At 42.4% G+C, this 115,343-nt stretch carries 118 protein-coding genes, 4 pseudogenes and 2 riboswitches (2 of these 124 only partly in view); of the genes and pseudogenes, 91 read left to right on the forward strand and 31 right to left on the reverse strand.

Annotated elements, in window-relative coordinates:
- The 3 genes from aspA to C6Y01_RS10710 all read left to right on the forward strand — a co-directional run.
- Positions 1–1,256, forward strand: partial view of an aspartate ammonia-lyase gene (gene aspA / locus C6Y01_RS10700; RefSeq protein WP_034659994.1) — the 3' portion only. The gene continues 190 nt to the left of window position 1, outside the view; the window shows 1,256 of its 1,446 coding nt (coding positions 191–1,446); its start codon lies off the left edge, out of view; the stop codon is at positions 1,254–1,256.
- A 116-nt stretch (positions 1,257–1,372) separates the two neighbouring features.
- Entirely contained in the window at positions 1,373–2,689 is a 1,317-nt protein-coding gene (locus C6Y01_RS10705) for a sensor histidine kinase (RefSeq protein ID WP_095285779.1), read from the forward strand.
- Positions 2,686–3,618: a response regulator gene (locus tag C6Y01_RS10710; RefSeq protein WP_034659991.1), complete on the forward strand. Its 933-nt coding sequence runs from the start codon at positions 2,686–2,688 to the stop codon at positions 3,616–3,618. Before C6Y01_RS10705 ends, C6Y01_RS10710 begins: the two co-directional genes overlap by 4 nt.
- Positions 3,619–3,633: 15 nt before the next feature.
- Here the strand turns inward: C6Y01_RS10710 and C6Y01_RS10715 are convergent, their stop codons facing one another.
- Positions 3,634–4,242, reverse strand: coding sequence for a TetR/AcrR family transcriptional regulator (locus C6Y01_RS10715; protein ID WP_034659990.1), 609 nt, complete (start codon positions 4,240–4,242; stop codon positions 3,634–3,636).
- Between the two features lie 89 nt (positions 4,243–4,331).
- Here C6Y01_RS10715 and C6Y01_RS10720 point away from each other — a divergent pair, with 89 nt between their 5' ends.
- A complete protein-coding gene (locus tag C6Y01_RS10720) occupies positions 4,332–4,880 on the forward strand; it encodes a hypothetical protein (RefSeq protein WP_034659988.1) in 549 nt (182 codons plus the stop codon).
- Positions 4,881–5,119: 239 nt separating this feature from the next.
- On the opposite strand, the gene C6Y01_RS10725 is transcribed toward C6Y01_RS10720, so the two are convergent.
- The 3 genes from C6Y01_RS10725 to C6Y01_RS10735 are packed head-to-tail and all read right to left on the reverse strand — an operon-like array spanning position 5,120 to position 7,687.
- A complete protein-coding gene (locus tag C6Y01_RS10725; RefSeq protein WP_106038189.1) occupies positions 5,120–6,058 on the reverse strand; it encodes a metal ABC transporter substrate-binding protein in 939 nt (312 codons plus the stop codon).
- Between the two features lie 13 nt (positions 6,059–6,071).
- Complete coding sequence (locus C6Y01_RS10730) at positions 6,072–6,944, reverse strand: metal ABC transporter permease (protein ID WP_007500236.1); 873 nt, start codon at positions 6,942–6,944, stop codon at positions 6,072–6,074.
- A complete protein-coding gene (locus C6Y01_RS10735) occupies positions 6,944–7,687 on the reverse strand; it encodes a metal ABC transporter ATP-binding protein (RefSeq protein WP_034659984.1) in 744 nt (247 codons plus the stop codon). The genes C6Y01_RS10730 and C6Y01_RS10735 overlap by 1 nt, the downstream gene beginning before the upstream one ends.
- A 428-nt stretch (positions 7,688–8,115) precedes the next feature.
- Here C6Y01_RS10735 and C6Y01_RS10740 point away from each other — a divergent pair, with 428 nt between their 5' ends.
- The 10 genes from C6Y01_RS10740 (at position 8,116) to C6Y01_RS10785 (ending at position 18,835) form a co-directional block, all read left to right on the forward strand.
- A complete protein-coding gene (locus tag C6Y01_RS10740) occupies positions 8,116–10,209 on the forward strand; it encodes a heavy metal translocating P-type ATPase (protein WP_106038190.1) in 2,094 nt (697 codons plus the stop codon).
- A 142-nt stretch (positions 10,210–10,351) separates the two neighbouring features.
- On the forward strand, positions 10,352–11,038 hold the full coding sequence (locus C6Y01_RS10745; protein ID WP_060597713.1) for a DsbA family protein: 687 nt from the start codon (positions 10,352–10,354) through the stop codon (positions 11,036–11,038).
- The gene (locus tag C6Y01_RS10750; RefSeq protein WP_003212957.1) at positions 11,035–11,448 is read left to right on the forward strand and encodes a disulfide oxidoreductase; all 414 of its coding nucleotides are present in this window, start codon (positions 11,035–11,037) and stop codon (positions 11,446–11,448) included. Before C6Y01_RS10745 ends, C6Y01_RS10750 begins: the two co-directional genes overlap by 4 nt.
- Positions 11,449–11,594: 146 nt before the next feature.
- The gene (locus C6Y01_RS10755) at positions 11,595–12,206 is read left to right on the forward strand and encodes a trimeric intracellular cation channel family protein (protein ID WP_003212961.1); all 612 of its coding nucleotides are present in this window, start codon (positions 11,595–11,597) and stop codon (positions 12,204–12,206) included.
- Positions 12,207–12,528: 322 nt separating this feature from the next.
- Positions 12,529–14,544: a Na+/H+ antiporter gene (locus C6Y01_RS10760; protein ID WP_034659982.1), complete on the forward strand. Its 2,016-nt coding sequence runs from the start codon at positions 12,529–12,531 to the stop codon at positions 14,542–14,544.
- A 63-nt stretch (positions 14,545–14,607) separates the two neighbouring features.
- Entirely contained in the window at positions 14,608–15,477 is an 870-nt protein-coding gene (locus C6Y01_RS10765) for an ROK family protein (protein WP_034659981.1), read from the forward strand.
- Between the two features lie 69 nt (positions 15,478–15,546).
- Complete coding sequence (locus tag C6Y01_RS10770; protein ID WP_034659979.1) at positions 15,547–16,392, forward strand: aldo/keto reductase; 846 nt, start codon at positions 15,547–15,549, stop codon at positions 16,390–16,392.
- Positions 16,393–16,621: 229 nt separating this feature from the next.
- A complete protein-coding gene (locus tag C6Y01_RS10775; protein ID WP_106038191.1) occupies positions 16,622–17,125 on the forward strand; it encodes a hypothetical protein in 504 nt (167 codons plus the stop codon).
- Positions 17,126–17,235: 110 nt separating this feature from the next.
- Positions 17,236–17,898, forward strand: coding sequence for an ATP-binding cassette domain-containing protein (locus C6Y01_RS10780; RefSeq protein WP_095285785.1), 663 nt, complete (start codon positions 17,236–17,238; stop codon positions 17,896–17,898).
- The gene (locus tag C6Y01_RS10785; protein ID WP_095285786.1) at positions 17,873–18,835 is read left to right on the forward strand and encodes an ABC transporter permease; all 963 of its coding nucleotides are present in this window, start codon (positions 17,873–17,875) and stop codon (positions 18,833–18,835) included. The genes C6Y01_RS10780 and C6Y01_RS10785 overlap by 26 nt, the downstream gene beginning before the upstream one ends.
- A 29-nt stretch (positions 18,836–18,864) precedes the next feature.
- Here the strand turns inward: C6Y01_RS10785 and modB are convergent, their stop codons facing one another.
- The 4 genes from modB to C6Y01_RS10805 all read right to left on the reverse strand — a co-directional run bounded on the left by modB (position 18,865) and on the right by C6Y01_RS10805 (position 22,925).
- Positions 18,865–19,530: a molybdate ABC transporter permease subunit gene (gene modB / locus C6Y01_RS10790; RefSeq protein WP_106038192.1), complete on the reverse strand. Its 666-nt coding sequence runs from the start codon at positions 19,528–19,530 to the stop codon at positions 18,865–18,867.
- Positions 19,530–20,306 carry a molybdate ABC transporter substrate-binding protein gene (gene modA, locus C6Y01_RS10795; RefSeq protein ID WP_034659976.1) on the reverse strand — a complete coding sequence of 259 codons (777 nt, stop codon included), beginning with the start codon at positions 20,304–20,306 and terminating at the stop codon, positions 19,530–19,532. The genes modB and modA overlap by 1 nt, the downstream gene beginning before the upstream one ends.
- 151 nt (positions 20,307–20,457) lie before the next feature.
- Entirely contained in the window at positions 20,458–22,308 is a 1,851-nt protein-coding gene (locus C6Y01_RS10800) for an LTA synthase family protein (RefSeq protein WP_106038193.1), read from the reverse strand.
- 125 nt (positions 22,309–22,433) lie between these two features.
- Positions 22,434–22,925, reverse strand: coding sequence for a metal-dependent hydrolase (locus C6Y01_RS10805; RefSeq protein ID WP_060597293.1), 492 nt, complete (start codon positions 22,923–22,925; stop codon positions 22,434–22,436).
- Positions 22,926–23,096: 171 nt separating this feature from the next.
- On the opposite strand from C6Y01_RS10805, the gene C6Y01_RS10810 reads away from it, so the two are divergent.
- From C6Y01_RS10810 to C6Y01_RS10825, 3 genes are all read left to right on the forward strand, one after another.
- Entirely contained in the window at positions 23,097–23,525 is a 429-nt protein-coding gene (locus C6Y01_RS10810) for a MarR family winged helix-turn-helix transcriptional regulator (RefSeq protein WP_034659971.1), read from the forward strand.
- An 82-nt stretch (positions 23,526–23,607) separates the two neighbouring features.
- Positions 23,608–23,751 carry a small acid-soluble spore protein SspJ gene (sspJ, locus tag C6Y01_RS10815; protein WP_034659969.1) on the forward strand — a complete coding sequence of 48 codons (144 nt, stop codon included), beginning with the start codon at positions 23,608–23,610 and terminating at the stop codon, positions 23,749–23,751.
- 121 nt (positions 23,752–23,872) lie between these two features.
- Positions 23,873–24,051: riboswitch (Lysine riboswitch) on the forward strand.
- A gap of 192 nt (positions 24,052–24,243) precedes the next feature.
- Positions 24,244–25,650 (forward strand): amino acid permease, encoded by a 1,407-nt coding sequence (locus C6Y01_RS10825; protein ID WP_034659967.1) that lies wholly within the window; start codon positions 24,244–24,246, stop codon positions 25,648–25,650.
- Between the two features lie 35 nt (positions 25,651–25,685).
- On the opposite strand, the gene C6Y01_RS10830 is transcribed toward C6Y01_RS10825, so the two are convergent.
- The gene (locus C6Y01_RS10830) at positions 25,686–26,624 is read right to left on the reverse strand and encodes an iron-hydroxamate ABC transporter substrate-binding protein (protein ID WP_106038194.1); all 939 of its coding nucleotides are present in this window, start codon (positions 26,622–26,624) and stop codon (positions 25,686–25,688) included.
- A gap of 259 nt (positions 26,625–26,883) precedes the next feature.
- Here C6Y01_RS10830 and C6Y01_RS10835 point away from each other — a divergent pair, with 259 nt between their 5' ends.
- From C6Y01_RS10835 to liaR, 20 genes are all read left to right on the forward strand, one after another.
- The gene (locus tag C6Y01_RS10835) at positions 26,884–27,936 is read left to right on the forward strand and encodes a FecCD family ABC transporter permease (RefSeq protein WP_034659963.1); all 1,053 of its coding nucleotides are present in this window, start codon (positions 26,884–26,886) and stop codon (positions 27,934–27,936) included.
- Positions 27,937–28,959 (forward strand): FecCD family ABC transporter permease, encoded by a 1,023-nt coding sequence (locus tag C6Y01_RS10840; protein WP_034659961.1) that lies wholly within the window; start codon positions 27,937–27,939, stop codon positions 28,957–28,959.
- Between the two features lie 19 nt (positions 28,960–28,978).
- Positions 28,979–29,794, forward strand: a complete 816-nt coding sequence (locus C6Y01_RS10845; protein ID WP_060597288.1) for an ABC transporter ATP-binding protein — start codon at positions 28,979–28,981, stop codon at positions 29,792–29,794.
- Between the two features lie 176 nt (positions 29,795–29,970).
- Positions 29,971–30,693, forward strand: coding sequence for a response regulator transcription factor (locus tag C6Y01_RS10850; protein ID WP_034659958.1), 723 nt, complete (start codon positions 29,971–29,973; stop codon positions 30,691–30,693).
- 3 nt (positions 30,694–30,696) lie between these two features.
- A complete protein-coding gene (locus C6Y01_RS10855; RefSeq protein ID WP_106038195.1) occupies positions 30,697–32,451 on the forward strand; it encodes a HAMP domain-containing sensor histidine kinase in 1,755 nt (584 codons plus the stop codon).
- A gap of 137 nt (positions 32,452–32,588) precedes the next feature.
- Complete coding sequence (uxaC, locus tag C6Y01_RS10860; RefSeq protein ID WP_034659954.1) at positions 32,589–34,025, forward strand: glucuronate isomerase; 1,437 nt, start codon at positions 32,589–32,591, stop codon at positions 34,023–34,025.
- 68 nt (positions 34,026–34,093) lie between these two features.
- On the forward strand, positions 34,094–35,104 hold the full coding sequence (locus tag C6Y01_RS10865; protein WP_034659952.1) for a LacI family DNA-binding transcriptional regulator: 1,011 nt from the start codon (positions 34,094–34,096) through the stop codon (positions 35,102–35,104).
- A 59-nt stretch (positions 35,105–35,163) separates the two neighbouring features.
- On the forward strand, positions 35,164–36,621 hold the full coding sequence (locus tag C6Y01_RS10870; RefSeq protein ID WP_106038196.1) for a tagaturonate reductase: 1,458 nt from the start codon (positions 35,164–35,166) through the stop codon (positions 36,619–36,621).
- Entirely contained in the window at positions 36,618–38,111 is a 1,494-nt protein-coding gene (locus C6Y01_RS10875) for a UxaA family hydrolase (RefSeq protein WP_095285796.1), read from the forward strand. Before C6Y01_RS10870 ends, C6Y01_RS10875 begins: the two co-directional genes overlap by 4 nt.
- A 20-nt stretch (positions 38,112–38,131) precedes the next feature.
- Positions 38,132–39,520 carry a glycoside hydrolase family 28 protein gene (locus C6Y01_RS10880; RefSeq protein ID WP_034660694.1) on the forward strand — a complete coding sequence of 463 codons (1,389 nt, stop codon included), beginning with the start codon at positions 38,132–38,134 and terminating at the stop codon, positions 39,518–39,520.
- A gap of 176 nt (positions 39,521–39,696) precedes the next feature.
- Positions 39,697–40,647 carry an ABC transporter substrate-binding protein gene (locus C6Y01_RS10885; protein ID WP_034659948.1) on the forward strand — a complete coding sequence of 317 codons (951 nt, stop codon included), beginning with the start codon at positions 39,697–39,699 and terminating at the stop codon, positions 40,645–40,647.
- On the forward strand, positions 40,613–41,671 hold the full coding sequence (locus C6Y01_RS10890; RefSeq protein WP_034659946.1) for a FecCD family ABC transporter permease: 1,059 nt from the start codon (positions 40,613–40,615) through the stop codon (positions 41,669–41,671). The genes C6Y01_RS10885 and C6Y01_RS10890 overlap by 35 nt, the downstream gene beginning before the upstream one ends.
- Complete coding sequence (locus C6Y01_RS10895; protein ID WP_034659945.1) at positions 41,668–42,954, forward strand: heme ABC transporter ATP-binding protein; 1,287 nt, start codon at positions 41,668–41,670, stop codon at positions 42,952–42,954. Before C6Y01_RS10890 ends, C6Y01_RS10895 begins: the two co-directional genes overlap by 4 nt.
- A gap of 111 nt (positions 42,955–43,065) precedes the next feature.
- Entirely contained in the window at positions 43,066–43,635 is a 570-nt protein-coding gene (locus tag C6Y01_RS10900; protein ID WP_034659943.1) for a cob(I)yrinic acid a,c-diamide adenosyltransferase, read from the forward strand.
- A gap of 166 nt (positions 43,636–43,801) precedes the next feature.
- Complete coding sequence (locus C6Y01_RS10905; protein ID WP_034659942.1) at positions 43,802–44,194, forward strand: membrane protein; 393 nt, start codon at positions 43,802–43,804, stop codon at positions 44,192–44,194.
- A 15-nt stretch (positions 44,195–44,209) separates the two neighbouring features.
- On the forward strand, positions 44,210–44,872 hold the full coding sequence (gene liaH / locus C6Y01_RS10910) for a stress responsive protein LiaH (RefSeq protein ID WP_034659941.1): 663 nt from the start codon (positions 44,210–44,212) through the stop codon (positions 44,870–44,872).
- A gap of 111 nt (positions 44,873–44,983) precedes the next feature.
- On the forward strand, positions 44,984–45,853 hold the full coding sequence (gene liaG / locus C6Y01_RS10915) for a LiaG family protein (RefSeq protein ID WP_095285799.1): 870 nt from the start codon (positions 44,984–44,986) through the stop codon (positions 45,851–45,853).
- Between the two features lie 30 nt (positions 45,854–45,883).
- Positions 45,884–46,648, forward strand: a complete 765-nt coding sequence (liaF, locus tag C6Y01_RS10920) for a cell wall-active antibiotics response protein LiaF (RefSeq protein WP_034660693.1) — start codon at positions 45,884–45,886, stop codon at positions 46,646–46,648.
- On the forward strand, positions 46,645–47,709 hold the full coding sequence (gene liaS, locus C6Y01_RS10925) for a two-component system sensor histidine kinase LiaS (protein WP_034659938.1): 1,065 nt from the start codon (positions 46,645–46,647) through the stop codon (positions 47,707–47,709). The genes liaF and liaS overlap by 4 nt, the downstream gene beginning before the upstream one ends.
- Positions 47,706–48,341: a two-component system response regulator LiaR gene (liaR, locus tag C6Y01_RS10930; RefSeq protein ID WP_034659937.1), complete on the forward strand. Its 636-nt coding sequence runs from the start codon at positions 47,706–47,708 to the stop codon at positions 48,339–48,341. Before liaS ends, liaR begins: the two co-directional genes overlap by 4 nt.
- Before the next feature lie 47 nt (positions 48,342–48,388).
- Here liaR and C6Y01_RS10935 read toward each other — a convergent pair whose 3' ends face one another.
- The 4 genes from C6Y01_RS10935 to C6Y01_RS10950 are packed head-to-tail and all read right to left on the reverse strand — an operon-like array spanning position 48,389 to position 52,418.
- The gene (locus C6Y01_RS10935; protein WP_034659936.1) at positions 48,389–48,757 is read right to left on the reverse strand and encodes a hypothetical protein; all 369 of its coding nucleotides are present in this window, start codon (positions 48,755–48,757) and stop codon (positions 48,389–48,391) included.
- Between the two features lie 40 nt (positions 48,758–48,797).
- Complete coding sequence (locus C6Y01_RS10940) at positions 48,798–49,916, reverse strand: Ger(x)C family spore germination protein (protein ID WP_034659935.1); 1,119 nt, start codon at positions 49,914–49,916, stop codon at positions 48,798–48,800.
- Positions 49,913–51,007 (reverse strand): GerAB/ArcD/ProY family transporter, encoded by a 1,095-nt coding sequence (locus tag C6Y01_RS10945; protein WP_034659933.1) that lies wholly within the window; start codon positions 51,005–51,007, stop codon positions 49,913–49,915. Before C6Y01_RS10945 ends, C6Y01_RS10940 begins: the two co-directional genes overlap by 4 nt.
- Positions 50,994–52,418, reverse strand: coding sequence for a spore germination protein (locus C6Y01_RS10950; protein ID WP_034659932.1), 1,425 nt, complete (start codon positions 52,416–52,418; stop codon positions 50,994–50,996). Before C6Y01_RS10950 ends, C6Y01_RS10945 begins: the two co-directional genes overlap by 14 nt.
- Before the next feature lie 113 nt (positions 52,419–52,531).
- Between C6Y01_RS10950 and C6Y01_RS10955 the strand changes: the two genes are divergently transcribed.
- Positions 52,532–52,699 carry a YvzF family protein gene (locus tag C6Y01_RS10955; protein WP_003213147.1) on the forward strand — a complete coding sequence of 56 codons (168 nt, stop codon included), beginning with the start codon at positions 52,532–52,534 and terminating at the stop codon, positions 52,697–52,699.
- An 89-nt stretch (positions 52,700–52,788) separates the two neighbouring features.
- Positions 52,789–54,183, forward strand: a complete 1,395-nt coding sequence (gene fumC / locus C6Y01_RS10960) for a class II fumarate hydratase (RefSeq protein ID WP_034659931.1) — start codon at positions 52,789–52,791, stop codon at positions 54,181–54,183.
- Between the two features lie 78 nt (positions 54,184–54,261).
- On the opposite strand, the gene C6Y01_RS10965 is transcribed toward fumC, so the two are convergent.
- The gene (locus C6Y01_RS10965) at positions 54,262–55,140 is read right to left on the reverse strand and encodes a TetR/AcrR family transcriptional regulator (protein WP_034659930.1); all 879 of its coding nucleotides are present in this window, start codon (positions 55,138–55,140) and stop codon (positions 54,262–54,264) included.
- A 192-nt stretch (positions 55,141–55,332) separates the two neighbouring features.
- Here C6Y01_RS10965 and spxO point away from each other — a divergent pair, with 192 nt between their 5' ends.
- Positions 55,333–55,497 (forward strand): anti-adapter protein SpxO, encoded by a 165-nt coding sequence (gene spxO, locus C6Y01_RS18935; RefSeq protein ID WP_095285802.1) that lies wholly within the window; start codon positions 55,333–55,335, stop codon positions 55,495–55,497.
- Between the two features lie 20 nt (positions 55,498–55,517).
- Here the strand turns inward: spxO and C6Y01_RS10970 are convergent, their stop codons facing one another.
- Both C6Y01_RS10970 and C6Y01_RS10975 read right to left on the reverse strand, forming a co-directional pair.
- Positions 55,518–56,849, reverse strand: coding sequence for a sensor histidine kinase (locus C6Y01_RS10970; RefSeq protein WP_106038197.1), 1,332 nt, complete (start codon positions 56,847–56,849; stop codon positions 55,518–55,520).
- Positions 56,846–57,523 carry a response regulator transcription factor gene (locus C6Y01_RS10975; RefSeq protein WP_034659928.1) on the reverse strand — a complete coding sequence of 226 codons (678 nt, stop codon included), beginning with the start codon at positions 57,521–57,523 and terminating at the stop codon, positions 56,846–56,848. Before C6Y01_RS10975 ends, C6Y01_RS10970 begins: the two co-directional genes overlap by 4 nt.
- Positions 57,524–57,859: 336 nt before the next feature.
- Here C6Y01_RS10975 and C6Y01_RS10980 point away from each other — a divergent pair, with 336 nt between their 5' ends.
- Positions 57,860–59,230: a S1C family serine protease gene (locus C6Y01_RS10980; RefSeq protein WP_034659926.1), complete on the forward strand. Its 1,371-nt coding sequence runs from the start codon at positions 57,860–57,862 to the stop codon at positions 59,228–59,230.
- 45 nt (positions 59,231–59,275) lie between these two features.
- Here the strand turns inward: C6Y01_RS10980 and C6Y01_RS10985 are convergent, their stop codons facing one another.
- On the reverse strand, positions 59,276–60,118 hold the full coding sequence (locus C6Y01_RS10985; RefSeq protein WP_106038198.1) for an oxidoreductase: 843 nt from the start codon (positions 60,116–60,118) through the stop codon (positions 59,276–59,278).
- Positions 60,119–60,231: 113 nt separating this feature from the next.
- Between C6Y01_RS10985 and C6Y01_RS10990 the strand changes: the two genes are divergently transcribed.
- The 3 genes from C6Y01_RS10990 to C6Y01_RS11000 all read left to right on the forward strand — a co-directional run bounded on the left by C6Y01_RS10990 (position 60,232) and on the right by C6Y01_RS11000 (position 61,980).
- Positions 60,232–60,678, forward strand: a complete 447-nt coding sequence (locus C6Y01_RS10990; protein WP_187704584.1) for a YusW family protein — start codon at positions 60,232–60,234, stop codon at positions 60,676–60,678.
- Positions 60,679–60,825: 147 nt separating this feature from the next.
- Positions 60,826–61,656 (forward strand): ABC transporter ATP-binding protein, encoded by an 831-nt coding sequence (locus tag C6Y01_RS10995; protein ID WP_003213584.1) that lies wholly within the window; start codon positions 60,826–60,828, stop codon positions 61,654–61,656.
- A gap of 72 nt (positions 61,657–61,728) precedes the next feature.
- The gene (locus C6Y01_RS11000; RefSeq protein WP_066030425.1) at positions 61,729–61,980 is read left to right on the forward strand and encodes a YusU family protein; all 252 of its coding nucleotides are present in this window, start codon (positions 61,729–61,731) and stop codon (positions 61,978–61,980) included.
- A 32-nt stretch (positions 61,981–62,012) separates the two neighbouring features.
- On the opposite strand, the gene C6Y01_RS11005 is transcribed toward C6Y01_RS11000, so the two are convergent.
- The 3 genes from C6Y01_RS11005 to C6Y01_RS11015 are packed head-to-tail and all read right to left on the reverse strand — an operon-like array spanning position 62,013 to position 62,787.
- Positions 62,013–62,360 (reverse strand): spore coat protein, encoded by a 348-nt coding sequence (locus C6Y01_RS11005; RefSeq protein ID WP_034659918.1) that lies wholly within the window; start codon positions 62,358–62,360, stop codon positions 62,013–62,015.
- An 11-nt stretch (positions 62,361–62,371) separates the two neighbouring features.
- A complete protein-coding gene (locus C6Y01_RS11010) occupies positions 62,372–62,623 on the reverse strand; it encodes a hypothetical protein (RefSeq protein WP_223249598.1) in 252 nt (83 codons plus the stop codon).
- A 26-nt stretch (positions 62,624–62,649) separates the two neighbouring features.
- Positions 62,650–62,787 carry a YuzL family protein gene (locus C6Y01_RS11015; protein ID WP_003212904.1) on the reverse strand — a complete coding sequence of 46 codons (138 nt, stop codon included), beginning with the start codon at positions 62,785–62,787 and terminating at the stop codon, positions 62,650–62,652.
- Between the two features lie 199 nt (positions 62,788–62,986).
- On the opposite strand from C6Y01_RS11015, the gene C6Y01_RS11020 reads away from it, so the two are divergent.
- The 19 genes from C6Y01_RS11020 (at position 62,987) to sufB (ending at position 79,922) form a co-directional block, all read left to right on the forward strand.
- Complete coding sequence (locus C6Y01_RS11020) at positions 62,987–65,377, forward strand: 3-hydroxyacyl-CoA dehydrogenase/enoyl-CoA hydratase family protein (protein WP_106038200.1); 2,391 nt, start codon at positions 62,987–62,989, stop codon at positions 65,375–65,377.
- A 12-nt stretch (positions 65,378–65,389) separates the two neighbouring features.
- Positions 65,390–66,565 carry an acetyl-CoA C-acetyltransferase gene (locus C6Y01_RS11025; RefSeq protein ID WP_034659915.1) on the forward strand — a complete coding sequence of 392 codons (1,176 nt, stop codon included), beginning with the start codon at positions 65,390–65,392 and terminating at the stop codon, positions 66,563–66,565.
- A 14-nt stretch (positions 66,566–66,579) separates the two neighbouring features.
- Positions 66,580–68,361: an acyl-CoA dehydrogenase family protein gene (locus tag C6Y01_RS11030; protein WP_034659914.1), complete on the forward strand. Its 1,782-nt coding sequence runs from the start codon at positions 66,580–66,582 to the stop codon at positions 68,359–68,361.
- 111 nt (positions 68,362–68,472) lie between these two features.
- Entirely contained in the window at positions 68,473–68,829 is a 357-nt protein-coding gene (locus C6Y01_RS11035; protein ID WP_034317446.1) for an arsenate reductase family protein, read from the forward strand.
- Positions 68,830–68,895: 66 nt separating this feature from the next.
- Positions 68,896–69,279, forward strand: a complete 384-nt coding sequence (gene gcvH, locus C6Y01_RS11040) for a glycine cleavage system protein GcvH (protein WP_008347039.1) — start codon at positions 68,896–68,898, stop codon at positions 69,277–69,279.
- A 43-nt stretch (positions 69,280–69,322) separates the two neighbouring features.
- A complete protein-coding gene (locus C6Y01_RS11045) occupies positions 69,323–69,559 on the forward strand; it encodes a YusG family protein (RefSeq protein WP_034659913.1) in 237 nt (78 codons plus the stop codon).
- Positions 69,560–69,687: 128 nt separating this feature from the next.
- Positions 69,688–70,032, forward strand: a complete 345-nt coding sequence (locus C6Y01_RS11050) for a toprim domain-containing protein (RefSeq protein ID WP_034660691.1) — start codon at positions 69,688–69,690, stop codon at positions 70,030–70,032.
- Positions 70,033–70,044: 12 nt separating this feature from the next.
- The gene (locus C6Y01_RS11055) at positions 70,045–70,347 is read left to right on the forward strand and encodes a thioredoxin family protein (RefSeq protein ID WP_034659912.1); all 303 of its coding nucleotides are present in this window, start codon (positions 70,045–70,047) and stop codon (positions 70,345–70,347) included.
- 120 nt (positions 70,348–70,467) lie between these two features.
- Complete coding sequence (locus C6Y01_RS11060) at positions 70,468–70,809, forward strand: SCP2 sterol-binding domain-containing protein (RefSeq protein ID WP_034659911.1); 342 nt, start codon at positions 70,468–70,470, stop codon at positions 70,807–70,809.
- A gap of 102 nt (positions 70,810–70,911) precedes the next feature.
- Positions 70,912–71,020: riboswitch (SAM riboswitch) on the forward strand.
- Between the two features lie 154 nt (positions 71,021–71,174).
- On the forward strand, positions 71,175–72,200 hold the full coding sequence (locus C6Y01_RS11065) for a methionine ABC transporter ATP-binding protein (RefSeq protein ID WP_106038243.1): 1,026 nt from the start codon (positions 71,175–71,177) through the stop codon (positions 72,198–72,200).
- Complete coding sequence (locus C6Y01_RS11070) at positions 72,193–72,861, forward strand: methionine ABC transporter permease (protein ID WP_099727008.1); 669 nt, start codon at positions 72,193–72,195, stop codon at positions 72,859–72,861. Before C6Y01_RS11065 ends, C6Y01_RS11070 begins: the two co-directional genes overlap by 8 nt.
- 14 nt (positions 72,862–72,875) lie before the next feature.
- On the forward strand, positions 72,876–73,697 hold the full coding sequence (gene metQ, locus C6Y01_RS11075; protein WP_106038201.1) for a methionine ABC transporter substrate-binding lipoprotein MetQ: 822 nt from the start codon (positions 72,876–72,878) through the stop codon (positions 73,695–73,697).
- A gap of 103 nt (positions 73,698–73,800) precedes the next feature.
- Positions 73,801–74,169 carry a carboxymuconolactone decarboxylase family protein gene (locus C6Y01_RS11080; RefSeq protein ID WP_106038202.1) on the forward strand — a complete coding sequence of 123 codons (369 nt, stop codon included), beginning with the start codon at positions 73,801–73,803 and terminating at the stop codon, positions 74,167–74,169.
- A gap of 215 nt (positions 74,170–74,384) precedes the next feature.
- Positions 74,385–74,522 (forward strand): YuzK family famiily protein, encoded by a 138-nt coding sequence (locus C6Y01_RS18940; RefSeq protein WP_162839378.1) that lies wholly within the window; start codon positions 74,385–74,387, stop codon positions 74,520–74,522.
- 211 nt (positions 74,523–74,733) lie between these two features.
- Positions 74,734–75,519 (forward strand): Fe-S cluster assembly ATPase SufC, encoded by a 786-nt coding sequence (sufC, locus tag C6Y01_RS11085; RefSeq protein ID WP_003213654.1) that lies wholly within the window; start codon positions 74,734–74,736, stop codon positions 75,517–75,519.
- An 18-nt stretch (positions 75,520–75,537) separates the two neighbouring features.
- Positions 75,538–76,851, forward strand: a complete 1,314-nt coding sequence (gene sufD, locus C6Y01_RS11090; RefSeq protein WP_106038203.1) for a Fe-S cluster assembly protein SufD — start codon at positions 75,538–75,540, stop codon at positions 76,849–76,851.
- Entirely contained in the window at positions 76,851–78,071 is a 1,221-nt protein-coding gene (locus tag C6Y01_RS11095) for a cysteine desulfurase (RefSeq protein WP_106038204.1), read from the forward strand. Before sufD ends, C6Y01_RS11095 begins: the two co-directional genes overlap by 1 nt.
- Positions 78,061–78,507, forward strand: a complete 447-nt coding sequence (gene sufU, locus C6Y01_RS11100; RefSeq protein WP_008347017.1) for a Fe-S cluster assembly sulfur transfer protein SufU — start codon at positions 78,061–78,063, stop codon at positions 78,505–78,507. The genes C6Y01_RS11095 and sufU overlap by 11 nt, the downstream gene beginning before the upstream one ends.
- A 17-nt stretch (positions 78,508–78,524) precedes the next feature.
- A complete protein-coding gene (gene sufB, locus C6Y01_RS11105; RefSeq protein ID WP_034659904.1) occupies positions 78,525–79,922 on the forward strand; it encodes a Fe-S cluster assembly protein SufB in 1,398 nt (465 codons plus the stop codon).
- A gap of 64 nt (positions 79,923–79,986) precedes the next feature.
- Here sufB and C6Y01_RS11110 read toward each other — a convergent pair whose 3' ends face one another.
- Positions 79,987–80,637, reverse strand: coding sequence for an FMN-dependent NADH-azoreductase (locus C6Y01_RS11110; protein WP_106038205.1), 651 nt, complete (start codon positions 80,635–80,637; stop codon positions 79,987–79,989).
- A gap of 83 nt (positions 80,638–80,720) precedes the next feature.
- On the opposite strand from C6Y01_RS11110, the gene C6Y01_RS11115 reads away from it, so the two are divergent.
- The gene (locus tag C6Y01_RS11115; protein ID WP_106038244.1) at positions 80,721–81,653 is read left to right on the forward strand and encodes a helix-turn-helix transcriptional regulator; all 933 of its coding nucleotides are present in this window, start codon (positions 80,721–80,723) and stop codon (positions 81,651–81,653) included.
- Positions 81,654–81,724: 71 nt separating this feature from the next.
- Here the strand turns inward: C6Y01_RS11115 and C6Y01_RS11120 are convergent, their stop codons facing one another.
- Positions 81,725–82,930 carry a DUF418 domain-containing protein gene (locus tag C6Y01_RS11120; protein WP_106038206.1) on the reverse strand — a complete coding sequence of 402 codons (1,206 nt, stop codon included), beginning with the start codon at positions 82,928–82,930 and terminating at the stop codon, positions 81,725–81,727.
- A 252-nt stretch (positions 82,931–83,182) separates the two neighbouring features.
- Between C6Y01_RS11120 and C6Y01_RS11125 the strand changes: the two genes are divergently transcribed.
- The 7 genes from C6Y01_RS11125 (at position 83,183) to C6Y01_RS11155 (ending at position 89,773) form a co-directional block, all read left to right on the forward strand.
- On the forward strand, positions 83,183–83,878 hold the full coding sequence (locus tag C6Y01_RS11125) for a response regulator transcription factor (RefSeq protein WP_034659899.1): 696 nt from the start codon (positions 83,183–83,185) through the stop codon (positions 83,876–83,878).
- On the forward strand, positions 83,865–85,172 hold the full coding sequence (locus C6Y01_RS11130; RefSeq protein ID WP_095285809.1) for a HAMP domain-containing sensor histidine kinase: 1,308 nt from the start codon (positions 83,865–83,867) through the stop codon (positions 85,170–85,172). The genes C6Y01_RS11125 and C6Y01_RS11130 overlap by 14 nt, the downstream gene beginning before the upstream one ends.
- A 37-nt stretch (positions 85,173–85,209) precedes the next feature.
- Positions 85,210–85,638 (forward strand): phosphate-starvation-inducible protein PsiE, encoded by a 429-nt coding sequence (gene psiE / locus C6Y01_RS11135; protein WP_034659895.1) that lies wholly within the window; start codon positions 85,210–85,212, stop codon positions 85,636–85,638.
- A 296-nt stretch (positions 85,639–85,934) separates the two neighbouring features.
- On the forward strand, positions 85,935–86,891 hold the full coding sequence (locus C6Y01_RS11140; RefSeq protein ID WP_106038207.1) for an ABC transporter substrate-binding protein: 957 nt from the start codon (positions 85,935–85,937) through the stop codon (positions 86,889–86,891).
- 70 nt (positions 86,892–86,961) lie between these two features.
- Entirely contained in the window at positions 86,962–87,978 is a 1,017-nt protein-coding gene (locus tag C6Y01_RS11145; RefSeq protein WP_060597251.1) for a FecCD family ABC transporter permease, read from the forward strand.
- Positions 87,971–89,008 (forward strand): FecCD family ABC transporter permease, encoded by a 1,038-nt coding sequence (locus C6Y01_RS11150; protein ID WP_034659892.1) that lies wholly within the window; start codon positions 87,971–87,973, stop codon positions 89,006–89,008. Before C6Y01_RS11145 ends, C6Y01_RS11150 begins: the two co-directional genes overlap by 8 nt.
- A gap of 21 nt (positions 89,009–89,029) precedes the next feature.
- Entirely contained in the window at positions 89,030–89,773 is a 744-nt protein-coding gene (locus tag C6Y01_RS11155) for an IucA/IucC family C-terminal-domain containing protein (protein ID WP_034659890.1), read from the forward strand.
- A gap of 15 nt (positions 89,774–89,788) precedes the next feature.
- On the opposite strand, the gene C6Y01_RS11160 is transcribed toward C6Y01_RS11155, so the two are convergent.
- Positions 89,789–90,667: an endonuclease I family protein gene (locus C6Y01_RS11160; protein WP_106038208.1), complete on the reverse strand. Its 879-nt coding sequence runs from the start codon at positions 90,665–90,667 to the stop codon at positions 89,789–89,791.
- Positions 90,668–90,836: 169 nt separating this feature from the next.
- On the opposite strand from C6Y01_RS11160, the gene C6Y01_RS11165 reads away from it, so the two are divergent.
- Together C6Y01_RS11165 and C6Y01_RS11170 are read left to right on the forward strand one after the other, a co-directional pair.
- Positions 90,837–92,072: a pyridoxal-phosphate-dependent aminotransferase family protein gene (locus tag C6Y01_RS11165; RefSeq protein ID WP_095285817.1), complete on the forward strand. Its 1,236-nt coding sequence runs from the start codon at positions 90,837–90,839 to the stop codon at positions 92,070–92,072.
- A 157-nt stretch (positions 92,073–92,229) separates the two neighbouring features.
- On the forward strand, positions 92,230–93,420 hold the full coding sequence (locus C6Y01_RS11170; protein WP_034659885.1) for a tetracycline resistance MFS efflux pump: 1,191 nt from the start codon (positions 92,230–92,232) through the stop codon (positions 93,418–93,420).
- 57 nt (positions 93,421–93,477) lie between these two features.
- On the opposite strand, the pseudogene C6Y01_RS19095 reads toward C6Y01_RS11170, so the two are convergent.
- The 3 pseudogenes from C6Y01_RS19095 to C6Y01_RS11180 form a co-directional block, all read right to left on the reverse strand.
- Positions 93,478–93,618, reverse strand: a pseudogene (locus C6Y01_RS19095) (oxalate decarboxylase); the annotation flags it as partial.
- 60 nt (positions 93,619–93,678) lie between these two features.
- Positions 93,679–93,894 (reverse strand): annotated as a pseudogene (locus tag C6Y01_RS19480) (helix-turn-helix domain-containing protein); the annotation flags it as partial.
- A 144-nt stretch (positions 93,895–94,038) separates the two neighbouring features.
- Positions 94,039–94,839, reverse strand: a pseudogene (locus C6Y01_RS11180) (PucR family transcriptional regulator); the annotation flags it as partial.
- Positions 94,840–95,160: 321 nt separating this feature from the next.
- Here C6Y01_RS11180 and C6Y01_RS11185 point away from each other — a divergent pair.
- The 4 genes from C6Y01_RS11185 (at position 95,161) to yunB (ending at position 98,660) form a co-directional block, all read left to right on the forward strand.
- Positions 95,161–96,012, forward strand: a complete 852-nt coding sequence (locus C6Y01_RS11185; protein WP_034659883.1) for a DUF72 domain-containing protein — start codon at positions 95,161–95,163, stop codon at positions 96,010–96,012.
- A gap of 61 nt (positions 96,013–96,073) precedes the next feature.
- Complete coding sequence (locus tag C6Y01_RS11190) at positions 96,074–97,447, forward strand: bifunctional metallophosphatase/5'-nucleotidase (RefSeq protein ID WP_095285813.1); 1,374 nt, start codon at positions 96,074–96,076, stop codon at positions 97,445–97,447.
- Between the two features lie 67 nt (positions 97,448–97,514).
- Entirely contained in the window at positions 97,515–97,820 is a 306-nt protein-coding gene (locus tag C6Y01_RS11195) for a YunC family protein (protein ID WP_034659881.1), read from the forward strand.
- 75 nt (positions 97,821–97,895) lie between these two features.
- Complete coding sequence (gene yunB, locus C6Y01_RS11200) at positions 97,896–98,660, forward strand: sporulation protein YunB (protein ID WP_411266054.1); 765 nt, start codon at positions 97,896–97,898, stop codon at positions 98,658–98,660.
- Between the two features lie 34 nt (positions 98,661–98,694).
- Here yunB and C6Y01_RS11205 read toward each other — a convergent pair whose 3' ends face one another.
- Positions 98,695–99,639 carry a M23 family metallopeptidase gene (locus C6Y01_RS11205; protein ID WP_223249920.1) on the reverse strand — a complete coding sequence of 315 codons (945 nt, stop codon included), beginning with the start codon at positions 99,637–99,639 and terminating at the stop codon, positions 98,695–98,697.
- Positions 99,640–99,965: 326 nt separating this feature from the next.
- Here C6Y01_RS11205 and lipA point away from each other — a divergent pair, with 326 nt between their 5' ends.
- On the forward strand, positions 99,966–100,862 hold the full coding sequence (lipA, locus tag C6Y01_RS11215) for a lipoyl synthase (protein WP_034660686.1): 897 nt from the start codon (positions 99,966–99,968) through the stop codon (positions 100,860–100,862).
- 39 nt (positions 100,863–100,901) lie between these two features.
- Here lipA and C6Y01_RS11220 read toward each other — a convergent pair whose 3' ends face one another.
- Positions 100,902–101,537 (reverse strand): YhcN/YlaJ family sporulation lipoprotein, encoded by a 636-nt coding sequence (locus C6Y01_RS11220; protein WP_034659879.1) that lies wholly within the window; start codon positions 101,535–101,537, stop codon positions 100,902–100,904.
- 120 nt (positions 101,538–101,657) lie between these two features.
- On the opposite strand from C6Y01_RS11220, the gene C6Y01_RS11225 reads away from it, so the two are divergent.
- From C6Y01_RS11225 to C6Y01_RS11235, 3 genes are read left to right on the forward strand one after another with little or no spacing between them, the layout of a single operon-like run.
- On the forward strand, positions 101,658–101,933 hold the full coding sequence (locus C6Y01_RS11225) for a YutD family protein (RefSeq protein WP_003213192.1): 276 nt from the start codon (positions 101,658–101,660) through the stop codon (positions 101,931–101,933).
- A 19-nt stretch (positions 101,934–101,952) separates the two neighbouring features.
- Entirely contained in the window at positions 101,953–102,387 is a 435-nt protein-coding gene (locus C6Y01_RS11230) for a DUF86 domain-containing protein (RefSeq protein WP_034659878.1), read from the forward strand.
- An 18-nt stretch (positions 102,388–102,405) separates the two neighbouring features.
- Entirely contained in the window at positions 102,406–103,179 is a 774-nt protein-coding gene (locus tag C6Y01_RS11235) for a TIGR01457 family HAD-type hydrolase (RefSeq protein ID WP_095285818.1), read from the forward strand.
- Between the two features lie 42 nt (positions 103,180–103,221).
- Here the strand turns inward: C6Y01_RS11235 and C6Y01_RS11240 are convergent, their stop codons facing one another.
- The gene (locus tag C6Y01_RS11240) at positions 103,222–103,722 is read right to left on the reverse strand and encodes a phosphatidylglycerophosphatase A family protein (protein ID WP_034659876.1); all 501 of its coding nucleotides are present in this window, start codon (positions 103,720–103,722) and stop codon (positions 103,222–103,224) included.
- 114 nt (positions 103,723–103,836) lie between these two features.
- On the opposite strand from C6Y01_RS11240, the gene yutH reads away from it, so the two are divergent.
- The 6 genes from yutH to C6Y01_RS11275 all read left to right on the forward strand — a co-directional run bounded on the left by yutH (position 103,837) and on the right by C6Y01_RS11275 (position 111,709).
- Positions 103,837–104,865, forward strand: a complete 1,029-nt coding sequence (yutH, locus tag C6Y01_RS11245; protein WP_034659875.1) for a spore coat putative kinase YutH — start codon at positions 103,837–103,839, stop codon at positions 104,863–104,865.
- Between the two features lie 85 nt (positions 104,866–104,950).
- A complete protein-coding gene (locus tag C6Y01_RS11250; RefSeq protein ID WP_106038212.1) occupies positions 104,951–105,934 on the forward strand; it encodes a 2-hydroxyacid dehydrogenase in 984 nt (327 codons plus the stop codon).
- Between the two features lie 208 nt (positions 105,935–106,142).
- Positions 106,143–107,444 carry a homoserine dehydrogenase gene (locus tag C6Y01_RS11260; protein WP_034659873.1) on the forward strand — a complete coding sequence of 434 codons (1,302 nt, stop codon included), beginning with the start codon at positions 106,143–106,145 and terminating at the stop codon, positions 107,442–107,444.
- The gene (thrC, locus tag C6Y01_RS11265) at positions 107,444–108,505 is read left to right on the forward strand and encodes a threonine synthase (RefSeq protein ID WP_024423361.1); all 1,062 of its coding nucleotides are present in this window, start codon (positions 107,444–107,446) and stop codon (positions 108,503–108,505) included. The genes C6Y01_RS11260 and thrC overlap by 1 nt, the downstream gene beginning before the upstream one ends.
- The gene (gene thrB, locus C6Y01_RS11270; protein ID WP_034659872.1) at positions 108,502–109,434 is read left to right on the forward strand and encodes a homoserine kinase; all 933 of its coding nucleotides are present in this window, start codon (positions 108,502–108,504) and stop codon (positions 109,432–109,434) included. Before thrC ends, thrB begins: the two co-directional genes overlap by 4 nt.
- Positions 109,435–109,738: 304 nt before the next feature.
- Complete coding sequence (locus C6Y01_RS11275) at positions 109,739–111,709, forward strand: S9 family peptidase (protein ID WP_106038214.1); 1,971 nt, start codon at positions 109,739–109,741, stop codon at positions 111,707–111,709.
- Between the two features lie 209 nt (positions 111,710–111,918).
- Here C6Y01_RS11275 and C6Y01_RS11280 read toward each other — a convergent pair.
- Positions 111,919–112,218, reverse strand: a pseudogene (locus C6Y01_RS11280) (NifU family protein).
- A gap of 121 nt (positions 112,219–112,339) precedes the next feature.
- Between C6Y01_RS11280 and C6Y01_RS11285 the strand changes: the two are divergent.
- Positions 112,340–112,669, forward strand: coding sequence for a YuzD family protein (locus C6Y01_RS11285; protein WP_034659870.1), 330 nt, complete (start codon positions 112,340–112,342; stop codon positions 112,667–112,669).
- A 100-nt stretch (positions 112,670–112,769) separates the two neighbouring features.
- Positions 112,770–113,000: a hypothetical protein gene (locus tag C6Y01_RS11290; RefSeq protein ID WP_106038215.1), complete on the forward strand. Its 231-nt coding sequence runs from the start codon at positions 112,770–112,772 to the stop codon at positions 112,998–113,000.
- Positions 113,001–113,051: 51 nt separating this feature from the next.
- On the opposite strand, the gene C6Y01_RS11295 is transcribed toward C6Y01_RS11290, so the two are convergent.
- Positions 113,052–114,119, reverse strand: a complete 1,068-nt coding sequence (locus tag C6Y01_RS11295; protein WP_106038216.1) for an NAD(P)/FAD-dependent oxidoreductase — start codon at positions 114,117–114,119, stop codon at positions 113,052–113,054.
- Between the two features lie 255 nt (positions 114,120–114,374).
- Here C6Y01_RS11295 and C6Y01_RS11300 point away from each other — a divergent pair, with 255 nt between their 5' ends.
- Positions 114,375–114,611 carry a YuzB family protein gene (locus tag C6Y01_RS11300; RefSeq protein ID WP_003213414.1) on the forward strand — a complete coding sequence of 79 codons (237 nt, stop codon included), beginning with the start codon at positions 114,375–114,377 and terminating at the stop codon, positions 114,609–114,611.
- A gap of 270 nt (positions 114,612–114,881) precedes the next feature.
- Positions 114,882–115,343 carry the 5' portion of a diaminopimelate epimerase gene (gene dapF, locus C6Y01_RS11305; RefSeq protein ID WP_106038217.1) on the forward strand. 393 nt of this gene lie beyond the right edge of the window, so the window shows 462 of its 855 coding nt (coding positions 1–462); it begins with the start codon at positions 114,882–114,884; its stop codon lies beyond the right edge, outside the window.

Below are 115,343 nucleotides of genomic sequence, written 5' to 3' on the forward strand. Positions count from 1 at the left end.
ATATGGATACACAACGACTATATTCTGGTCTTGGAGAAAAAATTGTTCAAGCCGCAGATGAGGTTATTGAAGGAAAATGGAACAATCAATTTATTGTCGATCCAATTCAAGGCGGGGCTGGCACTTCAATGAATATGAATGCCAATGAAGTCATTGCAAATAGAGCGCTTGAACTACTAGGAAAGGAAAAAGGCGCTTATACTGAGCTAAGTCCAAACACGCATGTGAACATGTCGCAGTCAACAAACGACGTTTTCCCAACAGCGATTCATATTTCAACATTGAATATGATTGAAAAACTACTTTATACGATGGAAAACATGCATCAAGTCATGACGGAAAAAGCGCAGGAATTCGATCATGTGATCAAAATGGGACGTACGCATCTTCAGGACGCTGTTCCAATCAGACTTGGTCAGGAGTTTAGTGCTTATGCAAAGGTTCTTGCTCGTGATATTAAACGTATCAAGCAGTCTAGACAGCATTTATATGAAGTCAATATGGGAGCAACAGCAGTCGGAACTGGATTGAATGCTGATCCTAAATATATTCGTCAGGTGGTAGGCTATCTATCTGACATTAGCGGATTACCGTTAGTTGGAGCTGAAGACTTAGTAGATGCCACGCAAAATACGGATGCTTATACAGAAGTATCTGCTGCACTTAAAGTATGTATGATGAATATGTCCAAAATGGCGAACGATATTCGTTTGATGGCTTCAGGGCCAAGAGCAGGTTTTGGTGAGCTTCACTTGCCGCCGAGACAGCCAGGTTCATCCATCATGCCAGGGAAAGTCAACCCAGTGATGCCTGAGGTCATGAACCAAGTGGCATTCCAAGTCATCGGAAATGACCACACGATCTGTCTTGCATCAGAGGCTGGTCAGCTTGAACTGAACGTCATGGAACCAGTTTTAATATTCAACTTACTACAATCTCTCAGCATGATGAAAAATGTGTTTGAGTCCTTCATGGACAACTGCCTGCGTGATCTAAAAGCAGATGAAACGAGATTAAAAGAATATGTAGAAAAAAGTGCTGGTGTCATGACAGCGGTGAATCCGCATATTGGTTATGAAGCTGCTGCACGAATTGCAAGAGAAGCGATTCTTACAGGCGCATCTGTACGTGAGCTTTGTCTGCAAAATGATGTGTTAACAGAAGAAGAGCTTGACGTCATCTTGAATCCTTTTGAAATGACCAAACCAGGTATTGCTGGCGCATCACTTTTAGAAAAGGATCGTTTAGAAGATTAAGCGGCATCATGAGAAGCGCACACCGACAAAGTTCCGGTGTGCGCTTTTTCATGGATGTTTGTTTTTCTCAAGCTCACATAGTATACTATCGTCAATTATTAGGGATGTGACTGCGTTTGAATCTACTGAAAAAATGGCTGAATACAGAGCCTTATTTAATTGTGTTGCTCATTGTACTGACACCGATTGGCGGAGAGTTCAAATTTTATCCATTTGAGGACAGCTTTCGGGTCAGTTTTGGAACCGTTGTCTTTTTCTTTATCCTGCTTCAAATGAAAAAATTCCCGGCATGGGCAAGCGGTATTATTGCAGGGGTATCTGTTTTTGCGTTTCGCGTGCTTCTTGATACAGCCGTCACAGGTCATCTTCCGCTGGAAGAGGCGGTTTCATTAAGATTTCCTTCCCTTCTTTATTATGTCGTCTATGGCACGCTCTTTTATTTATTACAGGTCAGACGTTTCCGCGATCAGCCTTGGCTGATTGGTGCGACAGGCATCATCATGGAACTGTGTGCGAGCGTTGTTGAAATGATTGCACTTCGTGGCACCATTGATGAAATCTTAACGATGCGGACGCTGTTTCAACTATTTGTTTTGGCGATTTTTAGAAGCTTTTTCGTGTTGGCTTGTTATACAATGATTCGATTATATGAAGAGCAGGCGAGAGAGCGTCAGATGAAAAAGGAAAAGGAACATCTGCTGATGCTTCTGTCTAACCTTTACACGGAATCTACATACTTTCATAAAACACTTGCACATGCTGAGCACATTACAGCGACATCCTATCAATTGTATCAATCCCTGCACCACGCAAACGATGCGGAGTCATTGGATTTGAAAAAGCTCGGAAAAACAGCCCTGCAAATTGCAGGAGAGGTACATGAGATCAAAAAGGATAACCAGCGGATTTTTTCTGCATTATCAAAGCTGATTCATGAAGAAAATTTCCAGGCTTATGCAAGTCCTGCCCATATTGCTGGGCTTGTGATTCGTATCCATGAAAATTACGCAGAATCTCTTAAAAAAAACATTGTCTTTCATTATGATGAAGATGGGCAGCATCCCGCCTATCACGTGTATACCATTCTATCTTTGTTAAATAATATTGTTTCCAATGCTGTCGAAGCCATTCCAGTGGATGGAGAGGTGTCACTCTCTATTTCACAGAAAGAGAACCAGGTGATCTTTCAAATCAGTGACAACGGGCCTGGCATTAAAGAGCGTAATCATCATGTTATTTTTAAACCCGGTTTTACTTTAAAATACGACCAGGCTGGGAATCCATCAAGCGGTATCGGGCTTTCCTATGTGAAGGATACAGCGGAGAAGCTTGGCGGAAGTGTTGAGATGAAGAGTATCCCAAATAAACAAACGATTTTCACGTTAACGATACCAGTGGATCAAGTCAGTAGGAAAGAGGGGATTGGGAGATGAGATTTTTTATTGTTGATGATGATGAAGCCGTGCGTTCTTCACTGGCTCAGCTCATTGAAGATGAAGAGCTTGGCATTGTCGCAGGGGAAGCAGAGGATGGCGCAGAGTTAACGGCAAGCTACTTAAATGATTTGCACATTGATATCTTATGTATTGATCTATTGATGCCGGAAAGAGACGGTCTTGAAACGATTCGAGCCATTAAGGATGAGTTTCATGGGAAATACTTAATGCTGTCGCAGGTAGAAACAAAGGAATTAATCGGCCAGGCGTATACGCTTGGTGTTGAGTATTATGTGACAAAGCCAATCAATCGTGTAGAGGTCTTAAGTGTGCTCCATCTCATGATTGAACGTCTTCATTTAGAGCATTCAATTGAAAACATTCAGCACTCACTCAAATCCGTCATGCAGTTTCAGCAGCGCGGTCAGACGAAAACGAAGCAGCGGGGGAAAAGTCTTGCAGAGGCAGGTCAGTTCTTGCTGGCAGAGCTTGGGATTGTGGGTGAGAAGGGGTCTAAAGATTTATTAGATATGATTCTCTTCACAGATCAGTATGTAGCGCTGCATACCGATCATCACGATTCTTTTCCTTCTTTAAAGGTCATTTTTACCGGAATCACGGAGGATAAATTAAATGAGCCTTACACATCGGCAGACATTGCAAGAGAAGCGAAGGCAGCGGAACAGCGGGTAAGACGTGCGATCAACCAATCTTTGAAACACATCGCATCACTTGGGTTAACTGATTTTTCTCATCCGACCTTTGAAAATTATGCATCTAAATTCTTTGATTTCACCATCGTGCGAAAGAAAATGAGTGAATTAACAAAAGAGACGAGCGGTAGAGAAGAACATACTCGTATCAATGTGAAGAAATTTGTGCAGGTGCTCTACTACGAAGCAAAACGTATTTTTATGGAAGATTAAAAAAGACATGCTCCCTCATGAGGGAGACATGTCTTTTTTGGTGATGGATTGCAGGTGCATCTGCAGCACGGAGCGTATGAGCTCAGGCGGTAAACGATGAGGCTGCAAGATTCCATTCAATGCAAGCCCGTTGATGACCGCATAAAGCCGCTCAGTTTCGACTAAAAGATCGATATGATCAAGCAAAAGCCCATCCTCTTTTAATTTCATTAAACAAAATTGGGTCGTTTGGAGAAGCTCGTCATACATCTTTGCATTGAGCGGCTGTAAATCTGGTTCAGTCAGCGACTTGACTGTAAAAGCCTGCCACACCTCCATTTCAAATCTTCGTTCTTCATCAAGTGGAAGAACCTGCTCCAATAACGTGAGGACATTTTCTTCCGTTGAACCATTAAGCTGAAGTCCTGTCATACGCTCTTTGACTCTTTCCTGAATCAATGTCATAGAGAAAAGAAATAACTCTTGCTGTGTGGAAAAATAATGACGCATAGAGCCCGCTGAAATACCAGCTTCTACCGCTACTTTTCGTACAGAAGCGTTTTCCAATCCATCCTGTTTAATCACTCTCATTGCAGCTTGAGCGACTTTTTGTTTTTGTTTATGGTGATCGACGATTTTTGGCATACATTGATTTTAGCACAGCTATTGTTTTTTTAACACAGTTGTGTTATTTTTTATTTAATACAATTGTGTTAAAAAGGATGTGGGGAATATTGGTCGGGTTATTGATTGTGGCATGTGAAATTGGTTTTTGGCTGTTTATTCTGGTGGGTTTAACACTGCGTTATGTGTTTAGACAGAAAAAGTGGGGCGCCTTCTTTCTGGTCTGTACGCCGATTTTGGATCTAATCCTTCTTGCGGCTACTTATATGGATTTAAGGCAAGGGGCTGTGGCGAGTGTCATCCACGGGCTTGCGGCTGTTTATATTGGGGTGAGTCTCGCCTTTGGACATCAAATGGTGAAATGGGCAGATGCTCGGTTTGCTTATCGATTTGCAGGAGGCCCTAAGCCGAAGGGAAGACCTAAGTACGGGAAGGAACGGTCAGTGTATGAAATGGTCAGCTGGACGCGCCATTTCGTCTCTTATGTCATCGGAGCTGGTCTGCTATTTGGTTTATCCTATCTCATACAAGCACCAGAACGAACGGAATCACTGATGCAGCTCGCCGGTGTGTGGGGGATGGTCTTAGCCATTGATTTCGTCATTAGCATTAGCTATGTCATTTGGCCGAAAAAACACCCGCAAAATATAGCCAGCTAACAAAAAAGACAGGCGGATTCATTCCGCCTGTCTCAGCGTGAAGACAAACCCTCGCATTCGTTGTCAGTTCTGCGCGCTGGTGCTCACGAATGTCAAATTCGTTCCGCAAAAGTAGCTGTCCTTCCTAGACTGCAAAGGTTTTCTATCACGCTGAAAAGAAGACAAAGGGCTAAAATAAACATCATTTTAGCCCTTTGTCAACAATCTAAGACAGGCAGAATCACTCCGCCTGTCTTTTCTTATGATGAAAGCCCTTTGTAAATGGTGTCAATATTCCATTTCATCATCTTATAGTAGCTGTCTCCGTCTTCACCTTTCTTTCCAATAGAGTCAGTGAATACTTTTCCTTTAATCGGAACCCCGGTTTCCTCAGATAAGCTTTCAAGGCTGCGTTGATCGACACTTGTTTCAAGAAAGAGCGCAGGAACTTGATGATCTTTGACAAAATGAATGATGCGCTTCATTTGTCCAGGTGTTCCTTCACTTTCTGTGTTGATCTCCCAAATGTAGCCTGCTTTCAGTCCATAGGCATCTGCAAAATACTTGAAGGCTCCCTCACTTGTCACAAGGAGCTTTTTGTCTTTTGGCAGCTGATCAAACTTGTCTTTTGCTTCATCGTGAAGCGCTTGAAGCTTTTTGATATAGGCTTCTGTATTTTTTTCGTAATCCTCTTGATGCTCAGGGTCCGCTTCAATAAGCGCATCCCGGGCATTTTGAGCATAAAGAATCCCATTTTCGACATTCAGCCAGGCGTGGGGGTCCTGCTGGCTTTCGAGTCCTTTTGAAGACAAGTGCTTTACTTTGACGCCTTTACTTAGTTCGGCTACAGGTGCATCATCCCCATCCTTGCCACTCGATTCGAGCAGCTTTTGAAACCAGCCGTTCCCTGTCTCAAGGTTTAAGCCATTATATAGAACAAGGTCTGCATCCGTTGTATGCTGAACATCCTTTGGCAGTGGGTCGAATTCATGTGGGTCTGTACCAATGGGAACAATGCTGTGAATAGAGACGTGCTCTCCGCCTACTTCCTTCACAATGTCATAAAGAATGGAGTAGGTCGTGACGACTTTTAATGTGCCGTCATCTTTGCCGGAATTATTTTGCTTAGTAGAACAGCCTGCGATGACCATAAGGGCAATGAATACTGCGATCAAACGGATTGCAAATACCTTCTTCATATATGTCCTCCTTTTACATAGACGCTTCCTTTTTTAGCTGCGTTCGTTTTCGTTTAGATTTTAATGATCTCCATAGAATTCCTTGCTTTGGTGAAAAGATAAAGGCACTCCCGAATAAAATGGTCGCGACCAGCACGATAGAAGCGCCAGACGACAAGTTATACGTAAAACTAAGCCCAAGTCCCACGACGGCAGAAACTGCCCCGAAAAATGCAGATAAATAAATCATGATCCATAGCCGGTCTGTTAAGAGATAAGCAGTGGCTGCCGGCGTAATAAGCATGGCAACGACAAGAATAATCCCAACAGTTTGCAGTGACGCAACGGTCACAAGGGTCAACAAGGTCATGAGAAAATAATGGATCATTCGATTCGGTAAACCGTAAACCGAAGAAATGACCGGATCAAATGAACTAATGAGCAGTTCTTTGTAGAAAACGATAACAGCCAGCAGGATAAAAATGCCGATGCCAAGTGTAATCCACATATCAGATGACCGAACAGCTAGGACGTTTCCAAACAAGATATGATATAAATCACTGGAACTTTTCAAAAATGTGATTAAAATGATTCCGATTGAGAAAAAGGCGGTGAAGACAATGCCGATGGCAGAGTCATTTTTAATGCGGCTGTTTTGACTCACGTATCCGATCCCAATCGCTGTTAACACTCCAGTTAAAACGGCCCCGAAGAAAAAGTTAATTCCCAGCATATAAGAGATGGCGACACCTGGCAACACTGCATGCGAAATGGCGTCTCCCATCAGGGCCATGCCCCGTAAAATGATAAAGCAGCCAATGACCCCGCAAATAATGCCTACCATGACGGATGTAAATAACGCTTTTTGTAAAAACGCATATTCAAAGAGTCCGGTTAAAAATTCCATTACACGTCTCCTCCTGCTGTTTTTAAGAATGGTAGCTGCGTTTCATATGCCTCCAGCATGACCTCTGGGCGAAGGATGTCGTGTACAGGTCCAGCTTTGATGAGTTTTTTATTTAACAGAACGAGGTGGCTGAAGTAATCATCGGCTTTACTTAAATCATGATGGACAACCAAAATGGTTTTTCCTTCATCCCGTAATTCTTGCAAAATGCGAACCATCGTTTCTTCACTGGCCATATCAATCCCAACAAACGGTTCATCCAAACAGAAGAGCTGTGCGTTTTGCGCAAGTGCTCTTGCAAGGAAGACACGCTGCTGCTGACCGCCGGATAACTCACCAATCTGTCTTTTGGCAAAGTCCTGCATACCGACCTTTTCTAAACAGTGGTACGCATATGCCCGGTCTTCTTTTTTCGGACGTTTCATCAGGCCAAGCTTCGGATATGTTCCAAGTAGCACGGTATCCAGCACATGAATAGGAAACGTCCAGTCTAGATCATTTCTTTGTGGTACATAGGCGATCTGTTTTCTGACTTGTTTAAAGGGCTGTTCAAAAAAGCGAATATCCCCTTGGTCTTTTTCAATTAAATCCAAACATGCCTTGAGTAAAGACGATTTACCGGCACCATTTGGACCTATGATTCCTGTCATCGTTCCTTCCTGTATGGAAAGAGAGATGTTCTCTAATGCATCCTGCCCGTGATATGAGACATGAAGACGGTCGATTGTTAAAGCATTTGGCATCTCTTGCGGCCCCTTTCAATCATCATTGCACTTCCTAAAGATATATGCATACATTAAATAATTTTGACTAAAGGATGAAATGATTCTCTAATGCTAATTTGTTTCCTTAAGGAAACTTTTATTTCATTCTAAGTGTATGTCCTTCTTTTGTAAAGAGAAAAGCTGCACTTTTTCTGTCAGAGGTCAAACGATCGTTTTTATGTTATGCGGGGAGCGGGGGACATGAGCTTGGTTTATTGAAAATCCGTGTGGCAGGATTGGGCATAAAAAAACCAAACATTTGCTCATAAATGATTGACAGCTGATCAGAACTCCTCATATAATAAAGATAATTCAATATATGAATATGTGCTCATATATAATATCCACAGCAGCTGATAGGTTTGGTTGAATCAGGGAAGGCTACTTATATAGAAAAAGGTGAGAACATGAAAAAGATGAAGGATGAATACGTATTAAGCGGTCTTGATTGCGGCAACTGTGCACGTAAAATAGAAACAGGTGTCAGCAAAATGGATGGTGTTGAAGCTTGCTCTGTTAATTTTGCGACAGGCACATTGACTGTTACGCATGCAGATAAGCAAGAAACGATGTCAAGGCGCATTGAAAAAACCGTTCAGTCCATTGAACCTCATGTGAGTGTATCACCGAAAGAAGAAGGACATCATCACGATCATGGGACGAAAAATTTAAAAACGATTGTGCTGAAATTAATTGGCGGTGCAGTCATTGGAACAGCAGCCTTCTTTATACCTGAAGATGGTGTATTAAAGTTCATTATGTTCTTCGCAGCATATTTACTAGTCGGCGGTGATGTGGTTTTTAAAGCGCTGAAAAATATCGTGCGCGGCCAAGTATTTGATGAGAACTTCTTAATGACGATTGCAACGGTTGGTGCTTTTGTCATTCAGCAATATCCAGAAGCGCTTGCTGTCATGCTGTTTTACCAAATTGGAGAGCTCTTCCAAGGGGCGGCAGTGAACCGTTCAAGACGATCAATTAGTGAATTAATGAATATACGTCCAGAATACGCGAATCTAAAAGTAGGAAATGAAACGAAAAAAGTGAATCCGGAAGAAGTAAAAGCCGGTGACCGTATTGTTGTGAAGCCAGGTGAAAAAATTCCGCTGGATGGGCTCATTGTTGAAGGTTTCTCGCTCGTAGATACATCTGCATTAACAGGGGAGTCGGTGCCGCGGGATGTAGAAGCGGGAAAAGAAGTTCTTGCAGGATTTGTGAATCAAAACGGTATACTTGAAATTGAAGTGCAAAAAGAGCTAAGTGAATCGGCAGTGACAAAGATTTTAGATTTGGTTGAGAATGCGAGCAGCCGAAAAGCACAGACAGAAAATTTCATCACAAAGTTTGCAAAATATTATACACCGGCTGTCGTCTTGCTTGCCTTATTGCTTGCCTTTATGCCGCCGCTTCTCTTTCCATCGGCACAATTGTCTGACTGGGTGTACCGGGCACTTGTCTTTCTCGTGATCTCTTGTCCTTGTGCTCTTGTTGTGTCCATTCCATTAGGATTTTTCGGGGGAATTGGGGCAGCTTCTAAACGAGGCATCCTTGTGAAAGGCAGTAACTATCTAGAAGCATTGAATTCTGTGAGATATGCTGTATTTGATAAGACGGGCACACTCACAAAAGGAAACTTTACGGTGACCAATATTGTCACAACCAGTGACAAGTGGTCAGAAGAGGAGCTGCTTTCTTTTGCAGCACTGGCAGAAGCCCATTCCTCACACCCTATTGCAGAATCGATTAAAGCGGCATACAGCTCGCCGCTTGATGAAAGCCAGATTGAAGCATATGAGGATATCGCGGGACATGGAATTAAAGCGACCATCAGCGGTTCCCATGTCTTAGCGGGAAATCATCGATTGATGGAGCGAGAAGGCATTGCGTATGAAAAAGAAAAAAGAAGCGGAACCGTTGTGTACATGGCGATTAACGGTGAGTTTGCTGGATCGATCTTGATCGCAGATGAATTGAAGGACGATGCAATCGAAGCCGTCTCTGCTCTAAAAGCGTCTGGGATTCAAACCGTCATGCTCACTGGTGATGCTAAGCAAGTCGGAACTGCGGTCGCCAAGCAAATTGGCATCGACGAAGTACATGCAGAATTATTGCCGCAGGATAAAGTAACGAAAATAGAAGAAATTGATCAGAAAAAAGCGCCTCAAGAAAAGCTATTATTTGTTGGGGACGGCATTAATGATACACCTGTATTAGCAAGAGCAGACATAGGAATTGCAATGGGCGGGCTTGGATCAGATGCAGCTGTCGAAGCGGCTGATATCGTCATCATGACGGACCAGCCATCAAAGGTAGCAGAAGCCATCGCTGTCGCGAAACGAACAAGAAGGATTGTATGGCAGAATATCGCATTTGCCCTTGGTGTCAAAGGCATTTTCCTATTACTCGGTGCATTCGGTATTGCGACCATGTGGGAAGCCGTCTTCTCGGATGTCGGTGTCACCGTACTCGCTGTTTTAAATGCCATGAGGGTCATGAAATAAAATTGTAAGGAAAATATCATGAATACCATCTTTCATAATGGACCCCCTCTTGTTAAAATAGAAGAAGTTGGATAATGGCATTTTTCTAAGCTATTATCCTTTTTCTTTTTTAAGGAATGAAAAAGATAAGGTAGGTGCTTATGTGAGTAAGAAAAATAATCAATCTTCATCCATTAAATTTGCTGTCATTTTAACCATCATCGCAGCTCTTCTCATCGGTCTATTTGTTGTGATTGGGAACAAGAACAGCCAAGAAGCACAAACAGTTGACAGTAAGCCTTCGATTAAAGGACAGCCTGTCATAGGGGACAAAAACGCAGCGGTGCAAGTCGTTGAGTTTGGGGACTACAAATGTCCGTCATGTAAATCATTTGAAACAGACATTTTCCCAAAACTGAAAGCAGACTACATAGATAAAGGCGATGTATCCTTTTCATTTATTAATTTACCACTGCCTGTTCATGGAGATGGCGCAGTATTAGCAGCACTAGCTTCTGAAGAAGTGTGGAAAGAAGATCCAAAAAACTTCTGGGCATTCCATGAAGCTGTCTATCAAGCACAGCCAGATAGTGAAGCAGAATGGGTTACGCCTGCTAAGCTGACTGAACTAGCGAAAAAGACAACAAAAATTGATACGGATAAACTCAAAGATAATTTATCAAAGAAAACGTATCAGCCGCAGCTGAACACAGACGATCAGCTTGTGAACAAATATAAAGTGAATTCAACACCAACGATTTTGATTAACAATAAACAAGTTCAAAACTTTTATGACTATGATGAAATCAAAGAATTAATTGATCAAGAGCTCAAAGGGAAAAAATCATGAAGAATAAGCTCATTTACTTATACAGTGCTTGGATTGTCTCTATCGTTGCGACGATGAGCAGCCTGTATTTAAGTGAAATAAAGAAGTTTATCCCATGCGATATGTGCTGGTTTCAGCGCATTTTCATGTACCCGCTCGTGCTCTTACTTGGAATTGCTACGTTCCGGGGCGATGTCAAAGTGAAGTATTACGTACTGCCTTTGGCTGTGATTGGTGCTGGCTTTTCCATCTATCATTATATGGAACAAAAGATCCCGGGCTTTGCGTCGATTCGCCCTTGCCTAAGCGGCATTCCTTGTTCCGTTGATTATCTGAACTGGTTTGGTTTTATTACCATTCCACTATTGGCTCTCATTGCATTTATTCTTATCATCATCAGTATGCTGCTGTTAAATGCAAAAGAAGATTGAGAGATAGCCTGCTTTTAAGCGGGCTATTTTTTATTTTTGCAAAAAGATAAAATTTAAAGAAAATTTGTATTGCTTTTCGCTTATGTCAGATATACATTAAGGGAGTAGTGTTAGATGATCAGATCATGTAAGGAGATAAGCGGAAAATGGCATGGGAAGTCTTAAGTATCATTGGTATTATCGCATTCGCCATTAGTGGTGCGATAGTAGCAATGGAGGAAGAGTACGATATTCTTGGTGTGTACATTTTAGGGATTGTGACAGCATTTGGCGGTGGAGCGATTCGAAATCTATTAATCGGTCTTCCGGTGTCTGCTTTATGGTCACAGGGCAAAATGTTTACCATTGCTCTTGTATCCATTACGATTGTGTTTCTTTTTCCAAAGCTTTTGCTCAAGCACTGGAGCACATGGGGGAATTTCTCGGATGCGATTGGTTTAGCAGCGTTTGCGATTCAAGGTGCATTATTTGCTGTGCAAAGAGAGCTTCCGCTCAGTGCGGTCATTGTGGCAGCCATTTTGACTGGAAGCGGAGGCGGAATTGTGCGTGATTTATTGGCAGGGCGAAAGCCGCTTGTGCTAAAAGCGGAGATTTACGCAGTTTGGGCAGCACTTGGCGGCTTACTCGTAGGACTCGGTTTAGCACAAGGAGAGATTGCTTTGTATTTGCTGTTTCTCATCCTTGTCGTATGCAGGGTTTGTTCCTACCTATTCAAATGGCGGCTTCCCGCTAGGTCTTATTTTTTAAATAAAGGGTAAAACGAGAAAAGAGCGGTTTCGCTCTTTTTTTTGTGTTTGATACGAGCTGGATGTCAGCAGGTAATGGAGTTTTCGTGTAAAATAAAAGCAGGGTCTTTTTGTTCATCATTAGAACAATACATGTGATGAAAATTTTGTCAGCTGGCTGAATATCTGGATTCAGCCTTTTTTTGCCTAGATGGATTGTTATGTGTTGGTTTCACATTTTGCGGAATACTAAAGAAGCACCTATGATCGGACGGATGAATCAACATGGAATGAACACATCTTTACATGTAAGCAAAACTTGACGAAAAAATTGAAATAGGAGGGACACGTACTAGTGGAGATTTTTTTGGCAGTGCTCGTATTACTAGCACTCATCGCATCATCTAATATTATCAATCGTTTTGTCCCCTTTATTCCAGTCCCGTTAATTCAAGTGGGCTTAGGAATATTGGTGGCAGCTTTTCCTTCAGGTTTACATATTTCTTTAAATCCCGAACTATTCTTCGTTTTATTCATTGCGCCGCTGTTATTTAATGACGGGAAGCGTACCCCAAGGGACGAGCTGTGGAAATTAAGAGCGCCGATTCTTCTGTTAGCCCTAGGGTTAGTATTTGCGACAGTCATTGTAGCAGGATATACCATCCATTGGATGATCCCAAGCATTCCGCTTCCAGCCGCATTTGCGCTTGCAGCGATTTTATCACCGACAGATGTGGTAGCAGTCAGTGCTCTTTCCAGCCGTGTGAACATGCCAAAGGGTATCATGAGGCTGCTGGAAGGCGAGGGATTGATGAACGATGCATCAGGACTTGTTGCCTTTAAATTTGCCATTGCAGCAACAGTAACTGGCGCTTTTTCAATTGCTGAGGCATCCTTTAGCTTTGTCCTGATTGCCGCAGGTGGTCTATTGACTGGATTTATTCTATCCTTTTTTATCATTCGTTTTCGCTATTTCCTCCGCCGTCTAGGAATGGACGATGTCACGATGCACATCATCCTGCAAATTCTTACACCATTTGTCATCTATTTAGCAGCGGAAGAAATTGGTGTATCCGGTATTTTAGCGGTTGTTGCTGGCGGTGTGACACATGCCATTGAGCAGGATCGAATGGAAGCAAATTTAGCCAAACTGCAAATTGCTTCGTCAAACACATGGAATATTATTTTATTTATTTTAAACGGACTTGTTTTCGTTATCCTTGGATTGCAGATTCCTGATGTATCGACGGTCATTTTCCAGGATGAAGCCTTTAATAATATGCAGGTCATCAGTTACATCTTAATCATCACGCTGTGTCTTATGATCCTGAGGTTCTTATGGGTATGGCTATTCTGGGCAGGGAATTGGAGTGCAACGAAAAAGCAAAACGTGAAAAAACCGAAGCTTCGCGCCTCGATGCTCATGACATTCTCTGGTGTTCGTGGGGCTGTGACATTAGCCGGTGCCTTCTCCATCCCATTTACACTTGCGGACGGATCACCGTTTCCTGAACGGCATTTGATTATTTTCCTCGCAGCAGGCGTCATCTTATGTACACTCATTTTAGCTAGTGTGCTACTGCCTCTTTTATCTGAGAAAAAAGACAAGCAAATCGCCGTGGACTTGGATACAAAGATTCAGCATGCGAAACGGAAGCTGCTAAGAAGTGCCATTAAAACCTTAAGAGAAGGAATGAATGAAGACAATAGGGAAGTGTCTCTTGCACTCATCAATGATTACCGAATGAAGCTGCGCAATATCCAGCGTGAACCGTATCAATTCGGGATGAGAAAACAAGAGAGAAAGATCAGGCTGCACGGAATCAAAGCTGAGCAGATGAAGCTGCAACAGCTCATTGAGGAAGAGAAAATCGATAAAGAAGAAGCCTATGAGCTGCAAGAAAGATTTCATGAGCTCGAAATGCTGTATTCAAACTCCTTCAAAATCCGTTTTTCAAAAGTGAAGTTTCTGCGCTTGCTTCAATGGCTCCAATTATGGCGGCCGAATCAGCACGTTTCCAGCGGCATTTTAGAAAACGAGGGCTCGTACAAACAAATCCGTAAGAAAACGGCTGAGGCTGCTGTGGACTCGATCAAACAGCATATGACCGATGAAAATAAACAAACGTGTCATCAAGTGATTGGTTTTTACAACCAAGTCATTTATCGATGTGAACACGGTCCAAGCTTCTTTCAGCAAAAAGACCGTTCATTTGACCGGAAGAAAAAAGAGCTTAACTTCCAAGCTGTACAGACAATACGAAATGAAATTCAAACTCTGTATGAAGATGGTGAAATCAATCGTGACATTGCCCATCATTTAAGGGAGTATATCAATGACATGGAAGCTGTTCTCCTGACTAATACGTAATGTTGTGATCTTCTCCCCTATGTTTTATGATGAAGAAAGAGAACAAGCAGGGGGAGATCAATGATGGCGTATTATGGAGCAATTGAAGCTGGCGGTACAAAGTTTTGTTGTGCAATCGGCAATGAGCATGGGGACATTCTCGAGGAAATGACGATTCCGACAGAGCACCCAGAAAAAACATTACAAAAGCTCATTCCGTTTTTCGAGCAGCATGACATCGAAGCATTAGGGGTCGGCTCCTTTGGACCAATCTGTGTTCAAAAAGACGATCCTTCTTACGGTTATATCATGAACACGCCGAAAGTAGAGTGGAAGCATTACCCGTTCATTCCAGAGCTAGAGAAGCAATTACGGGTCCCAGTATCCTTTACAACAGATGTTAATGCGGCAGCCTTAGGTGAATTAACAAAAGGAGCAGCCAAAGGGCTGAATAGCTGTATGTATATCACGGTCGGTACGGGTATCGGTGCTGGCGCTGTTGTAAAAAACGAACTTCTTCACGGTCATTCGCACCCAGAGATGGGGCACATCCTTGTCAGGCAGCATGAATCAGACCCGTTTGAAGGAGTCTGCCCAGCGCATGGGACGTGTTTAGAAGGACTGGCAGCTGGCCCAGCGATTGAGAAAAGGTGGGGGAAATCTGCCAAAGAGCTCACGGAGGAAGAATCAGTTTGGGCACTTGAAGCTGATTATTTGGCGCAGGCGCTGATGCAGTACTCGCTCATTTTAAGCCCAGAGCGCATCATGATGGGCGGGGGCGTCATGAAGCAAAAACAGCTGTTTCCACTGATTCGAGAGAAGCTTGCTGCTTATCTCAATGATTATGTAGACCTGCCGCCGCTTGATACATACATTGTCTCTCCTGGACTTGAGGACAAGGCTGGCATGACAGGTGCTTTGCTGTTAGCCATCGAAGCGAAGAAAAATGCCTGATAATAGAGTTTTAATGGACAACGTGAGATAATGAAAAAGATGGAATCTATGAAAAAGGTGGTTGTTAAAATGGTCAAAAGCTTGAATGATACCGTAACACTGAATAACGGAGTGGAAATGCCTTGGTTTGGTTTAGGTGTATTCAAAGTGGAGGACGGCAATCAAGTGGTAGATGCCGTAAAAGCAGCCATACGAAACGGATACCGCAGTATTGATACAGCTGCCGTTTATAAAAATGAGACAGGCGTAGGCAAAGCGATTAAAGAATCTGGCGTGAAACGAGAAGACTTGTTCATTACGTCTAAAGTATGGAACACGGATCAAGGCTATGACAAAGCGCTGGCTGCGTTTGACGCAAGCTTGAATCGATTAGGTCTTGATTACTTAGACCTCTATTTGATTCATTGGCCTGGCCCAAATGCAGATACATTTAAAGACACATGGCGTGCGCTTGAGACGCTTTACAAGGATGGGAAAGTTAGAGCCATAGGCGTCAGCAACTTCTACATTCAGCATTTAGAAGAGCTGTTAAAAGATGCTGAGGTTGTTCCAGCCGTGAACCAAGTTGAATTTCATCCGAAACTGACACTTGTCGAACTGCGTCAATACGCAAAAGAAAAAGGCATTCAAATTGAAGCATGGTCTCCGCTGATGCAAGGAAAGCTATTAGATCATGACGTATTGAAAGACATTGCTGCACGCTACAACAAATCTGTTGCGCAAGTCATCTTGCGCTGGGATCTGCAAAGCGGCGTCGTGACGATTCCTAAATCAATCAACGAAGAACGCATTAAACAAAATGCAGATATTTTTGATTTCGAACTTTCAAAAGAAGACATGGAAAAAATCGATGCATTAAACAATAACGAGCGCGTCGGCTCGAATCCAGAGACGATGACGGTTGGGTTTGAATAATAATGAAATAGAATAATTATAAGAACACCTTTCGATAGGCGTAGGAGTGATACACTTCTATGACTAATGGAAAGGTGTTTTTTCTATTAATGAAAGACATTCTATGATCCTAAGTTATCTTGAAAAAGGAGAAGAACTCCTTAAATCTACCTTAAATGTCATGAAATTCATGGGACAATAAAGAATTATTTGGTAAATTATTAATTGTAAATAAAAGGAGGTTAATTATATGAAAAAATTCATTCTTGGCTTGTCGTTAACTTTGGGTGCCACGATCCTACCTACGTCATTTGCCGAAGCAACAAATGTTGATTTAAGTAAGGAGCAAAAAGTAATTCAAGGAGATTATTCTAGTAGTACCATGTATGTACAAACAATAAAGGAAACGAATAAAGGTGTGATGTCTACAAGTGCATCGAAAGTGTATGCGAAAAGGCTAACCACATCTAGAGGGAGCTTTATGGCATGGTCAAAATCATATGTTGATTGGAAATATTCTTCGGGTAAAGTCAAATCGAGTTCTGGTTCTCAAGATGCGGGCTATGTCTTCCCTAACAAAGTGGTAAAAAATGGTTCTAAAAGATACTATAAGGGATCTAAACTTCATAAATGGGCACATAAAACAACCCTTAAATTTGGAACACCCACTCCGTGGGGAGATGTTACCTTTGTGAGTAACTCTTTTACAGATCGAGTTTGGGTTAATGGAAAAGGGAAACATGGTTGGGATTAATATTATAGATTAATAGAAAAGGTGCTACTTAAGAACTATTTACAAATCATAGTAGCGCTGTTTAAATATTATAAATAATCTCAAAAAATAGTAAGAGGAGTTTTTGGAAAATGATCCATGTAAAAGGATTGACAAAAACATATCGACATCAGCCTGTATTTGAAGATTTACATATTCAAATAAAACATCAAAAAATAAATTTCATCATGGGGAAGAATGGATCTGGTAAAACAACTTTTATGAAATGTTTACTCCAGTTAGAACATTATGAAGGGGAGATCTTGTATAATCATCAGCCAATTGATCAAGTAAGAAATGAAATTCAGGTCATGTATGATGATTCACCACTCTATTTGAATCTAAACGGTTATCAAAATATACGATTATTGTTAAATAGCCCTTTTGACCAAAAAAAGTGTGATACACTGGCAAGGGAATATCTACCACATGAGATCCTCAAAAAGAAGGTCAAACATTACTCTTATGGTCAAAAAAAGAAATTGAGTTTCATATTCATTGCATTAACAAAACCAACTTATTTGTTCTTAGATGAGATATCAAATGGTTTAGATTATGGAACAATGATGGAATTAAAAGCAATGATTAAGAAGTGGTCTAAAGACATGACCATTATAGCTACAGGTCATCAGTTTGAATTTTATTCATCCATTGTTGATGAATTGTTTATTTTAAAAGACAAATCAATGATTCAAATCCATGACTTTCAGGAAAAAGGAGAGGATTTGGGTGACATTTATCAAGCATATCTTTAAATTAATGAAAAAAGAGCTTTTATATCAATATTATGCTAAAACATTTCTTATCTTGTTTATTCCATTGATGCTGATTTCGTTATGGAATGTTTATGCACAATATGAAACAACAAAATCCAACTATGCCCAATATGTAAAAACAGAAAGTGAATATAAGGAGCTCGGCATTGATATAAAAAAGGCTTTGACGATGCCAGTTAACATAGAAGAAGGAGAATTAGCAGGTGCTGAAGGAGAAGTCGTAGAAAATGTCTTAAAATATGATTATGAGAAGTTTATTCAATCACTTCATTTGATGGAGCCAACTCAAGTCATTTCAACTAATTTAGAATGGATGGGTTTTATCTTTTATCCACTTGTATTTGGTTTATATGCGATCTATTTAGCGACATATGATGTGAAATATAAAACGATGAAAATTAAAGCGGTTCAATATCAGTGGAACGATGTTTTGTTTTCAAAGCAACTGTCTCTTTATGTAATCATTCTATTTTTAATTCCAATTCTTTCTCTTATTTCATATATGGCTAGCCATATCTTTTATTCTGTAATATCAAAAGATATATCTGTTCAATTGTTTACATATAAAGATAGTACCGAACATTCTATACTGCTTCAATTAATGTTTGTTGTATGTACAAGCTGGTTATTTAGTACACTTGTTTTTTATTTAGGTAGTTTATGTCGTAGTTTTATTTTATCTGTGGTTATCTATATGGTCTATTTTTTATTGATCCCAAACTTAGGTGTCTTTGATTTAAAAAACATGATCGCCAACTTAGCTTTGCATCTGTTTTCTTTTAAAGGGAACTACCAATTATTTGTGCCTATTCCCATGAATATAACCACAATTCTAATCTGCATTTCATTGCTTATCTGCTTGTCATCCTTGCTGACTTATACTATGGTAAAACGGCAAAGTAAATATGTAGTATAAAACCCCCTATTCTCACATAGAGGGATTTTTTAAGTACTGCTTCTTCGCACAGCCAAAAGCATAATAAAAGATAAGATCACAATACAAATCGTCCAGGACCAAGCAAGTTCCATTCGTCCTGAATCAATCGCCACATAGATAGCGGTTGGGAGTGTTTGAGTTTTTCCTGGGATGTTGCCGGCAAACATTAAGGTCGCTCCGAATTCTCCAAGGGCTCTTGCAAAGCTGAGGACGCTGCCAGACAGCAGGGAAGGCAGGGCAAGAGGTACCGTAATATAGGCAAAGACTTGGAATGAATGTGCACCATCTACTTTTGCAGCCCCTTCTATATCTGACTCAATCGTAGAAAAGCCAGCCTTTGCTGATTGATACATGAGCGGGAATGCCACAACTGTCGATGCAATGACCGCCGCCCACCATGTGAAAATGACCGGCTGATGGAAGATCCATTCAATCGCGCCCCCTATTACACTATGCTTTCCGAATACGACGAGCAATAAAAAGCCAACGACTGTTGGCGGGAGAACGAGTGGCATCATCAGGAACGTTTCCACAATCATTTTCCCCTTAAAAGTTGTTCGCGCCATCCAAAAGCCGACCGTTGTGCCAAAAACAGTAGCCAACAGCCCGCTGACGATGGCAACTTGAACGGACAGCCAAATGGGAGATAGAAATTCTTCAGTCAGCATAAGCATTATGACACTTGAAAGCCGTATTTCTTAAAAATCGATGTGGCTGTATCTGATTGAAGAAATTGAAAAAAGGTCTTGGCTTCCGTTAGATGTTCTGTCCCTTTTACAATCCCTACTGGATATATAACCGGGGAGTGCATGTCCGGATTTGCCTCAGCTGCAATCTTTACTTTTTTGGAAACGAGGGCGTCTGTTTTATACACAACACCTGCTTCTACATTTCCTGTTTCGACGTAGCTTAGGACTTGCCGCACATCCTTGCCGTAGACAGCATTCTTTTTCACTTGGTCCCATATGTTCAGTTGTGTGAAGATCTCTTTGCCATATGTACCAGCAGGAACCGATTCAGGTGTGCCAAGAGCAATCTTTCCTTTTACGTGCCGGACGTCTTGAAAGCTTTTAATAGAGGAAGAGCCATCTTTTGGCACAATAAGGACTAGCTCATTTTGTATAGCGTCCTTGATATAATCTTGATCAATGTCTCCAGATTGAACAAGTTCATCGAAGGGCTCCTCAGCTGCTGAGAAAAAAAGATCCGCTTTTGCTCCTTGAGCGATTTGCTGCTTCAATGCGCCAGATGACCCGAAATTATTCGTTAAGGTCACATTCGGATGCTGCTTGTGAAAGGAGGCTTCAATTTCCTTTAGTGCATCCTGAAGGCTTGCCGCTGCTGAAATCACAAGCTCTGTTTTTTTATTCGAATTAGATGGCTTCATCTCTGTTTGGCATCCACTCAGGAGCAAACATATGGAGATGAAGGCTAAGAATGTATACTTCATGTTCACACCTCTTATCATTCAATATCATGTGGTTCCCTTTATTATAAGCAAACTTATTTGAGCATTCATAGGCTTTCAGTAAAAAGAGAAAAGAAAAAGCCGCCAAATGGCGACTTTCAGCGTGAAGATAAAAGGGATCGTTTTATCCTGTTTACTTCTGATAAAAACGCAGCAAATTCCCATTGATCAACTTGTCTGATAAGGAGAGCTCTTTATTGGCTTTTTCTATATAAGGCTGACATACCTCATCCTGCTTCACGGGTTCTTTTGTTTTTTGATCATAGCAGGTGTTCTTTGTATAGAGATAATCATCTGTAATAAAGTTCCCGTTTCTCAGTACAGCGAAAGGCGTCCGTTCATTTGAAAATAAATCATTGCCGAATTGAATGGCATCCTTCGTTTCAATCCCAAGTAAGTGAAGAAGTGTCGGCTTTACGTCCATTTGACCAGCTGTTTCAGAAATGGTCTGCGGTGCTTGATCCGTGACACCTGGAATGTAAATCAAAAAGGGTACCCGCTGTAGTTTGACCGCATCAAACGGCGTAATTTCCTCTTTATTGAGCAGCTGTGCCATTGCCTCATGATGTGCCTCTGAGATGCCATAGTGGTCACCCATAAGGACAAACATCGTATTGTCATACAATCCTTCTTCTTTCATACGGTCAAAAAACATCTTAATCGCTTCATCTTGATAGCGGACGGTCGTCACATAGCGGTTTAAAATGGTACTGGACGAATCATATTCATCAATAAACTGATCCTTCGGGTCAATTTCAAATGGAAAATGATTGGTCAGTGTAATGAATGTGCTGTAATAAGGTTGCTTCAACTTTTTTAAATGATCAATGGATTGATCAAAGAAGTCGATATCTTTTAAGCCCCAGCCAGTTGAATTCCGTTCATTGACATGATATGAATCGACATCATAAAAACGATCAATTCCCAGCGATTCATACATCACATCACGATTCCAAAACGTTTTATTATTCGCATGAAATTGGACGGATTCATAGTTTTCCTTTTTCAACTGCTTGTATAACGTGTCATATTCGTTGTCACTCGCTGTGAAAAAGACAGCGCCGCTGCTAGAAGGATAGAGAGAATTAGCGACAATAAACTCTGAATCCGACGTCTTCCCCTGCTCTGTTTGTTGATAAAATTCATCAAAATAAAAACTCTTTTTAGCCAGTTGATTTAAAAAGGGAGTGATGGATTGTCCATTCACCTTTTGATTCATGACAAATTGCTGCGTCGATTCAAGTGAAATGAACACAACGTTCTTGCCTTTAGCAAGTCCAAAATACTCTTCGTTTGGTGCGCTGTAATCAGCCTTTGTGTAGTTTGCTACAGTAGAAAGCGTATCTTCATCTGCAAAGGCCTTTTGTCCAATGCGTGCCGTTTGGGCAGCACCGTCATACAGATGAAATTGGAAAAGCCCGAGGTTTCTGACAATGACTTCACGATCATAAGAGCTTGTCAGAAATCGAGGGTGATCCATCATAGCTGAGCTGACATGAAACAATAAGAAGCTGCAGCAGACCGCATAATACGTTTTGATCGTCTTGAATGACGCTTTTGGGGCTAATGGTTTGCGCTTGAGCAGCCATGCCAGTACCACAAAATCAATGAGCATCAGCACAAAGAGCGGGTGGAATAATTCCGTCATACTGCTGCCCATATCTCCCATGTTCTTCGCTTGGAATAACACGGGAATGGTAATGAAATCAATATAAAAACCATAAAAGATCGTATTCGAGATGAGAATCGCCGTTAGAATAAAATTTGCGGTCAATAAAAAAAACTTTTGGTTGGTTTCATTTAAAAAAAGAGCAATCCCAAACAAAGGGAGCAAAAAGCTAAGTGGATTGATCAAAAGCAGCCATTCATGAAACAGATTGGCCGTTCGTATGTGAAATCCGAATTGATAAATGATGTATGTTTTCATCCACATGAAAAGGATGGAATACACTAAAAACCAGTGATTTTTGAAAAACGCTTTCATTTATGTATCTCCTCACCATTCTGTATTCAGCTGCAAGGCAAAAACACTTATCTTAAACCTACTAAAAAAATGAGGAATGATCAATTCATATCCTGTCTTTTTCGCAAAACTCTTTTTTTATTCTGTTAGAACTGGATTGGGATGGATATGCCGCAGATGACGGCGATGTAATAGCAGGTGACGACGGTGAGAGCAGCTAGTACGACTTGTTCTCCTGTGCTGCCTGTTTTGACATAGAAGGGGAGACGCACTTTAATGGAAGCTGGAAATAAAAATTTAATGCCGTTCACTGTTCCTGCATCAAGGATAAGGTGGCTCGCCATTCCAACGAGTAAACCGGTACTTAAGCTGTCATTTGGAATGTATGTTGTCGCGAGAAAATAAATGATCAGCAGAAATAATAAACTGTGTGTAAACGTGCGATGACCGAACACGCTGCTGATCAGTGTCGAGAGCAGCGGAAATTTTCTACCGATTTTACTTTTTGTATGGCAAAGATCGGGGATCAGAGCACCTGCTGATCCAGCTGCAGCCATGATGACTGGGTCGAGTCCGTAGTAGTAGGCGACGGCCGTTGAGGCGGCGATTCCGCCCATAATGTGTGTTTTTCCTGTCATGATGCGTACTCCTGTTCTATCTTTTGTTCAAGTACTCACTATATCAAGGGTGAATTCATTCAGCAAGGCTTATTTCTAAAGAAAAAGAGGACAAAAGGGTTGGCTGATTGGAAAAACATTCTATAATAAGGGGGAAGTCATGTTGATACTAACGATAAGGATGCGATTCGGATGAGTAATGCAGACATTTTAAAAGAAATTGTTCTCGTACATTATGAAGTCAGCCGTAAATTAAACCGCAAGTTACTTGAGTTAGAAAAAGACATCACGCCACCGCAGATATATGCTCTTTCTATTTTGATACAAGGCAAAGTATCACATGCCGAAGAGCTGAAACAAAGACTCTCCTTAAACCCAGGTGCAGCCTCCATTGCACTCAATAAATTATGTGAGCAGGGCTATATTCAGAGAGAACGTGACAAAGACGACCCCACGCTAGTCCGGTTAGAAGCTACGGAAAAAGGGGTAGCGATTTATGAAAAGCATACACGTCTTTTCGGAAAGGTGATTCAGCATATGATGTCAGACTTCACAAAGGAAGACTTAAAGACCTTTTTGACGTATTTGCAAAAAATGAGACAGACCTTTCATGATGATTGAGCCTTTCCACCTTGTATAATGCGGCGCACTGTAGCACAAATTATACAGGCAACCGCATTTTATGAAAAGGGAGGAAACAGCGATGTCATTTTTCCAAAAGGATAAAAAGGCGAAAAGCGAGCAAGACCACAAGCAAGTAGATCAGCTGTTAGAAGAAGCAAGCAAAGAGCTAGCAGGCGATCCGCTTCAGGAAGCTGTACAAAAGAAGAAAAACAACGATCAATAAGCAGGTAATAGGCAGAGAAATGATCCTCTGCCTTTTTTCTATGTTTTTCCCTTTGACAGATGTGAGAATGTTTGATAACCTTCGTGTAGTAAAAATGAATAGAAATCCTCACGCTATGTCTCAGTGAGGTAGAGGTTGCGCGGATGATGAGTCACTCATGGGAGAGATGGAATCGAAGATCATGAGAAAAAAGGCATCAGCGCCGAAGTGTAGAGAGAGCTCCAACTTTCTTTATGCTGGGTCTGCATTGAATAAATGCAGGACTGCCACGTCTTTGAAGCGTGGAGGGCTATCCGGAGATCAAGGTGTATGTTTTGAAAAGCATGGACTGTTGTTCAGGCTTTTTTTTATGTTCTGAGTATCTAAGATAAGGGTATGCTGTTAAGAAAGTGACCCATGATGAACATAAAGAATACAAGTCATTGCTTCACAAATATATCAATGAAGATACTGCCGGGTCTGGTCCGAAGTGAATATAACGGAGGTACGGAAATGGAACAGACAAAAAAATGGGGTTTTTGGTTATTGACGGCTTTTGTCGTCGGAAATATGGTAGGGTCAGGCATCTTTATGCTGCCAAGTACTCTTGCCCAGCATGCCAGTCCTTTAGGTGTGACGATGGCATGGCTTGTCACAGGTGGCGGTGTGCTGATGATTGCACTTGTTTTTGGGCATTTGTCCATTCATAAGCCGCAGCTGACGGCTGGACCACAAAGTTATGCAAGAGCGCTTTTTAACGATCCGAAAAAAGGGAAAGCGGCCGGTTTTACAATGGTTTGGGGATATTGGGTGGCAAGCTGGATTAGTAATGTCGCAATTATTACGAGTCTTGCCGGTTATTTAACGACATTTTTCCCTATTCTCACCGTGAAGACGGAGATTTTCACCTTTGGAAAAGAAGCGATCACACTTGGTCAGCTGACAACCTTTATTGTATGTACCATTCTTCTCTGGGGAACACATACTATCTTAATTACAAGCTTAAGTGCTGCAAGTAAGTTAAACTTTATTACGACCTTTTCAAAGGTACTTGGATTCGTCCTTTTTATTGTTGCGGGATTATTTGCATTCCAAACGGCATTATTTGAACATTATTACTTCCCAGTTTCAGCAGAAGGCGAAGGAGTGCTCGGACTTGGAGGCCAAATTCATCATGCGGCCATTTCCACACTATGGGCATTTATTGGCATCGAATCAGCTGTGATTTTATCAGGGAGAGCATCCTCGCAGCGCGATGTGAAACGTGCAACGATTACAGGTCTTTTAATCGCACTTTCCATCTACATGATTATTACATTGATTACAATGGGCGTCCTGCCGCATGATCAGTTGCAAGGCTCAGATAAACCATTCGTTGACGTGCTTCAGCTCATTATTGGACCGGCGGGCGGAATAGTCATGGCACTGCTTGCGATCATTTGTTTATTTGGCTCGATGCTTGGCTGGATCTTACTTGGTTCAGAAGTACCGTATCAAGCAGCAAAGGCTGGCGATTTCCCAGCAGTATTTGCAAAAACAAACAAAAAAGGCAGTCCTGTTTTTGCTTTGACGGTTACAAATATCATGTCACAACTGTTTATTTTCTCAGTGATGTCCCGTACGATTAATGAAGCTTTTACCTTTTTAACGACATCAGCGACACTTGCGTATCTCATTCCGTATATTGTGTCTTCGATCTATAGTTTTAAGGTCATCATGCAAGGTGACACGTATGATCTTCAAAAAGGGAAGCGAACAAGAGACGGAATCATTGCGCTTGTTGCGATGGGGTATTCCGCTTGGGTCATTATTTCAGGCACAGCTGATTTGAAAACATTTGGACTTGGCATCGGTCTGTTCTTAGTAGGTATTTTGCTTTATCCATTCATGTCAAAAGGATTCGCCAAAGGAACGGAATAAGGGAAACGTTTCTCCACATATGGAGAAACGTTTTTTTATGATGCGGATGTTAATCGGTCCACAATAAACTCAAGCTGTCCTTCTAGTGACACTGGGTCATTAAAGAAGTACCCGACAGGATTGATTTCAAATACGTGTTTATTTTGTACAGCAGGCAGTGATGTCCAAATGCTGCTTTCATACACTTGGTCTCCTTTACTTTTTGAACCACTCCATGGACTAGTGAAAATATAGTCGCCTGCGTATTCTGGCAGCTTTTCAAGGGAAATATTTGCATAGCCGACACCGCTGTCGATAGCGTCTTTTTTAACTGCCTTTGGCGCACGTAATTTCAGCTCGTCATAAATGATTTCGCCTCCGCGCGCAAAGGTGTTTCCAAAGATATAAATACCTTTATCAAAAGGCGACACGATTGAAACGGTTTTGCTGCCGACCGCTTTTGTTACTTTAGGCTTTACCTCAGCTATTTTTGTATCCCATAATGTGATCCATTCTGCTGCTTTTTTCGGTGTCCCTGTCATTTTACCGAATTCTTTTAGCTGATTTTTAAAGGAATATTGATTGTATTTAATTGCAACGGTTGGAGCAATTTTTTTGTATTGATCAAATTTCTCGTCTTCTCCCCAAGCGATAATCATATCTGGCTTCAAAGCGGCTACCTTTTCGACAGAAGGGGTTGTTCCAAGGTTTTTGACACCATCCGTTTTTCCCTTATAGAAAGGGTTTTTAAAGATGGGTGCAGTTGCAGCAATTGGCGTCTTGCCAAGTGTCACGAGGTCTCCGTAGTAGCTTTCTGCCAGAAGCACAATTCGTTTCGGATCTTTAGGGAGTTTGACCTCACCTTTGACATCCTGATAGGTGATTGTGTCATTCTGGTTGGCGCCAGATTTTTTATTTGAAGTGCTGCCGCAAGCAGCTGTAAAAAGCATAAGAATGGCAAAGGAAATCAAAAGAAATCCAGATCGTTTTTTCACAAAGATTCTCTCCTATTCACTTTCTTTTGATAATGATTCTCAATTTCAATTATATCGTAACATGATGGGATGAAAAATGCATTGGCTATTTTAGGGTCTAAAGAAAAATGGTGAATTTCTCCCGGTTTTTTGATGAAAATAAAGAAAATGTTCAGAACAATGATTTCAAAAAGGAAAGAAAATGATATACTAGACTCCGAGATTGATAATCATTATCATTGATAAGGAATAGATATGAACGGAAAGGAAGAGACTGGTTTTGGGCTCACAATCGAATAAACAGCTGCCAGCCAAGGACGATGCAATGGATATTGTCACGAAGCCCTTTGGAACAGCAGCTGTTGTCATCATAGGAATCGTCGCTTTAGCATTTGGTCTTTTTTTATCGGTATCATTAGGAGCGGCAAACATTCATCTACACACTGTATGGGAAGCCATTTTTCATTTTGATCCACAGAAAACTTCACATCAAATCATCCGGGAATTGAGGCTGCCGCGTACAGTTGGGGCTGCACTCGTCGGTGCCTTTTTAGCCGTATCAGGTGCCATTATGCAAGGGATGACAAGAAATGCGCTTGCGTCTCCTGAAATTATGGGCGTGACAAATGGCTCTGCATTTGCGATTGCTATAGCATTTGCGTTTTTCCCAGGCCAATCTTCTTTCACATTAATTCTTTGGTCATTTGCTGGAGCCGCACTCGGTGCATCTATTGTGTTTGGTGTCGGTACTCTGTCTAAGGGAGGACTGACCCCAGTGAAGCTCGCACTAGCGGGTACGGCGGTTGGGGCACTTTTAAGCTCCATCTCTTCAGCAATTGCCATCCGGTTTGACGTCGCTCAGGACATGAGCTTTTGGTATGCGGGCGGCGTGGCAGGTGTGAATTGGAGCAACATTCAGGTCATTATTCCAGTCGCCATTGCAGGACTTTTGATTGCGATGATCCTTGCTCGCTCGATCACTGTACTGAGCTTAGGTGATGAATTGGCTAAAGGGCTCGGGCAGTATACGAAAACGGTCAAGGTGCTAGGAATATTGGTCGTAATTCTTTTAACCGGTGCTGCTGTGTCGGTGGCAGGCTCAATAGGTTTTATCGGGCTTGTCATTCCCCATGTCACTAGATTCTTGGTCGGAGTGGACTATCGATGGATTATCCCTTGCTCAGCTATTTTAGGTGCCATTTTGTTAATTTATGCAGACATTGCTGCAAGGCTGGTCAATGCTCCATTTGAAACGCCAGTCGGTGCCATTACTGCGATTATAGGCGTTCCTTTCTTCTTATATTTAGCTAGACGTGAAAGGAGCGGAATTTAAATGGAAATGGTGCAGCAGGCAAAGAAAAAGAAATATAAACGAACGATGCTCATGATCTTTTTAGCCATCGTCGCGGTATTTCTGATTAGTTTAAATACCGGAGAAATTCGTATTTCTCCGATAGATACATTGAAAACATTTTTTGGATTCGGAAGTGAAATGGATGAGCTGGTGCTGTTCGAATTCAGACTTCCAAGAATGATCATCGCTTTACTTGTTGGTGCTTCCATCGCTGTATCAGGAGCTATCTGGCAAGGTGTTTCTCAAAATGGCTTGGCTGATCCCGGTATTCTTGGTGTGAATGCGGGCGCAGGATTTGCCGTTGTGCTCTTTATCTTTGCATTCCAAGGCACGATGTCGAACTTAGGTAATTTGACGATTTTTGTACTGCCGCTTTTCGCATTTGCAGGTGCAGGCTTTGCTGCATTTCTCATCTATGTGTTAGCGTGGAAAAAAGGCATCACACCTGTTCGATTGATTTTAACGGGAATTGGCGTTAATGCTGCGTTTTCAGCAGCAATTGTGGTCATTCAATTAAAAATGAGCCCAAATGATTTTAACCAAGCCATCGTGTGGTTATCAGGAAGCATTTGGGGCTCAAGCTGGACGTATGTCCTTTCTGTTCTGCCATGGATGCTCATTTTCCTTGTGTTAGCGCTTGTGAGAGCACGCTACTTAAATATCATGAATTTAGGTGACCAGCTGTCCTATGGCTTAGGGATTTCGGTTCATAAAGAAAGAAGCTTTCTGATGCTGATTGCCGTTGCATTAGCAGGTGCAAGTGTCGCTGTTGCAGGTAGTATCTCGTTCCTAGGGTTAGCCGCACCGCACTTGGCGAGAAAGCTTGTTGGACCAAAGCATCAAGGAATGATACCGGCCTCCGCATTGATTGGCGCACTGTTATTATTACTGGCAGATACACTAGGCCGCGTCATACTTGCACCATCAGAGGTACCAGTTGGTCTTGTTGTTTCTGCTTTAGGCGCACCTTACTTCATTTACTTATTGATGAAAACGAACTAATGAGGAAGGAGAAAAACATATGAAATCGCTCGAAACAGAAAAACTTTGTATCGGTTATCAGGACCGTTTGATTGTAGATGATTTAAATATCAGTATCCCAAAAGGCAAGGTGACAACACTGATCGGGCCGAATGGATGCGGGAAATCAACGATTTTAAAAACAATGTCCCGGATCATGAAGTCCCATCAAGGAGCTGTTTACTTAAATGGCCAGGCTATTCATCAAACGCCTACAAAAGAAATTTCAAAACAAATGGCGATCTTACCGCAAACGCCCGAAGCACCAAGCGGACTGACAGTGTATGAGCTTGTGTCATATGGACGTTTTCCGCATCAAAATGGATTTGGGCGCTTATCAAATGAAGATAAACGAATCATCAGATGGGCACTTGAGGAAACGGGCATGATCGCTTTTCATGATAGGCCAATTGAAGCACTTTCCGGTGGACAGCGTCAGCGTGTATGGATTGCGATGGCACTTGCCCAGGAAACAGAACTGCTTCTATTAGATGAGCCAACGACGTATTTGGATCTTGCACATCAGCTCGAGATTCTTCAGCTGTTAGAACGGTTAAACAGAGAGCAGGGACGAACTGTGTTGATGGTCATTCATGATTTGAATCATGCGGCACGTTTTTCTCATTACATGATTGCCCTCAATCAAGGAAAAGTCATCAAAGATGGGACGCCTCATGAGGTCATGACCAAAGAGGTGCTTGGTCAGGTATTCCACATTGATGCAGAAATTGTACTTGATCCTAGAACAAATAAGCCGATCTGTTTAACATATGACTTAATGAATCATGAAAGAAAGCTAGAAGCTGTGAATGGATAATAGAAGTAAAAGGAACTCGGTGGAATAGCCGAGTTTTTTTGCGTCTCTGAAACTTCCTAGTACTGCCATTTTCTCCAGTTGATATTTTTTCGCTTTTATGCAGAAAAGAGGTACTTTTTTACTTTAGACAATGGTAATATACGGTTAGAGATCATAGCTAGAAAGGAAAGAGATGCGTGGAAACAGCAAAAATATTGATTGCAGATGACGAAGAAGCAATTGTAAAAATGGTTGAACGCGTATTAAAAAAAGAAGGATTCAAGCATATTTATAAAGCCTACCATGCAGATGAAGCATTAGATGTTGTCAAAAACGAGGACATCCACCTCTTACTTCTAGATGTGATGATGCCCGGTAAGTCTGGCTTTGATGTTCTTCCTGAAATGAGAAAATATACGAAAGCACCCATTTTCTATTTAACTGCAAGAACGTCTGATGTAGATAAACTGACCGGCTTTGCGCAGGGGGCAGATGATTACATTACAAAGCCATTTAATCCGCTAGAGCTTGTGGCTAGAATTAAGGCTCACTTAAACCGAACATATATCTCCTTACAGGAAGAGCAAGAAGAGGCTCAAAACCAATATGAATATGCCCATTTCTCATATCATCCTCATTCAGCCGAACTGAAAGTGAGAGGAGAGATGACGGCATGCTCAGCTCAGCTTCTATCCTTGCTGAAGTACTTTTGTGATCATCCGAATGTGGTTCTTTCAAAAGATCAAATCTATGAGAAAGTATGGGGCGTCCCGTCGTATGGTGATAACAACACCGTCATGGTTCATATTCGAAAGCTGAGAGAAAAGATTGAATTAGATCCAAGTCAGCCTGAATATATTGTGACCATCCGTGGTATGGGATATAAATTTATTCCGCACCCTGTGAAGGTTCTTAATTAATTCATGAATTTACGAACAAAACTTTTCTTTCACTTTGTCGGACAGATGTTTATCGTCATTGCGATTCTGCTGATCGGGAATACGTTTACTGAGAATCTATATTATAAAAAATACTATGAGAATATGACCGAAACTGGTTTAACAAAGGCTGATGGGGACACACTCATGAGCTGGCTTTATTTTAACGAGGATGGAAAAATGGAAGCCGATGATCAGCTCAAGCAAGCAGTAAAAAAACGAGACGGCTGGCTGCAAGTGATTGATTCAAAAAAACATAACGTCTATAGCTATCACCGTCCTAAGACCATTCCAACATCCTATCAAAAGGATGAAATGATCAAGATCTTTGAAAAAAGACAATTTAAAGATTACAAGATGTACTTCTGGCCAATTGAGATTGATCAAAAAAGCTTTATCGTGTTATACGGGTTCAAAACGAACAGCACAAAGGTCGCCAATTATCTGAAGCAGCACGAGAAAGATTTGGCTGCACTATCTCAATATTCGGTTGAAACGAAAGAATTTTTGAAGAGAATGAATGGATCGGTGCATCTGTTCAATGATGAAGGAAAATATTTAAAAGGCATTCGAGCCAATACCAATTTGAAACATGATGTAACAGATGTTGAACTGCTTAAGTATCAATCGAAGCCTTGGGAGTTTAGAAGTGACCTGTCTTATATCAAAGTGAATAAAAACCTGTATATCATCGTTTCGGTACCAAATAAAGTATACAGCCCAGACGAACTTTACGATAAAGAGACAGACGCTTTAAATCAATATACAACCATTTTAATTGCAGGTCTTGCACTTACGGTTATTATCGTCATGACATTATGGTACTCGTATCGCTATGGTCTGCCGATCTATCACATTATCCGCTGGCTGATTTTCTTATCAAGAAATAAATTGCAGGAACCAACAAATAGAAAAGGAATTCCAATCAGTAAAAATAAAAAAGGTCGTATTAAGCGGGAATACCGATTATTTGAGGATATCCTAAAAACAATGGATCAGCTCACGCTTACATTAAAAGAGAATGAAGCAAACCGAAGAAAAATTCAAACCACAAGGGAAGAATGGATTGCAGGATTGTCGCATGATTTGAAAACACCTCTTAGTACGATTTACGGTTATGGGCTCATGCTTGAATCTGATCAATATCAATGGTCCAAGGAAGAAGTCATGGAAATGGGACAGGTGATTCGTGAGAAATCAGAATACATGTCGACCTTGATTGAGGATTTAAACCTCACGTACCGATTGAAAAATGGGGCCTTGCCTATTAACCGAAAGCCGGTCGAGCTGGGTGAATTTTTAGCCTCTATTATGGACGAGTTTTCAAGAAGCTCCTTTTCTGAGGATTTTTCATCCTCTTTTGAAGATCAAACAAACGGTGTCATGTTTGAGATCGACAAAGCCTGGTTCAGACGAGTGATTGAGAACCTGCTGGCGAATGCAGTCAAGCATAACCAAAAAGGCACTCATATTACAGCTGTTTTATCTGAAACAAATGAAGAAGTTCGGATCGAAATGAAAGACAACGGATGCGGAATGGCACAAGAAACGGTAGATCACTTATTTAACCGCTACTACAGAGGGACAAATACAAATGACCCAACGAATGGAACAGGACTTGGGCTGGCAATAGCAAAAGAGCTTGTCTTGCTGCATGACGGTGATATTCAAGTGGAAAGTGAACTAGGTGCTGGAACAACTATTGCGATTATCCTAAAAAAATCACCTTCTGTAAAATAGGCAAAAAACGATTTTCCTTTCTTAAGGAGATCGTTTTTTCCTGTTTTAGGATTGAAATCAACTTTGTAAACGATTACAATTAAATTGTTAACGTGAACAAATTATTTTTCATACGATAAGAGGGATGGGGGAGTTTGATGAGAGCCTTTTTAGATGAGCAGTTTTTACTAAACAGTCCAACGGCGGAAAAGCTTTACCATGAGTTTGCAAAGGACCTTCCAATTATAGATTACCATTGTCATTTAAGTCCTAAAGACATCTATGAAAATAAAACCTTCCAAAATATCACCGAAGCATGGCTTTATGGAGATCATTACAAATGGCGTGCCATGAGAGCAAATGGCATCCCTGAAACGCACATTACGGGGGATGCATCAGATCATGAGAAATTTTTGGCGTGGGCGAAGACCGTACCCATGACCATTGGAAATCCACTCTATCACTGGACTCATCTAGAGCTGAGACGATATTTTGAAGTCGAAGACCTATTAAACGAAAAAAACGCAGACATTATTTGGAAGAAAGTCAATGGAAAGCTGCAAGGAGAGGGATTTGGTGCGAGGGACTTCATTGTGAAATCAAACGTTGAAACCGTTGTGACAACAGATGATCCGGTCGATTCGCTTCACTATCATCAAAAACTGCGGGAAGAGGAATTCTCTGTACAAGTGCTCCCAGGGTTTCGACCTGATAAAGCACTCGATATAGCGAATGATCTGTTTGCAAAATATGTTCACGAGCTGGCAGAGGTTTCAGCTACTCCAATACAATCCTACCAAGACTTCTTAAAAGCACTCCGTGCAAGAATTGATTTCTTCCATGAACACGGCTGTTTGATCTCAGATCATGCTATAAATGAAATGACATATGAAGAAACGACAGAAGAAGAAGTGGAGACCATCTTTCATAAAAGAATGTCTGGTCATCCATTGACGGAAGAAGAGAAGATCAAGTTTAAAACAGAGACATTCATTATGCTAGGTCAGGCATACTGTGAGCGTGGCTGGGCGATGCAGCTTCATATCAATGCGCTTAGAAACAACAATACAAAAATGTTTGAGCGGCTCGGACCAGATACGGGGTATGATGCGATGAATGATGAGGACATTGCAAAGCCGCTTTGCCGAATATTAGATCGTTTAGAACAAGAAGATGCTTTGCCAAACACCATTCTCTATTCCTTGAATCCTAGGGACAATGTGGTGATATCAACATTGGCTGGAAGCTTTCAAGACGGGAAGACACCGGGGAAGATGCAGCACGGCACAGCCTGGTGGTTTAATGATACGAAGCAAGGAATGACAGAGCAGATGATGGCTCTTTCCAGTATTGGACTGATCAGCCGTTTCATCGGGATGCTGACTGATTCACGAAGCTTTTTGTCGTATACAAGGCATGAATATTTCCGAAGACTGCTTTGTGATATCATCGGAGATTGGGTAGAAAAAGGAGAAGTCCCCTATGACCTTGAGCTGTTAGGGGGGATCGTGAAAGGAATCAGCTATGAAAATGCCAAGCAATATTTTCAATTTGACCGGGCAAAGCAGCTCCAGCATCAAAGTAAAATCACATGAGGAAAAAGGTGAGAAAATGAAAGCGATTTTATGATAAGATGGAAAAAAATCATAAAAGGCGGAATAGCATGACAGTCACAATTAAAGACATAGCAAAATTGGCAAACGTCTCTCATACTACGGTATCAAGGGCTTTGAATAATAGTCCTTTTATTAAAGAGAAGACAAAACAAAAGATTTTGTCGATTGCAAAACAGCTGAATTATTCACCGAATGTCCATGCCAGAGGCCTTGTATCACAAAAATCGTTTACAATCGGTCTGTTTTTTACGAGTTTAACAGAAGGCACATCTTCAAGCTTCTTTGTAGATGCGTTAAAGGGCGTCAATAGCGTGATGACTGAGCATTATAATCTGTTTGTAAGGGGAATTGACGACTTTCACGATTACACAACCATTCATAAACAGCGCTACGATGGCATTTTGCTTATGAGTCAAAGCGAGCACGATGAAGCGTTTATCCATCATGTCAAGAAACAGGGCATTCCAATCATTGTGCTGAATCGCCGTGTAGAAAGTAATGAAGTGATGAATATATTAGCAGATGATAGTCAAGGAGCATATCAGGCAGCGCACTATTTCATTCAGCAAGGCCATCATCAAATCGCCATCATTGAAGGAAAAGAAGGCTTTAAATCGACTCAGGAGAGAAAAGCCGGCTTTCTCCAAGCGTTAATTGATCACCATATTCCTATGAAGAAAGAATATATGATCACAGGTGACTACCACATGAAAAGCGGCTATGAATCAATGGAATCCCTGCTGACCCTTGATCATCCGCCAACAGCGCTTTTTTGCTCTAACGATGACATGGCCATTGGTGCGATGAATGCTTTATATGCAAAAGGCAAGACGTGTCCAGGTGATATCTCTATTATCGGTTTTGATGATATAGCATTCTCATCCTACACCACGCCTGCACTAACAACGGTAAAAAAGCCTATCGAAAAAATGTGTGCACTTGGAGCAGAAGCCATCCTATCAGTCATAAACGGTGAAGAGCAGGAAGAAGATCATATGGAAAAAATCTATGTCCACACAGAGCTGATGATCAGAGATTCAGTCAAAAAGGTGCAGTAATCAGCACCTTTTAAAGATAAATGTTCACGTGTGCATATCATGAAGAGAGGGGAATCCATTTGAAACGTTTATCAAAAGCCATGTACCCTGTGCCTGAGTATCCGGAAACGATTTTACAGATTGGTGAAGGGAATTTTATGCGAGGATTTATTAATTGGCACATCCAGAAGCTGAACGACTGCACAGATTTTAAAGGAAGGGCTGTTGTTGTTCCTCCGCGAAAAGGATCCGTTGCGACTTTAAATGAACAAGATGGCTTATATACTTTATGTATACAGGGCTATCATGACCAGCAAGAAATGAATGAGCGCATGATCATTCAATCGATCAGCAGAGGAATCAGTACGTATACGGATTACGATGGTTTTTTATACGTAGCTGAAAACCCCGATCTCCGCTTTGTCTTCTCAAACACGACAGAGGCAGGACTTATGCTCAGAAAGGAGGATCGCTTGGACGATCGACCGCAAGCCAGTTTTCCAGGAAAGCTGACGGCGTTCTTATATCACCGGTTTAAAGCATTTACTGGAGATGAACAAAAAGGGCTGATCATCCTTCCATGTGAACTGGTCGAACATAACGGTGACCGCTTGAAGGAATATGTGATAGACATGGCAGCTGAGTGGGACCTGCCGCCTGCGTTTATCACATGGATCAAGGAAGCCAACACGTTTTGTAATACGCTTGTGGATCGGATTGTTCCTGGGTTTTCTAAGGAAGCAGCTGAAATTGTCCAAAAGGAAGATGGGTATATCGACGAGTTGCTTGTCACGGCAGAATATTATCACCTCTTTGTTATTGAAGCACCTGCCTTCGTACAAAAAGAGCTTCCCTTTCAAAAAGCAGGATTAAATGTCCTTTTTGTAGAAGATATTGCGCCTTATCGCTTGAGCAAGGTACGAATTTTAAATGGTGCACATACAGCAATGGTGCCAATCGCTTACTCATGTGGTATAGAAACTGTAAAAGAAGCTGTGGATGACAAGTATGTTGGTCCGTTCATCCGGCGTATGCTGGAGGAGGAAGTACTGCCAGGGCTTGAGCTCTCTCAAGATGAGCTTCTTCTTTATACACAATCGGTTTGGGATCGTTTTTGCAATCCATTTGTGAAGCATCAATTGCTCGATATTGCGCTCAATGGTATATCCAAGTTCCGAACCCGAGTTCTTCCGTCATTGCTTGATTATGTTGAGCAAAAGAAACAGCTGCCAATGAAACTCGTGTTTTCACTCAGCAGTCTCATTTATTTTTACAGAGCATATGCAGAAAGGATAAAGGATGATGAGACTGTAATGGCATTCATGAAGGAAGCCTGGGAAGGGGAGAACCAATCCAATGAAGCGATCGCAGCCAGGATTCTATCATGTGAGCCATTATGGGGGAGAAATTTAACGGATGTAGATGATTTGAGTCACGCTGTAGCTGATCAGCTTACCTTCATACAGGAGCAAGGGATGAGAGCGGCTGTTCAACGAATGCTGCATCATCAATATGAAAGTCAGGGGGAGAAGGCATGAAAGATTTTATTGTGATTCACCCTTCAGATAATGTCGGTATTGCTTTAAAAGTGCTTGAGCAAGGGGATGAGCTGCGCCATCAAGGACACTCTGTTGTCTTAAAAGAGAACGTTCCCAAAGGTCATAAGTTTGCTTTGGCTGATATCAAGCAAAGAGAGAATATCATGAAATATGGCTACCCCATTGGGCATGCAACGACTGCTATTTCTGCTGGAGAATGGGTGCATACGCATAATATCAAAACCAATCTATCAGGAAAGCTCGATTACGAATACGAGCCTTCATTCACAGACAACCCCTATGAAAAAACGAATCTTACATTTAAAGGATATAAACGAAAAAATGGGGAAAGCGGGATTCGCAATGAGCTTTGGATTGTCCCAACCGTTGGATGCGTGAATGGCATTGCCGATCAAATCATCCAAATATTCACCGCTGAAATGGGCGGAAACATCCATCCGTTTGAAACAGCTCTCGTATTAAAGCACAATTATGGATGCTCCCAGCTTGGGGACGATCATGAAAATACAAAAACCATTTTACAAAATGCCGTGAAGCATCCTAACGCTGGAGGGGTGCTCGTCCTTGGACTTGGTTGTGAAAATAATGATATTGAAGATTTTCAGTCCACATTAGGTGAATATGACCGTGAGAGAGTGAAATTTTTAAGAAGCCAAGAAGTAGGAGATGAGATTGAGACGGGAGTCGCTTTACTCAAGGAAATTTATGATGCGGCGAAAGAAGATCACCGTGAAGAGATCCCGTTATCTGAGCTGAAAATCGGCTTGAAGTGCGGAGGATCAGATGGATTCTCCGGCATTACCGCAAATCCGCTTTTAGGAAGGCTGTCCGATTTTATTGTTGCTCAAGGCGGCACGACAGTGTTAACAGAAGTGCCCGAAATGTTTGGAGCTGAAACGATTTTAATGGAGAGAGCGGAATCAGAAGCGACTTTCGACAATATTGTGCAAATGATCAATGACTTTAAACAATACTTCATGGATCATCGACAGCCAGTATATGAAAATCCTTCCCCGGGAAATAAAGCTGGTGGAATTTCGACATTAGAGGATAAATCTCTCGGCTGTACACAAAAAGCAGGGACTTCTGAAATTCAAGATGTATTGAGATACGGGGAATTGCTGAAGCGAAAGGGCCTGAATTTATTAAGTGCGCCAGGTAATGATTTGGTTGCTTCATCCGCACTTGCTGCTTCCGGCTGTCAGTTGGTCCTTTTTACAACAGGCAGAGGGACACCATTTGGTACGTTTGTCCCTACAATGAAAGTCTCGACGAATACAGCCTTATATGAAACAAAAAAGCACTGGATTGACTTTAATGCGGGAGAACTGCTTGAAGATGTACCAGAAGATGTTGTATTAGAAAAATTCATTTCAACTGTCATTGATGTGGCGAGCGGAAAGCTATTAAATCATGAAAAAAACAATTTTAGAGAGCTGGCTATTTTCAAAACAGGTGTCACACTTTAAGGCGACTGGGGGATGAGAACGTGTTTAAAATGCGGGATTTGATGTATATCACAGCAGGAACGGTACTCACAGGAATCGGACTCACGCGTTTAGCAAGGCAAGAGAAGAAAGACAAAAAAGCAAACGGAATCGATCAAGTGTTAAAGCAGATAAAAGCGCCGCTGTTCCCTGATCGTGAATTTAATGTGGTTCATTATGGTGCAGATGGGAAAGGGATAGAGCTTTCAACAGATGCTATCCAGTCTGCGATTGATGATGCGCACCGTTTGAAAGGGGGACGTGTGCTGATTCCAGAAGGGACGTTTGTGACAGGTGCTCTAGAATTGAAGAGTCATGTAGAGCTGCATTTGCATGAGAAAGCCTATGTGGCATTCAGCCAAGATCCAAAGGATTATCTGCCGATTGTACTGACAAGATATGAAGGGATTGAGCTTTATAATTATTCACCTCTCATTTATGCACACCATGCAGAAAATATCGCCATCACAGGAGCTGGAACGCTTGATGGCAGAGGGGATGAACATCATTGGTGGCCTTGGAAGTATGGCACGAATGGCCAGCCGTCTCAGGACCGGGATCGGCAGCTTCTATTTGAAATGGCTGAAAAGAGGATACCAGTAGAAGAAAGAGTGTTTGGAGAAGGCCATTATTTAAGGTCAAGCTTTATCCAGCCCTACCAATGCCAGCAAGTTCTCATTGAAGGAGTGACAGTGAAGGATTCACCGATGTGGCAAATTCATCCTGTGCTAAGTGAAAATGTCATCGTCCGTGGAGTCCATATCATCGGGCATGGACCAAATACAGATGGTGTTAATCCGGAGTCTTGCCGGAATGTGCTCATTGAAGATTGTTATTTTGATAATGGAGACGATTGTATTGCCATCAAATCTGGCAGAAACGAGGACGGGCGGAGAATAGGGGTTTCATCTGAAAACATTGTCATTCGTAGAAATGAGATGCGTGATGGACACGGCGGAGTGACGATCGGGAGTGAAATCTCTGGCGGGGTCAGGTATGTATATGCAGAGAATAATGTAATGGATAGTCCGAACCTTGACCGGGCACTGCGTATTAAAACCAACTCTGTCAGAGGCGGTACCATTGAACATATTTACTTTAAAAACAACACAGTCAAAAGCTTAAAGCATGAAGTGGTCTGTATCGACATGATGTATGAGGAAGGGGATGCGGGTCCACATCGTCCTGTTGTGCGTCATATTGAAGTAGAAGGATTGAAAAGCAGCGGCGGACGATATGGTGTGAAAATAGCCGCCTACTCACATTCCCCCGTTACACACTTCAATATGAAAAATTGTGTCATAGATCATGTGACGTATCCACTTTCTTTGGAGCATGCAGTATCTCCTTCTTTTCAGAAAGTCGTCATCAATGGGGAACAAATCAATTGATAGATGAGTGAAAAACAGTCTTTTCGGAGGCTGTTTTTCTTTTAGTAAGAACGAAAAAGACGCTTTTAGAAATCACATATACAACCTATCTGCACTGTAGTATAATATTCCCGAAATTAGAAAAGAATTGACGGAAGAGATGTCGTCAAGCAGTACATAAACCAGGGGGTTCATTCATGAAAAAGTTAACGGCCATTTGGCTATCGCTATTGCTTGTGATGGGTGTTTTAGCAGGATGTGCAGGTGCTGAGACAGATCATAAAGCAAAGAGTTCACAAAATAACGAAACAGCGGCTGCGGCATTTCCTGTCTCGATTAAAGATGCAGCTGGTAAAACAGTCGAAATCAAAGAGCAGCCTAAGCGTATTGTTTCATTAATTCCAAGTAATACAGAGGTTGCCTATGCGCTTGGTCTTGGCGATAAAATGGTTGGACGATCAGATTTTGACAATTATCCAAAGGAAGTTGAAAAGGTAGAGAAGATTGGCGGACTTGAATTCAATGTCGAGAAGGTCATTTCCTTAAAGCCTGATCTAGTATTAGCTCATGCATCGCAGATGGGATCAAAAGATGGATTTAAACAGCTTGAAGATGCAGGAATTCAAGTACTGACTGTAAATGATGCCACCTCCTTTAAGGATGTGTACAAATCGATCAATATGATCGGTGAAGCAACAGGTGTAAAAGAAGCATCAACAAAGCTTGTAGATGAGATGAAAACAAAATTGAATGACATCAAGAAACAAGCAGAGGCGATCTCCAAAGACGAACAAAAAACAGTCTTTGTCGAAGTATCAGGTGCGCCTGAAATCTATACAACAGGTACAAATACATTTATGGACGAAATGCTTTCTGTTATCCATGCGAAAAATGCTGCTGGCGATCAAACTGGCTGGGTGCAAATGACAGAAGAAGCGATTATCAAACGAAATCCTGATGTGATCGTCACAATTGATGGTTCCAGCTTAGCTGATCTGAAAAAGAGAGACGGCTGGAATGCGATCAAAGCAGTGAAGGAAAAACAAGTCTTTCAATTGAATACGGATCTCGCATCAAGACCGGGACCGCGATTGGTTGAAGGAGTCGAGGCTCTTGCGAAAAGCATCTATCCTGACACGTTCAAATAAATTCATCATCGCATACACACTAAGTGTTTTACTTCTTGTGGTGAGCATTGGAATGGGAATCTCCTTTGGAAGCTTAGGGATTCCCATTCCTTCTATTCTCCGTATATTTGTTCATGAACTATTCGGGGTGCAGATTGGCACAATAGATTCAATTGATCGCAATATTATGATGAATATCCGGCTGCCGAGAGTGATATTAGCGGCACTAGTCGGAGCAGCGCTGGCGTTATCAGGTGCAGCCTTTCAAGGTTTATTAAAAAATCCCCTTGCTGACCCATATACGCTGGGTGTATCTCAAGGGGCATCAGTTGGAGCCGTCGCCACACTATTTTTCAGCTTGCAGCTCCCTTTGCTCGGCAGTTTCACACTGCCTTTTTTCAGTATGGCAACAGCGCTTGTGACCCTATGTCTCGTCCTCTTTTTTGCGCGTCTTGTTCATCGGGGGATGAGCATCTCTTCTTTAATTTTAACTGGGGTGATTTTCAGCTCTTTTTTGGGTGCGCTTATATCATTGATGATTGCTTTAACAGGTGATGATCTAAAAGAGATTATTCATTGGCTACTCGGCAGTGTGTCCATGAGGGGCTGGCGCTATATTGCGCTTTTCCTTCCTTTCTTTCTTGTCGGGACCTTTGCATTAATGCTGATGGGACGAGATTTGAATGTCATGACGTATGGCGAGGAGAAGGCAAAGCTATTAGGTGTTCATGTGAGAAGGAGCAAATATATAGTGCTGCTTGCTGGCTCGATTCTGACTGGTAGTGCGGTAGCGGTGTCAGGGACGATCGGATTTGTGGGACTTGTGATTCCGCATTTTATTCGCCTCTTAGCCATCACAGACCACCGGCACCTCCTGCCTTTGTCTATGCTGAACGGCGCTTCCTTTCTCGTTTTAGCAGATGTGTTATCCCGTACGATCATTGAACCGACTGAATTACCGATTGGCATCATTACTGCGTTAATTGGTGCCCCTGTATTCGGCATCATCCTCATCCGTAAATATAGAGGAGGGACGCATCTATGATTCAAGTGAAGGAAATCAGAGGTGGATATGGAGAGAAAGAGGTCATACGTGGCATCAGCCTTGAGGTAAAGCAAGGAGAATTTCTCGGTATACTTGGTCCAAATGGGAGCGGTAAGTCGACCTTGCTTAAAATGATTTCTGGGATGCTGGCACCTGACAGTGGCGAGGTACGCCTGAGCGGTCAACTGGTTCAATCCTACCGTCCAAAGGCGCTTGCGCAAAAAATGGCTGTTCTACCGCAGAAAACGGACCAAGCCTTCTCATTTACAGTGGAAGAAACGGTTCAATTCGGTCGTTACCCATATCAAAAAGGATGGCTGCAATCTGTTACGCGAGAAGATATGCAGGTCGTAAACAAAGTAATGGAACAAACGGATGTTGCACAATTTAAGGATCAATCCATTCATGAGTTGAGCGGGGGAGAACAGCAGCGTGTGTACTTGGCACAGGCATTAGCCCAGCAGCCTGAATATTTATTGCTGGATGAACCAACCAGTTTTCTTGATTTGGCCTATCAAAAAGACTTGCTTGATTTAATTAAAGAAGAGACCACTTCCTCTAGGCTGACGGTGATCGGCGTGTTTCATGATGTGAACATCGCCAGTTTATATTGTGACCGGCTGCTGCTGCTTGATGAAGGAAAGACGGAAATGATAGGACTGCCGCATCACGTCTTGACGCCTGAGCGAATCAACCGTGTGTATGAAACAGAGGTAACACCGCTCCAACACCCGCGAAGAGCAAACCCTCAGCTGATCATTGAGCCTGCGGGGGCTTCTATAGCATCAAATGCAAAGTTAGCGGATGGCTGGAAAACGTATGGCTCAGAAGGAATGACGTTTTCCCTCAAACAGCCGCTCCGCGTCCTTTCCTCACATCAGAAAAGGGGCGGCTTCTTTTGGAAAAGATCTCTCGGAACAGGAACTGAGATACTTCGTGACGAGCTGGATGATCGTGAAGGAATATTGTTTTACGACCAAACGAGTGGACCAAACCAATTTGCTGCTGAAGACATGGAAGATGACATGGCGCTTTACGGCATGCGTCAGCAAGAAGAGCTGACCATTTGGCTTGTATTGAAAGAATCTTTATCAGACGGATCGTCTGTTCAGCTCATGGGGCAGCTTGCCCACATGATTAAACAGGAGACGAGCATGTCCATTCATCATCTTTGTATCGCTGCTGCCAATATGAAAGAAACAGAAGATGATAAGCATTTACACGAAAGATTAAGGCAGAAAGTGCACCGTCTTCTTTATACACTGAATGCCATTCAAAAGTGAACCAAGGGGTTCGCTTTTTTTGTTTAAACACAGTGCTTTAGTTAAACAAATACATCCTTTCCACTTCAGGTTATACTAAAAGGACAAAGCAATAGACAAGGAGGGACACCGATGAAACTTTATACAAAAACAGGGGATCAAGGTCAAACAGGATTGATCGGCGGGAGAGCCGATAAGGATGATGTGAGAGTAGAGGCATACGGCACGTTAGATGAGGCGAATAGCTTCATTGGACTCGCACATGCAAATTTACGTCAGCATGGCGAATTGTTTCAAGACATTTTGTCAGAGCTGATTGTGATACAGCACGAGCTCTTTGACTGCGGCGGTGATTTGGCAGCAGTCAAACCACGGAAAGAAGGCAAATTAACTGATGCTTCTGTAGCAGTCCTTGAACAAAGAATGGATGTCTATGTAGAAGAAGCCACGCCTCTCACAAAGTTTATTTTGCCGGGCGGCCAGGAAGGCGCTGCTCTCTTACATGTGGCGCGGACAGTCGTCAGAAGAGCAGAGAGGCATATTGTGACGCTTGCGAAGCAGGAGGAGATTCCACCGGTTACACTCACCTATGTGAACCGTCTATCCGACTATTTATTTGCAGCCGCACGAGTCGTGAATCATCGGCTCGGTGAAGCTGATGTTGAATATGAACGAAGCGCAGACGTGTTTCGGTCTAAATAAAGAAAAGCACTCTTCGAATGAGAAGAGTGCTTTTTTATTGGGTTCTATCGCTTAGTCTGAGTGAAGTTACGACTCTGGTCGCAATGAAAGATCAATCTGCGACACGTTTTGCCAGCTCTCTTTTTTGACTAAAGTAAAAGCAAGGAGCAAGAAAGGAGGCATGAAGATGAAAATAACAAGTAAAACCATCATCGGTTCGATTTTAATGTTTGTCGGTCTATCCATCTTCTTCGGTGGTTCACTAGGAGGGCTGATCCCGATTCTGATTGGGGCGTGGCTCATCTATGTAGGTGTAAAGAAATATGAGAAAGGCAGTCAAACCTTCGGTGTCATTCTAGCGGTCATTGGTGTACTGATTGTTGTGCAATCTCTGCCATTTATCCTTGGAATCGCATTGGCTGGAGGGCTTCTCTACTTCGGCTGGACGATGATCAATGGTGAACAGGCAAAAGAATCATCAAGCAGATCATATATGGAGCCAAACACGGCACCGAAAATGGAAGAACCTATTCACACGTCATTTGATCAAGAATGGGAAGACTTTTTAAAGAAAAAATAAGAGGAGGAATATCAAATGGTATTCAGAAGAGTAAGAGATATGTTTGTTGCAACGGTCAATGAAGGCTTAGATAAATTGGAGAATCCGCGTGTCATGCTGAATCAGTACGTTCGTGATATGGAGGACGATATTGCCAAAGCGAAACATGCGATCATCAAACAGCAAACGATTCAACAAGGCTTCCTGCACAAAGCAGAAGAGACAGAAGCATTTGCTGATAAAAGAAAGAAGCAGGCTGAGCTGGCATTTCATGCAGGAGAAGAAGAATTAGCACGAAAAGCGCTCACAGAAATGAAGTATTTTGAAGAAAAGCACCAGGAATATCAGGAAGCTTATCAGCACTCTGTGAAACAATTGAAAGAGCTGAAAGAGCAATTGCAGCAGTTAGAAACGAAGCTGCGTGATATTAAAGACAAGAAGCAGGCTCTGATTGCAAGAGCAAATGCTGCACAGGCAAAGCAGCATATGAACGAATCCATGAACAAAGTAGATAGTGAAAGTGCATATAAGGAATTTCTTCGAATGGAGAACCGTATCGAAGAAATGGAGACAAAAGCGGGCAGCTATGCACAATTTGCCGATCAAGGAGCATATGCTCATCTAGACTATGCGGATGAGGTTGAAAAAGAATGGCAGAAGCTCAAGCTGGAGAAGAAGCCTGAGCAGCAAGCAAACTAAGGAATCGATGTCAGATCGGAAGAAAAGCAGGATTTTTCTTCCGATATTTGATTTCTTTCTGTTTCGCTTTTCCTTATAATGAAAAGGTCAGAAGATAAAAGGATGGTACGAATGAAGCGGTTAATCGGTCTAATTTGTATACTTGTAGGTGTCTTTTTAATGATTGGGATGCTTTTCAAAAATGAAGATCTCTTTCATTTGAGTTTCTCCCGTGAAAAAGCAGTCACAACAGCTTCAGCGAAAAAAGATGAAATTGATCAATTAGATATCTCTCTTTCTGGGTTTCGCGTGAAGGTAAAGCCTGAAAATCGTTCCGATATTTCCGTGATTGTCGTTAATGGGAAAGGGAAAATGTATGCGGAGCAAACAGGCAGTACATTCAACGTCCGTGCTGAAAATAAAGGATTCTTATTTTTCTCCTCATTTGAAAAAGGAGAGCTCTTAGTCAAAATTCCAACAGATTATCATAAAAATGTGAAGATTACAGGTGGAAGCGGGGTCAGTGAGGTGGACGGCGAAGGGAAGCTGTCTCTTCAAGATGTGACGCTCAAATCAACAAGCGGAAACCTCAAAGCCGAGAATTTTTCAGCAAAAAATGTAGAAATCAAAGCGACATCGGGCAGACTCTCCGTGTCTCAAATCGATGCGAAAAATAGTGATATTGGGGCAACCTCGGGACGTGCCGATATTAAAGATGTCAAAGGGGAGTTGCAACTAGGCATGACAAGCGGTAGATTAACGGCAAGTTTTGATACCATTGCATCACCTGTCTCCTTCCATATGACATCAGGCAGTGCAAAATTTAATTTACCGGATGAAGGAGATTTCAATGTCCAGGTGAAAAAAACAAGTGGAAGCGTCGATCACTCCTATCACTTTGATCAAGCGGATAGTGAAGGACGAGGCTTTACAGGCACGCGGGGAAAAGGAACACACTTAGTCGATATTGAAATGACAAGTGGAAACTTAAAGCTGCGGTAATGAACGGAAGAAAGGAAGGAGGCGAGTCAACTGCGTTTTTCAAGGAATCAAATTTTAGGCATCATTGTCGTGATTTTTGGTATTAATCTATTTCTTAAAATTATTGGGATCGGAGCCGATTTGTTTTGGCCTGTATTTTTTGCGCTGGCTGGCTATTGGCTGCACTCAAGATCCAAACGTTGGCTCGGTTCAGTTTCCTATATTTTTGCCGGCTTTCTCTTTTTAAAATTCCTGCTCAATATTACATTTAGTCTCACAGGATATTTATTTGCGGCCTTTTTGATATATGCCGGCTATCGCTTATTGAAGAATAAACCTGTTTTTGATGTCGATAAAAAGGAAGCATCGGACGATGGAAAGCCTTCACTGAAAGTCAATCTTGATAAAGAGAGCGAGCAAAAGAAAACAAAGAGCCAGACAAAGCCGCGCAAAGAGCATGACTTTTTTATCGGTGAAGTCAGGCTGATGAAAAAGCCGTTTCAATTAAGTGATTTGACGATTTCAGGGTTTATCGGGGATGTCAAAATCGACTTATCAAAGGCCATTATCGCAGAAGAAGAGAGCACGATCGTGATTAGCGGGCTCATCGGAGATGTGGATATTTACGTACCGCAGGATATTGAAGTATGTGTGAGTGCTTCAGCTGCAATTGGTGATATGAAAATTATTGATGAAAAAAGAAGCGGATTCGGCAGTAAAGTGTATGTGATGACCAACAATTACGATGAGAGCAAACGAAAAGTGAAAATCTCCATCTCTTTACTGATTGGAGATGTGGATGTGAGATACTTATGAGGAAACTCCATCTAGGTATCCAGTGGCAATCTATTCGTCTTGGAGTAGGGATCTCGCTTGGTGTTGTCATCATGACGATGCTGCCCATGTTTTTTTATTATCAGCTTGATCCGATGATTCTCCTCTCTACCCGCTGGTTCGGCATTCCGTTTTTTTGTATTTTACTGATCATTAGTCTTGTCATTGGGGTTTCTGCCTCGCATGTATTTGGCTATCAGCATAAGAAGCGTCTCGATCAGCTTGTAGAGTCGATTTTAAAGTTTGAAAATGGGAACTTTGCATACAGACTGCCGTCTCTTGGCGACGATGAAATTGGCTTAGCGGCAGATCAATTAAATGAAATGGCGAAACGAGTTGAAGGGCAAGTAGCTTCTTTGCAAAAGCTCTCGAATGAACGGGCTGAATGGCAGGTGCAAATGAAGAAATCCGTCGTCTCAGAAGAACGCCAGCGTCTAGCACGAGAACTGCATGATGCGGTCAGCCAGCAGTTGTTTGCGATTTCGATGATGACCTCTGCGATTCTTGAAGGCATGAAGGAAAAGGATGAAAAGATTTTAAAGCAAATGCGCCTAGTCGAACGAATGGCTGGCGATGCACAAAATGAAATGCGTGCGCTTTTGCTTCATCTAAGACCGATCACCCTTGAAGGAAAAGACTTGAAAAAAGGCTTGATTGAACTCCTAAATGAATTTCAAGCAAAGCAGCCGATTGATATTGATTGGGAAATAGAAGATGATGTTCCGCTGTCTAAAGGAGTAGAGGATCACCTCTTCCGAATTGTACAGGAAGCCCTGTCAAATGTGTTCAGGCATGCAAAGGCGACAAAGGTGACGGTACGTCTGCTCATTCGAAATCGGCAGGTGCAGCTGAAGATTATCGACAATGGGATCGGTTTTCAAACAGATCATGTGAAGACAGCTTCCTACGGACTTGAATCGATTCGTGAAAGAACAAGTGAAGTAGGCGGTGTCGCAGAGATTATGTCATTTGAGGGAAAAGGAACACAAATCGATGTGAAGGTCCCCATTTTTGATGAAGGAAAAGGAGAGAACGTTCGATGATTCGAGTACTTTTAATCGACGATCACGAAATGGTGAGAATGGGGCTTGCTGCCTTTTTAGAGGCGCAGGCTGATATTGAAGTCATTGGTGAAGCGTCAGATGGACAAAAAGGTGTAGAGCTTGCGGTTGAATTAAAGCCAGATGTGATTTTAATGGATCTTGTCATGGAAGGAATGGATGGCATCGAAGCAACGAAAAGAATTTGCCAAGAAATTGAAGATGCTCGAATTATCGTTCTGACGAGCTTTATTGACGATGATAAAGTCTATCCAGTGATTGAGGCAGGTGCTTTAAGCTATTTATTAAAAACATCCAAGGCAGGAGAAATTGCGGATGCCATTCGGTCTGCAAGTATCGGCGAACCAAGACTTGAATCAAAAGTGGCTGGAAAGGTCATGAATAAACTCCGTCATTCCTCAAATGGATCGATCCTTCATGATGCATTAACAGCAAGAGAAATGGAAATCTTGAAGCTGATTGCGGATGGAAAATCGAATAAGGTCATTGCCGAGGAACTATTTATTACAATTAAAACAGTGAAGACACACATTACCAACATTCTTTCCAAACTCGATGTAGAAGACCGGACGCAAGCGGCTGTGTATGCGCATCGTCATAAGCTGATTCAATAAAATAAAAAAACAGCTTTCAAATGAAAGCTGCTAGAACATGCGTAAAATTAGTCCTTCTGTCCTGTGATCGGACGTTCGGATAGTTGATGGAGCTCAGGAACTGGAAAAGCCTCCTGCTCCTCGGCCGATTTGTCTTCTAGGGCTTTCTTCATCTCGGATAATAACTGTACGCTCTCCTTTGCCACTGCTGCTTTTTTCTCCTGCAAACCAATGATCTGTGAAAGTCCGACGAATAAACCGCCTCCAATAAGAAGGAGCGCAGGGGTTTGTCCATAATAAATCACGATCAAAAATGTGCTCGAAAAGCTGTCGGCTTCAATGAAGAAATCTTCTTTTGATTGCATGAATACAACGACTAACAGGAGTATTCCTAGAATCAAAAATAGAATGCCGGCCGAAAGTAAAGCTCGTTTCATGATTGACACCCTTTTTTTCTTACCATTTTAACATACTCTATCAGGATTGTGTTGCGCCCTTAGTCCCGAAGTCACGGATTTTCACATTTGCTTTGTAACGAATATCTGATTCACTAAAAATCTCATCCCAATGTTTTGCTTCTTTTCGAAAGTCCTTTGGGTAGGCAATACTCGCCTTTTGATAAAACCCGCAAATATCTGCTTTGATCTCATGCTGTAATTCCTCGATGAAATCTTTAACGCTTTTCTCTAATCGACGCTTGACAGCGCCTTCGATTTCTCTGAGATACTTTTCATTAAAAGCGTTTTCGCGTTCATTCCAATCCTCAGACAATCGCCCATCAAGCTCCACTGACACATCAAATTGATATTTTCCACTGGCTGATTTATGCGTTTTGATATGGTGCTTGATTTTGAAAATCTCAAAAGAGTAGAGGCTGTGATCATATTCAAATTGTATGACTCCGCCTTCTCCGTCCCCTGTTAACAAATTATATGACTCCACTGCTGACGGAGAGATATTGGTGAGAAATCGTCTATTCTTAATAATAGAGGCACCGTCGAGTATTAATTTTCCTTGATCGACGCTGACTTTCGGAAGAGCAAAAGATACATTGTTTTGCATGGCAGAAGAAATATCTCCTAATGAGACCGTCTTGAACATGGAAATGGTCGTTTTTCTGTTTTCTGAAAGATCGTATAAGGTCGAAGAGGCTGGCTGTCCGTCGTCATTGATTTTCAGCATGTCCCCAGGTTTCTCAGAGGTCATAAAGACGAGGCTTCCTCTCCGCGTTTCATTGTCTCGAATGAATTGATTAATGACGAGGTCGAAATTATTCTCATTGATGAGCTCCTCAGAAAACAAATACACCCTTAGCTGCTGGGCGAAAATGCGGTGGCTTTTCAGCGCCGTTGTGCGGAAAATTTGATGCATAGAATCCCCGCTTGTTTCAATGATTTTCGTAGGGTCTTTGACGCTTGCTTCCTGATCAATCTTTTGAGGAACGAGGACTTGCATAGACACCTTTAATTTATGTCCTTGGTCCCCTTTATCTACTGCAAACCCAATCGCCATGTTGAGCTCCTCAATATTTGTACTATCCCAGCAACCACTTAATAGAACCAGCATCAAAAGAGCACAAGCTGCCTTCTTTTTCATGCTGTTTTCCGCCTCCTTTTGAAAAAAACGATTATAAATAAGAGAAACGGGAGAATGCCGAACAGCAGGAAAAAGAGGTTGTTCACATAGGTTAAATAATCTCGCACTGTATCGACATCCTTTGGGAAAATCGCTGCAAAGTAAATGACAATTCCCATTAGAGCGACGACTACCTTTTTAGGAAACTTGGTCAGTCTGGATACCCCGATTGCGGCAAAAAATGTATATCCGACAAAGCTTGTATACAGCTGAACCAGCCAAACGATAAGCAAAAATGATTCAATTCGTTCAATAAAAATCCCCTGAATATCAAACGATTGGAATAAGGCAATGGTCGGCCAAGTCAAAGCCGCCGTTTCTTTGACCGTCAGCGCACCTATCACAAGAATATAAGTGAAAATATAAATAATCGCAGGAATCAAAAAGCCGACTGTTCCATAAGCAAAAGTGTGTTTTTGCGTGTTCATATAAGCAGGCATAAACAGCATCATTTCAATGCCGACAAACGATATGGCTGATGCATTAAAGGAATTGAAGACAGGGGAGAACCCCTCTCCTAAAACGGGCCGGAGGTTATCTAACTTAAATTCTTGCAAGCTAAGTCCGTAAGCGACAAATAAGATGATGAGCGTCACAATCAAAATAAAAGGAAAAAGCCTGGCTAAATCACCAATCCCGCCAATCACAAGATAAAAACCAACTATAATAAAGCTGATCATTGTCACCGCTACAGGCGTGTTTTGAAGCAGAAAGAATTTCACCATTTCCGACATCGCTCGTACTTCATAGCTGGCGACGCCAAGAAAATAAATAATAATCAAGAGGTTGGCAAGAGCGCCAATCCATTTTCCAAGCCCCTCGTTCGTATAATCATAATAAGAGGAGAAGGGGACTTTTTTCATCATGAGGACATTTGCAAAAATAAACACAATGTAAATGACACTCACGAGTAAGAGTGCAATCCAGCCGTCAGGTGTAGCCGCAGCCTGAGCCATTGATCTTGGTAGAATCATCATACTTGCGCCTAGTGTTGTATTGGCAATAATGGCACTTGCCTGATAGCTGGTAATCGACTCTTTATGATTGACCATGTCGTTCTCCTTTCTTTTGATTTTTTAAAGGCAATCGAATAATGGAATTGTCTTCGTTTTTATAGCTGAACACAAAATCTGGTGAGAAATAAGGCGTGCCAAAACTTTTTTGCCGCGTGAGATGAGTAAGGAGTACAAGCATAAACAGCACAATCCCATATAAACCAAAGGTAGCCGCAGTAAACATGGACACAAAGCGGAGCACACGAAAGGACATGCCCATCCCATATTGAGGAACAGTAAAGGATGCAAGTGCAATGACACTAACGATAATCACCATGATTGAGCTGACAATATGTGCCTGAACGGCAGCCTGTCCAATGACAACCCCGCCAACAAGTCCGATCGTTTGACCGAGCGGGTTTGGCAGCCTTAAGCCAGCTTCCCGCAGCAGCTCAATGGTTATCTCCATGATGAGTGCCTCGACAATGGGTGAAAACGGGACATTTTCCCTTGTGCTCGAGATCGTAATAGCCAGAGTGGTTGGCAAAAGACCTTGATGGAACGACACAAGCGCAATATAAATGGCTGATAAAAATAACGTCAGAAAGATCGAGGTAAATCTCAGCAAACGAATAAGAGAGGCGGCGATCCATCTTTCATAATAATCATCGGGTGATTGCATAATCGTCGCAAGGGATGCAGGTACAATTAACACAAAAGGTGAATGATCGACAAAGATGGCGACCCGGCCATTATTTAAAGCAGACGCCACTTTATCCGGCCGTTCTGTGTTTTGAATTTGTGGAAAAGGAGAATACACATTGTCTTCAATCAGCTCCTCAAGAACACCAGAGTCTTGTATATCATCAATGGTGACTTGCTTGAGCCGTTTTTTGACTTCCTTTAAAACAGGCACTTGAACGATACCGTCGATGTACATGATGGTCACCTGAGTGTATTTCTGTAGACCAATCTTCATATCGACGGTTTTAAGATCGGGGTTTTTCAAGCGCTGTCTTACAAGCGCTAAATTCGTATTTAAATCTTCAATAAAGCCAATTTTTGGTCCTCTTACGACTGTTTCAGAGGTAGCATCCCCTAAACTGCGTTTCTTCGTTCCATGCGTTTCTAAAATATAAGCATGCTGAAATCCATTAATGAGCACCACGCAATGCCCTTCAAAAATCGCATCGACCAATTGTTCAGAGGTCTTCACCGAACGTGTGGTCATCATCGATAAATTGGATTCCAGCTTCTCTTTTGTGAGAGACGTATGATCTTGGAGAAGCAGCTTCAAAAAGGTTTGAATCTCCATCTTTTCGTTCATTTCTTTTATGTATAAATAGTAAACGACTTGCCCGTGAGGCAGCGTTTTTTTCTCATGAACCAAATCGTCCATTTCCTTTAATTGCGGGAGAATGACGGAGAGATTATCGTATAAGTGCTCTTTCAATGGAGTCTGATTCAAAAGGATCACCCGCCTCAATAACTTTTTCTTAGCATTACCTGCTTGAAAAAACAATATTCTGTGTTACATTATTTTGTGGTAAAAGAAAGAATGAGGGTTTTGGAGGAAACAAGATGGCGCAAATTCGTTTAGCAGGAACAAAAGAGGAGATTGACCGTATTCTACAGTCGTTTGACAAGCATTATGAAGTGACATATACATCAAAGGATTACGGAAAAACGAACCCAAAATACAAATATTCGAAAGATGTCCGCGTTTATATTGAACTAAAATTAAAATAAAGATAAAATTTTAATTGAAAACGCTTAAAGGATTTTGGTTTTTTGTATAGAATAGAGTTGAGTGATGAGAAGCTATGGAGGGATACATAATGACGGAATTTAGAATCGAAAAAGATACAATGGGCGAAATCAAGGTGCCAAAGGACAAGTTCTGGGGTGCACAAACACAACGAAGCAAAGAAAATTTCAAAATCGGTTCTGAGAAAATGCCAAAGGAAGTTGTGAATGCGTTTGCAATTTTGAAACGTAGCACAGCGATTGCCAACGAACGTCTTGGCAACCTTGAAAGCGAAAAAGCAGAAGCAATTGCTGCTGTATGTGATGACATCATCAGCGGAAAGTATGACGAGCATTTCCCGCTTGTTGTATGGCAGACAGGCAGTGGAACACAAAGTAACATGAATATGAACGAAGTTGTTGCAAATAGAGCAACTGCTTACTTGAAAGATAAAAATAGTGAGTTCAGCATTCATCCGAATGATGACGTCAACCGCAGCCAAAGCTCAAACGACACATTCCCAACTGCTATGCACGTGGCAGCTGTTTTAGCTGTGTATAAAAAATTATTGCCGGCGATTGATCAATTAAGAGCCACTCTTGATGAGAAAGCAAAAGCGTATCAAGAGATTGTTAAAATCGGCCGTACGCACTTACAAGACGCAACACCACTGACAGTAGGTCAAGAGATTAGCGGCTGGGTGTACATGCTGGATCGTTCAAAAGAAATGATTCTAGAATCAACTGAAAAAATGAGAGAGCTTGCGATTGGCGGAACAGCTGTTGGTACAGGGATTAACGCACATCCTGAGTTCGGACAATATGTCGCTGAGGAAATCAGCCAACTGACAGGTCAAACATTCAATTCTTCACCAAACAAATTCCATGCGCTGACAAGCCATGATGAAATTACGTATGCACACGGTGCCCTAAAAGCACTTGCAGCTGATTTAATGAAAATTGCCAATGATGTGAGATGGCTGGCAAGTGGTCCGCGCTGCGGAATTGGTGAATTGATCATTCCTGAAAATGAACCAGGAAGCTCCATTATGCCAGGTAAAGTCAACCCAACTCAAAGTGAAGCTTTAACAATGATTGCAGCACAAATCATGGGGAATGATGCAACAATCGGTTTTGCCGCTAGCCAAGGAAACTTTGAGCTGAACGTATTTAAGCCGGTCATCATTTATAACTTCTTACAATCAGTTGAATTACTTGCTGACGGCATGAACTCATTCCATGACAAGTGTGCAGTTGGAATCGAACCAAACCTAGAAACAATCGAGAAAAACTTGAACAATTCATTGATGCTTGTGACGGCACTCAACCCGCACATCGGATATGAAAATGCAGCAAAAATTGCAAAGCTTGCTCACAAAGAAGGTTTAACATTAAAAGAAGCAGCACTTCAATTAGAGCTGCTAACAGAAGAGCAGTTTGAAGAGTTTGTGAAACCAGAAGAAATGGTGACACCGAAAGCAAAATAAGAAACCAGGGGCAGCAGCCCCTGGTTTTTTTCATTGAGAGTATCGAACAAAATGAAAGTCCAGGGACTGCCCTGGGTTCTACAAATGATCCTCTTTCAAAATACGCATAAGTGATTCAGAGTTGGTTTGGAGCGGTGCGTATAATTTTAATTGATACAGCATGCCTTTTACGATGACTTGTCTTGGTTTTTGTTTGTTTAATTCATTTTCTAAAATGCCAAGCGCTTCAAATAAATCTGGCTCATCTTTCACTTCATAGTGTGCTTCAGCCTGCTCTCTTAATTCTTTTAAAAGAGATTCTGTCAGCGGGTCGAATGACCGTTCGTAAATAGGACCAAACCAATCGCTCGCTTGATCTACAGAGATGAGCGGAAAATCATTTCGCTCCATCATACCGCCCATCAAATCATCGATACGGTGAATCATCGTTGCAGCTAGCTCCTCAGCCTCCAGCTGAAAATCATATAAAATCGCAAGCTCGAAATAAACGTGGCTCATGCCCTCAATCGTCAAACAAAGATCAGCCATATAAGGAATCGCTGCATCTCCATATACCTGCTTAATGTTATCAATGTGAAGCTGAATGGTGGCAAGTCTGATTTGTTTTGCGAGCTGCTGCGTTTCTTCATTCATTGGCAGTGCTCGATCGCTCAGCTGCATTTTAATAAAATCCTTTTGCTGCAAAATATTATCGTAGTAGACAGTGAGCTGTTTGCGGTAGGCTTCCTTTGGTGTGCCGCCCTCTGTTTGAACCTCGTGAATCCGGGTAAATACCTTATCATAATAGTAGTGCAAGATTGAAATGAGCAGTGCTTCCTTTGATTTGAAATAAAGATAAAAAGCACCCTTTGACATGTGGCATTCATCCGCAATTTCCTGAACAGACGTTGTATTGTAGCCTTTGCTGGCAAACAATTTCATGCCGGCCTCAATGATCATTTTTTCTTTCTTTTTCAATATGAATGTCATCCTTTCTTACCGAGAGACAAATGTCTTAGGAAACGTGCGCAAAGAGATGTGACTTATCGGTCATAAACGACGAAAGTTTTCAAAAATTAATCAGATTGTAACTTGTTTTTTACAGTGTAATTCTTTATATTATAAAGTAAGGTGACCAACTGGTCAAAAAATGTGAAAGGATGATGTTCCATGAGAGAAATCGATGATATGATGAGACGCTTGCGAACAAAAGGAATACAAGTAGAAAAAGTCAAAATGCCGAAAGAGACAACCATTGAAAAGAAATGGATGTATCAAGCTGGCAAGAAAATCAAAGCCACATACCGTGATTTCAATGGGTATTCATTCATCTAAAAAAGACTGCGGTCAAAAACCTACAGTCTCTTCTTTGGAACCGTGATCGTATAACGTACACCTAGATCATCATTTTCAATTGATATAGACGCTTGATGCATGGAGAGAATTTTTTTGACAATGCTTAATCCAATACCGAATTCGCCCTTTTTTCCCTTACTAAAAGGTTCGTATAGGTTGGATAGCATATGTTCTTCAATGTGAGGACCGTCATTACGAATGACAATGCGTATTTGATCCTCTTCCTGTTTCATTTGGATATCAATTTTACTTTTTGCGTAGCGGAGTTGATTTTCTAGTACATTCTCAAATAATTTGCTCCATTGTTCTGGATCGCCTTCAAGAGCAGCCTCATCATCTAAGTCCACGTTCCACTGCAATTCATTTTTCGACCAGCGTATTCGGTCGACCACTTCCAGCATCGTATTACTGAGTAGGAAGGAAGCATGTGCGGGGTGTTGTTTTGATAAATAATCAAGCTTTGTTAAGTACAGCAAATCCTTGATTTTCTTCTCAAGTTTTTCCGCTTCACCTTCAATGACTTCCACCGTTTGTTCAAGATCTCCCTTAGGAAAAATACCATCTTTAATCGACTGCGTATAGCCGCGGATGACCATGACGGGTGTCTTTAAGTCATGTGATATATTTTGCAAAAGAGTCCGTTCTGTTTCATCCTTTTGAATGAGCTTTTGTCTCATTTCTTCAATGGTATGACCAAGCTTCCCGATCTCATCTTGCCGGTCAACGATGACAGGGTCGTCCCAGTCCTCTTGCGCAATCCGCTTCACGTGCTTTTCAAACGCAACGATTGGACGGGATAAGTAGCGGGCAAGCCAAATCGATGGAATCCAGCTTAATAAAATAACGGTGCCAAGGATAAATATCAGCTGTTTAAACAGCGTAAAGGACAGGTCGTCTCGATAAGAGTCTGGTGCATAGGACAGAAGAATATATTGTGTATTGTCTGTTGATACTTTTTTGATGACAAAAAAGATGTGCTGGCCATTCACCTCTTCAGAATAGCGTTTCGTTGCACTTTTTTGTTTTTTCACAAAGGCTTGGATTTTCTCAATAAAGGCGTGCGGGAAAAACTGCGCCATTTGGTTTAATTCATCTGACGGAATCAGAATGTGCTGCACCGAGCGGTTTTCCGGTGTCGACTTTGGCGAGCCGTCTCGGTTCAACGGATATTCTGTGAGCACCTGCTGTTCATTTTCGATATTTTTATAAATTTCATTCGTGAAAAAGTTTCGTAATGTATTGGAAAATAGGATGATCAGGACAATCGAGATCGTGAGCAAAATACCAGAGATGACGACCCAAATTTGAAAAGCGAGCGGTTTGTTCTTCATCCTTTTAGCATCCTATAGCCAAATCCATAGATGGTCTCGACCTTTAAGTCGGGCATTTTTTTGCGTAGCCGTCTGACAAGGTCGTCGACCACACGATCTGTTCCGAAGTAATCGTGTCCCCAAATTTTGACGAGGATATCTTCACGAGAAAAAGCATGTCCCTGATGATGTGTAAATAAAAGCAGCAAGTCAAATTCCTTAGAAGTTAAGTTAATCAGCTGATCTCCTTCATACACCTCTCTTACATCCTCATGAATGACATAGGAGGAGACGGGTGTGACGCTTTTCTGCTGCGGAGTATCGCTATTTTTGTACACAAGCTCAAGCAGCTTTTGCACCCGAATGATCAGCTCGCGCGGAAGAAATGGCTTCGCAATATAATCACTGCTTCCCAGCTCTAAGCCGAGGACACGGTCGATATCTGCATCGCGTGCCGAAATGAAAATGACCGGTATGTCAGGTGATGCGGCTTTGATTTCTTTAATGAGTGTGTAGCCATCTGTATCAGGCAGCATGATATCTAAAATCCATAGATGCGGCGGCTTGTTCATTGCCCGGCGTGCCGCTTCTCCGGTTAAAAAAGAGGAGACATTCCAATTTTCACTTTCTAAATATTTGGTTAAAAGTTCGTTTAAGTTTTGTTCATCTTCCACTAAATAAATGGTGTACGACAAAGTCTTCCACATCCTCTCAACGTCATTATAACGGGATACAAAGGCGGCATGTCAACAATCACATGCTTTTTTCACAATTTCACATATTCTTCTCATCATTATCCCATAATGTTTGTTTATGATAAGCTCAAGGGAAAAAAGGGCATAGACAAAAGGTAGATAAATAGGTGCTTTTCACGAATGTGCGCACCTTGCTTTTTTTCTATCAATAAGTATTATATAATTTGACATATTGTCATGAAGTATCTTCAATGATATTGCCATTAAGAGGACATGAGTCCTATCTAAACATATGAATCAAGCAAGTCATGAACACGATGTAAAGGAGTGCAAGCGATGGATTTCCGAAGAGAAGATGAAGAGAAGAAGATGAATCATCAAGAAGATGTGCATCAAGAGAATGAGAAACAAATAGACGAACCAGAAAAAGAAAAGGAACTCGTTTATCAACCTCATGAAAACGAAGCATCTGCCACTCAGGAGAGTGTGACAAACCATTCTCCTCAAATGGAGGATGACCGTGCGTCGAAAAAGGAGAAAAAGCGGAAAGCGGCATGGCTCAGTCCGATCCTTGGAGGGATTATTGGCGGAGGCCTTGTGCTTGGCATTACACCGCTTTTGCCGCAGTCACAGGACACAGCTGCAAACACACAAACGCAAACAGCTTCAAGTGAGCCGGCAGCTTCTGATAATTTCTCAACAAAACAAATCACCAATGCCACGAATGTCGCTGATATGGTAGAAGATTTAGAGCCAACCATTGTAGGAGTCTCAAACTATCAATCTACACAAAATTCGTTTGGCCTTAGCGGTGACTCAACAGAAGCTGAAGCTGGAACGGGTTCTGGTGTCGTCTTTAAAAAAGATGGCAAAAAAGCGTACATTATTACAAATAACCACGTAGTCGAGGGTGCCAATAAACTGAAGGTCACACTTTATGATGGGAAAACAAAAGACGCAAAGCTGGTCGGCAATGATGTGATGACAGATTTAGCTGTTGTTGAAATCAATGCAGACGGCATTGATAAAGTGGCGAGCTTTGGTGATTCTTCTAAGCTCCGTGCTGGAGACAAAGTGATCGCAATTGGGAACCCGCTCGGTGCACAGTTCTCTGGTACTGTGACAGAAGGGATTATTAGTGGTCTTGATCGTACAGTTGAAGCGAACACATCATCTGGTACGGTGGAAATGAATGTACTGCAAACAGATGCAGCGATTAACCCCGGGAACAGCGGGGGACCGCTTATCAATACAGATGGTCAAGTCATTGGCATCAACAGTTTAAAAATTAGCGAAAGCGGTGTGGAATCACTTGGCTTTGCGATTCCAAGTAACGATGTCAAACCGATTGTAGATGAGCTGTTGAAAAATGGAAAGGTTGAACGTCCTTACCTTGGCGTACAAATGATTGACCTTGAGCAAGTGCCTGAAACGTATCAAGAAAATACGCTCGGCTTATTTGATAAACAAATCGGCAAAGGGATTTATGTAAAAGATGTATCAAAAGGATCACCTGCACAAAAAGCAGGCTTGAAATCTGGAGATGTCATCATCAAATTCAAAGGGAAAAACGTGGCAAACAGCTCTCAGCTGAAAGAAATTTTGTACAAAGAAACAAAAGTCGGCGATAAAACGACAATGACTGTCATTCGTGAAGGGAAAAATAAAAATCTAGACATTACCCTTGGACAGTCTGAAACCGAATAAATGAAAAAACAGGTGGACGTTAAAGGTCTACCTGTTTTTTTATGCTTATTTTTTTGAAGAGAGTGTACGTAATATGATCTTTTCCCACATGCTCCAAGGCAAGAGCTGCTTTGCTGTGAATGAAAGTCGCACCCCTTTCCCAATCGGATATCTCAACTTTTTCAGCCGTTTCTTCTCGGCTAATCGAATCACAAGCTCTGCGACTTCACTCGGGTCACCGTAGTTGGTTTTCTGGGCATTGATATAAACCATCATCTTTTGATAGATGCTTGTGTATTTCGATCCTTCCCCTGGCTGCAACATGTGCTCGTTCATAGACGTGTTCCAAATATTTGTTTGGAAAGAGCCTGGCTCGATCAAGGCTGCCTGTATACCGAACGAGGCCAGTTCAATGCGCAAGCTCTCTGTATAGCCCTCCAAAGCAAACTTGGAGGATACATATGGAGAAAGCGCGGGCATTCCCATTAATCCGCTGATGCTGCTCATATTGAATATCTTTGCACCATTTGTCATAAACGGAAGGACGGCTTGTGTCATTTCCATGACTCCGAAGACGTTTACATCAAATTGCTGGCGGTACGTGTCAACAGGAACCTCTTCAGCAAAACCCGCATATGCTGTTCCCGCATTGTTGACAAGCAAGGTAATGAGGGCGTAAGCATGTAGCTTTTTCTGAAATGCTTGAATCGACTGCGTATCTGTCACATCTAATGCTTCAATATGTATCGCTTCGGATAAAGAGGCTTGCTTGATCTCTTCGGCAAGCTTTTTCGCATTGGCTTCCTGCCTGACCCCTGCAATCACTGTATAGCCTTGCTTGGCGAGACCTATCGTGATGAGCTTGCCAAAGCCGCTATTGGCGCCAGTTACAATGGCTGTTCTTTTCATCATCTCGTTCTCCTTTTTGTTTCAATCTACCATAGTCCGCTGTTTTATTGAATAACGAAAAGCAGGATGGAGAAGAATAAAAAGCGATGATAAGAAATAGGAGGAAGCACATGATGTGTTGGAAGAAGGCGGGACAAATAGGAGTGCTGCTTTTTATGCTGTCTGGCTGCCAATCAATCGAACCGCTGCAGCAAACAAAGGAAGCAGAAGCAGAGAGTCTCTCAGCGGTTCAAATGAAGGAACTTCCATTTGAGCATCTCCACCTGCATGTTCAATACGGGCAGAAAAGCGAATTATACGAAGCCACCTATCGTCAGGCGAAAGGCAAAGAAGAAGCACTTATCCGTGATCATATGAACGGTGTCCGCTATGAAGGTGAAGAAGCATTACGCGAGATGAAGATGAAGCTAAATGATATGTCTATTCCTAGTGAGAAGATCAATGATGCGTATGTAAATGAGCTATTAGCCGCTTTTAATCTAGACGATGATTATCAGCGGATTCAGGTCAATATTAAGCTTGAAGATGGGACCAAACGTACATTCCAAAAGAAGAAGTAAAACGAGACTTTCTCATTTTTTAATTGAAAATGATTTTCAAGATCACTTAAATCTGATACACTAAATTGAGATAAGTGATCTTTTCCGTCTATACATAGACGATATTTCATATAAAAATTTGCATGAGAAAAGGAGCGTTTGAGCGGAATGAGTGCCATTTCTACTGAAGGTTTAAGCTTAGGCTACGGAGAAACAATGATCATAGATGAACTAAATGTATCAATCCCTAAGGGTGAAATCACAGTATTTATTGGCAGCAATGGATGCGGTAAATCCACGCTACTTCGCTCTTTGGCCCGTCTCATGAAGCCAATGGGTGGTTCTGTCCTGCTTGAAGGTCATTCCATTGCCAAATTACCAACAAAGGAAGTAGCGAAACAGCTCGCCATTCTTCCGCAAGGACCAGAAGCGCCAGAAGGATTGACGGTGCATCAATTAGTGAAGCAAGGCAGATATCCTTATCAAAATTGGCTGAAGCAGTGGTCGAAGCAAGACGAGGAAGCGGTGAATCGCGCACTGAAGTCAACAAAGATGGAAGACCTCGCTGATCGAACGGTCGATTCATTATCAGGTGGACAAAGGCAGCGTGCATGGATTGCGATGACGTTAGCACAGGAGACGGATATTATCTTGTTAGATGAGCCGACGACGTATTTAGACATGACGCATCAAATTGAAATTCTAGACCTTCTGTTTGACTTAAATGAAAAAGAGCAGCGCACGATTGTCATGGTTCTTCATGACCTGAATCTCGCATGCAGATATGCTCATCACCTTGTGGCGATTAAAGACAAGACGATTTATGCAGAAGGAAGACCAGAAACAGTCATTAATTGTGATCTTGTGAAAAATGTCTTTGATATGAACTGCCAAGTGACGACAGATCCTTTATTCGGGACACCATTATGTATTCCGCACGGTAGAGGACGCTGTATTGTACAGCAAGCGCAAGCGGAGACATTTCTTGCTGCAAGATAATCGTATGTCAAAAGCCTGACATCTGTTACGCACAGAGTCAGGCTTTTTTCTTAAAAAGGGAGCGGAAACTCAATGGGAAATGAATTAGATGAAAAGCTTGAGGGCTTGCTTGATAAATATACAGAGCTGCTGCTTGGTGAATCAACAGACGCACTGAAACAAGATGTGAAACAGTGGGTGATCTATTCTCATATTGCAAAAAGCATGCCGCCTCTAGCCAAGCACTTTAATGAAACGTATCCAGAAGCGAAGGAAGAAATCAAAGAAACAATTCAGCGGATCAAACAAATGAACGAAGCTCATCGAGCCAATCAAGACCGTTAAAAAACTGCCAGCACTACACTGGCAGTTTTTCTTTATGACATCTGTGATGGTCCGTATGGAGATTGATCTGTCAGTGTTTGCTGGAATTTCTGGTGTGCCTGCTGGAGCTTTTGCTGTTCAGCGGCTTCAACAGAATACCAGCCATATCGGAACATGACATCATATAAATGTCTTTGGGTTTTCTGAGTTTCTAGCGCAATTCGCTGAATATCTTGGTAAAGAGATTCATGACTGAATTCATTGAGCGCTGTGTTGTAACCGCTTGTCATATATTTTTCAGTCGACAAAAGGTCTGTGACAAAATCGCGATCATTCATGTTTGTTGTCGTGGGAACCGGAGTTTGTGGATTCCCGATTTTTTGTTGGTTTTGTTGTTCCATGTTTTTTCCTCCTATTGCATAAAGCCAGTAGACTGGCCTTGCCCTGAGCTGCCTAAATGCTGAAGAATTTGTGTGTAATGCTGATGATGCATTTGGCCCACTTGATTTAATTCTTGTTTCAAAGTCTGGTCTTGGCAGTGCTCGGCCATAAAGTGAGCCTTTTTCATAGCGATCAAGTTCCAATTCAGCATATCCTCTAAGTACAAGGAATCTTTCACTGAAATGACTTGCGGGGGCATATTCATTTGCTGATTGTTCAAGATGTGTTCCTCCTTACGATTTTGTTTCCTTACTGATTCTTTTTATATTGCTGATTTTGACTGGTCTTTTTACCGCCTAGGTCTGCTTCCTGTGATGGACCTGCGTTTCCTTTTACACTTGCAGCACTTACGCCTGCTTTCGATGGGTTTTTCTTCAAACGAGACATGTGGACATCACCTCCATTCTTACAATGCCCTCTCATCTTTAATTCATACGCCGCAAAGTAAGGCACATCAGAATGTGTAAATTTTTGAAATCCGCTCTTGAACTGTTTCGGAAAATCTTTTAAGATAAAGAAAGAGGCATTGCTTTTTTTTGGACAAAAAATGAATGACTGTTCATTCAAAATGTTTAGGGGGATATTTATGGGCAAACATATTCGCAAGGCGGCTGTCATTGGTTCAGGTGTCATGGGCTCAGGCATTGCTGCGCATCTAGCCAATATCGGGATACCAGTAACATTGCTAGATATTGTGCCAAACGAACTGACAAAGGAAGAAACGGCGAAAAAGAGAACGCTTGATCACCCTAGTGTTCGGAATAGATTAAGTCAAGAAGCGATGAAAAAATTGTTAAAGCAAAAGCCAGCACCTCTTACATCAGCAAAAAACCTATCATACATCACACCGGGAAATCTCACAGATCACCTTTCCTTATTACATGATGCTGACTGGATCATTGAAGTCGTCACTGAAAAACTCAGCATCAAACAACACGTATTCTCTCTCATCGACGAACACCGCAAAGAAGGCAGCATCGTATCAAGTAACACATCCGGTATTTCGGTTGAAAAAATGGCAGAAGGCCGATCAGATGATTTTAAACGCCACTTTTTAGGCACACATTTTTTTAACCCAGCTCGTTATTTAAAGCTTTTAGAAATCATTCCTATTCAAGAAACAGATCCAGAAGTACTTGCATTCATGAAAACGTTTGGTGAGGATGTACTTGGCAAAGGCGTCGTTGAAGCGAAAGATACGCCGAACTTTATTGCCAATCGTATTGGTACTTATGGACTCCTTGTGACAGTGCGTGAAATGCTTGAAAACAAATACACCATTGGAGAGGTGGACTCGGTCACAGGACCCCTCATTGGAAGACCGAAAAGTTCGACCTTCCGTACACTTGATGTCGTAGGGCTCGACACGTTTTCCCATGTAGCCCGCAACGTATATGACCAAGTAGAAGGAAAGGAAAAAGATATTTTCCAGCTGCCTGAGTTTATTGAAACAATGCTTGAAAAAGGATGGATTGGCAGCAAGGCAGGGCAAGGATTTTATCAAAAAAATGGAAAGGGCAGCATTTTAGAACTTGATCCTGTGACGCTCACGTATGGAGAACGAACGAAGCTTAAAGATCCAGGCATTGAGATGGCGAAGCAGCAAAAGGGGACGAAAGCGAAATTGAAAGCGCTTATTTATCAAGATGGCCGTGCAGGACAATTGCTTTGGAACATGACGGCACCTGTGCTCCTTTATTCAGCTCAGTTAAAAGGTGAAATTGCGGATGATATTCAGTCCATCGATAACGCAATGAAATGGGGATTTGGCTGGCAGCACGGTCCATTTGAGCTCTGGGATGCAATCGGTGTGAAAAAAGCAGCTGAGCGCATGGAAGCAGAAGGTCACTGCATCCCGCAGTGGGTGCAAGACATGCTGTCAGAAGGACACGACACATTCTATCAAGTGAATGCTGATGGAGAGCGTGCGTTTTATCACAATGGGGCTTACGAACAGGAAAAAGGAAACGAAAAGAATATTTCTTTAGCGAAATTGAAAAAGAAGCAGGGCGTGATTTTTAAAAATTCTGGTGCGAGCTTGATTGATATCGGTGATGATGTCGCCTTGCTCGAATTTCACTCCAAAAGCAATGCCATTGGACTAGATGTCATTGACATGATCAATCGCGCTGTCGATGAGGTGGAACAGAATTATAGAGGGCTTGTCATCGGAAACCAAGGGAAGAACTTCTGTGTTGGTGCCAACCTTGCTCTGATTTTAATGGAAGCTCAGGACGATAATTTCTTTGAAATTGACTTTGTGATCCGCCGCTTCCAGCAGGCAATGATGAAGGTGAAATATAGCGACCGTCCAGTCGTTGCTGCACCGTTTGGCATGACATTAGGAGGCGGAACAGAGGTTTGTCTGCCGGCAGCAGCTATTCAAGCGTCCAGTGAAGCATACATGGGTCTTGTTGAAGCGGGAGTTGGACTGATTCCGGGCGGTGGTGGAAACAAAGAATTATACCTTCGCCATCTGCAAGGATCAGCTAAGCCGACGCAGACCGCTATACAAGATGCCACGCTGAAAACATTTGAAACGATTGCAATGGCTAAAGTATCCACTTCGGCTGAGGAAGCGCGGGATATGAACATGCTCCGCGTGAGTGACCGAATCAGTATGAACGGGGACCACCTGATCTATGATGCGAAACAACTCGTGCTCTCTCTTGATGAAGCGGGTTATCGTGCACCGCTCAAGCAGAAGGTGCCCGTCATGGGAGAAACAGGCTATGCAGCAATGATATTGGCTGCTGAAAATATGAGACTGTCTGGATACATTTCAGAGCATGACATGACCATTGTCAAAAAATTAGCTCATGTCATTTCCGGTGGGAAACTGCCATTTGGAACAGAGGTAGAGGAGCAATACTTATTAGAGCTTGAAAGGGAAGCCTTTTTAAGTCTTGTAGGAGAAGTGAAATCACAGGCACGCATGCAGCACATGCTCGTCAAAGGAAAACCTTTACGTAACTAAGGGGGAGTCAAAATGAGAGAAGCAGTCATTGTCGCTGGCGCGAGAACACCAGTAGGGAAGGCGAAAAAAGGATCGTTAAAACATGTTCGGCCTGATGATATGGGCGCATTGTGTGTAAAAGAAACATTAAAGCGTGCCGGTAATTACGACGGACAGATAGATGATTTGATCATCGGGTGTGCAACACCAGAAGCAGAGCAGGGGTTAAATGTGGCTCGGAATATTGGGGCGTTAGCAGGGCTTCCGTATACAGTACCTGCCATCACCATCAACCGCTACTGCTCATCTGGTCTTCAGTCAATCGCTTATGCGGGTGAACGGATTATGCTCGGCCAGGCAGAAACGATCTTAGCCGGAGGAGTCGAATCGATGTCACAGGTGCCGATGATGGGTCATTCCATTCGTCCGAATGCTCAATTGGCAGAGCAAGCGCCTGAATATTATATGAGCATGGGCCACACGGCAGAGCAAGTGGCGCAAAAGTATCAGGTCACACGTCAAGATCAGGACGCCTTTGCGGTAAGAAGTCATCAAAAGGCAGCCAAAGCATTGCAGGAAGGGAAATTTTCAGATGAAATCGTATCCGTTGATGTAACAGAGCGGCGGGTAGGGGAGCAATATCAATTAGAAGAGCATTCATTCACCTTCTCACAGGATGAAGGCGTGAGAGCGGGCACAACGGAGGAGATTCTTTCCACTTTGCGTCCGGCTTTCTCAACAAAAGGCACGGTGACTGCAGGGAACTCTTCTCAAACAAGTGACGGCGCTGCGTGTGTGATGATGATGGACCGTGAGAAAGCATCCTCACTCTCCCTTCAGCCGCTCGCCAAGTTCCGGGCGTTTGCTGTTGGCGGTGTACCGCCTGAGGTGATGGGAATCGGTCCGATTGAAGCCATTCCGCGTGCGCTGAAAATCGCTGGACTTGAGCTGAAGGATATCGGGCTGTTTGAATTAAACGAAGCGTTTGCCTCTCAGGCAATTCAAGTCATTCGTCATTTAGGGATCGATGAAGAGAAAGTGAATGTCAATGGCGGGGCAATCGCGCTAGGGCATCCGCTCGGCTGTACAGGAACGAAACTTACACTGTCACTCATTCATGAAATGAAACGGCGAAACGAGCAATTTGGCATCGTCACAATGTGTATCGGCGGGGGCATGGGAGCAGCAGGAATTTTTGAATTGATCTAAAGGGGGAAATCAGGATGAAAGCAATGGAAGATGTAAAAAAGGGTGGAAGCTTCTTAATTGATGAGACGAATTATGAGCATATCTTTACACCAGAGGATTTCTCTGATGAGCATCAAATGATTGGAAAGACAACAGAGGATTATATTTTACAAGACGTTGTTCCATATATAGATCAAATTGAAAATCATGAATTCGAGCATTCCGTCAGGCTTCTCAAAAAGGCTGGAGAGCTTGGACTTCTAGGAGCTGATGTGCCTGAAGAATTCGGCGGACTCGGATTAGATAAAATCAGTTCAGCCATCATTACCGAGAAATTCTCCAGAGCAGGGAGTTTCTCACTTTCCTATGGCGCCCATGTCGGCATTGGATCTCTGCCAATCGTGCTGTTTGGAAATCAAGCGCAAAAGGAAGCATACCTGCCTGGACTCGCTTCTGGAGAAACGATTGCGGCGTACGCCCTAACTGAGCCAGGATCAGGCTCTGACGCTCTTGGAGCAAAAACGACGGCAGTCCTGAATGAAGCTGGAACCCATTATGTGCTTAATGGGGAAAAACAATGGATTACAAACTCCGCATTTGCCGACGTCTTTGTCGTATATGCGAAGATTGATGGTGAACACTTCTCTGCTTTTATCGTAGAAAAGGATTTTCCAGGTGTCAAAACTGGACCTGAAGAGAAAAAGATGGGCATTAAAGGGTCCTCGACGAGAACGTTAATTCTTGAAGATGCTCAAGTGCCAAAGGAGAATTTACTAGGTGAAGCTGGCAGAGGTCATGTCATTGCCTTTAACATTTTGAATATCGGACGCTACAAGCTGGCAGTCGGGACAATTGGTGCGTCAAAACGTGTCATTCAATTATCGGCAGAATATGCAAACCAGCGTAAGCAGTTCCAAACACCAATTTCTCGATTCAGCTTAATTGGTGAAAAAGCAGCCAACATGTCGGCAAAGCTCTATGCGATGGAAAGTGCTGTTTACCGCACAGTCGGATTATTTGAACAGCGCATGGGTCTATTAAGTGAAGAAGAGCAAAAGGACGGCAAACAAATTGCCCAGTCCATTGCAGAATATGCGATTGAATGCTCTCTTTGTAAAGTGCTTGGCTCTGAAACTTTAGATTATATTGCAGATGAAGGCGTGCAGATTCACGGCGGATATGGATTCATGCAAGAATACGAGGTCGAAAGAGCCTATCGTGACTCGCGGATTAACCGTATTTTTGAAGGGACAAACGAAATCAACCGTCTGCTTGTACCAGGCACATTCCTGAAGAAAGCGATGAAAGGGGAGCTTCCGCTGCTTCAAAAAGCGCAAACCTTACAGGAAGAGCTCATGATGATGATGCCGGAAGAGCCGGGTGATCAGCCGCTCGATCAAGAAAAATATTTACTCGCCCATGCGAAAAAGACCGCCCTTATGGTATCTGGTATGGCAGCGATGAAGTATGGAAAAGCTTTAGACAAAGAGCAAGAAATCCTTGTGAACATAGCGGATATCGTCAATGAAATTTTTGCTGCTGAATCGGCGATTCTGCGTACCGAAAAGGCAATCGCTTCATCAGGGCTAGAAAAGAACGCTCAAAAGCTTGCCTACACACAAATTTTCACGCAGGAAGCCTTCTTAAAAATTGAAGCCCATGCAAAAGAATCCTTGATCGCGATGGAAGAAGGAGATTCACTCCGCATGAGTCTGTCAGCTCTTCGCAAACTGACAAGATTCACCCCGATCAATGTCATCGCCAAAAAGCGCGAAGTGGCGAAACGAATCTTTGAAGCAGAGAAATATATCGTATAAGGACAGCTTAAAAGGTGCGGAGTGATATCCGCACCTTTTTGTAAGCATACATTTAGGTTTTTAAAATATTTTGTGATAAAATGTTCTCACAATTTGCAGGAGGTGAAAATGGTGGCTTTAGATTTTTATGAATACCCATCTTGCGGTACATGCCGAAAAGCAAAAAAATGGCTGGAAGAACACAATAAAGACATCAACAGCATACATATCGTCGAAGAGACGCCTGATAAAGAAACATTAAAAGCCCTTTACGAAAAAAGCGGCTTAGAGCTGAAGAAGTTCTTTAATACAAGCGGACAGAAATACCGGGAGCTACAGCTGAAAGATCAACTTCCTGCAATGTCAGAGGACGAGCAGCTAGAATTACTCGCGTCTAACGGAATGCTGATCAAGCGTCCGATTACAACAGACGGTAAACGAGTCACAGTTGGATTTAATGAAGATACATTTAAAAGCGTCTGGAAATGATGTAACTTTCATTCAGATTGTGGTATCTTCAATATAGATTGAAAGAAAAGACTGGAGGGGTATTGAATGAGCACACCAAAAGATTTACGTTATTCAGAAGAACATGAATGGGTCAAAGTAGAAGGGGATAAGGTGCGTATCGGTATTACGCATTTTGCTCAATCTGAGCTAGGCGATATCGTGTTCGTTGAGCTTCCTGAAGTAGGAGACAAAATCACAGCGGACGAGCCTTTCGGAAGTGTAGAATCAGTGAAAACAGTTTCTGAGCTTTACGCACCGATCAACGGCACAATCGTCGAAGTGAACGATGAGCTGGATGACAGCCCTGAATTCGTCAACGACTCTCCATACGAAAAAGCATGGATGATCGTGGTAGAGCCAGCTGATGCATCTGAAATCGAGAACTTGATGACCGCTGAGCAATATGAAGAAATGACAAAAGAAGACTAATTCACGTGAAATTGGACACTCTACCTTTATGGGGGTGTCCAATTTGTCTTTTCAAAAAGAACAGGTGGATATAACAGATCATGTCACTGGACGATTCAAAGAAAGCGGCATGGTGCTGTATCATCAAAATGAAGAGATTGGCACGATGATTAGTGAAAACCAATATGAGTTAAAATCAGGTTATTCCTATGATCAAAATCGTTTTTATCGTCTGACGGATACATTGACCCACGGGACAGAAAAATATGTAGACTGTGATGATGAAAATGGCTGGTGCTAATCACAGATGAGGCTGCAGTGAGCATAAGCTGCAGTCTTTTTAGTGCAAGTGCCCAATCTTTACAACCTCGATGAAAGATTGTAATCTAAGGGAGAAGTGAACAATGTCAAAAGGGCCGGGTGATCGTGTTGAATGTAGAGGTAGAAAAGGTCATCATTGTAGAAGGTAAAACAGACAAACAAAAGCTAAAAGAAGTCATAAGTGAACCTGTTACCATCATTTGCACCAATGGCACGATCAGTACATCGAAGCTGGATCAGCTCGTAGACGAATTATTGGGGAAAGACGTTTACATATTAGCAGACAGTGACGATGCAGGCGACAAACTGCGGAAGCAATTTCGAAAAGAATTCCCTGAAGCACTTCATCTTTTTGTCGACAGAACATACCGCGAAGTGGCCGCTTCACCGTCAGCCCACATTGCATCTATCCTATTAGCTGCAAACATTGATGTTCATTCGAAATATTTATGAGGGTGGACGTATATGAAAGAGATTGAAGAACACGAATTCAAGGAAATAAAGGACGATTTATTTCTTTTATATTTATATACACCGTTTTGCGGGACATGTCAGCTGGCAAAGAAAATGCTGACAGTCGTAGACACCATGCAGCCGGATGTACCATTTTATGAAAACAATTTAAACTACTCACCAGGCTTTGCAAAAGCTTTTGAGATCGAAAGCGTTCCTTGCTTTCTACTGTTTAAAAAAGGTGAGCTGGTGCAAAAAGGCTATGCCTTTCACTCCGTTCCATATCTTCATGAAATGATTGAAACCGCTAAATAAAGCGGTTTTTTGTCATATTTCAAGCAATTCGTCTGAAAATTTGTCGAGTTATTTATAAAGGACAAGCCAATGTTTGTAGAGAAATGTTATGTATAACCAAATGACAGGGAGGTTATACATGTGGAAAATGTGAAAACCCATGGGAACACAGGGCAGCGTTTATTATTAAAACCGCTGCTCTCATCATCATCCTTGAAGATTACATTTGAGGCGGAAACTGACTCTTGTACATTGATTGTGGATGAGCGTGGTGAAGTGAAGAAACTACCTGCAATTGAGTTATCGGATCTCATCTTTTATGGTGAGAGAAAAGAAATACTTCAATTATTAGATGGAGATATGTCCTTACAGCAGTTAATTAGCAGAGGACAAGTAAAAGTAAAAGGGTCATTCCGTGCGCTCTTAAGACTAGAGGCTGTGCTTTGGCTGACGAACGGTTTTTTTCGAAAAATGATAACGTAGTCGTTTACTTGGAAATTAGCGATTTACAGCGTTGACATATCTCGGGTAGCATGATATTCTACGTTAGTAAAAACATGAACATCACATAAAACAACATATTTTCTCTTATTAAGAGAGGTGGAGGGACGTGCCCTATGAAACCCGGCAACCGTCAGCATAGCTGAAATTGGTGCCAATTCACTCAAAGCCGCAATGCTTTGAAAGATGAGAGAAAGGCGTATTGAACATAAAAGGCCTTTCTGCTTGCGTTGCAGTTAGGTCTTTTTTACTGACCTGGTGTCAGGCTAGAGGCATGACAGCAGGAAGAATAAATAACGTATGTGATGGCAACCTATAGATTCAGCAAGAAAGCAGGTGAACAGACTGTGATCCATTTACAGAATGTATCAAAAACGTACCACTCTAAAAGCGGAAATGTTGATGCCGTGAAAGAAGTTAACTTGGATATCGATAAAGGTGAAATATTCGGAATTATCGGGTATAGCGGTGCCGGAAAAAGCTCGCTTATTCGCCTATTAAACGGTCTGGAGCTGCCAACAGCAGGAATTGTTGAAGTGGCAGGCAACCGGATCAATGAAGTATCGAATGCGAAACTTCGGAAAGCAAGACAAGAAATCAGTATGATCTTCCAGCACTTCAACCTACTTTGGTCAAGAACGGTGAGACAAAATATTATGTTCCCGCTTGAGATCGCAGGTGTAAAGGCATCAAAACGGAGAGAACGTGCGAATGAACTGATTAAATTAGTCGGTTTAGAAGGAAAAGAAAATGCGTATCCGTCTCAGCTAAGCGGCGGACAAAAGCAGCGTGTGGGGATTGCGAGAGCATTAGCAAATGATCCAAAGGTTCTTCTTTGTGACGAAGCGACGTCTGCGCTTGATCCGCAAACAACCGATTCCATCCTTGAGCTTTTGGCGGATATCAATAAACGACTAGGGCTCACGATTGTGCTGATTACACACGAAATGCACGTCATTCGCAAAATTTGTCATCGCGTGGCGGTCATGGAGAATGGACGTATTGTCGAAGAAGGCGAAGTATTACGCGTGTTCAGACAGCCAAAGGAAGAAATGACGAAGCGATTTGTACAGCAGCTTGCTGAACCAGAGGAAGCGAAAGAAACAATCGAGCACGTCTTAGAGCGAGTAAAAGAAGGTCAGGTCGTACGGTTGTCCTTTATTGGCGATTCTGCCGAGCAGCCGCTGATCACTGAAATCATTCGATCCTTCAAGGTCGATGTGAACATCCTTCAAGGGAAGATTTCTCAAACGCAGGAAGGCGCGTTTGGAACACTCTTTATCCATATTAATGGAGAAGAGACCGAGGTAGAAAAAGCCATCGCCTATATCCAAAGCAAACAGGTTGAAATCGAGGTGATGACACATGTTTGAGAAATGGTTTCCGAACGTTGATTTAGATGTCATTTGGAATGCAACGGGTGAAACGGTGTACATGACACTCATTTCACTAGCATTTGCTTTTATTATTGGTATCATCCTTGGGCTATTGCTCTTTCTGACTAGTAAAGGCGGTCTTTGGGAAAATAAACCGATTAACACCGTTATCGGGGCAGTCGTCAACATTTTTAGATCGATTCCTTTTATCATTTTAATCATTCTATTATTAGGGTTTACAAAACTTATTATGGGCACAATTCTAGGTCCCAATGCAGCCCTCCCTGCCCTTGTCATAGGGTCAGCTCCATTCTATGCACGCCTTGTCGAAATTGCACTGCGTGAAGTAGACAAAGGAGTCATTGAAGCAGCACGATCAATGGGAGCGAAAACGTCGACCATCATTTTCAAAGTATTGCTGCCAGAATCATTGCCAGCCCTCATTTCAGGTATTACCGTAACAGCGATTGCTCTAATTGGCTCAACTGCGATTGCAGGTGCAATTGGAGCAGGCGGACTTGGTGACCTTGCTTATGTAGAGGGATACCAATCTGGTAATACAGATGTCACACTTGTTGCCACTGTGTTTATTCTCATCATCGTCTTTATTATTCAAATAATCGGTGATTTGATTACAAATAAAATTGATAAACGTTAAGGGAGGATTTATTCATGAAGAAATTGATTTTAAGTGCACTATTTCTAGCATTTGCAGGCATTTTAGCTGCATGCGGTTCATCTAATAACGCAAGTGATAGCAAAACCATTACGGTTGCGGCTTCAAAAACACCACATGCCGAGATTCTTGAAGAAGCAAAACCACTTCTAAAAGAAAAAGGCTACGATCTCAAAGTGAAAGTACTTAGTGATTATAAAATGTACAACAAAGCGTTAGCTGAAAAAGAAGTGGATGCAAACTTTTTCCAACATATCCCTTACTTGAACGAAGAGAACAAATCAAACAAAGATTATAACCTAGTAAGTGCTGGTGCGGTTCACCTTGAGCCTTTCGGTATCTACTCTAAGAAATACAAATCAGTAAAAGATATTCCAAATGGCGGCACCATCATCATGACAAACAACGTAGCTGAGCAAGGACGTATGCTTGCTCTATTACAAAATGCCGGTGTCATTAAGCTTGATCCAAAGGTTGATACAATCAACTCAACGGTCAAGAACATCAAAGAAAACCCAAAGAACCTAAAGTTCAAAAAAATCGCTCCTGAACTAACAGCGAAAGCTTATGAAAACAGTGAAGGTGATGCTGTGTTTATCAACGTCAACTATGCGATTCAAAATAAATTGAATCCGAAAAAAGATTCAATTGAACTTGAGCAAACAAAGAACAACCCGTATGCAAACATCGTGGCTGTTCGCAAAGGTGAAGAAAAATCAGAGAAGATCAAGACATTAATGGAAGTTCTTCACTCTGATAAAATTAAAGAATTCATCGACAAAAAATACGACGGTGCAGTTCTACCGGTATCTGAATAACAACGATTCAACCTCGCTTTCATCAAAGCGAGGTTTTTTGTGTATTTTTTCAAATCTCGCTCATAATAAAAACGAACAAATGACCTGAAGGGATGGAATAAAGATGAATGAACAGCATATGAGCGGATCTATGCAGCAATCACTGACGGATTATAAAACGGCAATGGGTGAATTTCAGAAGAAAATGCCGGTGTTTGGGAAGAAATTCAATGAATTTACGGAGCAATGCTTTCAGAGCGATTCATTAACGCAAAAGGATAAGCAAATGATTGCCCTTGGCATCAGTATTCATGCACAGGATGAATACTGCATGATTTATCATACAAAGGGAGCGCTCGATCAAGGCGCGACAGAAGAGAATTTGCTGGAGGTTGTCAGCGTGGCGGCAGCATTTGGCGGCGGGGCAGCACTGAGTCAAGGGATTACTGTCGTTCAGCAATGTATAGATGAATTTGGAGGACAGACGCATTAAGGGAAGGATAAGACGGTATTTTTCCATATCAGGGAGTTGAGTCGTTCTCAGCCGATTGTGAGAGAAAATATGCCAGCATAGAACGTCATATCCCTTTTGAGTGAAGCCGCATGTCTTTGATATAATAAAGCTACACTCAAAGAAGGGAATGGTTTATTATTTGTTCGGACCATAGTACACTGGGATTGGATTATACCGCCGAGATGGAAAAGGCCATGCATAAAGCTCATGGCATGAGCTATGCAGAGTACGAAAGAGACCATGACTTACGGATGAAAGTGGAATATAAACGAGAGCAGTCCTATCGAGATGAGAAAAGACAGCTCGCAAAAATGAATATACGAGGCTATTAAATAGCTCAGGGACGGGGAGAACAGTTTCCCGTCCTTTCTTTATGAAAACAGTCTTTTCGACATAAATCCTTTTATCTACCGGCTTTTTTTGTTAGAATTTTGAGAGCATCCTCTCACGTATATCGTGAATGTGTTGTATTCACTTTTAATTTGTTATAAAATTAGAATGAGAATAAATTGAGAATAATGATTATTTTGGAGGTATCGATATATGACTGCTTCGACATTAACAATTAAGGACTTGCACGTTGAGATTGAAGGGAAAGAAATCTTAAAGGGTGTAAACCTCGAGATAAAAGGTGGAGAATTCCACGCAGTAATGGGACCAAACGGTACAGGTAAATCAACTTTATCTGCTGCAATTATGGGACACCCTAAATATGAAGTAACAAAAGGCAGCATTTTGCTAGATGGCGAAGATGTACTTGAAATGGAAGTAGATGAGCGCGCTCAAGCAGGTCTTTTCCTTGCGATGCAATACCCATCTGAAATTAGTGGTGTCACAAATGCGGACTTCCTTCGTTCTGCTATTAACGCTCGCAGAGAAGAAGGCGATGAAATCTCTCTGATGAAATTCATCCGCAAAATGGACGAAAACATGGAGTTCCTTGAAATGGACCCAGACATGGCGCAGCGCTACCTAAACGAAGGTTTTTCAGGCGGGGAGAAAAAACGCAATGAAATTCTTCAATTAATGATGATTGAACCAAAAATTGCGATTCTTGACGAAATCGATTCTGGTCTTGATATCGATGCGTTGAAAGTGGTTTCTAAAGGAATTAACAGAATGCGCGGCGAAAGCTTCGGCTGCTTAATGATCACTCACTATCAGCGTCTACTGAACTACATCACACCAGATCACGTTCATGTCATGATGCAAGGACGTATCGTGAAATCTGGCGGACCAGAGCTCGCGCAGCGTTTAGAAGCAGAAGGCTATGACTGGATTAAAAAAGAGTTAGGGATTGAAGACGAAACTGTTGGTCAAGAAGCGTAAGCGTTAGGAGGATTATTGATGACATTAGAAACGAAATTATCAGTAGATCAAGATTATGTCAAAAGCTTCTCCGAGAAGCATCAGGAACCGGCATGGATGAGCTCCCTTCGCTTACAGGCTCTTGAAAAAGCAGAAGACCTTCCAATGCCAAAGCCTGACAAAACGAATATTTCTAAATGGAATTTAACCAATTTCAAACAGCATACAGTCGAAAGTGCGCCATTTGGATCATTAGAAGAGCTTCCTGAAGAAGTGAAATCTCTCATTGATTTAGAGGACACGGATAAGACAGTCTACATTCAGCGTGATCAAACGCCAGCATACTTGTCTCTTTCAACGGAAGCGAAAGACAAAGGCGTGATCTTCACTGACCTTCATACAGCGCTTCGCGAACATGGAGATATAGTGCAGAAATACTTCATGACAGATGCAGTAAAAGTAGATGAGCATAAACTAACAGCTTTACATGCTGCTTTAGTCAATGGCGGAGCTTTCCTCTATGTACCGAAAAATGTAGAACTTGAAGCACCAATTCAAGCCGTCTACCTGCATGAAAATGACGACACGACTTTGTTCAACCATGTCATCGTCGTAGCAGACGACCATAGTGCTGTGACATATGTAGAAAACTACATCAGTACGGCAAAGCCGGAAGAAGCGATCTTCAATATCGTGTCTGAAGTGTTCACGGGAGCTAATGCCCGCGTCACTTACGGTGCAGTAGATAACCTTGCAGAAGGTGTCACAGTCTATGTGAACAGACGCGGTATGGCAAATGGCCGTGACAGTAAAATCGAATGGGCGCTTGGCCTGATGAATGATGGAGACGTCGTGTCTGAAAACATCACAAAGCTCATGGGCGACGGTACATTCGGTGATACAAAATCAGTTGTTGTCGGCCGGGGCAATCAAACAGAAAACTTTACAACAAGCATCATCCACTTCGGTAAAAACTCTGAAGGGTATATCTTGAAGCATGGTGTGATGAAGGATCAAGCATCCTCTATCTTTAACGGAATTGGTAAAATCGAGCATGGTGCAACGAAGTCAAATGCAGAGCAGGAATCACGAGTTCTCATGCTGAGTGAGAAAGCACGCGGTGACGCAAACCCAATTCTATTAATTGATGAAGATGATGTCACAGCAGGGCATGCTGCTTCTGTTGGACGTGTCGATCCAATTCAATTGTATTACCTCATGAGCCGCGGGATATCCAAAGAAGATGCAGAAAGACTTGTGATTTATGGCTTCTTAAATCCAGTCGTCAAAGAACTGCCGATTGAAGGAGTTAAAAAGCAGCTCGTTTCTGTGATTGAAAGGAAAGTAAAATAATGAATATCAAAGACGTTCGTGAGCAGTTTCCAATCCTTCATCAGCAAGTGAACGGACATGATTTGGTGTATTTGGACAGTGCAGCGACTTCTCAAAAACCAAGAGTGGTCATTGATGCAATGAATGAGTATTACCGGTCTTACAACTCGAACGTCCACAGGGGTGTTCATACCCTTGGCACAAAAGCAACGGACGCATACGAGGGTGCGAGAGAGAAAGTTCGTGCATTCATCCGTGCTTCATCTGTCCAGGAGATTATTTTTACTAGAGGCACAACAACCGCACTGAATACAGTGGCGATCAGCTATGCAAGAGCAAACCTCAAAGAAGGCGATGAGATTGTCATTACGCACATGGAGCATCATGCGAATATCATCCCTTGGCAGCAAGCAGCAAAAGCAACTGGCGCCACATTGAAATACATTCCGTTACAGGAAGACGGCACGCTATCGCTTGTAGATGTGAAGCAAACGGTCACACATCAAACGAAAATCGTCGCTGTCACACACGTCTCAAACGTATTAGGAACCATCAACCCGATTAAAGAAATCGCCAAAATTGCCCACGATCATGGGGCAATCATTGTCGTCGATGGTGCGCAAAGCACGCCGCACATGCAAATTGATGTTCAGGATCTAGATTGTGACTTTTTCGCATTCTCTGGGCATAAAATGTGTGGACCGACTGGCATCGGTGTACTTTACGGGAAGAAGGACCTTTTGAATAATATGGAGCCTGCTGAGTTTGGCGGTGAAATGATCGACTTTGTGGATCTGTATGATTCTACTTGGAAAGAGCTGCCGTGGAAATTTGAAGCGGGAACACCGATTATTGCCGGAGCAGTTGGACTAGGAAAAGCGATTGATTTCTTAAATGACATTGGTATGGAAGAAGTCAGCCGTTACGAGCATCAGCTTGCCACTTATGCGCTTGAGCGCTTTAAGGAATTTGATGGTGCGACTGTTTATGGACCGCAGCACCGAGCTGGACTTGTGACGTTTAACTTAGACGACGTCCATCCACATGATGCGTCAACTGTTCTGGATACGGAAGGTGTCGCCATTCGTGCTGGACACCACTGTGCACAGCCGCTCATCAAATGGCTTGGTGTATCAGCAACTGCAAGAGCAAGCTTCTATCTGTACAATACAGAAGAAGAGATTGACGAGCTCATCGCAGCGCTCCGTAAGACAAAGGAGTATTTTACGAATGTCTTTTAATGTAAACTTAGACACACTGTACAGACAAGTGATTATGGATCATTATAAAAATCCGAGAAACAAAGGTGTGTTAAACGACAGCATTGTCGTCGATATGAACAACCCAACGTGTGGTGACCGCATTCGTCTCACGATGAAAATCGAAGACGAAAAAGTCATTGATGCGAAATTTGAAGGAGAAGGATGCTCTATTTCGATGGCATCTGCCTCTATGATGACGCAGGCAATTAAAGGGAAAGATATTGAAACAGCTTTGAAAATGTCTCAGATTTTCTCCGATATGATGCTAGGAAAAGAATACGACGATTCCATTGATCTTGGTGACATTGAGGCGCTGCAGGGAGTGGCAAAATTCCCAGCCCGCATCAAATGTGCAACATTATCCTGGAAGGCGCTTGAAAAAGGCGCATCTGCCGAAGATAACGGCAAATCATAAGATTGGAGTGAAAATGGATGGCTAAAAAAATGCCAGATGTTGGTGAATATAAATACGGCTTTTCTGATAAAGACGTTTCCATTTTCCGTTCAGAGCGCGGACTGACAAAAGAGATCGTTGAAGAAATTTCTCGTATGAAAGAAGAGCCTCAGTGGATGCTCGACTTCCGTTTGAAATCTCTTGAGCACTTTTACAACATGCCGATGCCACAATGGGGCGGAGATTTAAATGCATTAAACTTTGATGAAATTACGTACTACGTAAAGCCATCAGAGCGCTCTGAGCGTTCTTGGGATGAAGTACCAGAAGAAATCAAACAAACCTTTGATAAGCTTGGTATCCCAGAAGCAGAGCAAAAGTATTTAGCAGGTGTATCTGCTCAGTATGAATCTGAAGTTGTGTATCACAATATGAAGCAGGACCTTGAAGATCTAGGAATTGTGTTTAAAGATACAGACAGCGCATTAAAAGAGAACGAAGACATCTTCCGTGAGCACTGGGCAAAAGTCATTCCTCCGACTGACAACAAATTTGCTGCGCTTAACTCGGCTGTATGGTCTGGTGGTTCATTTATCTACGTACCAAAGGGCGTAAAAGTAGATACACCACTTCAAGCATACTTCCGTATCAACTCTGAGAACATGGGTCAGTTCGAGCGTACACTGATCATTGTTGATGAAGGCGCACATGTGCATTACGTAGAAGGCTGTACAGCACCAGTTTACACAACAAACTCACTTCACAGTGCGGTTGTTGAAATCGTCGTTAAAAAGGGCGGCTACTGCCGTTATACAACGATTCAAAACTGGGCAAACAACGTCTTCAACCTTGTGACGAAACGTACAGTATGTGAAGAAAATGCGACAATGGAATGGATTGATGGAAACATCGGTTCTAAGCTGACAATGAAATACCCAGCGGTCATCCTAAAAGGTGAAGGTGCTCGAGGTATGACATTAAGTATTGCCCTAGCAGGTAAAGGTCAGCACCAAGATGCAGGTGCGAAAATGATTCACCTTGCACCAAACACATCTTCAACGATCGTATCGAAATCGATTTCCAAACAAGGCGGTAAAGTCACATACCGCGGAATCGTTCACTTCGGACGTAAAGCAGAGGGTGCACGCTCAAACATCGAGTGTGACACACTCATCATGGATAACAAATCAACATCTGATACGATCCCTTACAATGAAATCTTAAACGACAACATTTCATTAGAGCACGAAGCGAAGGTATCAAAAGTATCAGAAGAACAGCTATTCTACTTGATGAGCCGCGGAATTTCTGAAGAAGAAGCAACAGAAATGATCGTCATGGGCTTCATCGAGCCATTCACAAAAGAACTGCCAATGGAATACGCCGTTGAAATGAACCGCTTGATTAAGTTTGAAATGGAAGGTTCTATCGGTTAATAATAAAAGACCAAAAACGTGATATCAAACGTTTTTGGTCTTTTTGTTTTTGAAAAAACAGAACTTACATCCCGCTAGGTGAGTAAAACGCATCAAAGGCTTTAGACAAATCGTCAGCTGCAGATGTCAAGATCGTTTCTTCCTCTAAAATCGCTGTTCCTTGTGCTCGGACAATATGAAATTGTTGAAAGCCCATCAAGTTTTGGAATATTTCTTTTAGGTAGTAATGTGAAAATTCCAGAGGTGTATATCGATCGTTATTTGTGAAAATTGAGCCGCTTGCTTGAAGCAAAAGTACACGATAATCGTCAGTCATCAGACCAACTGAACCATCTTCTGTATATTTAAACGTTTCTCTAGCAATAAAAATATTATCTATATAATCTTTCATTCGTGAAGTCACATTGAAATTATGAACAGGTGACACAATCACAATTCGATGATGTGCTTTGAATTGAGCCAATAAAGCAGAAGCAGCAGCAGCAATTTTTTCTTCCGTAGCTGTTAATGTTTGTTCAGATGCTTGCTTATCCCAAATACGTAGCAGCTGTTCTTTTTCGATACGAGGAATTTCAGTTCCATATAAATGTAAAATCGTTGGTTCCTCATGAGGAAACCTTTCTTTAAACTGTTCTAAAAATAGTGTTTGCAGTTTGTTTGAATAACTTTCTCGATGAGTGAAATCAGGGTGCGCGTTAATGATTAATGTTTGCATATACATGCTCCTTTTCTTTTGATAAACTGAGTATAAAATATAAAGGTGACAAAACATGTCACTCTTTTCAAAAGGAAAGTCAAATGAAAAAATCAGAACGATTAAACCAAGAGCTCATTTTTTTAAGTGATAAATACTCATTTCAATTAAAAGATTTAGAAACTGAATTTGGCATATCTAAACGTACGGCTTTGAGAGATATGGAAGAGCTAGAGTCCATGGGCTTAGCTTTTTATGTTGAAAATGGAAGACATGGAGGATATCGACTGGTGAAACAATCTCCAATGGTTCCTATTTATTTCAATATAGATGAAGTTCAAGCTATTTTTTTCGCGCTTAAAGCGCTAGACCTGGTGTCAGCAACACCATTTAAAAAATCCTACTCACAAATTCGGCAAAAGCTGTTTGCCACAATGTCTGATGAGAGAAAACAAATGATCTCAGAGACTTTGGATGTGATTCATTACTATAATGTCGCACCAGTTAGTGAACAAAATCATTTGGAATTGATTTTACAGGCCCTGATGGAAGATCGAATCGTGAAGATGACTTACACTCAAAATGAAAATAAAAGGATCAGGCTGCAATTTCTTGAGTTGTTTTATCGAAATGGGATTTGGTTCACCAAAGCATATGATGTTCGAAATAAAAAGTGGGGCATCTATAGATGTGACTTTATGAAGGACGTGATGATTGAAGAAGAAATCAGAGACACCTTTACGAAGGAAGAATTAAAAGAACTGCAGCTCGAGTACGAAAAAACTTATCATGATATCTCATTTAAATGTCGATTAACGGAACAAGGAAAAGAAAAGTTTTTGAAGAATCATTACCCAAATATGAGATTGGAGATCATTGAGAATACTCCTTATATTGTGGGTGGATACAACCAAGAAGAATTATCGTATATGACTCACTATTTGATCTCATTTGGGAAACATGTGAAAATTGAATACCCTGATGAATTAAAAGAAAGTTATCTGAATCAATTGCAAGAAATGGTCGACCAGTATTGAACCATAAAAGACTTCAGAAAAGGCGAACCACTACAGTTCGCCTTTTTCTTATCTGTTTTTATCACGGTGAGTTACTTCGCCGCATGGAATGTGTTGGTTTTCGGTTTATCATGAACCTTCCCATACGTCAGCTGACGCCAAATAAACTCCATCGGTCCATACTTAAACCGTTTTAACCATAATGTACTGAAAAGCACAAGGAAGGCATACACGCCAATAGCCATGAAGAACGTACCAGCCGGCTGAAGATGATCGGCAAGCCCAGCTCCATATTTCAGAAACAGCATTGTCCCAATGATGGAGTGAAGCAAATAACAGGTCAGTGACATCCGTCCGACTTTGGTAAAGATCATCAAAGCACCTCGCAGCTGAGGAACATGCAGAAACAGCATCGCAAGTGTACTCATATAGAACATACTGCCCGTTAATCCACCGTTTTGTTCAAGGGCAGAGGCCATGTCCATCCACAGTGTATTTTCAACAGGATTGACCGCTGCTATGATCGTACTGCTCTGTGTAATCATAAACGCGATAGTGAAAATGATCCAAATGCGATTCCAAATCGCTTTTTTCGCCTCCATGTTTTTGAAAAACTCCATTTTCACAAAATACACACCAAGCAAAAACATGAGGAACATAGAATAGATGATAGAAAATGAACCAGAAGCCATTGTGGCCAAATCTGCCCACCGGTCACCAATAGATGCTAGATAAGTCAGGCTGTTGTGGCTGGCCAGCTCGAAGTCAGCAAAAACCGGCTTGCCTGATGATACTGTGTTAATGGTATTGAACAGCATCGCGAAAAAAGGAGTGAGCAATTGTATGACAAAAAGTGTGATCAGCCAGTATAGAATGGTTTTAGCTCTACGTTTGTAAAAGAAAAATAACAAAAAGCCAGCGGCAGCATAATGGGTTAAAATATCACCAATCCAAACAAAGGTGACATGCAGAAGGCCAATTCCTAAGAGAATGGTTAACCTGCGTGCAAACAGCTTGTTTGGGCTGTCCACCTTCTGAGCAGCTCGATCCATAAAAATCATAAAACCAACCCCGAATAGGAAGGAAAACAGCGTAATGAATTTCCCTGAGGCAAACCAATTCACCAAGTTGTGAAAAACATCATTTGCTTCCATATCGAACCCCTTCGCCGAATCCACGATCAAAAAGTAATTGACCAGAATAATCCCCATTAAGGCAAATCCCCGTACGATGTCTAAGAAATGAACCCGATCCCGCAGACTCATCGGTTGTCCGTGTGCTACTTTGTTTGCATTCATATCCATGCTCCTTTTCTTGTTATGATAAATGTCATTCGGATCAATTCATCGATCCTTACAATGAATCAATATACGTCCCAATTCTTAACAATTTATGAAGATCCAATTTTTTGAAAATAAATGTGACGAATTGATGGCAGAGGGTCAAATTCATAAACTGTTAAGATTTATGCTGTATCTTTTCACATAGCTAGATGATATATAGTAAAGACATAAAAGAAAGTACATCACGTATCATGAGGTGAGAGAGATATGAACCATCGAATATTAGTCGTAGAAGATGATCAGGATATTGGAGACCTTTTGCAGGAATCCCTTACACGTGCTGGATATGAGGTGCTGAGAGCGATGAATGGCGAGCAAGCATTGAAGCTTGTGAACGATTCGCTCGATTTGGTGATTTTGGATGTGATGATGCCAGGTATATCAGGTATCGAAACGTGCCAGCAGATGAGAGCGTCTTCTAACGTCCCGATTCTATTTCTGACAGCCAAATCAAGTACATTCGATAAAACCGAAGGCTTACTTGCCGGCGGGGATGATTATATGACAAAACCTTTTTCAGAAGAGGAGCTCCATGCTAGAGTCATTGCACAATTACGCAGGTATACCGTCTATCAGGAAAAGAAGGAGCAGGAAGAAACTTTTCTTGTTGGGGGCAAGCTGAGGGTGAGCGAAGAATTTAATGAAGTGTGGAAAGAAAGTCAGCAAATCAAGCTGTCTGATTTAGAATATCGAATGTTGAAGCTGCTCATGAGCAGGCGAAACAAAATCTTTTCAGCCCAAAATATTTATGAGAGCGTGTGGGGACAGCCTTATTTCTATTGTTCCAACAATACGGTGATGGTGCATATTCGAAAGCTGCGTGCCAAAATTGAAGATGATCCAGCTCGCCCTGTATATATCAAAACGGAATGGGGAAGAGGATACCGATTTGGCACATCGTAAATATACACTAGCCAAAAAGCTGGCACTGCTGATTTTGACAGCTGCGGTCGTGAGCGGACTTGTCTTTTTGACGCTGCAAAAGATCACCAATGACCTGATTGATGGATACTTGAGTTCGGACGAGTATTACGAGGAGGAGTCAGCCAGGTATATTCAAAAATTCAGCCGCTATGTGTCTGAGAATGAGCTGTCTTCAACAGATCGAAAAGCGTTTGGTGAGTGGGTGAAAAAAGAGGATTACATTAATTTGACCATCTTCAAGGATGAAGTGCTTCAATATGACTCCATCTATTCCGCTGCTGATGAATCGGCGTACGGAAAAGAAAAGGTGACCCAGTACGCTGAGCATCATTCGTATCCGGTTCAGTTTAGCGACGGTAAAGGCCGGGTCATGGTGGATGGTTTCTATTCATTTCGTTATCACGATCTTGCCTTTACACTCGAGCTGCTCGGGGCGACGCTTATTTTTCTCATCATTGTTCTTCTTGGCATCCGTAAAAGTTTATGCTATCTGCAAACGATTCACCAAGAGATTCATATTCTTGAAGGCGGTGAGCTGGACCATGAGATGACGGTGAAAGGGCACGATGAATTAGCCATGATTGCCAAAAGTATTGAGGATCTGCGAAAAGCTTTTCTGGACAAGCTTCAAGCCATCGACGAGCTGCAAGAAGAGAGCCGCAGTCTGGTTACTGAAATGTCACACGATATGAGGACACCGCTGACGTCGCTGATGATGAATTTGGAGTTTGCGAAAAAAGAGGAGGCTGGAGCGGATACCCGCAAAGATCAATATATAGCAAGTGCTTATGAGAAAGCACTGCAATTGAAAAATCTGTCTGATAATCTGTTTGCCTATTTTCTACTTGATAAAGAACATGAACCTGAGCTTGAGACCGTTGCAGTCAAAGAGGTCATTTACGATCTCTTATCAGATCAGGTGGCGATCTTGCATCAAGAGAAATTCAAAGTACACCTGTTAGGAGAGCTGCCCGACAGCTATATCAACGTGAATGTCGAGGAGCTTGGCCGAGTGTTTGATAATTTGATGTCCAACTTACTTAAATACGCCGATCCCAAAAAAGACATCAATCTCACGTTTTTATCCGATCAAGAAATCTTTGAGATTCACGTCAGCAATGCGATAAAAGAGACAGATGACACGCAGGAAAGCACTAGACTTGGTGAACGAAGCATAAAACGAATGATGTCCCGCATGCACGGGCAGTTTGAAAGGATGGAAAGGAACGCTGTATACTACATCGTGCTGCGATTCTGGCACATCAAAATATAGACCACAAATGAATAATATGGAATGGAGAGACTACCCAATGAAACGATTCAACAACTTCCAAAAGGTACCCGATCTCTTGCAAGGCCTTCTGAATATCTGTCTGTTCTTTCTAGCCATTGCTTTAAGCGTCCTCTTAATTAGTGAAACTTGGTATATTGTCCAATTCGTCTACAAGACTTTGTTTAACAAAGGAGAAAGCTATTATGGGATGCTTGGAGAACTGCTGATCTTCTTTATGTATTTTGAGTTTATAGCCTTAATTATTAAATACTTTAAATCAAACTTTCATTTTCCGCTTCGCTACTTTATTTATATCGGCATCACAGCTGTCATCCGATTGATTATCATCGATCATGAAGAGGCTGTATCGACGTTCTGGTGGGCGCTGGCCATTCTTGCGATGACTTGTGCACTCTTTATCGCCAATAAACGACATACCGCGCAGGAGCATGAAGAAGTGAAGTGAGGGAAGAAGACGAACGATTGCTGTTCGTCTTTTTTAGGTTGATAGAGAAAGTCTGATTATGAACAATAAGTCGTCATTAATGGAGTAGAGTACGAAAAAGGAATTCAATGTAAATGATTATCCAGAGGAACGAAGAGAGGCCAATCATTCCCATAATGAGAACAACTAGTCAACACTCTCCCTCTTTTCTTAAAAATTTACATTGACACCATCCCTTTCTATGATAAAATCATAGTGTGATAATGAGAATCGTTATCAAACGATATGACTACATATAGAATGGATAGGTGAGGTACATGTTCAAAAAATCTTTTTGGTCGTTGCTAGTTGTGCTCTCCATCGTTTTACTTGCAGCTTGCGGGAACAATAACAGTGAAGGCAAGTCAGCTAGTAAAGAAAAAACAAGAACCGTTGAAAGCGCTATCGGTTCAACTGACAATATTAAGGATAAACCAAAGCGCATTGTGACGCTGTACCAAGGAGCAACCGATGCAGCAGTCGCTATGGGCATTAAACCAGTGGGTGTTGTTGAATCATGGCTTGAAGCACCTACGTATAAATATTTAAGAGATGACTTAAAGGATGTTAAAATTGTTGGGCAGGAAACACAGCCAAACTTAGAGGAAATTGAAAAGCTTAACCCAGATTTGATCATTGCATCAAAAATCCGCCACGAGCAAATTTTTGATCAGCTGCAAGAAATCGCTCCAACTGTTGCAACAGAAACAGTGTTCACATTTAAAGATACAGTGAAATTAATGGGTGAAGCGTTAAATCAGCAAGACAAATCAAAAGAATTGCTGACGAAGTGGGATGACCGCGTCGCTGACTTCAAAGAAAAAGCGAAAAAAGACATCAAAAACTGGCCAATGAGTGTGTCTGTGGTGAACTTCCGTGCAGATCATGCTAGAATCTATCAAACTGGATTCGCAGGGTCGATTTTAACAGAGCTAGGCTTTGAAGGACCTAAGAATGTCAAAGATAAAAAGCAAGACATCATTACACTTACAGACAAAGAGAGCATTCCACAAATGGATGCAGATGTGATCTATTACTTCATGGATGATCAGGATAAAGCGGTTGAAAAAGCATATAAAGAGTGGACAAGTCATCCTTTATGGAAGCAGCTTGACGCAGTGAAAGCGAAACAAGTGCATAAAGTTGATGAAATCACTTGGAACATGGCAGGCGGTATCACTGCTGCAAACATGATGCTTGATGATATTTATGATCGTCTCGGAATTGATAAATAAGGATAGCAGAGGAGAAAATGTGAAAAACCATTTTCTCCTTTTTCCATAACAGATTGAAAGCGGGAATCAGATGAGAAGTTTATTAAAAAAGGATTCGAGCAAGGCGCTGCTGTTTGCTGGATTCGTCGTATTGATGTTGGTCTTTTTTATGCTCAGCATTTCTCTTGGGCAAACCTCGATTTCCCTCAAAGCCACCATCCATGCGTTTCTTCATTTTGATGAATCGGATCCAAACAGTGTCATTGTCATGACATCCAGATTATCAAGAGCTTTAATCGCAACGGTTGTTGGATCAAGTCTAGCCATTTCAGGCGCACTGATGCAGGCATTAACAAGAAATCCGCTTGCGGCGCCAGATTTGTTAGGCATTAATGCAGGTGGACTATTTTTTATCGTCATTTCGATTGTTTTCTTTTCAACAGAGTCATTAACAGGCTATATGTGGACAGCCTTTTTAGGTGCTGCGATTGCAGGGATGCTCGTTTTTCTCTTGGGCTCCATTGGAAGAGATGGATTGACACCGGTCAAAATTGTCCTTGCAGGTGCGGCGATATCTGCACTGTTTGCGTCCTTTACACAAGGTCTTTTAATCGTGAATGAACAGTCGATTCAAAGCATCCTGTTCTGGATGGCGGGTTCAGTGTCTGGAAGAAGCATTGATATGCTGCTGCCTGTTTTGCCTTATATTTTAGGGGCAACAGTTGTGGCGCTGCTTCTTGGACGCTCCATCAATGTCCTTTTGTCAGGAGATGATATTGCGAAGGGACTTGGCCAGCGTACGCTGGTGCTGAAAATCACGATGGGAGTTCTCGTCGTCTTTTTAGCGGGTGGTTCCGTCGCTGTTGCAGGATCGATTGGTTTTGTTGGTTTTCTAGTGCCGCATATTGTGAAAAAGCTTGTCGGACCTGACCACCGCTGGGTACTTCCGTATTGTGCCGTTGTGGGGGCGTCGCTTTTACTTGTCGCAGACCTTGCGGCTCGTTTTCTGATCATGCCGCAGGAAGTGCCGATTGGTGTCATGACGGCGGTAGCAGGAGCGCCTCTATTTGTTTATCTCGTGCGCAAGGGGTTGAAGACAGGTGGCTAAAACATATACAGTGCGTTCAAAGGGCGGACGCATTTCATTTCAATTTTCAAAGCGGACGTTTTTGATTTTACTTTTATTGACGGCCGTTGCTTTTGGATTATTTATTCTCAGTCTCTGTATGGGCAGCCGGTTTATTCAGCCGATGGATGTGCTGCTTCATTTAATCGGTCAGGGAGAGGGAAACACCTTTGTGCTCAATACGCTGAGGATTCCAAGAACACTGCTGGCTGTCTTAGTGGGGGCCGCGCTTGCGGTATCAGGGCTTATTTTGCAAGGATTAATCCGCAATCCGCTTGCATCGCCTGACATCATTGGGATTACGAGTGGTGCTTCGTTTGGGGCGATTATGTTTATTGTCTTTTGGATGGGCACTGTGCCTATTGCGTATCAATCCTTATGGGCGATTGCAGGGGCTTTTGCCGTATCGTGCCTGATTTATTTGCTTTCATGGAAAAAAGGAGTCAAGCCGATCACACTTGTCTTAATGGGAATTGGGATTTCTGCCATTATGAAGGCGTGTGTGACGTTTACTCTTGTTCTTAGTGATACGATGACGACGACAAAGTCATATATTTGGCTGACGGGCAGTTTATATGGTTCTACGATGAAGGACGTCACGTCGATGCTTCCTTGGGTCATGATCATTTTACCGATTGTCATGGTGTTAGCAAGAACGATGAATGTGAAGGAGCTTGGAGATGATCTCGCAACAGGTCTCGGGGTAAAAGTGCAGGCAAAACGGTTATTCTTTCTGCTGATGAGTGTGACATTGGCGGGGATTGCTGTTGCCTTTGCAGGCGGCATTGAATTTGTTGGACTGATGGCGCCGCATGTCGCACGGATGATCATCGGCCGCTCCTTCATTGCGCTGGTGCCGGCATCTGCGCTTGTTGGGAGTATTCTCGTGATGCTGGCAGATTTAGTAGCTAGAACGGCTTTTCTACCGTTAGATGTACCAGCAGGTGTATTCACGGCTGCAATTGGTGCACCGTTCTTTATTTATTTGTTATACCAGCAGCGAAATCGATAAACGAAAGATGGAGGTTTTGATATGAGGCCAGAGTGGGTTGAGAGAGAATTACTTGATTTCGGGGTACACATCACAAATGGACCAATGACATCTGACCGCACACTTGCTGCGCTTTTTTCAGAAGCATCTGTCCTGCGTTTATTAGAGGCTGAAAAGGAAGCCATGCATGCACCGAATGTGGCGGTAGCAGCGTCGATGTTTTCAAAGCGTTATGCCTACTTAGCCGTCAGTTCCTCTTTGTACATGATGACGCTGTATGACGGTGTCTATCAGTTTTCACCGGAGGCATGTGCCTTTAGAGAGGATCGGAAAATTGAAATTGATGAGTCATTGTGTTCGTTTGTTCCACTAGAAGGAGATCGGCATGAATGGAGAGAGCAGGCTGTGCATGCGCTGTTTACGGAGTGTGTTACACCTCTTTTAGACGTGCTGAAGCGCACTTCAAGACTTCCGTACTCCATTTTGTGGGAAAATGTAGCGGTTCGTATCAATTCTCTTTATCGCAGCATGATGCGGGAAGCCGAAGAGTCTGCGGTGAAGCAGCGCGTGCGGGAGGATTATCTGTATCTGAAGCAAGCGGCTGGTGATGTATTCGGAGCAAAACAAAATCCATTTCATCACAGCTTAAACTTAGATGACAGTTTACTAGAAACATCCAACCGAAAGACCTGCTGTATGTATTATAAGCTCGAGAAAAAATCGGAGAGTCTCGATTATTGTCTTGTCTGTCCGCTTGAAAAAAAGAAAGGCACTGCTTGTTCATAGCAGTGCCTTTCTTTTTTATTCCCAAATCGCACTTGCCCATTCTGGGTGATCGATAAAGGGATTGCGGTTGTTCTGATACGTTTCATAAATGATCTCGTTGCGGTTCCGTTCGATTTGATCGACTGGATCTTGTTTGTGCCACTTGAGAAGTACGGACATTTTGCCATGGAGAGGGGCGCTTCCATTATTCACTTTGTCGTTTAATTCTAAATCTGGAAAGCGGTCATCGCCCTCGTACCGCACCGCCATATAAAAGAGCATTCTTGCCACATCCCCTTTCACCCGGCTATGAGGTTCGAATGAGTCGCTATCGTAGAAATTACCCGGTGCTCCCTTGTATTCATTTCCGCCCAGATCAAAATCTAAATTTCCTCGTGTGCTATTCGTTTGTACGTCTGTTGCCCGCAGATGATGGAGATCTGTACCTGGGCCCTGGCTTGTCCCAAAATTGCCGTGTGACTTAGCCCAGACATGCTCCCGGTTCCACTGGCCAACATTTCCGCCATTCGCTTGCTTTGAGCGAGAGACACCGCTATAGAGCAAGAGCACATTGCTTGGATTTTTTGGATCTTCATCTGTTTTCTTTAAGGCATCCCAAACCTGGCTGTAGGATAGCTGCTTATGATCATCAATAATATCGTGTAAAGCTTTCTTTAGAGCGGGTCCTGATTTGCCATTAGCAGATTGATAATAGGAATCGATTTGACTTGTAGCGGCTGTTTTCGCTTGTTGTGCAGATGTTTCGTTTTGAAGCTGTAACGGGGAAAATGTGATGGTTTGGCTCGGTTCATTCAGAGTAAAGCTTTGAGCATTCGCAGATTGCGGCAGCGGGGCGGCTAACGTGCCGAATATCATGATTCCGGCAGCCACAGTTCCAAATAAGGTTCTCTTCATTCGATTTCCTCCTTAATAGGGAATGTATTCTCTTTATTTCTATCATATTGTCAGAAAGAAATAAATGGATTTATCGTAAATTTTATGTAATGAATTCGTAGGAAAAGAGATTGCTATTTTAACAGCATTGCTGTATAAGTGGGCATATAGGATGGCAGCAAGGGAGAGGATGGATAACGTGAAAGAACTGCAAATACCTTCAAGAACGATTATGACACCAGGACCTGTTGAAGTAGACCCGAGAGTGCTCCGTGTGATGAGTACCCCAATTCTTGGTCAATTTGATCCAGCATTTACACATATCATGAATGAAACGATGACCTTATTGCGGTCGCTTTTCCAAACAGAAAATGAATGGGCTTTTCCGATTGACGGCACGTCTCGTTCAGGGCTTGAAGCTGTGCTTGCCAGTGTCATTGAGCCGGGAGATTCGATGCTTGTGCCTGTCTTTGGCCGCTTCGGTCATCTGCTCATTGAAATCGGACAGCGCTATGGTGCTGAGGTACATACAATGGAATGTGAATGGGGAACGGTTTTTGATCCTAGCGATATCATTCAGGAAATGAAGCAGGTCAAGCCTAGAATCGTTGCGATGGTCCATGGTGAAACATCCACGGGGCGGTTGCAGCCGCTTGAGCAAATTGGTGAAGCGTGCCGAGAACTCGATGCACTGTTCATTGTAGACGCTGTAGCAACCATTGGCGGTACCCAGGTGAAAGTGGACGAATGGAAGATTGATGCGGCGATTGGCGGTACGCAGAAGTGCTTGTCTGTTCCATCAGGCATGTCACCTATCACGTATAATGACCGGGTTGCAGCTGTCGTTGAATCGAGAAAGAAAGTGGAAAAGGGAATTGCGACACAGGATGAATTGCAGGAGCAAATGGATATTTCTCCAATTAAAAGCAATTACTTTGATCTCAGCCAGCTCCAGGATTATTGGAGTCCTAGACGATTAAATCATCATACAGAAGCGACAACGATGCTCTATGCACTTCGTGAAGGGGTTCGTGTTGTGCTGGAAGAAGGACTGTCTGAGCGTTTTCAAAGGCACGCATATCACGAGAAAGCCTTGATGAAAGGTCTTGAAGCGATGGGACTTGAATTGTTCGGGGATCCACATTGTAAAATGCCAGTTGTGACATGTATTGAGATTCCAAGTGGTATTGATGGAGAAGCGGTACGTGCCGATCTGCTTAAGCATTTTGGCATTGAAATCGCAAGCTCCTTTGGACCGCTAGCCGGACGTATATGGAGAATTGGCACAATGGGCTATAGCTGCAGAAAAGAAAACGTGCTGTTTGTGTTAGCAGGACTGGAAGCGATTCTAATCAAACACGGTGCATCCATCCATTGCGGAGCAGGGCTTCAGGCGGCTCTTTCTATCTATGAACAAGGTGAATAAAGTCATACGGATACTCGCTATTTGCGGGTATTTTTTATTTGGAAAAGAAAACTAATTTTTGAAAAACTAGACTTATAGACAGTGATATCGCTATACTGAAGAAGTTCTGAGTTTTTGACATCATTTTCATTTATTTTGCAGAAAGAGGTTTTTTGATATGAAGAAAATGGGCAGATTATACATTTTGATGCTCAATATTTTTATTGCAATGCTTGGCTTTGGCCTCATTGTCCCTGTCATGCCAAGTTATATTGAAGCCTTTGGCGCAACAGGAAAAACACTCGGTTTTCTTGTCGCTGCAACAGGTCTTACACAATTTGCTTTATCGCCGGTTGCAGGCGCACTGACCGATCGATTTGGACGTAGAAAATTGATCATTGCCGGGATTGCCGGCTTTACCATTGCCCAGTTTATTTTTGCATTTGCTGATCAGCTGTGGATGCTGTTTGTATCACGTTTTTTAGGCGGTGCGGCCGGAGCTTTACTCATGCCAGCCATGTTTGCATACATTGCTGATATCACAAGTGAGAAGGACCGAGGGAAAGGAATGGGGCTATTTAGTGCAGCAATGACGTTAGGCTTTGTTATTGGACCAGGCGTAGGCGGCTATTTGGTCGAGTATGGGATCGCTTTTCCTTTTCTCATCGCAGGTTCCTTTGCAGCTCTTTCTACCCTGTTATCCATCCTGTTTTTACCTGAAACTTTAACAAAGGAAAAGCAGGAAGAAGCGCGGTTAAACAAAGACATTCATTTCAACCCTTTTGTACAAATGATGCAAGCTTTAAAGACATCCTACGGTTTTTTGTTTATATTGGCGTTTGTCCTCAATTTTGGCATCATTCACTTTGAATCGATTTTCGGCTTATATGTAGACCAAAAACATGGATTTACACCGAAGGATATTGCGTTTGTGATTACGGTTGCGGGTCTTGCTGGCGTGCTTGTCCAAGGTGCGTTGGTGAATGCCTGTGTGAAACGATTTGGTGAAATGCGCGTCGTGCGTTATGCACTGCTAGGAGCGGCTTTGATGCTCATCGTCTGCCGTGTTGCACCGTCCTTTTGGCTGATCTTTACAGGCTCTATTTTATTTTTGTCGGCTACTTCATTTGTTCGTCCAGCTCTCAATACATTGCTGTCCAAAATGGCAGGTAATCAGCAAGGAGTAGCTGGCGGCCTTAATACATCCTTTATGAGCCTTGCCAATATTGTCGGACCGAGCCTTGCTGGGATTTTATTTGATGTGAATATTGAGTTTCCTTTTATGCTCGGAACATTGGTGCTTTGCATAAGCTTCATTGCATCCATCGTGTGGGGGAAAAAAGTGCAGCATACTTCTGCAATTTCTTAAAATTTGTTTATAAAAAAACCGATCAGCACAGATTGATCGGTTTTATTATAATGGTCATCACCTTTTATATGTAACGACAGGTGATTTTTCTTTATGAAGCGCACGAATCATGGCATCATCTACATGTAAATGCTCTTTCACTAATTGAGGAGGGGATAAGGCCATCCACTGATTCAACAAAATATCTGCAAAGCGATTTTTGCCTCCTCGTGTATCACTTTTCTCCTCCAAACTATATGAAGCTTCGGAAGAAAACATTCAATCAGGATGGGGTGAGAGAAGCATCTGAATACGTAATGCTAAGCGCAGCCTTAATGTGGCTTCAGGGTCTTTTAAGCTGATCCGAAGCAGCTCCTCACACTTCTCCAATCGATAAATGACCGTGTTGCGATGAATAGACAAACGTTTCGCTGTTTCTGAAATGTGGCAATGCGTTTCTAAATAGACAGATAAGGTGTGGAGGAGGTTTTGATCAGCTTCATATACCGGGTGAAGGTGCATCTGGTGAAACGTGACTAAATCCTTTCTTGGAATAAGCTTCAATAAATCTGGCACATCCTTTGCCTGATAGAACTGAATATATTCCGCCTGCGACGAGAGATGTCCGGCTTGAAGAGCCTCTAATGCTTCACTGTAGCCCTCAGACAGATGGGTGGTGCGACAACTAGTCAAGCTCACGCCAAAGGAAATGGTGTGATTCGCTTGTATGCTAACGAGCATCTGCAACTGTTTCAAAAAAGAGAGGAGTCTGCCACTCATCTTTGACCAACTGCCTGTCTCTTCCATTAATACAATGCCCATATCACCTTTGACAAACAGAAAGGAAGGAAAAGGAGAGCTTGGAAGTGCGCTGTCAAGTAGATCAACGACTTGATCTAACATCAGTTGCTGGTTCAAAAAATGAGTGGTCTCATGACAATGATCAAGCTGACAGATCATACATAGATAGCTGTTTTCTATGTTTAATCCAAACGTCTTCGCAATGTATGCAGCGTCTTGCTGAGAATACGATGCACCCTCTATCCATCTGCGAAACCCTTCATTTCTGGCACGCTTGGCCGTTTGCTGGGCAGTATATTGTCTCATTCGCGCAATTGAGATTTCGTTTACTGCTTGTGCAATGAAGACTTGCAGTGTTTCATCCAGCGGAGGAATGAAGGAAGGGATGACCACATACTCACATGTTTGTTCGGTTAGATCAATCGGAAAGATGGAAAAGGTTTGCTTCGCATATATCATCGAAAAATAATGGGGTGTCCTTCTTTGGAAAAAGGGGAGAATGCGAATCCAATCTGGGCTCGTGATCATGGTGTGCGAGTTGCAGAGAATACGTCCATGCTGGTTACACAAATAGACAGGCTTGTGAATCCTTTCAGCGATTTTTTGCAATGCTTCAAACTGGTTATCGTCTATGTTCATATCCACTAAGTCTCCTTTATTGAGAACTAAAGCTCTTGGTGAAGATGAATAAATAAATGGACAATCACTGTTAACTTCTCTGATATGCAATTTATGTTATCAGCTCAAATCATTTTAGATAGAAAGTTGTCAACTAATATCACAAACAAACAGAGCGTCAGGACAAAATCACGTACCGTCAGTCATCTTCATTCAGAATTACGGGCAAATATGATATGTTGTAGACAGAAGAATTTCTTTCAGAAATATGGGTATCACAAGAGAAAAAGGCTTTCATGTGAGGAAGCCGTCTATACATGAGAGTGGCAAGAGGTGAGAAACATGATTTATATCGGATTAACTGGCTGGGGAGACCATGACAGTCTTTATCCGCCGAAAATCGGCAGCGCTCAAAAGCTGTTTCACTATTCGTCAACGTTTCCCATTGTGGAGCTGGATGCCAGCTTTTATGCGGTTCAGCCTGAGCGTAATCATGAAAAGTGGATCAAGGATACGCCAGATACCTTTCAATTTGTCGTGAAAGCATATCAAGGAATGACCGGGCATCAGAGGGGCGAAATTCCGTTTGCTTCGAAGGAAGAGATGTTTGACGCATTTATTCTTTCATTAACTCCGCTCATTCGAGAAGGGAAACTTGCCATGGTTTTGTTTCAATTTCCACCATGGTTTGATTGCAAAAAAGAGCACGTCCATTATTTAAGATGGTGTAAAGAGAAGATGGGTGACATTCCATGTGCCCTCGAATTCCGTAACCGCACATGGTTCTCAGATGAATTTTATGAGCAGACCTTGTCCTTTATGGAAAAAGAAGGATGGATTCATTCTGTTTGTGATGAGCCGCAAGTTGGAGAAGGCTCCATTCCGCCAGTCATACAAGCTACGCACCGTGATAAAACATTGGTCCGTTTTCACGGAAGAAATAAACAAGGCTGGCTTCACCCAGCAGACCATGAGAATTGGCGTGAAGTGCGATACTTATATTTATATAATGAAGCTGAATTAAAAGAGTGGAAAAAGAATCTCGACATTCTGCATCAGCAATCAAAAGATGTCTATGTCGTGTTTAATAATAACTCCGGCGGAGATGCAGCGGCGAATGGCCAGCAGATGATTGATTTGCTGGATATTACGTATTCAAGCCTTTCTCCGAAGCAGTTAGATTTATTTAGTTAAATGAGAGCTGCGGCTTTCAACCTGAATGACGGTTCAGTGACAACTTGAGGGAGAGATCAACATGCTGCAGAAGCTATGGTTATATCATACAAACGACTTGCACAGCCACTTTGAGAACTGGCCAAAAATCGCAGCTTATATTGAGGAAAAGCGTCAAGTTCACGATCAGATGCTCTTGTTTGATATTGGCGACCATATGGACCGAGTGAACCTTGTGTCAGAAGCTGATTATGGAAAGGTAAACGTCAAGCTTCTCAATCAACTTGGCTATGATGGGGTCACGATTGGAAATAATGAAGGCATTACGCTGCCTCATGATCAACTCGATCAATTGTACGAGCATGCACAATTTCCAGTGGTTCTGTCTAATTTATTTGAGAAAGGCAAAAGGCCATCGTGGGCAAAGCCCTATCATATGATCCAAATGGAAAACGGACTGAAAATATGTCTCTTAGGCGTGACCATTGCGTATACACCCGTCTATGAAAAGCTGGGCTGGGACATTACAGATCCGTTTGACAGCATACGGGACATACTGCAGGAAGTGAAGGGACAGGCAGATGTCATTGTACTCTTATCCCATCTTGGTATCATCCATGATCGGGAGGTCGCCCGTGATTTTCCTGACATCGACATCATCCTAGGCTCACACACGCATCATTTGTTAGAGCAGGGTGAAATGGACAATGGGGTGCTGCTTGCATGCGCTGAAAAGTATGGGCACTATATTGGCTGTGTCGAGCTGACAATTGACATAGCGCGCAAAGAGCTGATCGAGAAAAAAGCAACGGTGCAGTCAGTGGATCAGCTGATCAGTGAATCAGATGAAGCCATCACTACCTTACAGCAAGCAGAAAGAAGAGCCAAAGCTCTCATGCAGGAAAAAGTAACAGCGATTGAGTCAAGGTTAGAAACGAAGTGGTTTGATGAATCCCCGCTTCCGCAGCTCTTAACAGATGCCATTAAAGATTGGTGCGGGGCAGATATCGGCATGATGAATGCAGGTATGGTGCTTGATTCATTAGAGGCAGGAATCGTGACAAGAGAAGAAGTCCACCGAATCTGCCCGCATCCCATTAATCCCATTCGGGTGACGCTTACCGGTCAACAGCTCATCGAAACCGTTCGGCGTGCCTGTGAAGAAAAAATGGAACAGCTGCGCATCAAGGGCTTCGGCTTTAGAGGTGAGCTGATGGGGAAAATGCTGTATAGCGGCCTCACCTATACAGTAGAAGAAGGCGAAACCAAACGGGTAAAGGATGTCTTTGTACATGATCAATTGATCAAAAAGGACGCTTCCTATACGGTTGGCACAGTCGATATGTATACATTAGGCTCTCTATTTCCTCATATCCGTGACCATGAACACATTGAATATTTCATGCCGGAATTTCTACGTGATGTGCTTACTTGGTGCCTGAAGGAAACCACATGAAATCCGCTTTAGCCTAACAACACTCGCCCTCTTGTCACATAGATTGTGATGAGAGGAGTGAAGGGATTTGGTGAATTTAACACCTATTAAAATTGATGGACATTCCTTTACAGCCGTCACCGTCAAACTGCCGAAGACGAATTTTATGGCGGTAACAAATGAACATGGGTATATTATGTGCGGTGCACTGGATGTCGGGCTCTTAAATGAAAAACTTGCAGATAGAGGAATTATCGCAGGGAGAGCAGTTGGTGTGAGAACCATTGAGCAATTGCTTGATGCCCCTTTAGAATCTGTGACATACGCCGCAGAAGCGCTAGGCATTACAGCTGGAACCAATGGAAGAGACGCATTATTAAAAATGGTGAAATAAAATGGATAGATGATTCCTATCCCCCCGCCTGTCTGCATACACTTGTAGTGGAGAAGGGGGGATTTTTTATTGAGAATGAACCGCCGTTATCGCCCCTATAAAAAGGGCCCTTTGCCATTTCGATACGTCATGCTGCTTGCAATCTTATTCTTTGTACTCTCAACCGTCATTAGTCTATTTTTTATTAACCGTTCAATTAAACCAACCCTTATTCACATTGCGGAACTAGAAACAGAGCGTATCGCCAATCATCTGATCCAATATTCTGTTCAAGACTTTGCAGACGATCAGGAGAATATGAAGGATATGGTGGTCATGAATACAAGTGAGAACGGAAAAGTAACGACCATCGATTTTAATGCGCAGGCAACATCGAAAGCAATGGCTGACCTGTCACGTCATCTTCAAAAAAATTTAGAGGACATTGAAAAGGGGAACTTTCAAAAAGAGGCAAAAGAAGCGTTAAAGGATCAAACAGATGGACATGACGGCATTATATATAACATTCCGCTTGGGCAAGCGTCCGGAAATGCACTCATCGCCAATCTAGGGCCAAAAGTGCCTGTACGCTTTAGTGTCATTGGTGACCCGCATACGGACGTTGAAAAAAACATTAAGCCTTATGGCATCAACAATGCCTTGATTGATATTAGTGTTCTGATCGAGGTCAAGGTGAGAGTCATCATCCCGTTTGCATCTGAAACAATCGTGGTCAAGAACTCAGTTCCCGTCTCCATACAAGCCGTTCAAGGGGACGTACCAGATTATTACAATGGCAGCGGAACAAACTCAGGCGCTCCATCGATTGTTCTCCCAAAGAAAAAGGAGAAGAAAGAATAATGAAAAACAGCCCAAGGAATGATTGGGCTGTTTTCTATTTGCGTTTCCGCTCAGCTCTTTCCCACGCCCTTAAATGAGGGTATGGATCAAATGACCATTCAGTTCTGCCGTTGTCTTTATACATGCCATAGTGAAGATGCGGCGGAAATTTTCCTGCTGTGCCTGGGGGGCCATAACCGGAGCTTCCGACAGATCCAATGACCTGTCCGGGTTCAACAATTTGACCTGTTTTGAGTCCTTTTGCAAAGCCATTTAAATGAGCGAAGTAATGATAATGATTATGAATATCTCGAATACCAATCCGCCAGCCGCCAAAGCGGTTCCAGCCTTTCATTTCAATCACGCCATACGATGTCGCACGAACGGGAAGTCCATAATGGGCAAATAAATCCGTGCCCTCATGAATTCTTCTGCCGCCAAACCCTCTCGCATCTCCCCATGTACTCCGGTAGCTGTAGTCAGCTCCGACCGGAAGAGGGAAGGCATGCTTTCCGAGGTCAAGATGGCCGTAGTGCTGAAATAGCTTCATAAAAGATGAAATAATTCCAACGGTTTGATCTCGTCCATAATAGTCCCATAAAGCAATTTTTAATTGATCAATGCTGCTGCCGTAGTGAAGCAAGTATTGAGCAAACGTGAATAATACATCCTCATCGTCATCGCTGTTCGCTTTTCCATCCCCGTTTCCATCAAGTCCAATTCCGTCAAACACTTTAATGCTTAAAGGAGAGGTATCCTGCTGATTCGGGTTTTCAGGGCCGATCCACATTTCCCGGGGAATGTAGATACTAATGACGCCTTTTTGTTTCGGTAAATCTCTTCTGCTTTTTCGAATATTCTGCTCATACTGATCAACCGCAGCAAGTACATACCATGGAACCTGTGTCGTGATGGCGACTTTTTCGTATAGTGCCATTCGCTGCTTCAGTACATCTGGCTGCTTGCCTTCCCCTTGTGCATGAACAGGTAAAGGGAGCATTGAAAGAGCGATCATGATGGCTAAAACCACTTTCACAAACGTCCATCTCCTTTCATCAAGCATCGTCTTCTACCGTTTAGTGTGGTTAGATCACCCTATTTCATAAGAAGAAAATGTTAGTAATTTTCTTCTGATTTTTTTAGGAGGCTTTTGGGTATTTTTGCAGCTCATTCCCTTGTTGTTCAATCTGTACTATGTTAAAGTGTCTAAAGAAAAGGCTTTAGGCCGAAGATTCAATTTTTGCAGCTTCTTAGCTGCATCCATCGTATATAGCAGGAAGATTTTTGTAGATGCACCTTTAACGAATTCATATGGAGATGATGGAATTGGCAAAGAAGGAAGAGCACGTAAGAAAACCGGACTGGCTTAAAATTAAGCTGAATACGAATGAAAACTATACCGGTTTGAAAAAAATGATGCGGGAAAACAACCTGAATACCGTTTGTGAAGAAGCAAAATGTCCGAATATTCATGAATGCTGGGCAGTGAGAAGAACGGCTACATTTATGATTCTTGGATCTGTTTGTACGCGCGCATGCCGTTTCTGTGCGGTGAAAACTGGACTCCCAACTGAGCTTGACCTGCAAGAGCCAGAACGCGTGGCAGATTCAGTGGCTTTGATGAACTTAAAGCATGCTGTCATAACAGCGGTTGCAAGGGATGACCAAAAGGATGGCGGAGCAGGTGTGTTTGCTGAAACCGTTCGTGCCATTAGAAGAAAAAGCCCATTTACGACAATTGAAGTTCTCCCTTCAGACATGGGCGGCAATTACGATAATTTGAAGACGTTAATGGACACACGTCCTGACATTTTAAATCACAATATTGAAACAGTTCGCAGATTAACGCCAAGGGTTCGTGCGCGTGCTACATATGATCGTTCATTAGAATTCTTGCGCCGCGCAAAAGAAATGCAGCCCGACATTCCAACGAAATCAAGCATTATGATTGGACTAGGTGAAACGAAGGAAGAAATCATTGAAGTCATGGATGATCTTCTTGCGAGCAACGTGGATATTATGGCAATTGGTCAGTATTTACAACCTTCGAAAAAGCATTTGAAAGTTCAAAAATACTACCATCCGGATGAGTTTGCAGAGCTGAAGGAAATTGCGATGTCAAAAGGCTTTAGCCATTGTGAAGCTGGGCCGCTTGTGCGCTCTTCCTACCATGCAGATGAACAAGTAAACGAAGCGTCTAAAAAGCGTCAGGCGCAAGCATAACAAAGAAAACGCCAGAGCTCTCTGGCGTTTTTTCTCATATTAATTTTGGCCGTAAGGGGCGTTTCTTCTCATGGTACGGTCGGAATTCGTCATACCATTTGCATCTTCTTTCGTAGAAATATCTCCACCTTGAGGGGAATATTTCATTTGTTGAATCGTTTTGGTTAAAATTTGATCAAAATCACGTGAATTGGTTTGAAGACGTGAAAAATTGGCAATGGATTGAAAGTGCTCTGGATTATCAGAGACGTATACATGATAATAACGAGGGAGTACAGAAACCGCCGTTTTCTTTACTTGATCGGCAGATTCATCCCGGTTTTTGTTTCCTGTTCGATATACAATCAGTGCATCCTCATCTGTCACAAGTGTGGCTGCATCTTTGATGTTTGGGAGCTGCACAGTTAAACTTGTAATGACGTGGGCAAGATGCTCGCGATTTAAAGCAGGTGTTCTTTCTTTCTGATCCGTTACTTGCTGGCGCTGATAACGAACATATCCTGCTCTGTTTGTGTCTGCTTCTGGCATGTTGGAATTATTTCCTTCATGACGATCCGATAGACGGATGGTTTTACTTGAAGAATCTTCATCCACTTGCCGGTTCATACCTGATTGAAAGCCGCACCCGCCTAAAAGCATGCTGAGGAGAATCGCGGCTGTCAGTTGTTTCTTCATAAATGTGACCTCCTTTTTTCTTTAGCTTCGGCTAAAACGGAAAAAACATGCTTTAGCAATTGATGGAGTTCTTCCAATGAATTATCATTAAAGATGGATCGTTTAAAAAGAGGTGAGAAGATGATCGTCATTCAGAATGCTACTTTTGATCTTGTAAGAGATATTAAAGACGGTTTTGATGAAGAAGCGTTTAAAGCAAGGTACTCAGATATTTTAAATAAGTATGATTATATTGTGGGGGACTGGGGCTACAATCAGCTGAGACTGAAGGGGTTCTTTGATGACCAAAACCAAAAGGCCACATTTGATACAAAAATCAGCACACTCGATGAATACATTTATGAATACTGTAATTTTGGCTGTGCCTATTTTGTCTTAAAACGAATCAGAAAATAACGCAAAGGGGAGCGTCATGATGTATTTCGTAGACAGAAAAAAAATTGAAGAGACATTGCGTTTTTTCGAGGAGCAATATGAGTTGATGCGCAGTCATCAAACATGGACAAGTCCACTAGAGAAAAAAGCGCTGGAACGAATTGTTCATTTGCTTGTCGAATGTATTCTTGATACGGGAAATGATATGATTGATGGCTTTATTATGCGTGATCCAGGAAGCTATGATGACATCATGGATATTCTTGTTGATGAAAAGGTTGTACCCGAAGAGGAAGGCAGTCAGCTGAAAAAGCTTGTCTCGTGCCGCAAAACACTTGTGCAGCAATACCAGGAAGTGGTTCATCACGACTTGCTGCAGGTGATCAGCGAGGTTGAGCATGCGCTAGAGGTTTTCCCAAGCCGCATCCGTACCTACTTGGAGCAGGAGCTTGGCCCAGTATCAGCGTTTAAATAATCCATTGGAGTTGTGAGCATCATGAAATACAAAGGCTACTTAATTGATTTAGACGGAACAATGTATAAAGGAACAGAAAAGATCGAAGAAGCAGGTCAATTTGTTCAAAAGTTAAATGAGCTAAACATTCCTTACTTGTTTGTCACGAATAACTCGTCACGCACGCCGAAGCAGGTAGCAGAAAAGCTTGTTTCATTCGATATTCCAGCAACTGAAGAACAAGTCTTTACAACAAGTATGGCGACAGCCAATTATATTGCCGAGCAAAAGAAAGACGCGTCTGTTTACGTCATCGGTGAAGAAGGAATCAAGCAGGCCATTGAAGAAAAAGGGCTAATGTTCGGTCAGGAAGACGCTGATTTCGTTGTTGTTGGAATTGACCGAGACATTACATATGAAAAATTCGCAGTAGGTGCGATTGCCATCCGTCAAGGCGCACAATTTGTCTCAACAAATGGAGACATCGCCATACCAACAGAAAGAGGGCTTCTGCCAGGGAACGGCTCATTAACATCTGTGCTGACCGTCACCACTACGGTCCAGCCAACGTTTATCGGGAAGCCAGAATCCATCATCATGGAACAAGCGATGAGGGTGCTCGGGACCGATCTGTCTGAGACGCTTATGGTGGGTGATAACTATGATACGGATATTATGGCAGGGATGAATGCAGGAATGGACACATTACTCGTTCATACAGGCGTGACAACAAAAGAACTGCTTCAGAAGTATGACAAACAGCCAACCTATGTCATTGATTCATTAACCGAGTGGATTGAGCGATTATCATAAAAAAAAGAGGACAAGCGTTACGCGCGCGTCCTCTTTTTTGCTTTATTCCGCATTTCTCGTACTATGTGCAAGCCTGCTTGATGCTGCAGCAGCAATGGCGCCGACAATGTCATCTAAAAAGGTGTGGCACTCGCCTGTGGATTTATCATTGAGTTTCCCGAGAATCCCTGGTTTTTCTTTATCGATATATCCGTAATTCGTAAAGCCGATCGAACCATAAATATTGACGATAGCAAAGGATAGAATTTCATCAACACCATACAGGCTTTCGTCTGTTTCTAAAATGGACTGAAGCGGCTCGGTTAGCTTTTTTTGCTCGGCTAGTACGTCTAGTTCGACGCCTGTTAATATCGCATTTTGGACTTCTCGTTTTGCGATGACACGCTCCACATTGTGGATGCATTCTGACATGTCTAAGCCAGGATGATATTTTTCCTGTAAAAAGTAGACAAGGTCTGCTATATCTTGAATGGATACGCCTCGTTCTTGTAAACGGCGTCTTGCTGTTTTTTCTACTTCGTTCATCTCATGATGATGCGGCATATATTCCTCACCCAATCCTCGTAATTTGGTCCACAACGTGTAAAAAGCTTCGGATAGTAAATAGTATTCATAAATCCCTCAACCTGCGACTACGATATGATAAGAGACGATCATATGAACGCAGGTGAAAACATGAAAGAAACCATTTATCACACATTTGGTATTGATGTGCGTCAATTTATGCCATATGGCAGTTATCAGAGCTTTCAAACGTCGGAGGCTCTCTTTATCATTGTTCCTGTGTCTCATTTGCGAGAAGAAGAACTCACAGAGCTGTATCATATCAGTCAGTATTTACTGAATGCCGGAGACCCATACGTCGCTGTGTTTGAATTAACAAATGAAGAGAAGCCCACCTTTACTCATGGAAAGGAGCTGTATGCTTTATTAAAGGCAGCACCGCCGATCTCAAGCAGATCGTTTCAGCAGGCATCAGAGCTGGCGGCCTTTCATGTCAGGGGAAGAGGATTTCCATATGAGGTATCTGAAACAAAACGTGTGGGAGCCTGGAAGGAATTGTGGGCAAAACGGTTAGATCAGCTTGAAGGCTTTTGGATGCAGCAAATGCACCAAAAACCACTGGAACGATTTGAAAAAAAATTCATCGAATCCTTTCCGTATTATCTTGGATTAACGGAAAACGCCATTCAATATTTAGTGGATACTGAGCTGGATGATGAACCGAGGGAATGTGACTCGGGCACTGTCTGCCACCAGCGTTTTTCGCGGAGGACTTGGCCGCATGAGCAGCCGCTTCGTTTACCTGTAGATTGGGTCTTTGATCATCCAACCCGAGATATTGCCGAATACTTAAGAGAAACCTTTGTGCAGCATAAGGAAGATTTAATTGAAGAAGGCTTCTCCTTTCTTCATCAATATGAGCAGGTGACACCTCTTTCTTCCTTTTCTAAGCGTTTGTTATACAGCCGCTTGTTGTTCCCGCTTCATTATTTTGAAATTGTGGAAGGCTACTACATGTCAGGAGAAAATGAAAAATCATATTATGAAGAGCGGTTAGATTACGTCCTAAATGATGCCAATCGCTATGAATACTTTCTGAAGGTCTTTCAAGAAATGAGTGCCATGCGAAGCGGCGAGAGCCCGATACCGGCAGTTGGCTGGATCACAGGTCCACGGATTTGAAGTTTCAGTGAACAGATGAAACGTCTCTTTTCTCTTGAGGCGTTTTTCGTTATGCTTAAAGAAATCAATCAAAGGAGTGTTCTTCTTGCCGAAACCTTATGTCTATATCACAAGAAAGCTGGATGAAGCATCACTTACACCATTAAAAGAAGTCGCTCATATTGAGATGTGGCCGAGCGAGGATGAGCCATGTCCAAGAGAAGAATTAGAAAAACAAGCAGCTCAAGCGGATGCGCTTCTCACCATGCTGTCAGATCAAGTAGATGAAGCCCTTTTATCAAAAACTCCAAATGTTAAGGTGATCGCAAACCTTGCTGTTGGCTATGACAATATTGATCTTGAGGCCGCTGAAAAGCGCAATATCACTATTTGTCATACACCGGATGTATTAACAGAATCCACGGCTGATTTAGCCTTTGCCCTTCTGATGGCGTCAGCTAGACGGATTGTCGAGGCGAGTGATTGGATTAAGGAAGGAAATTGGACAGGCTGGGGGCCTCTTCTTCTTGCCGGCGCTGATATTCATCACAAAACCCTTGGAATTGTTGGCATGGGCAGCATCGGAACAGCGCTTGCCAAGCGGGCAGCAGGCTTTGACATGAAGGTGCTGTACCATAACCGGTCAAGAAAGCCAGAGGCAGAAGCGCAGCTCGGCGTGACTTATGCGCCATTTGAGGAACTGCTTACGCAGTCTGATTTCATCGTCTGTCTGACCCCTTTAACCCCGGAAACAAAAGACATGTTTAATGAAAAAGCATTTGATCTGATGAAGAACTCAGCCTATTTTATTAATGTATCAAGAGGACAGATTGTGGATGAGGATGCTTTATATGAGGCGGTCACGACAGGAAAAATTGCCGGAGCCGGTCTGGATGTATTTAGACAGGAACCTGTCAGCCCGTCTCATCCGTTAACAACATTATCTAACGTCACGGTTCTCCCTCATATTGGAAGTGCAAGTGTCGAAACGAGAAAAACGATGATGCGTTTGTGTGCTGAAAATATTGCGCTTATCTTACAAGGTCAGCAAGCCAAAACGCCGGTTCGTTCATCATATAAGGCTCCCTGAGTTTCGGGAGCTTTTCTGACAAAAATATTTTGAAAATATAGAATCTTGATATAAATAGCTGTTAAGCGGTTTCATTCTGACAATCTCTTATTTTATTACCTTGTCAAAATGAGGATACCCCTTTATAATGTGTGTACATTGAATGTCTGTGTTAGGTTAACAAATGTCTTTTTAGAGAGGACATTGACGGAGAAAGGTGGAATTTCAGTTGAAGGCAATTCGAGTTGGACTATTAGGATTAGGAACAGTGGGGAGCGGTGTCGTCAAGATTATCCAAGATCACCAGGATAAATTAATGCACCAGATCGGCTGTCCGGTATTAATACAAAAAGTGCTTGTGAGCAATCCCGATAAAAAGAGAGATGTGGATGTGGCAAGAGAGGTCTTCACAACTGAAGTATACGATGTGATTAGAGATCCAGAGGTCGACGTCATTATTGAAGTGATGGGCGGCATTGAAGAGACAAAACAATATTTAATAGATGCGTTAAATGAGAAGAAGCATGTCATTACAGCCAATAAAGATTTAATGGCGCTTTACGGAACAGAGCTTTTACATGTTGCGAAAGAAAATGGCTGTGATCTTTATTATGAAGCAAGTGTCGCCGGAGGAATTCCGATTCTGCGTACGCTGGAGGAAGGATTGGCCTCTGACCGAATTACGAAGATGATGGGGATTGTGAACGGTACAACGAATTTTATTTTAACGAAAATGAACGTCGATAAAAGCGCATATGAAGATGTCTTAAAAGAAGCGCAGGATCTTGGCTTTGCAGAAGCAGACCCGACAGCTGATGTAGAAGGACTTGATGCAGCAAGGAAAATGGCGATTCTTGCAAGACTCGGTTTTTCCATGAATGTGGAATTAGAGGATGTGAAGGTCAGAGGCATCTCTGACGTTTCTGATGAAGACATTAATTTCAGTAAACGATTTGGCTACACAATGAAGCTGATCGGAATTGCCCAGCGGGACGGAGAGAAAGTGGAAGTCAGTGTCCAGCCAACCTTACTCCCTGATCACCATCCGCTATCATCGGTCAACAATGAATTCAATGCGGTGTATGTCTATGGAAGTGCTGTAGGAGAAACGATGTTTTACGGCCCTGGAGCAGGAAGTCTCCCAACGGCAACAGCTGTTGTATCAGACTTAGTCGCAGTGATGAAAAACATGCGCCTTGGCGTGAACGGAAGCGGATTTATCGCACCGCAGTTTGAGAAAAAGATCAAATCGCCATCGGAAGTATTTGCTCAGCAATTCTTAAGAATTCATGTCAGAGATCAAGTCGGGGCATTCTCCCGCATTACATCTATTTTTTCTGAAAGAGGCATCAGCTTTGAAAAGATCCTTCAGCTTCCTGTGAAAGGGCATGATGAGCTGGCTGAAATTGTGATTATTACACACCGGACCTCAGAAGAAGATTTCTCAAATATCCTGCAAAAATTAAACGATCTCGACGTGGTGGTTCAAGTGAAGAGCACGTACCGAGTAGAAGGGAACGGTTTAAGCTGATGAAGTGGAATGGACTTATTGAGGAATTCCAAGAATTCTTACCAGTAAACGAATCAACACCAAAACTAACATTAAATGAAGGGAATACACCGCTGATCCACCTTGCCAAACTTTCGGAAAAGCTGGGGATTGAGCTTCATGTGAAAACAGAAGGCGTCAATCCAACAGGCTCTTTCAAGGATCGTGGAATGGTCATGGCTGTTGCAAAGGCAAAAGAAGAAGGCAATGATACGATCATGTGTGCTTCGACAGGGAATACCTCTGCGGCGGCAGCGGCTTATGCAGCCCGTGCTGATATGAAATGTATCGTCATCATTCCAGACGGGAAAATTGCCTTCGGGAAGCTTGCACAGGCTGTGATGTACGGAGCAGAGATCATTGCGATTGACGGCAACTTTGATGATGCGCTGAAAATCGTCCGCAGCATCTGTGAAAAAGCGCCGATTGCTCTCGTTAACTCTGTCAATCCGTACCGAATTGAAGGACAAAAAACTGCGGCATTTGAAATCTGTGAGCAGCTAGGCTCGGCCCCGGACGTACTGGCGATTCCTGTTGGAAATGCAGGGAACATCACCGCCTACTGGAAAGGCTTCAAGGAATACCATGAGAAAAAAGGAACTGGACTGCCAGTCATGCGCGGCTTTGAAGCAGAAGGTGCAGCAGCAATCGTACGAAATGAAGTGATTGAACAGCCAGAAACAGTGGCAACTGCCATCCGTATCGGAAATCCAGCGAGCTGGAAGCAAGCTGTGGCAGCCGCAGATGAATCAAACGGAAAGATTGATGAAGTGACTGACGAGGAAATTCTTCATGCATATCAATTGATTGCACGTGAAGAAGGCGTGTTTGCAGAACCGGGCTCTTGTGCGTCTATCGCAGGTGTGCTAAAGCAGGTGAAATCCGGAGAAATCAAGCCAGGCAGTAAAGTTGTTGCGGTATTAACAGGCAACGGATTGAAAGATCCGAATACGGCAATTGATATTTCACAAATCAAGCCGGTCACACTCGATGCAGATGAAGATCAAATTCTTGAACACTTAGAAAAGGCCGCGCGCGTATGAGTAAAGCCTCCATGCTTTTTACAATCACAGTACCGGGAAGCACTGCCAATTTAGGACCAGGCTTTGATTCAGTTGGAATGGCGCTCAGCCGCTATTTAAAGCTATCGGTCTATGACCATGATAGCTGGCTGTTTGAAGCAGAAACAGATGTCGTGTCCGGGATTCCATCAGGCACCGACAACCTAATTTATCAAACAGCCAAAAAGGTCGCAGATCACTTTGGAAAAACACTCCCGCCTGTTTATGTCAAAGTGTGGAGTGATATTCCATTGGCACGGGGGCTGGGAAGCAGTGCTGCTGCAATTGTGGCAGCCATTGAGCTGGCCAATCAGCTTCTCGAATTAAATATGACAGATGATCAAAAGCTCTTTTTTGCAAGTGAGGTAGAAGGTCATCCAGATAATGCGGGTGCTTCTTTATTCGGCGGTTTACTGATTGGTCTTCATGAAGAAGACAAGACACATGCCGTCAAAGTGCAGCATGTGGATATAGATGTTGTCGTCGTGATTCCTTTTTATGAAGTGCTGACAAAGGATGCCCGTGATGTCCTGCCAGAGGATCTTTCCTATAAACATGCTGTCAGTGCGAGTGCTGTGAGCAACGTGCTTGTAGCGGCATTAATGACGCAGAACTGGCCGCTTGTTGGAGAAATGATGAATAAGGATTTATTTCATCAGCCTTACCGCACAATGCTCGTCCCAGAGCTGTCGAAGGTAGAGCATGTCGCTTCACTAAAAGGAGCGTATGGAACGGCATTAAGCGGTGCTGGACCGACGATCTTAACCTTAGTTGAAAAAGGGAAGGGAGAAGCGCTGAAAAAGCAGCTTGCCCAAAACTTCCCGCATTGCGAAGTAGATTTGCTGACGGTACCTGTAGAAGGTGTTGTCGTGGAGCATGATCCTGTCAATCAAGTAAAGAACGTGCTGTAAAAATGCACGTTCCCAGCGTGTAGACAAACCCTCGCATTCGGTGTCAGTCCTGCGTGCTGGTGCTCACGAATGTCAAATTCGCTCCGTGCCAGTACTCGTCCTTCCTAGACTGCAAAGGTTTTCTATCACGCTGAAAAGAAGAAAAAGAGCTAAAATAAAGATCATTTTAGCCCTTTTTCAATAATCTGAGAACGTGCTGTAAATCTGCACGTTCTTTTTTTATCTTTGTTTTTATAGGAAGAAGCAGGGATTATTATTTAGAGGATCGAACTATTTTTTATGCGTAAAAGGGGGAGATACATTCATGAAGAAATTGATGACGGCAGAAGATTTAACGAAGATTGTTTCTGTTTCTCATCCGGTTTATTCACCAGATGGAAAAAAAGCGGTTTTTACAAAAGTCACGGTGAATGAGAAAAAAGATGATTACAACATCCATTTATGGGTTCGAGATGAAGAGACAGAGGAGCTGTCACAATGGACATTTGAGGATGGAAAGCATCATCAGCCAGTGTGGTCAAAAGACAGCAGGCAGCTTGCTTTTATTTTGCAAAAGCCAAAGGAAGTTCCTCAGCTGGCACTGATTCAGAGCCAGGGAGGCGGTGTGCGCACCTTAACGGCGATTCCATACGGGGTATCTCATCCTGTCTTTTCACCAGATGGAGCTTTCATTTATGCGGCTGTGTCACTGAAACAATCAGAATCTGTTCATGATGAAAAAAAGGAAGAGCGAGATGATTTCGCTCCTGCGGTATATGATGATTTGACCTATAAAGCTGATGGCAGAGGTTATTTAGATGGGCGTTTCACGCAGATCATTCAAGTGGATACCCACTCAGGAGAGGTAGAGGCTGTCACGAGCGGGCATCATCATCATGTGAGTCACACGGTCTCTCCGTGCGGGAAATGGCTTGCCTATATTCAATCAAATCCTAAGTTACCTTACATAAGTGACGTGTGCCTCCTGTCATTAGAGGACAGTACGACAAAGAAAATCACACAATCAGCTGGCGCTTATTCCACCGTGTCTTTTTCTCCAAATGGAGAGAGCCTCGTGTATATCGGACATGAGCGCGAATTTCAAAATGCTACCTTCCCAGCATTATGGCTGTATGATCTGAAGGAAGAAAAAGTAATTCAGCTGTCAGAAATGCTCGATATGTATGTGGGCAACTGTATGGCAGGAGATAGCGTCATGGGCGAAGCCAATCAGCTTCCGCAGTGGACAAAGGATAGCCAGGGGTTTTATGCGCTTGTTTCTGATCAAGGCAGTACAGGGATTTATTATTTCTCCGTTGAAGGCTTAGCCTATCCAGTTCGATTAGAGGCAGAATATATTACAAACTTCAGCCTTCATCCAGATGAATCCAAATTGCTGCTCAGCCGGCTTACGCACGTTTCACCAAGTGAGCTGTATGAGCTGACATTAGGGGAGGCGGATCTAAAGCAAATCACGTTCGAGCATGACACCTTTCTTAAGGAGCATGTCCTATCGGTACCAGAGCCATTTTCGTTTCAGTCAAAAGAAGGTGATGAGGTGCATGGCTGGTTTATGAAGCCTTCCCAAATGGAAGACGGGAAGAAATATCCGCTCATTTTAGAGATTCATGGTGGACCGCATGCGATGTATGGTTATACGTATTTTCATGAATTTCAAATGCTCGCTGCTGAAGGCTATGCCATCGTATATATCAATCCTCATGGCAGTCATGGATACGGACAGATGTTTAGCGACCGTGTGAGAGGAAGCTATGGTGGCGTTGATTATAAGGATGTCATGCAGGCTGTTGATCATGTGCTCAAAGCCTATGATTTACTTGATGAAACGAGGCTCGGAGTAACAGGCGGCAGCTATGGCGGTTTTATGACAAACTGGATTGTCGGGCAAACCGACCGCTTTCGCGCAGCCGTCACACAGCGGTCCATTTCAAACTGGATTAGCTTTTATGGCATTAGTGACATCGGTTATTACTTCACAAGATGGCAGATTGATGGGGATATTTATGATTCCGCCGATAAGCTATGGGACCGTTCGCCGCTAAAGTATGTGAAGCAGGTGAAGACGCCGCTTCTCATCTTGCACAGCGATGAAGACTATCGCTGCCCAGTTGATCAAGCAGAACAGCTTTTTGTAGCACTGAAGGAGCTTGGGAAAGACACAAGGCTCGTCAAATTCCCGAAGGCATCTCATGATTTATCCAGAAGCGGCCATCCGGGGCAGCGTATTCAAAGACTGACCTTTATGAAGGACTGGTTTAGAGAGAAGTTAAGCTAATAAAAAACGATCCAATTCGGGTCGCTTCAGCGTGATGACAAACCCTCGCATGCCGTGTCAGTCCTGCGTGCTGGTGCTTATGAATATCAAATTCGCTCCGCGCCAGTACTCGTCCTTCCTAGAATTCAAGGGTTTTCATATCACGCTGACAAAGGGCTAATAATGAAAAAAACGACCCGAATTCGGGTCGTTTTCATGTCATATATGAATTAGAAAACCTGTTCAACTTCTACAACGCCAGGCACTTCTTCTAATAATGCGCGTTCAATACCGGCTTTCAATGTAATGGTTGAACTTGGGCAGCTGCCGCATGCACCAAGAAGACGTAATTTCACAATGCCATCTTCAATGTCTACAAGCTCACAGTCTCCACCATCACGTAATAGAAATGGACGAAGTTTGTCCAGTACTTCCTGTACTTGGTCTTTCATTTCGACTTCAGTCATTAGATATAATCGCTCCTTTCACAACATATCACCATTATATTCATCTGGACGATAAAAATCTATTGATTGGTTTCAAAGTTTCCTTCTCATTATAGCACAATCTCATCTTGAAACAAAAAGTGATTTTGACTTTTTTCATACAGAAAATTCAGCTAAAATAAAGAAAGAATAGGGGGCTTGCCAAATGAATCAAACCGTTGATCTTTATGTATATGGAAGAGATGTACTGTGCGCTAGCTGCGTGAATCTGCCTTCTTCAAAAGACACATTTGAGTGGTTAGATGCAGCGTTAAAAAGAAAATATCCGAATCAGCCGTTTCGCATCACATATATTGATATTGAGCACCCGCCAGAAAACGAACGCCAAAAAGAATTATCTGAACGAATTCTTGATGATGAATTCTTTTATCCGCTTGTCTTAGTGGAGAATCAAATTGTTGGAGAGGGCAATCCAAAATTAAAAGACATTTATCAAGAAATGGAGAAATATGGATACAAGGAGAGCAGTGAATAAACTGTTCTTTTTTTGAGAAAACAAACAGAATAAGCGTTCCTTTTTAGGTTGAAAAAGAACGTTTGTTCGATTATAATCAAATGAAAGGAGCGTGAGCATTATGAATTATTTACTGAAACAATCTCTTCATCAGCAATTACCAATTGAGATGATTTATATGAAGAAAAACGGAGAGTGCACGAAGCGTAAAATCATTGTCCACCGTCAAACAGACCAGCTTATCCAAGCGTATTGTTTATCGAAGAAAACGATGAGAACCTTTCGTAAAGACTGCATCCTTGCCCTTGCTCCGATCAAATTGACCCGTTCATCGGCACATGCCGTTTCATAGAAAAAAAGCTCCCTCGTCATGAAGGAGCTTTGAGAAAAAATTCACATGATGTTAGCCATTGTGATGCTTGTACATCCAAAGGAGTCCGGATTTTAGAAGTCTTGGTACACGGCCAATAAGTGGACGATCTGCTACTAAGCCAAAGCCGGCTTTTTTCCCTAAAGATCCTAAGACACCTTTTAGCTTAAACTGAGGATAAGCCTCAGGAAGCGGCTCGTTTTTCCAACGTTTTTGCAGAGATTGGACAATTTGTTCTGCCTGCGCCTCGGCAAGCTGTGCACTTGGGGCATGCGGCAAGCTTGCGCAATCACCCACGACATAGACATGCTCATTTTCAGGGAGATTGTGATGAGGTGTTAATACGACGCGACCTTGTGCGTCTTTTTCAACATCCATCTCCCGTACCACTTTGCTTGGCTGAATGCCTGCTGTCCATACGATGACCTCTGCTTCAATGGCGTCATCATGGTTGTAAACAACACCTTCTTCAACCTTCGTAATATTGGCACAGTTAATGATCTTTACGTCATTTTCTTCAAACCACTTTTGCACATATAAACTTAATCTTTTTGGGAAGCTTGATAGAATCAGCTCTCCGCGGTCAAAAAGAATAATGTTTAAATCAGCACGGCTTTCTCTTAATTCACTGGCTAGCTCTACCCCGCTAAGTCCAGCACCGACGATACCAACCGTTGCACCTGCACCCAAATTGTTTAATTTGTTATACGTATGTCTTGACTGATCAATGGTTTGAATACTGTATGTATGTTCTTTCGCACCAGGGACATTATGATACTTGTCCTCACAGCCGAGTCCAATCACCGTGTCGTCATAAGGAATGGGTTCACGGTCGCTGAATAAGATCTGTTTGTTTTCAATATCAATTTTTTCTACTTCCCCATATTGAATATCCAGCTTCGGATGCTCTGGAAAAGATACTCGGATGTGATGATCAGAGATTGTTCCAGCAGCGAGTGCATAATATTCTGTTTTTAAACAGTGGTAAGGATTTCGATCAACTAATGTGATAGTAACATCATCAGGTAATTGATTTGGCAATAAGCGGTGGAGAACCCGCATATTCCCGTAACCTCCGCCGATCAAGACTAAATTTTTCATGACGATTCTCCTTTTCCCCGTAGACATTGAAAAACACTTATACTAAAAAACTTTAAGTTAAAATACCAAATAAAATTATATCGAATTTACTGTGAAACCACAATAATTGTTTCAAAATAACCTACATATTCATTAGTTAGTCCTAAATAGTAAAACATTTTACGAGGAATAGGCGTAACGATACAGATGAAGCTCATGTTTTGACTAATAGAAGGAATTTCGGTAGGATGGTAAAGCAATGTGAGGTGAAGCAAAGTGTTCCCACTGATCGAATTTTGTGTAAGTAATCTTGCACAAGGGTCTCAAGAAGCAAAAGAGAAGCTTGATAAAGACCCAAACCTAGACGTTATGGAATACGGCTGTTTAAGCTATTGCGGCAAATGTATGGACTCCCCATTTGCACTTGTGAATGGAGAATTTGTTTCAGGAGAAAATGCAGAGCAGCTAGTCGAGCGTATTTATGCTTTTATAGAGGAAAATGAGATGTTTTAAATGCACCACATGGGTCATGGGGTGCATTTTTTTCACACTTTAAGCTTCCATTTTTAAGGAGAATTAATAGAAAGCGCATCCAATATGTTATGCTAATAAAATATCATCAAAATGAAGCATCACACGAGAGAAAAAGAGGCATATGCATAATAAAAGCCCTTTGCCATGGCAGCAAAGAGCTTCTATGTATGAAAAACGGGGGATGATAAGATTGTCTCCTGAATCGACTCCTTTTATACTATAAAGAAACAACATTTTTGGAGGAAGCTCATGACATCATTTCAATTCACGAAAATGCACGGATTAGGAAATAATTATATATACGTCAATCAGATGAAGGAACAGCTTCCAGAAGAGCAGCTATCAGAGATAGCGATCCGCGTTTCTTCTGTTTATACAGGAATCGGTTCAGACGGAATGATCCTTATTTGCCCATCAGATGTTGCACCTGTGAAAATGCGCATTTTCAACAATGATGGATCAGAGGGTAAAAACTGCGGCAACGGTCTGCGCTGCGTCGCAAAGTATGTGTATGAGCATCAAATCGTAACAGACACAACGTTCCAGATTGAGACATTGTCAGGACTTGTTGAAGCGACCGTTCATGTACAAGATGATTACGTTCATTTAGTGACAGTAGATATGGGAAAACCTCGTTTTGAAAAAGAAGCGATGCCGATGCTTGGTGAACCAGCCAGCACAACGATTCATGAAGCACTTGATTTTGGCACT

The sequence above is a fragment of the Bacillus sp. NMCC46 genome (assembly GCF_002998465.1).
Classification (GTDB): domain Bacteria; phylum Bacillota; class Bacilli; order Bacillales; family Bacillaceae; genus Bacillus.

Bases quoted from the DNA above. Each gene is read 5' to 3' on its own strand.
- C6Y01_RS10710 (WP_034659991.1), top strand. From the start codon at position 2,686: ATGAGATTTTTTATTGTTGATGATGATGAAGCCGTGCGTTCTTCACTG.
- C6Y01_RS10715 (WP_034659990.1), bottom strand. From the start codon at position 4,242: ATGCCAAAAATCGTCGATCACCATAAACAAAAACAAAAAGTCGCTCAA.
- C6Y01_RS10725 (WP_106038189.1), bottom strand. From the start codon at position 6,058: ATGAAGAAGGTATTTGCAATCCGTTTGATCGCAGTATTCATTGCCCTT.
- C6Y01_RS10730 (WP_007500236.1), bottom strand. From the start codon at position 6,944: ATGGAATTTTTAACCGGACTCTTTGAATATGCGTTTTTACAAAAAGCG.
- C6Y01_RS10735 (WP_034659984.1), bottom strand. From the start codon at position 7,687: ATGCCAAATGCTTTAACAATCGACCGTCTTCATGTCTCATATCACGGG.
- C6Y01_RS10740 (WP_106038190.1), top strand. From the start codon at position 8,116: ATGAAAAAGATGAAGGATGAATACGTATTAAGCGGTCTTGATTGCGGC.
- C6Y01_RS10750 (WP_003212957.1), top strand. From the start codon at position 11,035: ATGAAGAATAAGCTCATTTACTTATACAGTGCTTGGATTGTCTCTATC.
- C6Y01_RS10755 (WP_003212961.1), top strand. From the start codon at position 11,595: ATGGCATGGGAAGTCTTAAGTATCATTGGTATTATCGCATTCGCCATT.
- C6Y01_RS10765 (WP_034659981.1), top strand. From the start codon at position 14,608: ATGGCGTATTATGGAGCAATTGAAGCTGGCGGTACAAAGTTTTGTTGT.
- C6Y01_RS10770 (WP_034659979.1), top strand. From the start codon at position 15,547: ATGGTCAAAAGCTTGAATGATACCGTAACACTGAATAACGGAGTGGAA.
- C6Y01_RS10775 (WP_106038191.1), top strand. From the start codon at position 16,622: ATGAAAAAATTCATTCTTGGCTTGTCGTTAACTTTGGGTGCCACGATC.
- C6Y01_RS10780 (WP_095285785.1), top strand. From the start codon at position 17,236: ATGATCCATGTAAAAGGATTGACAAAAACATATCGACATCAGCCTGTA.
- modB (WP_106038192.1), bottom strand. From the start codon at position 19,530: ATGCTTATGCTGACTGAAGAATTTCTATCTCCCATTTGGCTGTCCGTT.
- modA (WP_034659976.1), bottom strand. From the start codon at position 20,306: ATGAAGTATACATTCTTAGCCTTCATCTCCATATGTTTGCTCCTGAGT.
- C6Y01_RS10800 (WP_106038193.1), bottom strand. From the start codon at position 22,308: ATGAAAGCGTTTTTCAAAAATCACTGGTTTTTAGTGTATTCCATCCTT.
- C6Y01_RS10805 (WP_060597293.1), bottom strand. From the start codon at position 22,925: ATGACAGGAAAAACACACATTATGGGCGGAATCGCCGCCTCAACGGCC.
- C6Y01_RS10810 (WP_034659971.1), top strand. From the start codon at position 23,097: ATGAGTAATGCAGACATTTTAAAAGAAATTGTTCTCGTACATTATGAA.
- sspJ (WP_034659969.1), top strand. From the start codon at position 23,608: ATGTCATTTTTCCAAAAGGATAAAAAGGCGAAAAGCGAGCAAGACCAC.
- C6Y01_RS10825 (WP_034659967.1), top strand. From the start codon at position 24,244: ATGGAACAGACAAAAAAATGGGGTTTTTGGTTATTGACGGCTTTTGTC.
- C6Y01_RS10840 (WP_034659961.1), top strand. From the start codon at position 27,937: ATGGAAATGGTGCAGCAGGCAAAGAAAAAGAAATATAAACGAACGATG.
- C6Y01_RS10845 (WP_060597288.1), top strand. From the start codon at position 28,979: ATGAAATCGCTCGAAACAGAAAAACTTTGTATCGGTTATCAGGACCGT.
- C6Y01_RS10855 (WP_106038195.1), top strand. From the start codon at position 30,697: ATGAATTTACGAACAAAACTTTTCTTTCACTTTGTCGGACAGATGTTT.
- uxaC (WP_034659954.1), top strand. From the start codon at position 32,589: ATGAGAGCCTTTTTAGATGAGCAGTTTTTACTAAACAGTCCAACGGCG.
- C6Y01_RS10865 (WP_034659952.1), top strand. From the start codon at position 34,094: ATGACAGTCACAATTAAAGACATAGCAAAATTGGCAAACGTCTCTCAT.
- C6Y01_RS10875 (WP_095285796.1), top strand. From the start codon at position 36,618: ATGAAAGATTTTATTGTGATTCACCCTTCAGATAATGTCGGTATTGCT.
- C6Y01_RS10885 (WP_034659948.1), top strand. From the start codon at position 39,697: ATGAAAAAGTTAACGGCCATTTGGCTATCGCTATTGCTTGTGATGGGT.
- C6Y01_RS10895 (WP_034659945.1), top strand. From the start codon at position 41,668: ATGATTCAAGTGAAGGAAATCAGAGGTGGATATGGAGAGAAAGAGGTC.
- C6Y01_RS10900 (WP_034659943.1), top strand. From the start codon at position 43,066: ATGAAACTTTATACAAAAACAGGGGATCAAGGTCAAACAGGATTGATC.
- C6Y01_RS10905 (WP_034659942.1), top strand. From the start codon at position 43,802: ATGAAAATAACAAGTAAAACCATCATCGGTTCGATTTTAATGTTTGTC.
- liaH (WP_034659941.1), top strand. From the start codon at position 44,210: ATGGTATTCAGAAGAGTAAGAGATATGTTTGTTGCAACGGTCAATGAA.
- liaG (WP_095285799.1), top strand. From the start codon at position 44,984: ATGAAGCGGTTAATCGGTCTAATTTGTATACTTGTAGGTGTCTTTTTA.
- liaS (WP_034659938.1), top strand. From the start codon at position 46,645: ATGAGGAAACTCCATCTAGGTATCCAGTGGCAATCTATTCGTCTTGGA.
- liaR (WP_034659937.1), top strand. From the start codon at position 47,706: ATGATTCGAGTACTTTTAATCGACGATCACGAAATGGTGAGAATGGGG.
- C6Y01_RS10935 (WP_034659936.1), bottom strand. From the start codon at position 48,757: ATGAAACGAGCTTTACTTTCGGCCGGCATTCTATTTTTGATTCTAGGA.
- C6Y01_RS10940 (WP_034659935.1), bottom strand. From the start codon at position 49,916: ATGAAAAAGAAGGCAGCTTGTGCTCTTTTGATGCTGGTTCTATTAAGT.
- C6Y01_RS10945 (WP_034659933.1), bottom strand. From the start codon at position 51,007: ATGGTCAATCATAAAGAGTCGATTACCAGCTATCAGGCAAGTGCCATT.
- C6Y01_RS10955 (WP_003213147.1), top strand. From the start codon at position 52,532: ATGGCGCAAATTCGTTTAGCAGGAACAAAAGAGGAGATTGACCGTATT.
- fumC (WP_034659931.1), top strand. From the start codon at position 52,789: ATGACGGAATTTAGAATCGAAAAAGATACAATGGGCGAAATCAAGGTG.
- spxO (WP_095285802.1), top strand. From the start codon at position 55,333: ATGAGAGAAATCGATGATATGATGAGACGCTTGCGAACAAAAGGAATA.
- C6Y01_RS10970 (WP_106038197.1), bottom strand. From the start codon at position 56,849: ATGAAGAACAAACCGCTCGCTTTTCAAATTTGGGTCGTCATCTCTGGT.
- C6Y01_RS10980 (WP_034659926.1), top strand. From the start codon at position 57,860: ATGGATTTCCGAAGAGAAGATGAAGAGAAGAAGATGAATCATCAAGAA.
- C6Y01_RS10985 (WP_106038198.1), bottom strand. From the start codon at position 60,118: ATGAAAAGAACAGCCATTGTAACTGGCGCCAATAGCGGCTTTGGCAAG.
- C6Y01_RS10990 (WP_187704584.1), top strand. From the start codon at position 60,232: ATGTGTTGGAAGAAGGCGGGACAAATAGGAGTGCTGCTTTTTATGCTG.
- C6Y01_RS10995 (WP_003213584.1), top strand. From the start codon at position 60,826: ATGAGTGCCATTTCTACTGAAGGTTTAAGCTTAGGCTACGGAGAAACA.
- C6Y01_RS11000 (WP_066030425.1), top strand. From the start codon at position 61,729: ATGGGAAATGAATTAGATGAAAAGCTTGAGGGCTTGCTTGATAAATAT.
- C6Y01_RS11005 (WP_034659918.1), bottom strand. From the start codon at position 62,360: ATGGAACAACAAAACCAACAAAAAATCGGGAATCCACAAACTCCGGTT.
- C6Y01_RS11015 (WP_003212904.1), bottom strand. From the start codon at position 62,787: ATGTCTCGTTTGAAGAAAAACCCATCGAAAGCAGGCGTAAGTGCTGCA.
- C6Y01_RS11020 (WP_106038200.1), top strand. From the start codon at position 62,987: ATGGGCAAACATATTCGCAAGGCGGCTGTCATTGGTTCAGGTGTCATG.
- C6Y01_RS11025 (WP_034659915.1), top strand. From the start codon at position 65,390: ATGAGAGAAGCAGTCATTGTCGCTGGCGCGAGAACACCAGTAGGGAAG.
- C6Y01_RS11030 (WP_034659914.1), top strand. From the start codon at position 66,580: ATGAAAGCAATGGAAGATGTAAAAAAGGGTGGAAGCTTCTTAATTGAT.
- gcvH (WP_008347039.1), top strand. From the start codon at position 68,896: ATGAGCACACCAAAAGATTTACGTTATTCAGAAGAACATGAATGGGTC.
- C6Y01_RS11055 (WP_034659912.1), top strand. From the start codon at position 70,045: ATGAAAGAGATTGAAGAACACGAATTCAAGGAAATAAAGGACGATTTA.
- C6Y01_RS11070 (WP_099727008.1), top strand. From the start codon at position 72,193: ATGTTTGAGAAATGGTTTCCGAACGTTGATTTAGATGTCATTTGGAAT.
- metQ (WP_106038201.1), top strand. From the start codon at position 72,876: ATGAAGAAATTGATTTTAAGTGCACTATTTCTAGCATTTGCAGGCATT.
- C6Y01_RS11080 (WP_106038202.1), top strand. From the start codon at position 73,801: ATGAATGAACAGCATATGAGCGGATCTATGCAGCAATCACTGACGGAT.
- C6Y01_RS18940 (WP_162839378.1), top strand. From the start codon at position 74,385: ATGCATAAAGCTCATGGCATGAGCTATGCAGAGTACGAAAGAGACCAT.
- sufC (WP_003213654.1), top strand. From the start codon at position 74,734: ATGACTGCTTCGACATTAACAATTAAGGACTTGCACGTTGAGATTGAA.
- sufD (WP_106038203.1), top strand. From the start codon at position 75,538: ATGACATTAGAAACGAAATTATCAGTAGATCAAGATTATGTCAAAAGC.
- C6Y01_RS11095 (WP_106038204.1), top strand. From the start codon at position 76,851: ATGAATATCAAAGACGTTCGTGAGCAGTTTCCAATCCTTCATCAGCAA.
- sufU (WP_008347017.1), top strand. From the start codon at position 78,061: ATGTCTTTTAATGTAAACTTAGACACACTGTACAGACAAGTGATTATG.
- sufB (WP_034659904.1), top strand. From the start codon at position 78,525: ATGGCTAAAAAAATGCCAGATGTTGGTGAATATAAATACGGCTTTTCT.
- C6Y01_RS11110 (WP_106038205.1), bottom strand. From the start codon at position 80,637: ATGCAAACATTAATCATTAACGCGCACCCTGATTTCACTCATCGAGAA.
- C6Y01_RS11115 (WP_106038244.1), top strand. From the start codon at position 80,721: ATGAAAAAATCAGAACGATTAAACCAAGAGCTCATTTTTTTAAGTGAT.
- C6Y01_RS11120 (WP_106038206.1), bottom strand. From the start codon at position 82,930: ATGAATGCAAACAAAGTAGCACACGGACAACCGATGAGTCTGCGGGAT.
- C6Y01_RS11125 (WP_034659899.1), top strand. From the start codon at position 83,183: ATGAACCATCGAATATTAGTCGTAGAAGATGATCAGGATATTGGAGAC.
- psiE (WP_034659895.1), top strand. From the start codon at position 85,210: ATGAAACGATTCAACAACTTCCAAAAGGTACCCGATCTCTTGCAAGGC.
- C6Y01_RS11140 (WP_106038207.1), top strand. From the start codon at position 85,935: ATGTTCAAAAAATCTTTTTGGTCGTTGCTAGTTGTGCTCTCCATCGTT.
- C6Y01_RS11145 (WP_060597251.1), top strand. From the start codon at position 86,962: ATGAGAAGTTTATTAAAAAAGGATTCGAGCAAGGCGCTGCTGTTTGCT.
- C6Y01_RS11155 (WP_034659890.1), top strand. From the start codon at position 89,030: ATGAGGCCAGAGTGGGTTGAGAGAGAATTACTTGATTTCGGGGTACAC.
- C6Y01_RS11160 (WP_106038208.1), bottom strand. From the start codon at position 90,667: ATGAAGAGAACCTTATTTGGAACTGTGGCTGCCGGAATCATGATATTC.
- C6Y01_RS11165 (WP_095285817.1), top strand. From the start codon at position 90,837: ATGGATAACGTGAAAGAACTGCAAATACCTTCAAGAACGATTATGACA.
- C6Y01_RS11170 (WP_034659885.1), top strand. From the start codon at position 92,230: ATGAAGAAAATGGGCAGATTATACATTTTGATGCTCAATATTTTTATT.
- C6Y01_RS11185 (WP_034659883.1), top strand. From the start codon at position 95,161: ATGATTTATATCGGATTAACTGGCTGGGGAGACCATGACAGTCTTTAT.
- C6Y01_RS11190 (WP_095285813.1), top strand. From the start codon at position 96,074: ATGCTGCAGAAGCTATGGTTATATCATACAAACGACTTGCACAGCCAC.
- yunB (WP_411266054.1), top strand. From the start codon at position 97,896: ATGAACCGCCGTTATCGCCCCTATAAAAAGGGCCCTTTGCCATTTCGA.
- C6Y01_RS11205 (WP_223249920.1), bottom strand. From the start codon at position 99,639: ATGCTCCCTTTACCTGTTCATGCACAAGGGGAAGGCAAGCAGCCAGAT.
- C6Y01_RS11220 (WP_034659879.1), bottom strand. From the start codon at position 101,537: ATGAAGAAACAACTGACAGCCGCGATTCTCCTCAGCATGCTTTTAGGC.
- C6Y01_RS11225 (WP_003213192.1), top strand. From the start codon at position 101,658: ATGATCGTCATTCAGAATGCTACTTTTGATCTTGTAAGAGATATTAAA.
- C6Y01_RS11230 (WP_034659878.1), top strand. From the start codon at position 101,953: ATGTATTTCGTAGACAGAAAAAAAATTGAAGAGACATTGCGTTTTTTC.
- C6Y01_RS11240 (WP_034659876.1), bottom strand. From the start codon at position 103,722: ATGCCGCATCATCATGAGATGAACGAAGTAGAAAAAACAGCAAGACGC.
- yutH (WP_034659875.1), top strand. From the start codon at position 103,837: ATGAACGCAGGTGAAAACATGAAAGAAACCATTTATCACACATTTGGT.
- thrC (WP_024423361.1), top strand. From the start codon at position 107,444: ATGAAGTGGAATGGACTTATTGAGGAATTCCAAGAATTCTTACCAGTA.
- thrB (WP_034659872.1), top strand. From the start codon at position 108,502: ATGAGTAAAGCCTCCATGCTTTTTACAATCACAGTACCGGGAAGCACT.
- C6Y01_RS11275 (WP_106038214.1), top strand. From the start codon at position 109,739: ATGAAGAAATTGATGACGGCAGAAGATTTAACGAAGATTGTTTCTGTT.
- C6Y01_RS11285 (WP_034659870.1), top strand. From the start codon at position 112,340: ATGAATCAAACCGTTGATCTTTATGTATATGGAAGAGATGTACTGTGC.
- C6Y01_RS11290 (WP_106038215.1), top strand. From the start codon at position 112,770: ATGAATTATTTACTGAAACAATCTCTTCATCAGCAATTACCAATTGAG.
- C6Y01_RS11295 (WP_106038216.1), bottom strand. From the start codon at position 114,119: ATGAAAAATTTAGTCTTGATCGGCGGAGGTTACGGGAATATGCGGGTT.